This is a genomic window from Mycobacterium barrassiae (assembly GCF_025822765.1).
Taxonomy (GTDB): Bacteria; Actinomycetota; Actinomycetes; order Mycobacteriales; family Mycobacteriaceae; genus Mycobacterium; species Mycobacterium barrassiae.
This window is the reverse complement of sequence record NZ_JACKUK010000023.1, coordinates 550567-665909: the sequence shown is the minus strand read 5'-3', so window position 1 is coordinate 665909 and position 115343 is coordinate 550567. Positions and strand designations below refer to the sequence as shown.

The window sequence follows — 115343 nt, the reverse complement described above, 5'->3', positions numbered from 1 at the left end:
GTGAAGGGCATCCTTCGCGCTACCGGGATCACCACTGGCGTGCTGAACCTGGCCGACCCCGACAGCCTGATCGACGGCCTGGCGGCTGCGCAGGGCAACAAGGTGACCCCATCCCATTGGGTCATGACCAGCTCGTCGTGGGCGACGCTGCGGAAGAACAAGACAGCCGCCACCGGCAGCAAGCAGTACCTCTTTGATCCGAATGGCGGCATCGCGGGCGGTACAGAGCTGCGGCTGTTCGGCCTGCCCGTCATCGTCACCGACAACATTCCAGCCGCGTCGGGCAAGGCACGGGTGGCCCTGGTCGACTTCTCCAAGGTAGTTGTGGCCCGCGATGTCAACGCCGAGGTCAAGATCCTCGATCAGACCTGGGGCGACTACGACAGCATCGGTATCCGCGTCGTGAGCCGTTGGGACACAGCGCTGTTGCAGGCCAAGGCCGTCACGCTGCTGACCGAAGCCTAGAGACAACAACAACGCCTATCTGGCATAGGCATTGAAAGGTGAAGTCCCGCAATCGGAAAGCGGAAAACCCCCCAGCCCCGGACTTGGATTTTGGGGGGTTATCCACTCGAAAGGATAGCCGACATGGCGGCAGTGACCGGCCAGCAAGTGGCTGACTTCCTGGGCTGTGGCGACGATGTCAGCCTGGTCGTCCTGGCATCGGAGCACGCCGGGATCGTGACCGCGCTGGCGCGCAGCTATACGCGCGGACGCGGGTTCGTCGGTGCAGAGCCCGCCGAGGACGTTGCGGCCGTGATCGTGACGGCTACGGCGCGCCTGGTCGCCAATCCCGAGCAGATCGCGACCGACTACGGCAGCGTGGCGCTTCGCGGCGGCTGGCAGGGCTGGAACCTCGCCGAGCAGATCGTGTTGAACCGCTACCGGGTGAGGGCGCAGTGATGCTTGGCCGCGACCGTATCGAGGTGAAGTTCTGCCCGAAGAATGGCCCCGCCGTCACAGCCGTGTACTACGGCGTCGTGGTCACCGAGCACAACGCCGGAAAGCTCGGACCGTTCGGCGGTGTGACCCAAACCCGGCTGATCCTCCCGCGCCAATTCGATCCCCCTGACGCTGCCACGTGCAACGTGTCGTTTGCGTTCGCCGACCGCACCAACGCACGGCTGGAAAAGCCGATGGTGCCGATCCGTGACGGCCGTGGCCGTGTGCGCCACTACGAAGGCGTGATCAAGTCGGCCTGACCCGAACACCCGTTCGGCGTGTCCTAACTGTGTCCTAACACTCTCGATCACTGGCAAATACGCAGTAGACGTATCGGTACATAGACAACCCTCTGACCTGCACAGAGATGACCGCAGTAGACGCCGAGATACAGACCAGCACACCAACTTTCACACTGGCAGTGTGGGGGTCAGGGGTTCGAATCCCCTTAGCTCCACAACACAGGAACCCGTTCCGACTTCTGTCGGAACGGGTTTTGTCGTTCGGGGAGCGGTTTCGCACCGGTCCGTTGTCCGTCAACGCAGCGGCGCACGGCGAATTGAATGTGGAATCTCGTATGGCGCTCGTTGGCAAATCACCCGTTCGAGGGCGCGAATGTCGGATTCGATCTGCCGCGACAGCCAATATGCGAGCACGAATCCGGCAATGCCCCCAATACACAGCACTCTGACCGGGACGATGACTGCGGCGATCTCAGAGGCGGTCAAGAAGCTGACCGCCACAATGCCGAGCAACGGCACTGAGGCCGCGACCGCCAAATAGCGTGGCAGTCGGCGGCTGAGTGCTTCTAGCTGTTCGGCCTCTCCCACACTCGTCTGTCCGTATGCGACCAGTTCCGGGTAGACGCTGCGCACGATGTAAAAGGTGAGCAAGAAGAACGGGTACGCGATCGCGATAGCGCCACACACAGTGATCGACCCGAAGAAATGGATTGCAGACCGAGCAGAGATTCCACCCGCGAAAAGTTGCATGAGGAGCGGAAACGTCAGCGCGCTCACGAACACCAACCCAAACACGACCAACACCACTCGATCACCCATGACCAGACAGTCATGGCGTGCTCGGGCCAAGGCTTCTGCGGGTGGTGCTGGCCCCCGTCGCAGGCGCCGCGGGACCAGGATGACGTAGCGACACCAATAGACCACCACCGCTGCGCCGAGAGGAAAAAAAATCAGGTTGATCAGCGTGGTGACCAGAAAAAACCGACTTTGAGCCTGCTCGGAAAGATGGCTGACGATAAGCAGCTGATTGTGCTGAATGTTGTACGCGCCGGCCAGCATCACGGGGATGAGGACGGCCAGCGCACTAACCGGAAGAATGAACGGCCGCAGCCGCAGTCGCCAACTGCGCGCGGGCGGATCCACCAAGTCTCGAGCGTGCGGGTCTAGGCATAGCTGGAGTTGCTCGGCGAATTCAGCGCCAGAGCCCCACCGTTGGTCGCGCTCGGCGCTCAATGCCTTGCGCAGCACTCGACGCAGCGCGGTAGGACAGTCGCTAGGTAGCGCGGCGAGCGCAGCAGACGAAATTCCTTCTGCGCGGGTGGTCAGCATCAGCTCGAGCGCGGTACCGTCGCCGACCAATCCGGCCGAGCCCGCCCGAGCGGCTTGCGCCGCGGAATCGTCGAACGGCTTCATGCCGGTCAGGAGTTCCCACAACACGACCGCAAGCGAGTAGATATCGCTGCGGGTATCGAGGTCCGCTTGTTCCAGCGTGTGTCCCGGCTGGCAAGCCGTGAGCTGTTCGGGAGACATGTAGGACAGTGAGCCGCCGAAATAGTCGAACGGGCTTGCGCCCTCGACGTTGCGGGAGAAGCTGACGTTGAAGTCCGCGAGTTTGGGGGTGCCGTCGCGCGTGAGCAGTACGTTCGCGGGTTTGACGTCGCGGTGCAGGACGCCCCGTGAGTTCGCATAGTGCAACGCTCCGGCCAGGCGTTTCCCCAGCCACGCGACAGTCTCGGGCCAGGAAAGGGTGGCCAGCTCAGCGCGAGTGATCGATTGGGTTGGCCGGCTCTCACCGCGTGACTCGAGTGCGATGTCCACCGCGTCGAGCAAGGCCTGACCCGAGTCAGGCCGCTGCTCCCCGGCGAAAATCACCCGACCGACGTCGAGCAGCGTCCCGCCGGGCAAATACTGCATGTACAGCAGCCGCCAGTCTCGATCGCGGAGAACATGCTGGTCGAAGACTCGAACGATGTGATCGTGATCCAGCTGAGCGAGGGTTTGTGGTTCGTGGCCGCGGTTCGCCGATATCTTGACCGCCACCAGCCGCTGCAGCGAAAGTTGCCGGGCCAGAAACACTCGCGCGAATGCACCCCTGCCGAGTTCGATGAGCAGATCGAAGTCGTCGAGTCGCTGGCCGGGCTCTAGCTGCGTGAAGTCGGCGGATGGGCTGATATCGGCAAATGCTGAGCCGAATGTTCCGGTGAGACGTCCTGTGAATTGGCCGGTTTCGGTCCCCGCGTGCGTTTGAGTGAACCCTGCCGCATAGCTGGCAGTCGGATCTGTCATGGCAACCTCGTTTTAGGTCACCTAAATCGTAACGGCTGAGGTACCTGAGCCTGGATGTTTCTGGTGTTGAGGACGTGGCCTCGAGCATGGCGCGTCGGTTGGCGGCACCTGCCGGTCACAGTTGACACCCCAACCAATCCTGGGCACCCTGAGTAAGTAGCTAATTACTTTGGGAGTCGAAATGGCTGAGTCGACGCGGGAGCGCATCCTCAACGAGGCGCTGCGCCTGTTCGGTGAGCAGGGGTTTGCAGGCACCTCGGTCGCCCAGATCGAGCAGGCGGCGGGCCTGTCGCCGGGCTCGGGCGCGCTTTACCGCCACTTCAAGTCCAAAGACGAGCTTCTCATCAAGGCCGTGGAAGCCCGAGTTCTGGACCGCGGCCAGTTCGCACAGTTCCTCTCACCTGATTTCTCGGTGCTCGCGATGCTGGATCTCATCGCGCCCGACACCGACCTCGTCGATCGAGTGGTGTTGTTGTGCAGGATCGGTATGCAGCGGCTCGATCACGACCGCGATGTGACCCGAATCCTGTTACGCGACAACACGACACCGCGGGAGGCACTGGACGTGGTGCGGCGCGACGAGCACTTGGTGGTGCTGTCGGTACTGTCACGAGGGTTGGCCGAACTCGCGGGGCCGGACCGAGCCGACGAAGACTGGGAGGCCTTGGCCGTCGTCCTGCAAAGCGCGTTGTCGCACTACTGGCTGGTGAAAGACCTCTTCGGAGGTGAACATCCGTCTGCCATCGATGCCGAGCGATACTTGCGGGCAATCGCCGACATGGTCGTTGCACGGCTGAAAGTACCTGCCGCGGAGCCAGTCCGGCCGTAGGGCAGACACCTGGGTAGGGGGCCACGCGACCGTGCTGAGGTCGTCGCGGTCTGCACATGGACCGTCCGGCGACTCTTCGCGGCTACCCGGCCGTACATAGAGGTCGCTGCCGGTGGGCCCGCCAGCCATGGTCAGCGCCTGGACGCTCTAAGTCATCAGATTCGCTGGTCAAAAGGGGTTGACGTCGGTTCGACGCTGTGCTCCAATATCTGTAAGTAAGTAGTTACTTATCATGGAGGCACACAATGTTCGGAACGTCCCGGAATCGCATCCCGGTATCCACGTGGTTGAGGCTCAGCATGACCACCGCTGCCCTGACTGCGACCGCTCTGCTGTCGTCTGGGTGCATCGCCGCGGGATACGTCTACGTTCCTGTGTGAGCACCATGCGCTCGGCGGGGGAGTTCCCACAGCGATCCGCGTCGTCTGCGATCTTCTAAAGCTCGTCGGTACGCGGAGATTCCTTCACGACTCATGACTACTTCGAGGAGAGCAAGATGACTCGTACCATCGGGGCAGGCCTGCTACTGGCGTCCATCGTGGCTGTCGGCCCGGCGCCACTCGCCGAGGCGCAGCAGCCCTACCGGAACTGCTCGGAGGCAAGGGCCAACGGCGACACCAACATTCCGTCCACTTCGCCGTACTACGGACCGCACCTGGATCGCGACAACGACGGCATCGGCTGCGAATCTTGAGTGGAATGGGGCCGCACTTCCCATAGAGATTTGTCGCCCAACATTGAGTTCGGGCTAGGTGTCGGCGCGGTCCTCTTTCGGAAAGCCCCGACTCCAACCGCGGTAGGTGTAGTTGGCGTCACCCACACTCGGGCTGGGCAGGATTTGGATGTTGCTCCCGTCGCCGTATCCCGGTGAAAGCCCCTGAACGCCGCCGGATACGTAGGTTCCGTCCCCGCGGGAGATATCGATATGGGGACCGACGAAGCCTCTGCTGAAGACGAGCGCCCCACGCGGCGGGTTCCTGTCGGTGTGAATCTCGCCTTGTTCGAGGAGCGTCTGGTACATGGTCTCGGAAGCGCCGTCCCAACCGAATTGGGCCTGCGACACGCCGAATGCGAACGCCACCAGAGCTTCACACCCGTAGATGCCGAATTCGTCTGTACCGAGCAGGCTTTCGGCCCTGGCTATGGCGGCATCCGCTCCAGGGATCGCCGACCGTGGCTCGGCTGATGCGCTCGCTGTGAACAAGAGTGCCGCGGCGAGATAAGTGGCTGAAAGAATCAGGCATTTTCGTATGTTCAACTCGCGGACTCCGATTCTCGGCCGACATGGTGGCTTTGGATAACAGGCTCGGTTCATCGCTGGTGCCATGGGCAGCGACCGTGTCGCGAACCTGCCTTCCAGCACATTAGACGTTTCTTCAGATGTTGTTCAGGTGGCCGTTGTTCCGCGTCGAACTGGGGCCGTGGCTCGTGGTGAATGATGCCCTTTCGTACGCCGGCTAAACATCCGTAGCAAATGTAAGGGGCTCCTAGGCGGCGGTCGTCGCAAAGTTCGCTGGGTCGGGGACGCGTGCGGGGCGGGAATCCTCGACGCCGTCGGCTCACGACCGAGGAGCTAGCGTCGGTTTGCGGCCAAGGATTTCCTGTTCAAAGGGGGTTGACGCCGTTTCTGCATTGTGATCCAATAGCTGTAAGTAAGTGGTTACTTATCAAGGAGGCACACAATGTTCGGTTCTTCGCGAAATCGCAGCCCTGTATCCGCCTGGTTGAGGATCGGCATGACCACAGCGACCCTCGCCGCGACCGCTGTGTTGTCGTCGGGGTGCATCGCCGCCGCAGCCGTTTACGTTCCTGTGTGAGCACAGCTCGCGACGGGGTGAGTCTCTGTTCGATGTCGCAAGCGGACGGGCCGCTCGAGGGGTAACAGACGTACTTCGCGTTTGTTGGGGCGAGCCCGTCGTTGCGGGAGTCGAGGAGTGATCATGCGCAAGTGCTTGAATCAGGCTCTGGCCAAGGCCGACGACGCGAGGCCTCTAGAGCGGCAGTGGCTCAAACAAAAGCTGACGCTGATGGTGCTTCTCACCGCGGCAACGATGACGTTGACGGGATGTATTCCGTTGGCGCTGCCGAACTTTTGTGCGGGCAACCCGCCGTATTCGTTCGGTTGCCCTTAGCGGACTCGCGTCCTGCCCTCTGGCTTACCGGCCCGCGTTGTTCGCCAACTCGATGACGTACTGATTGACGAAGGTGCCCGCGGGCGGATCGCCCTTGTCGCACGTTCCGTCGGACTCACCGGGACGTTTGATCCACAGATAGGCGTCCGCGTGCGGGCCCGCCGTCTGCGTGGTGGGCGGAACGCCGAGTGCCCGGCCGCTGGGGTTGCACCAGTGCAGCGGCGAGTCGGGGGCTGCCCCGTTGCCGTTGCGCGAGGTGTCGATCACGTAGTTCTTCCCGTTGGTGAGCCCGGAAATCGCTTCGCCGTAGCCGATTTCCTCCTCTGTGGTGAAGAAGTTCGCGACGTTGAGACTGAACCCGCGCGCGCGGTCCACGCCGGCCTGCTGCAGCCGGGACGCCATCTCCTCGGCGCTGTGCCAACGCAGGTGCCCGGCGTCGACGTACACCGCCGCCGCCGGATTGCTCGTGAGCGCGTCGACGGCGTAGCGGATCAAGTCGAACCTTTCTTGGCGCTGGTCGCCTGAAAGGCAGTCGGCCATGGCCAGCGCGTCGGGCTCGAGGACGATCGCCGCTCGCGAACCGCCGATCTGGGCGGCGATGCCGTCGATCCATTCCCGGTATGCGGCACCCGAGCCCATGCCACCCGCCGCGAAGCTGCCGCAGTCGCGGTGCGGGATGCCGTAGATCGAAAAGACCGGGATGGCGCCTGCGGCGGCGGCGTCGGCCGTGTACTTCGCGACCGTGGATGCCGAGGAGCCGGGGACCAGCCAGTACGCCTGCGGCGTCTCGGCAACAGCGGTCAACTGGGGGCTGGGTGGGTCCGCGCTGCGCGCAGCGCGCATCGCCGCCGAGTTGGGATTGACGTAGAACGGGGCTCCGACCAACGGGTTCGCGTCACTGGCGAGGCGCACCGCCGCGGTCCGGTCGACAGGGTCGGCGAGAAGGCCGATACCGGCGACGGCCGCAACCGTCATGACAAACAACCGCGCGGTTGCTCTGGCAGCTGAGGAGATCACGCGAGGAAATTAGCGCCTCTCAGCAGCGGGCGCCAATCCCGGGTCAGGGGGTGAGCGCTGCGCCCCCCGAATGGCTGAGTTGGCCGCGGGCGATGGCTTCCTGCATGCCTCGGGTCGCGAGCACATCGGCCAATTCGTTGTCGGCGATGCCCGCGTGCCCCTTCACCCAGAACCACTCGACCTGGTGGCGGCCGCACGCCGCGCGCAACCGTTGCCACAGGTCGACGTTCTTCACCGGCTGCTTGGCGGCGGTCATCCACCCGTTGCGCTCCCAGCCCAGCACCCACTTGGTGATGCCGTTCCGGACATAGGTGCTGTCGGTGTAGAGGTGCGCCACCACCGGCCGGGTCAGCGCCTCAAGCGCCATGATCGGCGCCATCAGTTCCATCCGGTTGTTGCTCGTGACTCCGAACTCACCGCCGCACATCTCGCGGACGTGCTCGCGGTGGCGCAGCACCGCGCCCCAGCCGCCGGGGCCGGGGTTGGGTCTGCAGCCGCCGTCAGTGTGGATGACGACTATGTCTGCGGAGACGTCCGTCCTGGACTCGAGCATGCGCCGAGGATATGCACTGGGGCCGGTGATCGGTCCGCGACTCGCCAGGCGTCAGCCACCCTGCGGGACAACGTAGGTCGGCTGGTACGGGTTGAGCCCCTGCTTGATCGCCTCGGCGCGCAGGTAATCCTCCACCGACGGGTAACCCTTGACCTCGGCGGCGCGTTTCAGCGCCTCCTGCTCGGCCACCCTCGTCTCGGCGACCGCGGCGGCGAGATCCGCTTCCGCCTTCGCCTTCTTCGCGTTGGCCTCTGCGACACCCTGCGCCTGGGTGGCTTGGGCGTTCTGAATCGCGGCCTGCTCCCGCTCGATCGCGGCCTTCAACTCGGGATTGACCGGCGTCGGCTTGAGCACCGTCACCTGAAAGTTGGTGAAGAAGTCGACGCCGTTCGTGCGCGCCTTGCTGGCGTTCGGCAGCGATTGGAGAAGCGCATTGCGAAATTCGATACGTGCCTCTTCGTCGTTCCAGATCTGCTGCCACGTGTACTTCTGCGCCACTCCATTGAGCGTGTCCTGCAACGGTTGTCCGATCACGTAGTTGAGCAGTTCGACCCACCCGTCGCTGACCGTTCCGTCGTCGTTCAACCACCCGTTGTATTTGGTGCCGAAGTCGCGGTGGAACTGCTTGAGCTTCTCGCAGTCCGTCGTCAGATCGAACGTCACGACCACGGGGACGTTCATGTCCGCGGGCGCCTTGGCGTTGGACACCACGACGTACGGGCCCCGCTCGGAACCGGGATCGCCCGTCGCGTCCCATGAGATCTGGCGAGCCGGATACCGGTACACGTGATTGGTGATCTCGTTCTGAGAGTTTTCCGGAGCGATGCAGCCCTTCACCGTCGGATCGGTGGGGATCATCCAATAGCCGTCGACAACGACAGCCTGCTCGCCGGCCCCGACACTCGCGTACGAACAGCCGGTCAGCAATGCCAGGGAAAGCCCAAGGGCAACAGCGGATCTCTTCATGGTTGTTACCTTTCGTTCAGGGCTTCGGTCGTTCAGGGCTGAGTCGGTGCGTCACGCGGCACTAGCAGAGAAGACCTGTTCGCGAACTGTACTGTCGCGATCACGGTCTCAGCCTCGAATTCGATATCGTGGCGACATGAGCAGTGAGCAGGTACCGGGCGGGGTGGTGCACAAGCTTCCCACAGACCTGCGTAAGGCGTTGATCTCCAACGACACCGCGTTGGCCGCATGGAAGGACATCACGCCGCTGGCGCGTAACGAGTTCATCTGCTGGGTCGAGGATGCCAAGCAGGCGGCGACCCGGGAGCGCCGCATTCGCCGTACCCAGGAGGAGCTCGAAGAGGGCATGCGCAGACCGTGCTGCTGGCCGGGATGTAAGCACCGCGAGCGCAACGGCCGGTAGGTCTCAGTCTTCATAGGCGGGGGCGGACTGCAACTCCGGGGCGGCCGCGGCGAGCAGTGCGGTGCGGTCGCCGGTTAGTGGGGGATAGATGCGCTCACCGTTGATCGTCCGCTTGGTCGCCTTCGCCTGTGCGCCGGTGGCGACGACGCGGCGATCCCAGCCCTCCGTGTACACCGCGCCGGCCGGGCCCAGATCGAGAACCGTGACATACCAAGGGATTCGCAGCGAGAGCATGGGCTCGCCCAGCAGGTCGCTGATGACGTTGTAGCCGGCATAGCGGCCCATCGGCCGGCCGTGCTGACACGACATCACCGACATGTGCTCGTCGTCCATGCGCGCCGCGGCCACATCGCCTGCGGCGAACACTCCCGAGACCCCCTCGACACGCAAATGATCATCGACCGCCAGTCGGCCCCACCGGTCCAGCGGTACCCCCAACTGCTTGGTCAGCGGATTCGCCCGCATGCCCGCGCACCACACCACCGTCGCCGCCTCGATGACCTCGCCGGAGGACAGGGTGACGCTTCGTTCGTCGATGGCGGTGACGCCGACGCCGGTGCGGGTGTCGACGTGATTGTCGGCCAACGCCTGTTCGATGACCGGACGGGCCGACTCGCCCATGTCCGACCCGACATGCGGATTGTGATCGACGAGGATCACCCGCGGGGTGCTGTCTGAGCCGAGGGCGTCGGCGAGCATTCCCGGCAGCTCACTGGCCGTCTCGATGCCGGTGAGCCCCGCACCCACCACCACAGCGGTGGCACTCACGGGAGCCCCGTCGCGTTCGGCCAGGCCGCGGATGTGCGCTTGGAGCGCCTTCGCGTGGTCGTAGGTGTCGACGTCGAAGCCGAACTCCGCGAGGCCGGGAAGGTCGGGTTTGGCCACCGTGCTGCCCACCGCCACAACCAGGCGGTCGTAGTTCAGGGCGGCGCCGTCGGCGGTGCTGACGGTGGCCTGCGCCGGGTCGATCCGGGTCACCGCGGCACTGATGCGTTCGACGCCGACGGGATCGAGCAAGTCCGCCAACGGAATCCGGCATGGGCTGAGGTCCGCTTCGTAGTTGCGGACCCGAATGTCGTGGAACGGTTGCGGACTGACCACCGTGATGTCGACCGCGCCAGGCGCCGCACCGAGCTCATCGAGTCGCCTGGCCGCCCCAAGCGCCGCCCAGAGTCCGGCAAACCCCGACCCCAGCACAAGCACACGTGCGGTCGCCGACACCGCATCATCGTCACGCCGGCCCCCTGACTTGACAAGATTTGTGTGCATCGAGGAGCGGTGAGCGCTCCGAAACGCACACAAATCGCCCGGATTGGTTGCTGGCGGCGTCGTCACTGGCGGTCGGTGAACTTGAAAACCGGCCCCGGGGGCACCCGCGGGTGTATTCGGCGTGTCGTTGCCGAGCGGACCCCTGCGGGCATAACTACGGCACGTGTATGACGGCCCTCTCGGCCACCCTGAGGCGACTTTCTCGCATCGAAATCAAGATCGTTGTGTCGTTGCTCGATGACGCGGCGGTGCTGCTACCGAGAAGGCTTTTGGGACTTGCGTCCCGTTCGGCGTCGGGTCGCAACGGCGAGTTCGTACCAGCATCACCTTGAAAACTGCAGGCAGTGGCAGTGATCTTGTTGTGTAGCCGGTTCGCAATGCCGGGGATGATCATGATGTTCGTGCCGAGCGGAGACACGTCGCCGAAATGACCTAGCAATCGGCCAGATTTGCCACGGTTTCTTCAACTCAGTTCCTAGTGAGTACCGCCATGTCTATGCGACAATATTTACGTATCTACCGGCAGGATCGTTGCTGGACGGAGAGGATCATCGACACGACGCATTTGCGCGCCGCGGCGGGTGCCTGCGCGCTCTCGATAGGGCTCCTCGTCTGCAGTAGCAGCGGGGCGATAGCGCTTGCTGACGAGACCACCGGCACCGACAACACCCCTTCCGAAACCAACGATTCCTCGTCGCCCGGCGACGACTCGACCAAGCCCTCGTCCACCGGTCCCACCAGCGTCATCGGTAACCAGCGGGTCGACGAAGACGAGAAGACGACTACCAACACCGCAGGCACGGCCACGCCTGGAGTGGTCACGAAGGTCACCAGCAACAACGGTCCGACCACGGTGGTGTCAGCCCAGACGAATACGTCCAAGGATCTCAAGGCTGCCTTCGAAGACCTGAAGGACGTCGTCTCGACCGCGATTGCGTCGGCCACTTCCGCAGCGGGTACCGCTGTGTCGCAGGTGATTTCGGTCCCCGAGGTCACGCAGACGAATGCTCCGACCGCGAAAGAGAGCACAGCTCCGGAGGCGACGAACGTCCCGGCGGCGGGTCAAGGAAATGGGACGTCGGGCAGTTCGTCCACGCCGGGCGGGGGATCGACGCTCACCGGGTCTAGCACGGCCCCGAAGCCGAAGACGTTCGAAGGAGCGGTGGTCACTCCCTTCTCGAACGCTGTGAACACGATTGTGCGGGCACTCGGAACGTCGGCTACGACGCTCGCCGGACTGCCGGGTTCGCAAACGCCGATCACCGATGTCATCACGGCGATCCAGATCATGATCACTGCGGTGGTGAACGCCGTCGCCGAGGTCGCGAAGGTGCCGGGCAACTTGCTCGACCTACTCGGCGTCAGTGCTGTCGACGGTCCCCGCCCGCCGGTGTTCGGTGCCGCGGGCTCCGTCAACGGTGCACCGCCCGTAGCCGTGGACGCCCCGCTGATCGGGACCGAGCCCATGCAGCTGCCGCACGTCGACGCCGATGCGCCACTGTTCGGCAACGTTGTCCAGGCATCGGACCTCGGAGGCGTCACCAACATCAGCATGACCCACAAGGTGGCGCTGTCCGGTCTGGAGCCGGCCCCCGCAACCGTCAGCGCGGGAACGACGTCATTCCTCGATCACGTGGTCAAGTCAGTCCTGGCTCCGGCCTCGCTGACCGCGTTGGCCGCCATCGCGGTGCCTGGCATCGGCGGTCTGCTGATCGTGTGCGCCGCCGGTATCCGCGTCGGCTACCGCCAGGCCAAGGCGAGCTTGGCGCTGCGGGTCTCGGGTATCGCGCGCTTCGCAGGTCCTGGCCCGATGGGCGTCGTTCGGTCCGGCTCGTTGATCTCCCTGCATACGCGTGGCAAGCGCATCGACAAGCCACGTGCCGCCCATGCGGTGCGCGCAAACACGGAGCGTTCGAAAGCCGTGCTCGAGCAAGTCGCCTAGCCGACGCGGGCGCGCGCCGCGTCCAGCACCGTTTCGATCTCGACCCACGTCCGGCGGACGATGTCGGCCACCGGAAGAAGCTCGGCAATCCGCGACGACACCTGACCGGTGTTGGCGACGCTGGCCTCCATATCGCCGGCGAAGTAGAGCTCCGTGACCTTGCCGAGCAGCTTCGCGTTCGGGTCATGCTCGGCCACGCGTGCGGCCAGTCCTGTCCGAAGCACGCGCATCGTCGGATTGCCCGGAATGTCGAGGAGCACGGTGCCCGCATCGTTGGCCGCGACGATCGCCTCTTTGAAGTTGTTGTGCACCAGCGACTCTCGGCTCGCGAGCATGCGTGTGCCCATCTGAACGCCTTCCGCGCCCAGCACCAGCGAGGCCGCGGCGGACTGTGCGTCGCACATGCCGCCCGCCGCGATGATCGGCAGATCGACATGTGACGCGACTAGCGGAAGCAACACCATCGTCGAGGCCCCCAGCGCGGACTTGAACCCGCCGCCCTCCACGCCCTCGACGACAAGCGCGTCGACTCCGGCGTCGACGGCCTTCTGCGCCGCCCGCAACGACCCGACGACGTGCACCACCGTCATTCCCGCGTCGTGCAGCCGGTCGGTGAACAGCGCCGGATCGCCCGCAGAGGTGAACACGTGCTGCACTCCCGCCTCGGCCAGCGTGTCGACGATCGACGGGTCGGCCTTCCAGCCCTGGATCATCAGGTTCGCCGCGACGGGGCGATCGGTGAGGTCGCGTACCCGCTTCAGGTCCGCGCGGCCCTCATCGGTCAGCGTCTCAATCATTCCCAGGCCGCCGGCCTCAGAGACCGCTGCGGCCAGCTCCGCGCGGGCGATATAGGTCATCGGCGCCTGGACCACGGGATAGTCGACGCCGAGCAGGGTCTGAATTCGATTGGGCACGGCCCATTAAAACCGTTCCACACCCCGATTTAGGCCTGTCGCATTTTTACATTGAGTACTTTATGATTTCCGCATGGCGAAGCCGCCCCTGTCGATGAAGCCGACCGGCTGGTTCCAGGTCGCGTGGTCTGACGAGATCAAGACCGGTGATGTGCATCGAATGAAGTACTTCGGCACCGAGATGATCGCCTGGCGGGCCGAGTCCGGGCACCTCACCGTCATGGATGCCTATTGCGAACATCTCGGCGCGCACCTCGGGTACGGCGGTCACGTCGAGGGTGAGGTCATCCAGTGCCCCTTCCACGGGTGGCAGTGGAATCACGAGGGTCGCAACGTGTGCATCCCGTATGAGGACCGGCCCAACCGCGGGCGCCGCATCCGCACCTATCCGACCGTGGAGCGCAACGAGGCGATCTACATCTGGCACGACGTGCAGCGGCGCGAACCGTTCTTCGACGCACCCGACGTGTTCGCGAGCTTCAACGACGGCAGCAGCGCCGAGAACTACTACCCGCAGCAGCGGTTGTACCGCGAAGCGCTGGAGATGCATCCGCAGTACGTCCTCGAAAACGGCGTCGACTTCGCGCATTTCAAGTTCGTTCACCAGACCCCGATCGTGCCCGTCTTCACCCGGCACGACTTCGACGACGCGGTGTCCTACGTCGACTTCACGATCACGTTCGAAGGCGACGACCAGCAGAGCATCGACGACATCGACAGCAGGGTCGAGGCGATCAACGGCGGCCTCGGGATCGCGGTCACGAAAAGCTTTGGGATGGTGGACAACAGGACGATCTCCGCCGTCACACCCGTCGACGACAGCACGTCCGATGTCCGCTTCATGGTGTACATCGGCCGTACGCCGACGCGCAATCCGGAGCGCGCCGAGATGAAGGCCCGCGAATTCGGGCAGGAGGTCATCCGGCAGTTCGCCCAGGACATCGAGATCTGGCAGCACCAACGCTATTCCGACCCGCCGGCGCTGGCCGGTTCGGAGCAGCAGGGTTTCACCGCGATTCGCAACTGGGCCAAGCAGTTCTATCCCGACGGTATCGGTGGCAGCGCCGCCGAGGTCTACGCAGCACAGAAAGGTCGAACCGAATGAGCGCACAGCGCAAGCCGATACGCGTGTTCCAGGTCGCTACAGGCAACGTCGGCAGCGAGATGATCAAGCGGATCGCCGACCGCCCTGACCTCGAACTGATCGGAGTGCACTGCTACTCACCGGAGAAGGTCGGCCGCGACGCCGGCGAGTTGGCCGGGTTGGCGCCCAACGGGGTGACGGCCACCGGTTCGATCGAGGAGATCATCGCCGCCAAGCCCGACGTGCTGACCTTCCACGGCGTCTTCCCGGACGAGGACCTCTACGTGAAAGTCCTGGAGGCCGGCATCAACATCGTCACCACCGCCGACTGGATCACCGGCTGGCACCGCGACACCAACCATCCGCATCCGTCGGGCAAGCCGGTCACCCAACTCCTCGCCGAGGCGTGCGAGAAGGGCGGATCGACGTTCTACGGCACCGGGATGAACCCCGGACTGAACCAGATCCTGGGTGTCGTGTGTTCGGCAGACGTCGCCGAGATCGAGAACGTCACCACCATCGAATCCGTCGACGTGTCGTGTCACCATTCCAAGGACACCTGGATCGAGGTCGGCTACGGCCTTCCCGTCGACGACCCGAGCATTCCGGCCAAGCTGGAGAAATACACCCGCGTCTTCGCCGACAGTGTGCTCATGATGGCCGACTGCTTCGACCTCAAACTCGACGAGGTCAAGTTCAGCTACGAACTCGGGGCGTGCACCAAGGACGTCGATCTCGGCTGGTACGTGTTGCCGAAGGGTTCGCTCGGCGGCAACTACCTCAAGTACCAGGGCATCGTCGACGGGGTGCCCCGGGTCGAGACGCACCTGGAATGGCAAATGACCCCGCACACGGATCCGAGTTGGGATATCAAGGGCTGCTACATCACTCAGATCAAGGGCGATCCGTGTGTGTACAACAAGCACATGATCTTCCCGAAGCCCGGCGTCGACCTGTCGGATCCGGCCAATTTCGCCTCGATCGGTATGACGGTGACCGGTATGCCTGCCCTCAGCGCGATTTCGTCGGTGGTCGAGGCCCCTCCGGGACTATTGACGAGCGCCGATGTGCCGCTGCGTGGCTTCGCCGGCCGCTTCAAGTTGTAAGCGACAGCTCGAGGCGCTCGAGTCGTCGCACCAACAGGCTCGGTAGCCAGCGGCCGATGTCCACGGCGTCGATCCACCTCGTGCGATCGAGTAGGCGCTGCAAGACGATCCGGGCTTCCAGGCGGGCCAGTGCGGCGCCGACGCAGAAGTGCGCGCCCTTACCGAACGAGATATGTCCCTTGCCGCCGGGACGGTCGAGCCGGAACTCGTTGGGATCGTCGAAATGCGCGGGATCACGGTTGGCGGCGCCCCACAACAGCACCAGGCGCGAGTCCGCCGGCAATTCGGTGCCGCACAGCGTCGTGTCGCGAACCACGTGCCGATAGTGCCCGCGGAACGGCGGCTCGAAGCGCAGCACCTCTTCGAGGAAGGCGCCGAGCGCGTCAGGGTCGTTGCGGAGGTCTTGTTGGATCTCGGGAAACCGGGTCATCACATGTGCAGCGGATCCGATGAGGGACGCGGTGGACTCGCCGCCCGCGCTGAACAGCGTCGCCATCATGCCCAGCGCCGTGAGGTCGGTCAATTCGCCTGCGGCACGGGCGGTTGCGAGATCACCGAGCAGGTTGTCCGGGGGATCCGCGGCGGCGCGCTGGAAGTGCTCGTTGATGTAGACGGCGAGTTCCATGACGGCTGCACCGGCGGCGGCGAGCTCGTCCCTGCTGACCAGTCCCTCCACCATCTGGGTGCCCGCGTAGCCCCATCGCATCAGTTGGTCGGCGTCCACATCCGGTACCCCGATCAAGCGGGTGACGATCATCATCGGCAGTCGGTTCGCCATCGCCGACATCCATTCGATGCGACCGTCGTGAACGCCTACGTCCCAGAGCCGCACCTCGGTCTCGGCGATGTAGGTCTCCAGCGCGTTGATCTTCCGAGCGGCCAGCTGTGGCAGCAGGAGTTTTCGATGAACGGCGTGGTCGGGGTCGTCCGCGGTCGCCAGCGCTTGCGTCTCGCCACCGAGCTCGCCCATCACGAAGGCTCCGACCCTGCCGTCTTCGTACGTCATCGTGGCGGTCAGGTTCGAGGAGAAGTCTTGTGGTCGGGCGATGACATCGTTGACGGCATCCCAGCCGGAGACGGCATAGAACCCCGAATCGGCGATCGGGTGCACCGGGCCGTTGGCATGCATCCGGCTGTAGAGCGGGTATGGGTCCTGGATGAACTCGTCGTCGAACAACGCGATTCCCAGTTCCCTGTCCTGCACGGTCATGGGTCCAGGCTGGACGGGCGCCACACACCGCGTCAACAGACGCGAGTGAAGTTGAAAATCGCAGGTCGGAGGCGATCGATGAGCGCGTCTCACGGCGCGCCTCCTGCCAGTGCGAATGGTGAGAATCCTGGGTATTTCTGTCTCAGGGTGAGAAGATCGACGGCATGTCTCGCAGCGACTGGCTGATCGGCGGCGACCGACGCGCCGCGGCGACGGAACGCATCTACGACGCGGCCATGGATCTGATCGCGCGCCACGGGATGGACGCCTTCGATGTCGACGCACTCGCCGCGCGAGTGCACTGCTCCCGCGCGACGATCTACCGGCATGCCGGCGGTAAGGCCGAGATCCGCGACGCCGTGTTGATGCGCGCCGCGGCGCGCATCGTGGAAACGGTGCGCGACGCTGTCGACGGACTCTCCGGTGCCGACCGGATCGGGAGGGCGATCACCGTGGCGCTCAAGGAGATCCGGACCCATCCGCTGCGCCAGTCGCTGGTCAATTCGCTTCGCAGCGGACAGGCGATGACGTGGCTCACTGACTCTCCGGTCGTGGCGGGTTTCGCGACCGACCTGAACGGGCTCACCGAGGACGACACCGACGCGGCGCAATGGATCGTTCGCGTCGTCATGTCGATGTTGTACTGGCCCGTCGACGACGCTGACGCCGAGCGTCGCGTGGTGGAGCGTTTCGTCTTGCCTGCGTTCGCAGACCGCGGTGGGGGATAGGATTTCGTCTCGACCATGACCTCGAATATCGCGCCGCGTCGTCCCGCGAATGGCAAGCAGATTCGCGCGGACCGCACGCGGGCGACCGTCATCGACGAGACCGTGCGCTGCGTCATCGAGGAGGGGTTCGGCGCCGCGAGCGCCAAGCACATCACCGAACGAGCGGGCGTCACCTGGGGAGTGATTCAGTACCACTTCGGTGATCGCGACGGCCTGCTGATGGCCGTCGTCGACCGCGGGTTCAGCGAACTGCTGGCGAAACTGCGCGATGTCGAACCGAAATTGGGCGCGTATGAGGGGCGCGCCAGGACCGAGCTTCTCGTCAACACCGTCGCCGAGGCCTTCCTGAGCCCGACATCCATTGCGGCGCTGGAGATTCTGATCGCGACCCGGGCCAGTCGGGCCGACGTCGACCAGCGGCATCTGCTGGATCTGTTCACGACTCTGACCGATCTCGGTCGCTACGTCGCCGAGGGTCTCGAACCCGAACGCGCCGACGCCGTCGGCAATCTGGTGTGGACCACCTTGATGGGCGCCATGGTCGCCACGATGGCGGTGCCGGGACCGGTGGATGTCAGCCGCGAGTTGCGCGCGCTGACCGACACGATCACTGCGTACGTGGACCAGGCGCGACAGGGCTAGCGGGCAGGGTTGCGGCTTCGGTTGTTGCAGCGTCGTGGCGGCGGGTGGCGAGCACACAGCCGATGAGGATGAGAACGAGCGCGACGATGTTCCACGGCGTCAACGGCTCGTTGAGCACGATCACCCCGGCCGCCAACGCCACCACGGGGTTGACGTAGGTGAACACCAGCGCACGCGCGGCGCCGACCTCGCGGATGAGCGCGAAGAACACCAGAAACGCCAGCGCGGTGCAGATCACGGCGAGGCCACCGAGCGCCAAAAGCACGCGGGTGGACGGCATTTCATCGGGCCAGGTCGCCGCGGCAGGCGCCGCGTAAACCAGTGCGGCAAATCCCAGGCACACCGCTGTCATCGGCAGCGCCGGCACGTCGTTCAGGTGCCGTGCGGCGATCAGCGGCGCGATCGCGTAGCACGTCGCGACCAGCAGCACCTCGACGATCGGCCAGGTGCTGCCGCCGATGTGCGGCCCGGCGAGAACCGCCACACCGGAGATGCCGACGGCGAGCCCGAGGATGCGTTTGGCGCCGAGGCGCTCACCGCCGGTGAGGCGGTCGAGTACCGCGGCGAAGATCGGCGCGGCGGCGATCAGCAACCCGGTCATCGAACTGGTCAGATGACGTTCGGCGTCCGACAGCAGCCACCACGCGGCGATGATCTCGAAGAACGCGAAGCCCCCCAGCGCCTTCCAGTGGTTCCGCACGATCGTCACTGTGCGGCGGGACAGGGCCAGGGGGAGAAGGACCGCCGCGCCGACGGCCACCCGAGTGAAGACCAGCACCGGAACCGAGACACCCTCGACGGCGATCTTGATCAGCAGGTAGGGGATACCCCAGATGAGGCTCATCGCGAGGAACAGGATCCATCCGCGAGAGCTCACCCACGCCACCCTACGAGTCGGCACCCACGGCCGTCGAAGGGTTTTCCGGGCGTGCCATCACATCGCAATCGACAAAATGCAGACGTTTAGTCGAACTTTCCCTGCAGTTCGTTGATAGCGATGATCAGTCCCTGGACAGCTCGGCGTACCGGCTGACGTGGTAGTCCGTCGACCCGAACTCGAACTGGACCGCGGTCAGCCGCTTGAAGTAGTGGCCGATCGCGAGTTCTTCCGTCATCCCCATGCCGCCGTGCAGTTGCACGGACTGCTGGCCGATGAAACGGGCCGCGCGTCCGATCGTGGCCTTGGCCGCCGACACCGCCTGCGCGCGCACGGTGGGCTCGGCCTCCAGGTTGAGCACGGCGAGGTACACGGCGGCGACGGACTGCTCCAGCTCCATGTACATGTCGACCATCCGATGCTGCAGAGCCTGGAAGCTGCCGATCGGCTGCCCGAACTGATGGCGTTGCTTGGCGTATTCGACGGTGTCAGCCAACACCTTTCGCATGCAGCCGACGGCTTCGGAGCAGACGGCGGCGGCGCCCTCATCGCGTGCTGTCGCGATCGACGGCCAGGCCTGCCCCTCCTCGCCCAGCAACGCGTCGCCGGGTATCCGCAGCCCGTCGAAGGTGATGTCGGCCGCGCGACGGTCGTCGACCGTTCGGTAGTTGTGCATCTCGATGCCGGGTCCCGGTGCGTCGAGGTCGACGAGGAAGAGCGAGATTCCGTTGGCGGTGCGGGCGGTCACCAGCAGATGGCTCGCCAGCGGCGCGCTCGTCGCGACGATCTTCGATCCGCGCAGCGTCCATCCGTCGCCCTCGGGCTCTGCGGTCGTCGACACGTCCTGCCAGTGGTCGCCCGAAGACGCTTCGGCCGCGGCCAATGCGAAGATCGCATTGCCCTCGACGATCTTCTCCAGCAGCGCCGTCGCGATCGGGCCGCCTGCGCGGTGCAGCAGGCCACCCGCGACGACGACGGTATCGACGTAGGGCTCCACCACCAGTGCATGCCCGAGTGCCTCGGCGATGACCATGATCTCGACGGGTCCGCCGCCGATCCCGCCGACATCCTCGGGCAGCGCGGCACCGAGGATGCCGAGCTCGTTGGCGAAGCCACGCCAAATATCGGGTTGCCAACCTGGCCCCGTTTTGGCTGCGGCGCGGCTCTTCTCGAGGTCGTATCGGGTCGACAGGAACTTACCCAGCCCGTCGCGGAGCAGTTCCTGTTCGTCGCTCAGATTGAAGTCCATGTCATGCCCCGATCAGAGTCCGAGAGCCGCTTTGGCCAGGATGTTGCGCTGAATCTCGTTGCTGCCCGCGTAGATCGAGCCCGCGCGATCGTTGAAGTAACGCAACGGCGCCACCGCCTGCCACTCCTCACCGCTGACGTAGCCGTCCGGTGGCGGCTCGTACTCGGTCACGGGACCGCCGGGGCAGGTTGCGTGCGGTTGGTACACCCGGCCGCGCGGTCCTGCGGCTTCCATCGCGAGTTCGGTGAGCGTCTGACTCAACTCGGTGGCGATCACCTTGAGCATCGACGACGCCACCCCGGGATTCTTGCCCTCGGCGACGGCTGCGAGCACGCGGTATTCGAGGATCTCCAGCACCTGGGTGCGGATGCGGGCGTCGGCCAGCTTGCGCGCGAACGCGGGGTCGTCGAGCAGCCGGCCTCCTCCGGGGGCGGGCTGATCGGCGGCGACGGTGGCGATCTCGTCGGCCATCACCTGCAGCGCGGGCGACGACGCGCCGCCGCCACGTTCGAACTCCAGCAGATACTTGGCGACGGTCCAGCCCTCGTCGATCTTGCCGAGAACGTTGGCCTTGGGCACCCGGACCTCATCGAAGAAGACCTGGTTCTGCACCTCCTCGCCCGAGGTCATGACCAGCGGGCGGATCTGGATGCCCGGCGATGTCATGTCGATGAGCACGAACGTGATGCCCTGCTGCTTCTTCTGCGTCTTCGACGTGCGGACCAATGCGAACATCCAGTTCGCTTCGCGGGCATGCGTCGTCCAGATCTTGCTTCCCGTGCAGATGAGGTCGCCGACCGATTCATCGATGACGGCCTGCATCGACAGCGCGGCCAGGTCGGAGCCGGCCTCGGGTTCGGAGTAGCCCTGGCAGAAGAACACCTCGCCGGTCAGGATGCGGGGGAGGAAGAAGTCCTTCTGCTCGTCGGTCCCGAACTTGACCAGCGCGTGGGCCACCATGCGGATGCCCATCGGGGACAACGAGGGTGCGCCCGCCAGCTGCGATTCGCGGCTGAAGATGTAGTGCTGAGTCAGGCTCCAGTCGCAGCCCCCGTATTCGACGGGCCACGCCGGCGCGGCCCAGCCTCGTTCGTGGAGGATCCGCTGCCATTCCATGCTGGCCTCGTGATCGGCGTAGACGCTCGTCATGAGGCGACCGGCCCGTCGCAGCTCCGGAGTCAGCTTCTCGTTCAGAAATTCGCGTACCTCGTCGCGAAATGCCACGTCGGCTGGCGACCACGTGAGGTCCATGCTTGATCCCCTGTCTGCAGCACGCTACCCAGAGAGTAAACCTAGTTAGTTAGGTGAGGGGCATGCGGGTGCCGTGGCCGCCGACCGCACCTCTGGCAGCCTCCAGGGAAATCCATTACATTGGCCCAGGCTTTCGTCAATATGCGCGCTTCACGTTTGAAGCACTCACCTCCCAATAAGGGGCGCGGCGTGACTCCGACTGTCTGGTTCGGTTCGGTCAATCGGCGCTCGATGCCGTCCACCAGCGGTAATTAGGTAGCTGATCGTGAACTGGGATCTCGACGTCGACGTGGTGTGCACCGGCTTCGGTGTCGCTGGACTGGCATCCGCGATCTCCGTCGTCGATCTCGGCGCCGCGGTCTTCGCGACCGCATCGCTGGGTATCGGCACAGTTGCCGATGCATCCGCCGTTCCCGCCGAGCGGCTGAACCTCGGGGACCCCGCCGATTTCGTGGACCCCGAGACAAGCGCCTACCTGTCGTCACTGTCCTCCGATGTCGGCCTGGTCCGTCAGCATGCGCGCTCGGTCGATGTCCCGATCAGCGTCGTACGCGATGTTCCCGCCGAGGTGGGTCGCACGATCGCACCGTTCGTCGGTGCACGGCTTCGAGACTGGGCGGCGCGATGCCTGGCATCGCCATACGGATTCCTGCACACGCGGCTTGCCGACTTCGGAACGACGACGCAGCACATCGCGGACGGTGAGCGGATCGAAGTCGCCGAGATCGGGTCGATGTCGCCCGCCGACTGCGCCAGCGGTTCGGTTTTCGACTGGGTAGCGGCCCAGGCACACGACCGGGGCATCGAGCTACAGCCCGACTGCGCGCTGCAACGTCTGGTGATCGAAGATGGTGACGCCGTCGGTGCGGTCTTCGACACCCCCCGCGGGGAACTGGCAGTACACGCCCGGTACGGCGTCACGTTCGCCACCAGCAATCCGCGCCTCAACATGACGGCTCCTCATCGATTCCCCGCGGGTGATGCGGACGTGAAGGTCTGCCTCGTCGGCCGGCAGGCGAGTCGGTTCGGCCGGCTCGAGCTGATCACGTCGGAGCCGCTGGCGTCCGGCGTCATGTCGTCGTGCCGACCCGACATCCGGCAGGTGCATGCCGGTCTGCGTCAGACGCGCGGCCAGTCACCCGTGGCGCGTTGTGCCTGGGGCGACGGTTATCCGAGCGTCGGCCGCTAGCGATTCGATCGGGCACTTCGGGGCCGTTGGTGTGACACCCTGATGTAGGTGGCCACGGGATACCCGGACGCGGGGCGGGGCTCACTGCCGGCGCAGGACATCGGCAGGCTGCTGTTGCGTTGTGAGGACCGGCCGGGGCTCGTCGCGGCAGTCAGCGCGTTCCTGGCCAGCGCCGGGGCGAACATCGTGTCCCTGGACCAGCATGCGACCGCGCAGTCCGGCGGCACGTTCATGCAGCGCACCATCTTTCATCTGCCCGGGCTAACAGCGGCGCGGGACACGCTCGAGCGGGAGTTCGCGGAACAGGTTGCGACGAAGTTCGACATGGATTTCCGGCTCACCGAGGCGTCCAAGCCCAAGCGCGTCGCGATCATGGCGTCCAAGGAGGACCACTGCCTCCTTGACCTGCTGTGGCGCAACCGGCGTGGCGAGATTCAGATGTCGGTGGCGATGGTGATCTCCAACCACCCGGATCTCGCCGACCAGGTGCGGGCGTTCTCTGTGCCGTTCATCCACGTGCCGGCGACGAAGGACATCCGGGAGGAGGCCGAGCGCCGCCAACTGGAGTTGTTGCGCGGCAACGTCGACCTGGTCGTGCTGGCGCGGTACATGCAGATCCTGACCCCGCGATTCCTGGCGGAGGTCGGCTGCCCGATCATCAACATCCACCACTCGTTCCTGCCGGCCTTCCTCGGGGCCGCGCCATACCGGCGGGCCAAGGAACGCGGCGTCAAGCTCGTCGGCGCGACCGCGCACTACGTCACCGAAGACCTCGATGAGGGGCCGATCATCGAGCAGGACGTGGTCCGGGTGGATCACCGGCAGGATGTCCAGGACCTGGTTCGGCTCGGCGCCGATGTGGAACGCCTCGTATTGTCGCGTGCGGTGTTATGGCACTGTGAGGACCGGATCATCCGGTATGAGAATCAGACAGTGGTCTTCTAGAAGGAGCAGCAGTGAAAACGTTCAACGGGCTCGACGAGTTGGCCGCGGCGGAAGGCACCCAGCTCGGACCGTCGGACTGGCTCGAGGTCACGCAGGAGCGCGTCAATCTGTTCGCCGACGCGACCGACGACCATCAGTGGATTCACGTCGACCCCGAAAAGGCGGCGAGTGGACCGTTCGGCGGGACGATCGCGCACGGTCTGCTGACGCTGTCGCTGCTGCCGCATTTCACGCATCAGCTGTACACGGTCACCAACGTCGCGATGGCGATCAACTACGGCTACAACAAGGTTCGCTTCATCACGCCCGTGAAGGTGGGCGCGAAGATCCGCGCCCGCGCCGAGATCACCAAGGTGGACAAGCTCGACGGCGGCGTGCAGGCAACGATGACGCTGACCGTGGAGATCGAGGGCTCGGAGAAGCCCGCCGCGGTGGCGGAGTCGATCGTCCGCTTCCTCGGCTAGTCACCCCTTTCCGCGAGCAGACGCAAAAGTCCCCGACACGCCGCGTGTTCGGGGACTTTTGCGTCTGCTCGCGAGGGGTCGCGAAAGGGTCAGAACTGCGTCGAACCCTGGTCGACCGATATCGCCTGCGCCGTCACCATTTTCGACTCGTCACTGGCCAGCCAACAGACGGCGTCGGCGATGTCTTCGGGCTGCGCCACCCAGGACGGCAGGAAGGGCGTCAGCACGTTCAGCAGGGCGCTGTTGCCGACGACCTCGGCAGCCTTGGCGATCGCCTCGACCATCTCCGGCGACCCCATCTCGGTGACGACGGGGCCGGGGTGCACGCTGTTGACGCGAATCGAATGCGTGCCGAGTTCGGCGGCGAACGCGCGCGCCATCCCCGTGACGGCGTGCTTGCTGGCCGTGTAGTGAATCATGAACGGCTGCAGCTTGACTCCGGCGGCCGAGCTGATCAGGATGATCGACCCGCCGCGGCCGCCGTCGACGATGTGCTGAGCACCGGCCATCACCGTGTTCCAGGTACCGGTGAGGTTGACGTCGATGACGTCGCGCCACTCGTCCGGGGTGATCGCGTTCCAGGCGTGCGGCGCGGTGATGCCCGCGTTGGCGACGATGATGTCGAGCCGGCCCAACTCGGCGACGCCGTCGTCGACGGCCTTGCGCAACCCGTCGTGGTCGCGGGTGTCCACGGCGTAGGACAGGACGCGCTGCCCGGTGGCCTCGACCAGTCGCACCGTCTCCTTGAGATCCTCCGGCGTCGCCGACGGGTAGGGGACACATTCAGGCAGTGGCCCCGCGATGTCGACGGCGATGATGTCGGCGCCCTCGGTGGCCATGCGGACCGCATGCGCGCGGCCCTGCCCGCGTGCTGCTCCGGTGATGAATGCGACCCTGCCGGCTAGGCGCCCGCTCATTTGCTCTCCCTTTGTGCGGCTTTGACGAGGTTGCCCCCGATGATGAGTCGCTGGATCTCACTGGTGCCCTCGTAGAGGCGCAGCAGACGGACATCACGGTAGATGCGCTCGACGGGGACCTCCCGCATGTATCCGCTGCCGCCGTGGATCTGCACCGCGAGATCGGCTACCTGACCGACCATTTCGGTGCAGAACAGCTTCGCGGCCGACGGTGCGATCCGGCGGTCCTCGCCACTGACCCACAGCTTGGCGGTGTCGCGCACCAGCGCCCGCCCGGCGAGCACGCCGGTCTGCTGGTCGGCGATCATCGCCTGCACGAGCTGGAAGTTGCCGATCGGGGTACCGCCCTGCGTGGCGGTGGCCGCGTACGCGACCGACTCGTCGAGCGCGCGCTGTGCGGTGCCGACGGCCAGCGCCGCGATGTGGACGCGGCCCCGCGCCAGCGAGGTCATCGCCGCCCGGTATCCGATGTCCTCGCTGCCGCCGATGAGTGCGCTCGCGGGTACGCGAACGTCGTCGAAGCTGACGTCGGACGTCCAGGCGCCTTCCTGGCCCATCTTGGCGTCCTTGGCGCCGACCACCACTCCGTCGGTGTCGGCGGGGACGAGGAACACCGCAATGCCCGCACCCTTGTCGTCGGCCGGGCGGGTCCGCGCGAAGACGACGAAGAGGTTGGCCGTCGGCGCGTTGGTGATAAAACGCTTCTGGCCGTTGATGATCCAATCTGCGTCATCTTCGGAGCCGTCACGGACGGCCTTCGTGCGTAACCCCGACGGGTTGGACCCGGCGCCCGGTTCGGTCAGCGCGAAGGAGGCGACCACGTCGCCGGTGGCCATCGGCTCGAGCCACCGCGACTTCTGCTCATCGGTGCCGAACCCGACGAGCACCTGTCCGGCGATGCCGTTGTTGGTGCCGAACATCGAACGCAGCGCCAGCGAGGTATAGCCCAGCTCCATCGCGAGCTCGACGTCCTGCGCGAGATTCAGACCGAGCCCGCCCCATTCCTGAGGGATCGCGTAACCGAAAAGCCCCATCTTCTTGGCCTGCTCGCGCAGATCGTCGGGCACCCGGTCGTCGGCGAGGATCTCCTGCTCGCGGGGGACGACGGCGGTGCGGACGAAGTGTCGTGTCTGCGCCAGGATCTCCTGGAAATCCTCATCGCTGACCTCGGATGTCGTCATCGGGGGACGTTCCTCTCCGGCGAGTGGGCCCATGGACCGGCAAATCATATATGAAATATGATGTGCGACCGATGGGCCCCCTACCGGGGCTTCCGCCAGCCAAGAGGAGTGATCAGGTGTCATTGCTGACCGGTCAGACCGCCGTCATCACAGGAGGGGCGCAGGGCCTCGGGTACGCGATCGCGGAACAGTTCATCGCCGAGGGTGCACGTGTGGTGCTCGGCGATCTGGACCTCGGTACCACCGAGGCCGCGGTGAAACAACTGGGCGGCGATCAGGTCGCACTCGCGGTGCGCTGCGATGTGACCAAAGCCGATGAGGTCGACGGGCTGGTCGCCGCCGCCGTCGAACAGTTCGGCGCTCTCGACATCATGGTCAACAACGCAGGCATCACCCGCGACGCGACGCTGCGCAAAATGACCGAGGAACAGTTCGACCAGGTGATCTCGGTCCACCTCAAGGGCACGTGGAACGGGTTGAAGGCGGCGGCGCCGATCATGCGGGAGAACAAGCGTGGCGCGATCGTCAACATGTCGTCGATCTCCGGCAAGGTCGGGATGATCGGGCAGACGAACTACTCGGCTGCCAAGGCGGGCATCGTTGGCATGACGAAGGCAGCCTCCAAGGAGCTGGCGCACCTCGGCGTGCGGGTGAACGCGATCCAGCCGGGGCTGATCAGGTCCGCGATGACCGAGGCTATGCCGCAACGGATTTGGGACTCAAAGGTCGCCGAGGTGCCAATGGGACGGGCGGGTGAACCGTCGGAGGTCGCCAAGGTGGCGTTGTTCCTCGCCAGCGATCTGTCGTCCTACATGACGGGCACCGTGCTCGAGGTCACCGGCGGGCGGCACCTGTGAGCACACGCGAGGCCGTCATCTGTGAACCGGTGCGCACGCCCATCGGGCGGTACGGCGGGATGTTCAAACCGCTGACGGCGGTGGACCTCGGCGTCACGGCGCTCAAGGGCTTGCTGGAGCGCAGCGGCATCGCACTCGACGCAGTGCAGGATGTCATTCTGGGCCACTGCTATCCGAGCAGCGAGGCGCCGGCCATCGGCCGCGTCGTCGCGCTCGATGCCGGTCTCCCGGTGACCGTGCCCGGTATGCAGGTCGACCGCCGATGCGGATCGGGTCTGCAGGCCGTGATTCAGGCCTGCCTTCAGATCGCCAGCGGCGACAACGATCTCGTCGTGGCAGGTGGTGCGGAGAGCATGAGCAATGTCCCCTTCTACTCGACGGATATGCGTTGGGGCGGAGCGCGATCGGGCGTCAAGGTGCACGACGCGCTCGCGCGTGGACGGACCACCGCGGGTGGGCGGCACTACCCGGTCCCCGGCGGCATGCTGGAGACGGCCGAGAACCTGCGCAAGCAGTACGGAATCTCGCGGCAGGAGCAGGACGAGCTGGCGGTGACGTCGCACCAGCGGGCGGTCGCGGCGCAGAAGGACGGCATCCTCGCTGAGGAGATCATCCCCGTCGCGGTCCGCACCCGCCAGGGCGAGGAGATCATCGACACCGACGAGCACCCCCGCGCCGACACGTCGGTGGAGTCGTTGGGGAAGCTGAAACCCGTTCTGATCAAAGATGATCCAGACGCGACCGTCACGGCGGGCAACGCCAGTGGGCAGAACGACGCCGCGTCCATGTGCATCGTCACCACCCCGGAGAAGGCCGAGCAACTCGGCTTGACTCCGCTGGTGCGGCTGGTGTCGTGGGGTTCGGCGGGAGTCGCGCCCAACGTGATGGGCATCGGCCCGGTGCCCGCGACGGAGGTCGCGCTCGCCAAGGCGGGCCTGTCACTGAGTGACATCGATCTGATCGAGCTCAACGAGGCGTTCGCCGCGCAGGCGCTCGCGGTGATGAAGGAGTGGAAGTTCGGCCCCGCCGACCTGGACCGCACCAACGTGCACGGCTCGGGTATTTCGTTGGGTCACCCGGTGGGTGCGACCGGTGGGCGGATGCTGGCCACGCTCGCGCGGGAGCTTCAGCGGCGCGAGGCCCGCTACGGGCTGGAGACGATGTGCATCGGCGGTGGGCAGGGCCTGGCCGCGGTCTTCGAGAGGATCGGAGCGTGACCAGACTTGCCCAGACGCTCGGCCTGACGGAGTTTCAGACCGAGATCGTCGCCAACGTACGGCAATTCGTCGACAAGGAGATCATTCCCGCCGCCCAGGAGCTCGAACACGCCGACACCTACCCGCAGGCGATCGTCGACCAGATGAAGGAGATGGGCCTGTTCGGGCTCATGATTCCCGAGGAGTACGGCGGGCTCGGGGAGTCGCTGCTCACCTATGCGCTGTGCGTCGAGGAACTCGCGCGTGGCTGGATGAGCATCTCCGGGGTGATCAACACGCATTTCATCGTCGCGTACATGATCCGCCAGCACGGCACCGATGCGCAGAAGCAGCATTACCTGCCGCGGATGGCGACCGGCGAGACGCGCGGCGCGTTCTCGATGTCCGAGCCCGAGCTCGGGTCCGATGTCGCCGCGATCCGCACCAAGGCCAAGCGCAACGACGACGGCACTTACACCATCGACGGCCAGAAGATGTGGCTGACCAACGGCGGCAGCTCGACACTGGTCGCCGCGCTGGTGCGCACCGACGAGGGTGCCGAGAAGCCGCACCGGAACCTGACAGCGTTTCTGGTCGAAAAGCCAACGGGTTTCGGTGAAGTCGCGCCGGGTCTGACCATTCCGGGGAAGATCGACAAGCTCGGATACAAGGGCATCGACACGACGGAGCTGATCTTCGACGGCTACGTGGCGCAGGCCGGCGACATTTTGGGTGAAGCACCCGGCCAGGGTTTCTTCCAGATGATGGACGGCATCGAGGTGGGGCGCGTCAACGTGTCCGCAAGGGCCTGCGGCGTCGGGATCCGCGCGTTCGAGCTCGCGGTGAAGTATGCGCAGCAGCGGCAGACGTTCGGCAAGCCGATCTCAGAGCATCAGGCGATCGCGTTCCAGTTGGCCGAGATGGCGACCAAAGTCGAAGCGGCGCATCTGATGATGGTCAACGCTGCACGGCTGAAGGACTCCGGCGAACGCAACGACGTTGCGGCGGGCATGGCGAAGTACCTTGCGAGCGAGTTCTGCGCCGAGGTCACCCAGCAGAGCTTCAGGATCCACGGCGGTTACGGCTACTCGAAGGAGTACGAGATCGAGCGGCTGATGCGCGACGCCCCGTTCCTGCTGATCGGCGAGGGCACGAGCGAGATCCAGAAGCAGATCATCAGCAAGCGACTGCTCGCCGACTATCGGATCTGACCCGTGTCCCTTCCCGAGATCCCGCAGGCCCTGGCCAGGACGCAACTGGCCGAAGATGTTGCGCGCATCGTGCGCAAGCGCATCTTCGACGGCACCTATGCCGCAGGCACATACGTGCGGCTGGACCAACTGGCGGCGGATCTGGGTATCAGCGTGACGCCGGTGCGCGAGGCGCTGTTCGAGCTGAAGGCCGAGGGGTTGCTGGCGCAGAAGCCGCATCGCGGCTTCGTGGTGCTGCCGGTGACGGGTCGCGATCTGACCGATGTGTCCGATGTGCAGGCCTACATCGGAGGCGAACTCGCCGCCCGCGCGGCGGCGAACATCACCGACGAGCAACTGCGTGAACTGCAACGGATCCAGTCCGATCTGGAAGATGCGTATGCGGCGGACGACGACGAGCGCGCGGTCAAGCTCAATCACGAGTTTCACCGTGCGATCAACGTCGCCTCGGATTCGCCGAAGCTCGCCCAGCTGATGTCGCAGATCACCCGATACGCGCCGGAGTCGGTGTTCCCGATCATCGCGGGCTGGCCGGAGAAGTCGAACAAGCACCACCGTCGAGTGCTGGACGCCTTGGAGAAGCGCGACGAAAACCTCGCTCGCACGGCGATGTCGGAGCATCTCGCGGAGGGCGCGCAGCCGCTGATCGAGCACCTCACGGCGCGGGGAGTGGTCACCTAAGCGTCGCGAGCAGACGCGAAACCCCCCATTTTGACCCCATTTTGGGGGTGTTCACGTCTGCTCGCGCAATAAGTCGCGCAGGGCGCGGACGTCGACCTTGCCCGTCGCCTTGCGCGGAATCGCATCGTCGGAGTCGACCGTCAGCCACACGGTCGGAACCTTGAACGCGCTTAGCCGCTTACGCGCCGCGGCGCGCAGCTCGTCCACCGCCATCGCGGATATCACGACGGCGCCGACGGCTCCGGCCACCTCGGTCACGAAAGCGCCGTCAACGCCGTCGATCGTGCGCAGCGCCGTTTCCACCTCGCTCGGATAGACCGTCGCGCCGCTGACCTTGAACATGTCGTCGGAGCGACCGTGATAGAACATGAACCCCTCGTCGTCCAGGTGGCCGAGGTCGCCGGTGGGGTAGAAGCCGTCAGGCGTGAACAGGTCTTCGCGACTGCGACGACAGATAATCCGCATGACGTGGGGCCCGCGGATCTGGATCTCGCCGATCGTGCCCGGCGCGACGGGTGTACCGGTGTCGGTGTCGACGATGCGAACTTCCATGCCGTCGAACGGTTTTCCGCAGCTGCCCCAAGCCGACCGTGGCATGTCGGTGTCGGCCGGATAGCCGCAGTACGGGCCGAACGACTCGGTCATCCCGAACAGCCGCGCCCGTGCCCCGGGCTCGGACCGCTGATCGGCGGGCAACAGCGCCTCGAGGCTGCCTGGTCGCAGCGACGACAGATCGGCTGCCACGGAGTCGGTTTGGCGTGCGAGCGCCTCTGCCTGGTCCGGCCAGCCGCGGAACAGCGTGACGTGTTCACGCTCGAGCAACCGCAGCGTCGTCTCCGGGCGGGGTATCTGCTCCGTCACCAGGGTGGCGCCGGCCAGCAGCGCGGACAGCACACCGCTGCCGAACCCGCCGACCCAGAAGAAGGGCATCGGCAGATACAGCCTCGTGTCGGCGTCGATGCAGCGGGCCGCCAGGCCCGACCGGACCGCGCCGAGCGCGTTGCCGTGCGAGTGGATCACGCCCTTCGGCGGGCCACTGCTGCCTGAGGTGAACATGATGGCCAGCGTGTCGCTGGGGGTGACTGTAGCGGCCACCGCGTCCACGTCACCGCCTGCACCCTTCGGCAGATCGGATGCATCCCACACATGGCGCAGCGCAGGAAGATTCGACCATTCCGCAGCCACGTCATCGAGATAGCGGTGGCCGCGGAACTCCTGCACCGCGATGAGGTATTGGACGGAGGCGAAGCGCAACTGGGCGACGAGTTCGGGTGCCTGCAGCAGGGTGCTCAACGGCACCAACACAGCCCCGATACGGGTCAGCGCGAGAGCGATCTGAACCCACTGCACGCAGTTCGGCATGATCAGCCCGACGCGGGTGCCCTTGGTGACACCCGCGGCAAAGAATGCCGCCGCCAGATCGCGGGTCACCACGTCCAGTTCGGCGTAGGTCATCCTGGTGTCCGTGTCGATCACCATCGGCTTGTCGGCGTTGCGTGCCGCGTGCAGCCGCATCAGGTCGTCGATCGTGTCAGGCATCGAACACCTTTGTCAGACGCGGGATGTCGATCTTGCCGCTCGACATCAAGGGGACATTCGAAGCGCGTATGGCGGCGAAGCGCCGCGGAATCTTGTACGCGGACAGCTCGGCCTTGAGTCGCTCCCGCAGGGTGGCTTCATCGAAGTCGACGCCGTCGTCGAGCACGACGACCGCCGCCACCACCTGCCCGCGCTCCGGGTCGGGCAGGGCGACGACGTGCGCCACGAGACCGGAGACCTTGGCGATGGCCTTCTCCACCTCCGCCGGTGCGACGTTCGCCCCCGCGGTTTTGATCATGGCGCCGCGACGGCCGATGAAGTACACGAAGCCGTCGGCATCGGTGCGGACGAGATCGCCTGTGTGGAACCAGCCGTCGGTGTCGAAGGACTCCTCGCGGCTGCGCTTGTAGTAGCGCTGCATCAGGAACGGCCCTCTGACCCACAGTTCGCCGACCTGCCCTACCTCTACGCTCGCACCGGTGTCGGGGTCGACGACCGCCGTCTCGAAGCCCGGTGCCGGCTTGCCGAACGATCCCCGCCGATGCTCGGGTTGGTCGGTCTCGTCGTCGCTGATCGTGATGACGCTGCCGGTCTCCGTCATGCCGAGCATGCCGTGCCGCAGCTCAGGATCGGCCGGACGTACGTCGGGCGCCATGATCGGGTATAGGTTGCCGCGGCGCATTGACGACAGATCGCGCTGCGGAAGGCTGGGATGACGGGCCAGATGCGCGATGCCTGCGACGAATCCGTTGGTCATGGTCGGCTTCTCGGCCTCCAGCAGGTCGAGGGTGTCTGCCGGATCGACGGCGTTGGAGCACACCAGCGTCGCGCCGGCGAGCAGGCAGGCCAGTATCGAGAACGCTATCCCGCCCACCCAGAAGAAGGGGGAGTTGCAGAACAACTTGTCATCTTCGGTGAGCCCGCGGATCTCGTTGAGCACCCGCTGATGCTCGAGCAGCGACGCGTGTGTGTGCACGACACCCTTGGGGGCACTGGTGGATCCCGACGTGTAGATGATCGCCAGCACGTCCGAGGCGTCGACGTCGGCCTCCATCGCCTCGAACATCGTCTCATCGACGACGCTCTCCGGTTCGGACTCGATCAACACGTGACGGAGCAGGGGAAGGCTCGACCTGTCGATGTCGCCCAATCGCCTCCGGTAGTCGTGGCCGCGGTAAGACGCTGCGGAGAGCAGGATCTCGACGTCGGCGTGGGCAAGCTGCGTCGCCATTTCCGGAGCGGTCGAGAACGTCGACACCGGAACCACGACCGCGCCGATGCGTGCGGCGGCCAGCATCGCGACGATCCAGTCGGCACCGTTCGGATACAGCACTCCGACGTGCGTGCCCTTGCCGGCGCTTAGGGCGAGGAGGCCGCGGGCCAACTCGGCCGAGCGACGATCCGCCTCCGCGTAGCTGAGTCTGTCGGTGTCGCACACCAGCAGCGGATGGTCGCCGCGACGGCGCGCCTGGTTGCGCAGAACGTCAGCGACAGTGTCAGGCATGTTCGACGGAGGTGAAGTGACTGCGGACAGCGGTCAGGTCGGCCTTGCCGGACGGCGTTCTCGGGATCTCGTCGACCACCGCGATGTCAGTGGGAATCTCGTAGCCGGCCAGACGTGTTCGGATGTGGTCGAGCAGCGCGTCCACCTCGACTGGTGCCCGCAGTTCGACCATGGCCACCGGTGTCTCGCCGAGCCGCGCGTCGGGCCTGCCCACGACTGCGGCGCCCCGCACCGCCGGGTGGCTCTCCAGCGCGGTGCGCACGTCATCGGGCATGACCTTGAAGCCGCCCCGGATGATCGCCTGATCTGCGCGGCCCAGGATCCACAGGAATCCGTCCGTGTCGATGCGCGCCATGTCCGTGGTCCGCATCCACTCCCCGCCGGGCCCGAGCTGACCCGGCTTGACCTCGAGCAGTCCCGGCTGGTCGACGCCGACGGGTGTGCCGTTGTCGTCGACGACGCGCAGCTGCGCACCCAGTGTCGCTCTGCCCACGCTGCCGCGCTTTGTCTGCCAGTACTCTTGATAATCCCGCAGCGTCCATCCCGCGACACCGCCGCCGAATTCCGTTGCGGCGTACGACGTGAGGACCGGGATACCGAACTTCTCGGTGAACGCGTCGGCATCGTCGGCCGACAGCGGTGCCGTCCCCGAGGTGACCGCGCGGATGCTCTGGAGATCGTCGCGGGTCAGGTCGGAGTGAAGCACAGTGCGCAGCGCGGCGGGGACCAACGACACCGCTTGGGGTCGGTGCCTGCGTACGGCATCGGCCCACCGATCGAGGTCGAACCGATCCAGTAGCGCGAACGACCGTGCTTCACAGACACATTGAAGAACACGGAACACGCCACCGATGTGCACCAGGGGTGCGTTGACGATCGCGACCCCGCGCCGCGATTCGGTCGGCGGTGGGGCGACGTCGAAGTCGGTGCCGATCACGCTGCGCGCCAGCATGTCGTAGGTCAGGTCGATTCTCTTGGGCGGGCCGGTCGTGCCGCTGGTCAGCATTCGCACCGCCACCTCGGGACGCCCGGCGTCCGGGTTCTGCTCCGACGCCGTGCTCACGTCGGGTGCGTCGGCGAGACGCCCAAGAGCCACGGTGGTCGTGTGCGCCGCGGGCGTCACCAGCGTCGTCAGATCCTCGCCGGTACCGATGACCACCGGCAGGCGTAGCGATTCGATGTCGGCTCTGATGCGCTCGTCGCCGCGGGACGGGTTGATGACGACGACGGTGCCGCCGCTCATCAGCACGCCGAGGAATGTCGCTATGTGAGCCGGTGTGTTACGCAATAGGATTCCGACCTGGCGCCCGGTCACGTCGAGCGCCTCGATGCGCCGCGCCAGAGCGGCGATCTCACCCCGCGTCAGCCACCGACCCTCGTACTCGACGGCGGGCCCGTCGGGCCGTAGCTCGAGGACGGTGCGGATACGTCGGCTCAGGGCGTGCCCGGCCATCAGCGCAGCCTCGGCGCCGGCCTGTCGCCGGGGGAGCGGGCGGCGAGTTCGGCCTGTCCGATCGGGTTGCCCAACCTCGTGTAGATCAGGTTCTGCTCCATCGCCGCGCGATAGGGCTTGTCCAGCGACTCCCAGATCGCCTTGACGGTGCCCTGCGTCGCCGACGGCGGTTTGGCCGCGATCGATGCCGCGATCTCGTGAGCACGCGCCCAGAGGCGCTCCGCGGGAACGACTTCGGTCACCAGCCCGATCTGGCGCGCGGTCTCGGCGCTGACCCGTTCGTCGTTGCCCATCAACGCGATTCGCAGCGTTTCACCCAAGCCCACGCGGCGCATCAGGCCGATGGGCTCCAAGGCGCACACCAGGCCGGCACTGACGTGCGAGTCGAAGAACGTCGCATCGTCGCTGCAGATGACGACGTCGGACTCGTTGACGAAATAGAAGGCGCCCGCAGTGCACATGCCCTGCACGGCACATACGACGGGTTTCCACATCTTCTGCCACTTGGGGCTGAGGAGTTCTCCGGGATCCTCGTGGTTCCAGACGTTGTCCGGCTGCCCGTAGGGCGATTTGATGTCGAGACCCGCGGAGAACGCCCTGTCGCCCGCCGCGCGTACCACCACGGCGTTGACCGAATCGTCGAGTTTGACCGTCCGCCACGCCTCTGCCATCTCCTCGCACATCGTCCTGTTGAACGAGTTGAGCGAATCCGGCCGGTTCAATGTGATGGTGGCGACGTGGTCGACCGCGTCCACGTCGAGCAGGATCGTCTCGAAAGCCGGCGCGGTCATCGGCACTGCCAGTTCGGGGCGCGCTTCTCCATGAACGCCTTCGGGCCCTCGTCGGCGTCCTCGGTGCGAACCACACGTTCGCGGAAGGTCTCGGCCAGAATCTCGGCTTCGTGCAGCGGCAGGTCGAGGGTCTTGTGGATCGCCAGCCGGGTGCCCCGAACTGCCAGCGGTGCATTGGAGTTCACGATGTCGGCGATCTCGTGGGCGCGGTCGAGGAGTTTGTCGTGTTCGACGACCTCGCTGATCATGCCGAGCTCGTAGGCCCGCTGAGCGCTCATCCGTTCGTGCTTACCCATCAGCGCCATCCGCAGTGCGATATTGCGGGGGAGTACGCGGGCCAAGCGCACCATTTCACGGCCCGCGACCAGGCCGATGCTCACATGCGGATCGAAGAACGTCGCCTTCTCGGACGCGATCGCGATGTCGCCGGTGGTGATCCAGTCCAGGCCTGCGCCGCAGCACAGTCCGTTGACCGCCGTCAGCACGGGCTTCGCCATGCGGCGAAACGGTGGTGTGCCCTCCTGCGGCGCTTCCCACTGGTCATAGGTGGTCAGGTACGGCCGTTCGTAGATCACCCTGCCGTCCTCGGGAATCTCGCCGACATCGGCGCCGGTGCAGAACGCGCGACCGGTGCCGGTCACGATCACAATCCAGACGTTGTCGTCGCTCTCCGCCTCGTCATACGCGGTGCGAAGCTCGGTGATCATCGCGGGACTGAGCGCGTTGAGCGCGTTGGGCCGGTTCAGCGTGATCGTGGCCTTGTGCCCGTCGACCTCGTAGGTGATGTCGTCAAATGACATGGTTTCGTCCTCTTCCGTCCGGGTCACCGGCCACCGAAGTCCGGCGTGCGCTTCTCGCGGAACGCCGCGAGTCCTTCCTTGAAATCCTTCGTACGCGACGACAATTCCAGGTTGAACAGTTCCTGGTTCATCGACTCTGGCAGCGTCGCATGCTGGCCGTAGTGGATGGCCTGCTTGGCGAGCCCGATGGCGACGGTGGGGCCGGATGCCAGTCGCGCCAGCAGTTCTGCGGCGACGTCGTCGAGTTCGTCGTCGCTCACACATTGGTGGATCAGCCCCCAGTCCGCCGCGTCTGATCCGCTGACCTTTTCTCCGAGCAGCAACATGCTCTTCGCCCGCGCCAGACCGACCAAGCGGGGCAAGAGCCACGTCGACCCCGAGTCGGGGCTGAAACCGCGGTCCAGGAACGGCTCCCAGAACACCGAATCCGGCGCTGCCACCGTGAAATCGGCGGCTAGCGCGAGGTTGCAGCCGAGTCCGGCGGCCCAACCACGCACACTGCATACGACGGGCAGTTGGATGGTATGGACGAGTTCGATCACGCGGTGCGAGCCGTGGGGGACGCGACGTACGAGATCGCCGGTGCGGGGTCGTTCGGCGGTGGTGTTGGTGGACCAGTCGACGCCCGCGCAGAAATCGGTTCCGGCGCCGCGGATGTGGACCGCTCGAAGTGAGTCGTCGCTCGCGGCTGCGGTCAGCGTGTCGACGAACGTCTTCACCATCGACGGGCTCAGTGAGTTGCGCCGAGCCGGTCGGTCGAGGGTGACGTGCAGGATGCCGTCCGCGCGTGAGGTCTTCACCGCCCCATCGTCAGCCACCGTTGCCTCCGCACTTCCCTCGCTATACGGTTAGGGATACAGTATTGCTATCTTGTACAAGTTAGCAAGGAAAGCGCCTCGACGGAACCGCCGAAAGGGGACCCATGGCCGAGGGCACACCCCGATTCGGTGAGCAGCCGCTGCCGCAGACGGTGGCCGCCGCCGGGGCGTTGCGGCGACTGACCGGGTTGTTGTTGTCACTGGAACACGGGCACCCGACCGTGGATGCCATGGTCGACCAGATCGCCGAGTGGGAACGGCAACTGGCTGCCGCGGCGCCGCCTGACCCCACACCGCGGATCGGGCCGCAGAGCACCGATTCCCAACGGGTGTATCTGGACCACGCCTTCAATGTCGGCGCCTATAACCCATGCTTTCCCGAGTACACCTTCGACCATCTCGACGCCGATACCGCGTCCGGCCGCGTCACGTTCCCCGTCGTGTACGAAGGCCCGCCGGGGTTGGTCAACGGTGGCTTTCTGGCGGTGTTCTTCGACTGCGTCACTCAACACCAGAGTTGCGCGTCGGGACGCACCGGCAAGACCCGTTCGCTGACGGTGACCTTTCGCCGTCCGACCCCGGTTCTGGTGGAGCTCGCCTTTGACGTCGCTCGCGTCGAAGCCGACGGCCGGGTCACCTCGACGGCACGCCTGCTGCTCGGCGACGAGGTGTTGTGCATCGGCGAATTCAGCACCGCCGCTTCGTCACCCGACAAACTCAGCGTCTTCGATTTCGGTCATCGGAGAGCGACCAGCTGATGACCAGCGTCCAGCGGATTCGTCAGCCGCGCGTCGCCGAGATCGTCGCATCGCGGCTGCGCGACGAGATTCTGTCCGGACGCATCAAGGAAGGCGACGTGCTCCCGTCGCAGGACGTCCTGCTCGCCGAGTTCGGCGTCAGTCCGCCCGCGCTGCGCGAGGCCATCCACATCCTCGAGACCGACGGGTTGATATCGGTGCGTCGCGGAAACATGGGCGGAGCGATCGTGCATCCGCCCTCGGCCGAGCGCACCGCGCACATGATCAGCATGGTGTTGCAGACGCGATCGGCCAAGCCCGCAGATGTCAGTCTCGCGCTGATGCATCTGGAGCCGATCTGCGCAGGTATGTGCGCCGCCCGCGAAGACCGGATGACCGAGGTCGTTCCGTATCTCGAAGCGGAAATCAAAACGCAGACAGAGCAATTCGACAACCTCTCGAGATACGTGCCCAACGCCCGTCGCTTCCACGAGGCCATCGTGTCGCGATGCGGGAACGAGCCGATGATTCTGCTGATCGGGTCGTTGGAGCTGATTTGGTCGGCACACGAATCGTCGGTGTGGAGCGACGAAGGTGATCCGATGGAACACAAGACCATGCGAGCCGCGCTGCGAGATCACCAACGGCTGCTGGACGCCATCCGCGACGGCAACGAGGCGCGTGCGGTGAAACTCGCCAAGGATCACCTAGCCGTCGCGCGGCGCAACACGCTCGCCGTCGGAGCGGACAAAACCATTGAGGCCAAACTGATTTCCAATGTCGAGTGAAGGACTTGCGATGACCACCACCGATGACCGGGTACTTTTCGACGTCGACCGTGACAAGCGCATCGCCACGATCACGCTGAACAACCCGAGCCAACGCAACTCCTACGACGCGGCGATGCGCGAGACCGTCGCCCGCTATCTCGACCAGGTGGCCGAGGACGACGATCTGACCGTGGTGCTGCTGCGCGGCGCCGAGGGTGTCTTCAGCACCGGGGCGGATATGAACAACGCGTACGGCTGGTACGGCGACAAAAATGCGCCCGAGGCCAAACGTCGCCCCAGCCAGCGGCGGCGCCTGACCGTCGACCGCAAGTCGTTCAGCTTCTACCACAACTTCATGGGGTTTCCGAAGGTCACGGTCGGCGAGATCAGCGGCTACGCGCTCGGCGGTGGCTTCGAGATGGCGTTGATGACCGACATCTCCGTGATCGGCCGCAACACCAAGATCGGTATGCCCGCGACACGGTTCCTCGGCCCCGCGCTGGGCAGTCTGCACATGTTCTTCCATCGGCTCGGACCGGTGCTGGCGCGGCGACTCCTGCTGACCGGCGACATCATCGAAGCCGGCGACGTCGAACACCTCGGTGTGTTCACCGATACCTGTGATCCGGGTTCGGTGACGGCGCGGGCGCGGTACTGGGCGGAGAAGGCCGCGAAGATGCCCGCCGACGGTGTCGTCATCGCCAAGGAGGCGTTCCGTCTCGTCGAGCAGAGTCAGGCATACCAGGGCGAGGAAGTGGCCAGCTACCTGTTCCACGCCTACGGGACGAACCTGCAGTTCGCCCCGGGTGAATTCAACTTCGTCAAGACCCGCGCCCAGCACGGCACCAAGGAGGCGTTCCGGCTGCGTGACGAGCACTTCTTCGTGCCCGAGCCGGAGTGAGTACCCTCACCTTCTGGGAACGCAACAATATCTGCTACTTTTGTAAAGTCACCTAAGCCGAAACCCGAGGTCGAAACCATGTCAACACCCGTCATCGTCGGTGCAGCCAGGACGGCCATCGGCCGTTCCTTCAAGGGGACCTTGGTCAACACCCCGCCCGAGACGCTGATCACCACCGTGCTGCCCGAGGTGATCCGCCGGTCTGGTGTGGATCCCGCCGACATCGACGACATCATCTTCGCCGAATCGCATTACGGCGGTGGCGATCTCGCGCGCTATGCCGCCGACGCCGCAGGGCTGGACCACGTTCCGGGGCAGTCGGTGAACAGGCACTGCGCCGGCAGCCTGACCGCGATCGGCAACGCAGCCGCGCAGATCGGCTCGGGTATGGAGCGGGTCCTGATCGCGGGCGGCGTCCAATCGCTGTCGATGACGCCACTGACGAACTGGCGGATCCCGGGCCCCGAGCTCAAGTTCGAGGAGCGGTGGATGCCGCCGACGCACGTCGAAACGCCCGACGCGCCTGCCAAGGACATGTCGATCACGGTCGGCTGGAACACCGCGCAGGCGGTTGGCATCACGCGCGAGGAGATGGACGAGTGGGCGGCGCGGTCGCACCAGCGCGCCGTCGCCGCGCAGGACGCCGGCAAGTTCCTCGACGAGATCATCCCGATGAAGATCCAGCAGTTCGACGGATCGGTCGTCGATTTCAGCGTCGACGAGCATCCGCGTCGCGACACCACCGTCGAGAAGCTAGCCGGTCTGAAGGTCCTGCACCCCGAGATCGAGGGCTTCTCGATCACCGCGGGCAACAGCAGCGGCACCAATGACGCCGCGGCGGGTGTCGCGCTCGTCGAACGTGCCTACGCCGAGTCGAACAACCTGTCGGTGCTGGGCACGGTGAAGGCTTGGGCGGCAGCGGGTGTCCCCGCCCGCGACTGCGGCTTGGGCGCGGTGAAGGTGATCGGCAAGGTGCTCGACCGTGCCGGCCTGAAGCCGTCGGATGTGACGTTGTGGGAGATCAACGAGGCGTTCGCGTCGGTGCCGATCGCGGCTTGCCGCGAGTACGGCCTGGACGAGGAGCTGGTCAACTTCTCCGGAAGCGGCTGCAGCCTCGGCCATCCGATCGCGGCGTCGGGCGCTCGCATGGTGACGACGCTGCTCTACGAGCTGCAGCGGCGCGGCGGCGGCATCGGTGTCGCCGCGATGTGCGCAGGCGGTGGCCAGGGCGGCGCGGTCGTCGTCGAGGTCTGATTTGTGTGCATCGAGGAGCGGTGAGCGCTCCAAAACGCACACAAATCGCACTGGTTAGCGCTTGCGCGTCGGCTTTTTGGCGCCCTTGGCGTCTTCGATCAGCCGCTCGGCGTGGTCGAGGATGCACTCGAGACCGAACTCGAAGTTCTTCTCGTCGGCCACGCCCAGGTGATGGCCTTTTTCGGTGACCAACGCGAGCAACGGCGTCGACTCGCTGTCGATCGACATGGCTTCATCGATGTCGCTGGGACCCTCGTTGGCCGCCCGGTTCTTCTCGCGCAGCCGCTGCAGCACCACCGAACCGCGTACGTGCACCGAAACCGCGGAATAGGTGTCGAACGCGTCGTCGGGCGACAGGCCCGCCTCGGTCAGACTGGCGATCGCCTTCTCCACCTCCTGGACACCGACTCGCGCCGCACGCGGACTCAGCGCCGACCGAATGAGAATCAGGTCGCACAGAATCGGGTTACCCAGGAACGTCTTTCGCATCGAGCGGGCGTGGTTGCGCAGCGTCTCGCGCCAGTCTTTCGCCTCGACGTAGGGCGTCGCGAACACGTATTGACGCAGCGCCCGGTCGGTCATCGCATTGAGCAGGTCGTCCTTCTTGCGGAAGTACCAGTAGATGCTGGTCACGCCGACCCCGAGGTGCTTACCGAGCAGCGGCATGGACAGGTTGTCGATGCCCACCTCTTCGGCCAGGTCGAACGCGCCCTTGATGATGTCGTCGGGATTGATGGACCCCCGTTCGCGCCTTGGGCGCTTCTCGGCGGTCGCCTGCCTAGCCACGGTTGGCACCTCCATCAGATCGACTGGTGGCTTGAATGTACCGGCAATTGCACGCTGATCTGCATCTTCGCAGATGTGTCGCCATTCGACCGATGCCGTGTCCACCGTTTCGGTTCTTTACTGTAAGTCCTATAGTAAGTGTTTCTAGCAGGAGAAGCGGAGGAACGCGATCCTCACGGAAGGCTCACGGTGGATCTCGGATTGAAGGGTGCGGCGGACGTCGTCGTCGGGGGCGGCCGCGGGATGGGGCTTGCTTCTGCCCGCTGCCTCGCCGAGGACGGTGCGCGGGTGGCCGTCGTCGGCAGAACGGCGACCGTACTCGACGTTGCCGCAAAGGATTTGGCCGACCGGGGCAGCCCTGATGCGCTCGGGCTCGTCGCCGACACCACTGATGCCAACCAAGTGCGACGGGTGTTCGACGAATTGGGCGCGCGGTGGGGCGGTGAACTCAACATCCTCGTCAATGCGGTCGGGCCCGAGTCCGTCGGCGCCTTCGAGGATCTCACCGACGACCAATGGCGCGCCGCGTTCGACGCCGGCGTGATGGGCATGGTGCACTGCGTGCGGTCCGCGCTGCCGCTATTGCGAAAAGCCCAGTGGGCCCGCATCGTCAACTTCTCCGCCCACTCGACGCAACGTCAGAGCGCGATTCTGCCGGCCTACACCGCTGCCAAGGCGGCGGTGACAAGCATCTCGAAGAACCTCTCGCTGGTTCTGGCCAAGGACGAGATCATGGTCAACGTCGTCTCGCCGGGCAGCATAGCGTCGGAGGCGCTGATCGGCTGGGCCGCCACGGTCGGCGTGGACGGCAATGATCCCTACGCGTTGATGTCGGCGATCGACGAGCACTTCGGGCATCCCGCACACCTCCCGCGCGCGGGTCTTCCCGACGAAATGGGTCCCGTCGTGGCGTTTCTCGCGTCTCGGCGAAATTCGTACATGACTGGTGCCAACATCAATGTCGACGGCGGTAGCGACTTCACCTAGCGGTTTCACCTGGAGGAGGCGGCAGTGGCGACGGCCAAAGAGGCGCGTGAGTGGGCCCGCACCAACCTGCGCGGCATCGGCAATTCGCTCTACACGCCGTTCTGCGGCAGGGACGGCGACGACATCGACTGGGACGCCTACCGGACGTTGGTGCGCTACTGCGTCGGCGAGTTGCGTCACCCAATGCTCTGGTGCACCAGCGGGATCGCGGAGTTCTGGTCGTTGACCATGGATGAGCGAAAGCGGTTGTTGGAGGTCGCGATCGAGGAGGGCCAGGCGGCCGATCCCAATGTCGTGGTGCAGGCCTGCACTGCGGCCATGTCGGCGAAGGACTGTCTTGAACTGACGTTGCACGCCCAGGATGCCGGGGCCGACATCGCCTACATCCAGACGCCGATGATGGAAGCCCATGGCGGCGAAGGCGTCCTGAGGTTCTTCAAGTACGTCGCCGGGCGCAGCGATATCGCACTGGGAATGTTCAACTCGCCCTCCTCTGGATACGTGTTGACGCCCGCGGAGGGCGCGCGGATCTACGAAGAGGTCCCGGCGGTGTGCGCGACGAAAGAGGGCGCCTTCCGGCCCATGGCCAGCCGACTGCTGCACGACCTCGCGCCGGATCTGACGATCTGGGAATGCGATACGACGGTCTACCGCGCGGGCTGGCTACGCGCGGGCATCGTCGGGCCCGCACAACTGGGCACGTCGGGCTACCTGTACGAAACCCCGCAACACCCTGTGCTCTCCGAATACTGGGAGCTGGTGTGGAGCGACAAGCTGTCCGAGGCGATGGATTACGCCGAGAAGTCCGGCATGGACCAGTTCGGCGTCGACATGCGCTCGTGGTTCACGTGTTACCCGGGCCGGGCCGACTATTTCACCCATTGGGGCGGCGCGTTCAAGTACGCCGCGTCGGTGCTCGGGTTGCCCATCGGGTCATATCCCCATTCGCGGCCCCCGCAGGCCGAGCTACCACGGGAGGCGAAAGACACCATCGACGCTGCGTATCGGCGGTACGGACTGGTCGCGGGCTGAGTCGCCAGACGGTTGCGGAAGACGCTACCGATAGGTGTACAGTATGGACATACATCCAGTTCGAACGCCTGAGGAGGCTGACGGGTGAGCGTTGGAGACCGCATCGTCGACTCCGAGGCCGACTCCGAGGCCGACTCCGAGGCCGCCGGGCCGGACGAACCGGTGCTCTACGAGGTCCTCGACACCGGCGTCGCGGTTCTCACGCTCAACAGGCCCGACCGGATGAACGGCTGGGGCGGTGGCCTCGCGACCGCGTTCTACCTGTATCTCGACGCCGCGGAGGCCGATCCCGACGTCCGGGTCATCGTGGTGACCGGGAAGGGCCGTGCGTTTTGCGCAGGCGCTGACATGGGCGACCTCACATCGATCAGCGCCACCACCGTCAACGCCGCCGCGGACACCGACGTAGGCAAGCTCGTCGGTGCGCGTCATCCGCACTTCACCACGTCGATGCGCAAACCCGTCATCGCGGCGATCAATGGCGCGTGTGCCGGTATGGGCCTAACGATGGCGCTGATGTGCGACGTACGGTTCGCCGCCGACGGCGCGAAGTTCACCACGTCGTTCGCCCGCCGCGGTCTGATCGCGGAGTACGGGATCTCGTGGATCCTGCCGCGCATCGTCGGGCAGGGGGTCGCGCTGGATCTACTGCTGTCCGGGCGGGTGTTCCTGGCCGACGAGGCACAGCAACTGGGTCTGGTCAAAGAGGTCGTCGCACTTGACGAACTGCTGCCGCGCGCGATCGCTTACGCGGAGGACATCGCCGCCAACTGTGCGCCCAACTCGCTGGCGGTGATCAAACAACAGGTGTACGCAGACACCATGCGCGACGTTTTCGTTGCCAGCGACGATGCCGAGAAGTTGATGCACGAATCGATGCAGCGCCCCGATTTCATCGAGGGCATCACGAGCTTTTTCGAGAAGCGCCCGCCGAACTTTCCGCCGGTCCAAGGGCCGGCCCAAGGACTTCCGAAAGGACAGGACTCATGACTTTGGACTACATGGCCATCGACGTCGACAACCATTACTACGAGCCGCTGGACGCCTTTACCCGGCACCTGCCCAAGGAGTTCCGCAGCCGCGGCGTGCAGATGCTCACCGACGGAAAGCGCACCTACGCGGTGTTCGGTGGGGTGATCAACCACTTCATTCCGAACCCGACCTTCGACCCGATCATCGAACCCGGCTGCCTGGACCTGCTATTCCGAGGCGAGATCCCCGAGGGCGTCGATCCGGCGTCGCTGATGAAGGTCGACCGCCTGGCCGACCATCCCGAGTACCAGAACCGCGACGCCCGCGTGAAGATCCTCGACAAGCAGAACCTCGAAACCGTGTTCATGCTGCCGACTTTCGCGTGCGGTGTCGAAGAGGGCCTCAAGCATGACATCCCGGCCACCATGGCCTCGGTCCACGCCTTCAACCAGTGGCTCGACGATGACTGGGGATTCGACAGGCCCGATCACCGCATCATCGCCGCGCCGATCATCTCGCTGGCCGACCCCGAGAAGGCCATCGAGGAGGTCGAGTTCGTCCTGGAAAGGGGCGCGAAACTTGTGTGCGTGCGGCCGGCACCGGTGCCGGGTGAGGTGAGGCCCCGCTCGCTCGGCGATCCGGTGCACGACCCGGTATGGGCCCGTCTGGCCGAGGCTGGAGTTCCGGTGGTCTTTCACCTGTCCGACTCCGGCTACATGGCGATCCCCGCACTGTGGGGCGGCAGCGGTGTGTTCAAGGGCTTCGGTAAGCGCGACCCGCTCGACATGGTGATCATGGACGACCGCGCTATCCACGACACCATTGCCGCGATGATCGTCCATCAGGTGTTCACCCGGCACCCGAAGCTCAGAGTGGTCAGCATCGAGAACGGTTCCTACTTCGTTTATCGGCTCATCAAGCGGCTCAAGAAGTCCGCCAACAACGCGCCGTACCACTACAAGGAGGATCCGGTCGAGCAGCTGCGCAACAACGTCTGGATTGCGCCGTACTACGAGGACGACGTGAAGCTGCTGGCCGACACCATCGGCGTGGACAAGATCCTGTTTGGGTCGGACTGGCCACACGGAGAGGGGTTGGCGGATCCCACGTCGTTCACCGCCGACATCCCGCAATTCCCAGAATTCAGCCACGAGGACACCCGGAAGGTCATGCGCGACAACGCACTCGAGCTGCTTGGTGCGAACGTGACGGCCTCCGCCTAGTCATGGGGGAATGGACCATCGGGGCGGTGCTCGACGCCATCGCCGACGCCGCACCCGACCGGTTGATGACCATCTGCGGCTCGCGGCGCAGCACGTTCTCCGAGTCTGCGGAGCGCACCCGCCGACTGGCCAATTTCCTTGCCGGACAGGGATTGGGCGCACACCGGGAACGCGCTGAACTCGCGAACTGGGAGTGCGGTCAGGACCGCGTCGCGCTGGTCATGCACAACGATCTCTATCCCGACATGGTGATCGGATCGCTGAAGGCGCGGACCGTGCCGGTGAATGTGAACTACAACTACGCGCCGCGCGAGGTGGCCGAACTCCTGGACTACCTGCGGCCACGGGCGGTGATCTACCACCGCTCGCTCGGTCCGAAGTTCGCCGACGTGCTTCCGCCCGCCACCGCCGACGTGCTGATCGCGGTCGACGACGGCGGCACAGAGCCGTTGTTACCGGGTGCCATCAGCCTGGAAGAGGCGCTGGCACTAGGCGATACGGATCACGACATCACACCGTCGCCCGACGATGTGATGATGGTGTGCACCGGCGGGACGACAGGCCGCCCCAAGGGCGTCATGTGGCGGCAGAGCGACACGTACGTGGTGTCGATGAACGGCGCCGACCACGAGTCCGTCGACGAGATTCACGCCAAGCTCGGATTCGAGGGTCAACCGTGGTTCGCCGTATCGCCGCTGATGCATGCCGCAGGCATGTGGACGGCGTTCGCCGGGCTCCTCAACGGGCTGCCGATAGTCCTCTACGACAAGACACGCTTCGACCCGCGCGCGGTGCTCGAGACCGCGGAGCGTGAGGAGGTCGGCATGATGACGATGGTCGGCGACGCCTACGCGGGACCGCTGGTCGACGAACTCCGCAGCGGCAACTACGACCTGTCATCGATGTACGCGATCGGCACCGGCGGAGCGGCCACCAATCCGAAACATCAACAGGCGCTTCTCGAACTGCTGCCGCAGATTACGCTGATCAACGGCTACGGATCGTCGGAGACCGGAAACGTCGGCTTCGGTCGCAGCCAGGTCGGGGAGCAGAAGGACACGTTCGTCCTTCGGGAAGGCGCGCTCGTCCTTTCCGAGGACTACAGTCGCTTCCTCGAACCGGGGGAGCCCGAGGTCGGCTTCGTGGCGCGTGCGGGGCGCATCCCGCTCGGCTATTTCGACGACGAGGCCGCCACCCGCAAGACGTTTCCCGTCGTCGACGGGCGACGCGTCGTGATCTCCGGGGACCGCGGCTCGCTCGCGCCCGACGGCACGTTGCGGTTGTTCGGCCGGGACTCGCTTGTCGTCAACACCGGCGGCGAGAAGGTGTTCGTCGAAGAGGTCGAGGAAGTGTTGCGCGCATACGCCGGCGTGGCTGACGCATTGGTGGTCGGACGACCCAGTGAGCGCTGGGGTGAAGAGCTGGTCGCCCTTGTCGCGCTGCAACCAGGTGTTGATATCACCGCTGAACAGATGCACGACCAGTGCACCTCGCAACTCGCGCGGTTCAAGGCGCCGAAGGAGTTCATCATCGTCGACCAGGTACGCCGACTCGGTAACGGAAAACCGGACTACCGCTGGGCGAAAACCACTGCGGCGCAAGAGGCATCACTGACATGAGCCACAAAGCGATTGATTGTCTGGTCAACGTCCACTTCGGCGAGACCGAGAAGCAGCCCGAGTTCATGCTCAAGGTGCGCGACGACTACTTCAAGGGCCCGCAGTCGCTCTACGACCAGGTCGAGCTGCCCCAGCTGCTCGAGGAGATGGAGGAGCGCGGCGTCGAGAAGGCCATCCTGATGGACAGCATCGCCAAACCATCGGTGACGGCCCGCAAGTTCGTCGACCAGCGACCCGACAAGTTCGCACTCGCCATGGGTGGTGTCAACCTGCTGCGGCCGATGCCCTCGCTGCGCGAGCTCAGCGCCGTCGTGCGCGACCTGCCGGTCGCCTACACCGCAGTGGGACCGAGCTTTTGGGGCGACGGCCAGTACCCGCCGAGCGACGCCGTCTACTACCCGCTGTACACCAAATGCGCGGAGATCGGGCTGCCGTTGTGCATCAACACCGGCCTGCCGGGACCGCCCATTCCCGGTGAGGCGCAGAACCCGATCCACCTCGACCGCGTCTGTGTGCGGTTCCCGGAACTGAAGCTCTGCATGATCCACGGCGCCGACCCGTGGTGGGATGTCGCGATCCGCCTGTTGATCAAGTACAAGAACCTGCGCCTGATGACGTCGGCGTGGTCGCCCAAGCGACTGCCGGAGAGCCTGCTGCACTACATGCGCACCCGCGGACCGGACAAGGTGATCTTCGCCTCCGACTGGCCGGTGCTGAGGATGCACCGTGTGGTGCCAGAAGCTTTGGCGCTGGACCTGCCTGCCGACGTACTCGACAACTACCTCTTCAACAACGCGAATGACTTCTTCTTCGGCCCTCGAGAGGAGCTGTGACGATGGACCGTTACGAACTGCGGAGGCTGGACTACAGCCTCTCCGAGGACCACGAGGCGGTGCAGTCGGCCTATCGGGAGTTCTTCAAGACGCACTGCCCGATCGAGACCGTGCGCGCCGCCGAGGAATCCGGATTCGACAAGAGCCTGTGGGAACGCCTGTGCGCCATGGGTGCAACGAGCATGGCGTTGCCCGAGTCCAGCGGCGGTGACGGGGCCACGCTCGTCGACTTGACGCTGGTGGCCGAGGAACTCGGTCGGGCGCTGGGCCCGGTCCCGTGGATCGACCACGTGTGCGCGGCGCGACTGCTGGGGCGGCTCGGCACCGTCGAGCCGGATGTCGTCAACGGCAAGCAACTGGTGGCGATCGATCCCCAACACGACAACGTGTCGGGCGTCCGGCTGATCCCGACCGGGTCGATCGCCGACCACATCATCGTGCGTGACGGTGACGACGTCGTGCGGCTGACGTTCGGGACCAGGCCGGTCAAGGTCGACAACATCGGTAAGCTGCCGATGGCCTGGGTCGATCCCGCCACCGCCGACGACCGCACCGTGCTGGGCAGCGGTCCGCAGGCGTTGGCCGAATATCAACGGGCACTGGATGAATGGCGGGTACTGACCGCCGCGGCGTTGGTCGGCCTGGTCGAGGAGACGATGACCATCGCTGCGGAGTTCGCCAAGACCCGCTACACGCTCGGCGTCCCGATCTCGACGTTGCAGGGTATCTCGCATCCTCTGGCCAACATCGCCATCACCGTGCAGGCGGGACGGAACCTGGCGCGGCGGGCCGCGTGGTTTCTCGACAACGAACCCGACGAGCGCCCGGAACTGGCGCCATCGGCGTTCGTGTTCATGGCCGAAGAAGCGTCGAAGGCCGCGACGATGGCGGTACACGTTCAGGGCGGGCTCGGTGTTTCGGCGGAGGCCGCCGCCACCGCTTACTTGGTGCGTGCGCGGGGCTGGGCGCTGGCCGGCGGCGATCCCGGGGTCACCGCGAAGTACATCGCTGAGATCGTCTCCGCTCGGGAAAGCAGGTAATTCGCAATGGATTTCTCACGGGTCGAACTCTCCGACGACGATCAGGACTTCCTCGACGAGGTGCGCACGTTCCTGCGTACCCACGTCACCGAGGAGGTCATCCGCCGCGACCGCGAGACGGGCGACAACTTCGACGAGGGTGTGCATTTGGCGCTCGGTGCGGCGGGTTATCTGGAAAAGGAGTGGAAGCCGGAGTCCGAGGGCGGCTTCAACCGTCTCCGCAATCGCATCTGGCAGTTGGAGAAGCGGCGGGCGCACGTTCCGTGGGTCACCTCGGGCACCACCGCAATGATCGCGCGGTCGGTCGAGAAGTTCGGCTCGCCGGAACTGAAAGCCGAAGTGATGCCAGGGGTTTACAGTGGCCACGTCCGACTGTGCCTCGGGTACACCGAACCAGAGGGCGGCTCTGACGTCGCCACCTGCAAGACCCGTGCGGTGCGCGACGGCGACGGGTGGGTGATCAACGGTTCGAAGATGTTCACCACCGGTGCGCACAACTGCCAGTACGTGTTCCTGATCACCAACACCGACCCCACCGCGCCGAAACACAAGAGCCTGACCATGTTTCTGGTCCCGCTCGATTCGCCGGGCATCGAGATCCAGGGCGTCCGCACCGTCGACGGTGACCGCACGAACATCGTCTACTACAGCGACGTGCGCGTCGACGACAAGTATCGACTGGGTGAGGTGAACGACGGCTGGACCGTGGTGCGCGAGCCCCTCAACGTCGAGCACGGTGCGGTGGAGGCCGCTAAGGACGGTCTGCAGGACGTCTCGATCATGATGCATCAGGCCGGATTCATGGCCGCCGCCGTGGACAAGGCCGCCGCCAAGGTCGCCGAGGTACGTCCCGACGGTCGCCGCCTGATCGACGACGGCGCCGTCGCGTACCGCCTCGGCCGAAGCGTCGCCCGGATGGAGGCGGCGCTCAGCGCGACAAGTATCTTCGGCCGCGTGGCGCTCGCCCAGACCATGCGCGACATCTCGCCGGACCTGATGGACCTCCTTGGCACGGCCGCGTCGCTGCCCATCGGCACCGACGGTGCCGCCGACGACGGCGCCGCGGAGTACGTGTACCGCTTCGCGCCGCTGGTCGGCATCTACGGCGGCACCCTCGAGGTGTTCCGGAACATGATCGCGCAGTACGTGCTTGGTCTCGGTAAGCCGGCGTACGCACCCGTCGCGAAGAAGGCGTCGTAGTTGGCATCGCCGACACGGCGCACGTCGTTGGTGATGGGGGCCAGCGGGTTCGTCGGATCGCACGTGGTGCGAAAGCTCGTCGAACGCGGCGACGACGTGCGGGTGTCTCTACGGAAGTCCAGCCTGACGGTGGCGATCGACGACCTCGACGTCGAACGTCACTACGGCGACCTGAATGACGAAGCGGCACTGCGGGCGGCGATGTCCGGCTGCGACGTGGTGTTCTACTGCATCGTGGATACGCGCTTCTACCTGCGCGATCCATCCCCGTTGTTCGAGACCAACGTCGAAAGCCTGCGTCGCGTGCTCGACGTCGCCGTCGATGCGGACCTTCATCGATTCGTCTTCTGCAGCACCATCGGAACGATCGCGCTCGGTGATGGCCGTACGCCGGTGACCGAGGACATGCCGTTCGACTGGGCGGGCAAGGGCGGCCCCTACATCGAGTCTCGCCGTGCGGCAGAGGATCTGGTGTTGCGTTATGCGCGAGAGCGGGCGCTGCCCGCCGTCGCGATGTGCGTCTCCAATCCGTACGGTCCTCGCGACTGGCAGCCGACCCAGGGGCTGATGGTGCAGTACGCGGCGCTCGGCAAGATGCCCGCCTACATCAAGGGAGTGTTCACCGAGGTCGTCGGCGTAGAGGATGTGGCCGACGCGTTCCTGCTGGCCGGTGAACGTGGCGGCATCGGGGAGCGCTACATCATCTCCGAGACCTACATGTCGATGCGCGAGATGTTGGAGACGGCGGCAATCGCGGTCGGAGCCAAGCCGCCGCGGTTCGGCGTGCCGCTCGCCGCCGCGTACGCCTTCGGCGGGGCATTGTCGGTGGCGAGCCGACTGCTACGACGCGACCTGCCGATGAACGTGACCGGGGTGCGGCTGCTGCACATCATGTCGGAGGCCGACAACGGAAAAGCCAGGCGCGAACTCGGATGGCAGCCCCGTCCGGCCGCCGAGTCGATACGCAAGGCCGCCCAGTTCTATGTCGAGCAGACCGACGGACAGGTTGCGGCCCGCATACTGCGCTGACACCATCGGCGCAAGGCAAGAGCACCGGCCTGTCAGGCGTTCGTCAGTGCGGGTGGCTTGACCGCGTCAGGGTCCGGGTTGGCGATCGGCAGTCCCATGAACCGCCGCGCGTTGTCGCCCATGAAGTCGTACGTGCGCCGCACATCCATGCCCTCGGCGTACTTCCAGAATCCTTTGGGCTCCGCCAGTCCCTCGGGATGCGGATAGTCGGAACCGAACAGCACCTTGTCCCAGCCGACGGTGTTCACGACGTCGGAGACACAGCCCTCCCAGAACGGGCTGACCCAGATGTTGCGGCGGAACACGTCGTGCGGATGCTCCGGGAAGTTCTGCGGCATCTTCTTGTAGAGCTCGTCGAAGTCATTGAACAACGGGAAGATCCACGAGCTACCGTTCTCGACACTGGCGATACGCAGCTTCGGAAAGCGGGTCAACGTGCCGTGGCAGATCAGCGCGGTGATCATGTCGGCGATCTCCCGGTGGCCGAGCACCATCCATCGGAATGCGCTCTGGGCCATGAAGTTCTGCGTATACGGCGGCTCCCACTTGCCGACGTAGTCGTCGAGCGGGGGATAGCTGGCGTGGAGCACGACGGGAAGACCAGCGGCCTCGACGTCACGCCAGAACGGGTCGAACTCGGGTAACGCCGGTGACCGCCAGCCCCGGATGCCGTTGACCGGGCCGGGTTTGATCAGCACCACCTTGACGCCGTTGTCCAGCAGATACTCGAGTTCGCGCTGGGCGCCGTCGACCTCAGAGAGGTTGATGATGGGCGTCGAGAACACGCGGTTCTCGTAGTTGAACGTCCACTGCTCCAGCATCCACTGGTTCAGCGCATGGATGACGGCCAGCGACAGCTCGGGGTCGTCCGCGGTCGCGTGCTCGATGAGGCTGGCCAGCGTCGGGTAGTTCAACGCCTCGACGACACCCTGACGATCGAGTTCGGCCACCCGGTCCACGGGGTTGCGGGTCGCGGCGGGCGCTTCGATCGCCGGCCCCTGCATCTCGCGAAGTGTGAGGCCTTCTGTGTTCTCGCCTGCGAAGAACTTCTCGTGTGCGCCAGGCGCAGCGACACGTTCGAACGTCGGGTTGGGGATGAAGTCGTTGACCCTGTTGTTGATCACGATCCGGGTGTGCCGGCCGAGCTGCGCGAATTGCACAGCACGCGAGTACTTCTCGGGCAGATACTTGGTCAGCGACTCCGGAGTCTCGTACATGTGCTGGTCGGCGTCGAAGATCGGCGCCTCGGTGAACTGTGTCATGGACATGAGTTGGGTTACCCTTCTCCGGCGAGCAGACGTTAAAACCCCTTAAATGGACCGATTTTGGGGGAGTTCGCGTCTGCTCGGCGATGTGCTAGAGCGTGAGGATCGTCGCCGCCGCGGTGCCGGGGGCACCGTAGAGCTGAGCGAAGCCGACCTTGGGTTCACCGGGCACCTGCCGGTCGCCGGCCTCGCCGCGGAGTTGGCGCACCAACTCGTGGATCTGACGCAGACCCGACGCGCCGATGGGTTCGCCGTTGGCGATCAGCCCGCCGTCGGTGTTGATGGGCAGCGCACCGTGGATCTCAGTGGCGCCGTCGGCGAGCAGCTTCTCCTGGTCGCCATCGGCGCAGAACCCGCACTCCGCCATGTGGATGATCTCGGCGCCGGCGTCGGTGTCCTGCAGTTGGATCACATCGACGTCCTCCGGTGCGACCCCGGCCTTTTCGAACGCGGACCTGGCGGCGTAGACCGTGGGCGCCACGTCCTCCTCGACCGGTGCGAACGTCGTGTTGACCTCGTAGGCGCCGTATCGACGCGTCCGAACCTCGACCGCCTTGAGATACACCGGTTTCTTGCTGTACTTGTGTGCGATGTCGGCGCGACACATGACCACGGCGGCCGCGCCCTCGTCGGGTGCGCAGAACATGTACTGGGTCAGGGGATAGTTCAGCACCGGCGAGTTGAGGATGTCTTCCTCAGGAATGGGCTTGCGGCGGAACGCATTCGGGTTCAGCGCGCCGTTGCGGAAATTCTTGGCCGCGACCTTGGCCAGCGTCTCCTGCGAGATGCCGTGGTCGTGCAGGTACTTGTTCGCCTTCATGCCGAAGAACTGCGTGGTGAGGTACTGGCCGTTCTCGGCGTACCAGCGGGGCATGCCCACCAGCGCCGGGTCTTCGGTGAAAGCGCCCCGCGGGTGCTTGTCCAACCCGACCGCGATGCCGATGTCGTAGTCGCCGAGCCGGATGCCGTCGGCGCAGGCCTTGGCGGCACTCGCGGCGGTGGCGCACGCGTTGAACACATTCGTGAACGGGATACCGGACAGACCGACCATCCCGACGATGGCGTCGGGGTTCGCGACCGTCCAGCTGCCGCCGGTGGCCGCCTGGATGTCTTTCCACTCCACCCCGGCGTCGGCGACCGCGGCGAAGATGGCGTCGACGCCCATCTCCATCGCCGACTTACCCTCGAAGCGGCCGAACGGGTGCAGTCCGACACCGATGATGGCGACGTCGTTGGTCATGTGCGAGGCCTTTCCTCCCTAGTCGGGCCATCAGGCTATCCCAACTGTAATGATTACAGTATCGTAGTCGACGTGGCCCCGGTGATCGAGCACAAGCCCACGTTCTGCCGGATATGTGAGCCGCTCTGCGGCATGATCGCGACCGTCGAAGACGGCCGTCTGGTCGCGTTGCGGCCCGACAAGGAACATCCACTGTCGGCGGGGTTTGCGTGCCAGAAGGGCATCGCGTTCACCGAGGTGCAGAACGATCCCGACCGGGTCATCACGCCACTGCGCCGCGGACCTAACGGCTTCGAACCGGTCACGTGGGACGCCGCGATGTCCGATATCGCGGCGCGGTTGTCGGCGGTGCTGCGCCGTCACGGGTCCGGCGGCGTCGGCTGGTACATGGGTAATCCCGGTGCGTTCAGTTACGCGCACACCTTCGCGGCGCTGCTGTTCACCAAGGGCCTGGGCCGTCACGGGCACTACTTCACCGCCTCGTCGCAGGACACCAACAGCCGGTTGATCGCCAGCCAACTGCTCTACGGCGTGCCGACGTCGGTGCCGATTCCCGATCTCACGCGGACCGAACTCTTGGTGCTGATGGGCGCCAATCCCGTCGTTTCCCACGGCAGCTTCCTGACGGCGCCCCGGATCAAAGACCGCATGCACGACGTCGTCAAGCGCGGTGGCCGCGTGGTGGTTGTCGATCCACGCCGGACCGAAACCGCGGTCGCATTCGAGTGGCTCGGCATCGTGCCCGACTCCGACTCCTTCCTGCTGTTGTCCCTGCTGCAGGTGATGTTCGCCGAGCACCTCGTCGATGTCGCGCGAGTGAGTCGCGTCGCCGACGGGGTGGATTGGCTGCGCTCGCTGTGCGAACCGTTCACCCCGGAGGCGACGGCGGCCCGGACCGGCATCGATCCGGCGAGCGTGAGGGCATTGGCCCGTGACCTCGTCCGCACGCCACGCGCCGCCATCTACGGACGACTCGGCACCTGCGTGGGTCGGTACGGCACGCTGACCACCTATCTGATCGACGCCGTCAACCTGGTCGCGGGAAACCTCGACGTGCCGGGCGGTTCGGTGTTCAGCTCGATGCAGACCGTTGGCCAGAAATGGCAGAACACCATGATGGGTGCCGTGATGCGACGCTCACGACAACGGAAGCGCTCGCGGATCAACGGAATTCCCAGTGCAATCGGCTCCGAGCCCGCCGCACTGATGGCCAAGGAGATCACGACACCCGGCGATCGCCAGATCAAGGCGATGTTCGTGTCCGCGGGCAACCCGGTGCTCTCGGTACCCAACGGCGACGAACTCGAGGCCGCGTTCGACACCCTGGAACTGTCGGTGGCGCTCGATTTCTACATCACCGAGACCACCGCGCGATGCGACTACATCCTGCCTGTCACCACGATGTACGAGCGCGACGACTTCCCCTATACGTTCCAGGGATTTCAGGCGACGCCGTTTCGTCAGGCCACCGAGGCCGTGGTCGCTCCCGCGGGCGAGGCGCGCTCGGAATGGAACATCGTCGAGGATCTGGCGTGTCGACTCGGACGACGGGTGCCGGCATTCGCGGTATTCGCCGCCGCGCGAAAGGCATTGAGCACCTTAGGAACCACGCTGACGCCGCGCCTCATGATGGATGGCCTCGTCCGAATGTCGCAGGGCGGCGATCGTTACGGACTGCGCCGCGGCGGACTGTCGTTGCGTCGTTTGACCGAACAGCATCCGCACGGTGTGGTGGTGGCACCGCACATCCGCACCGGCGTGCTGCGTGATGTCGTCGGCTATCTGTCGCGACGCGTACAGCTGGTCCATTCCGAGATCGCCGACGAGGTCGCCAAGCTGACGAGCAGCGAACATCCGGTGGACTACCCGCTGCGGATGATCGGCATGCGAGAGCCGCGCTCGGAGAACTCGTGGATGCACAACTCGCCGTTGCTGATGCGCGGCGAGCGTCGCCACCACGCGCTGATGCACGTCGACGATGCGGCCGAGCTGCAGATCGCCGACGGCGACGTCGTGCAGATCAGCTCGCCGTACGGCCAGATCACCGTTCCGGTGACCTCGACGAAGAACCTGGTCGCCGGCGTCGTCGCCATTCCGCATGGCTGGGGTCACAAAGGCACCGGCGGCTGGCAGCTGGCCAACCGCGCCGGGGGAGCGAACGTGAACCGCCTGACCTCGAGTGAGCCCGACGACGTCGAAGCGGTGTCCGGAATGGCTTGGCTGACAGGCGTACCCGTGCGCGTCGACCGCATCGACTCTGCGTCCACGCCGCAAAAGTAGAGCGAACGAAGCCCGGGGCGCTGGGCCCACGCGCAGCGGGGGAAGTCAACTAGGCGATGGCGCCGGCGTCCTTGAGCGCCTCGATGCGATCCCAGTCCATCCCGAGTTCCATCAGCACGATCTCGGTGTGCTCGGATGCCTGTGGCGCGCGCGTCGTCTCGAGCGGTTCGTGGTTGAACTGGACGGGACCGCGCACGACCTTGAATGGCGCTCCGCCGTCGGCGGCCTCCACCTCGACGATCATGTCGTTGGCGATCGCCTGCTCGTCGGAGGCGAGATCGACCAGGCTCTGGAACGGCGCCCACTGACCCTTCATGGTTTTCAGATGCTGACGCCAGTAGTCGAAGGGCTTGCTGCGGATGGATTCGGCGATCAGTTCCGCTGCGGCCGCGGCGTTTTCGATGAGCGGCATGACGTCACAGAACCTAGGATCGTCGGCCAGGTCGGGCAGTCCCAGATGTTCGAATGCATCACGGATGTAGCCGGTGGGGCTGACGATGCACAGATTGATGGTGCCGCCGTCGGAGGTCAGGTAGTTGCCGAGGAACGGGTTCACGGTCGGGCCGATGGAGTCGGGCATCAACGAGCGCATGGTCTCGCCCGTCTCCATGCCCTGGGTGACACTGGCGCCCGCGGCCCACCACGCGGTGCTCAGCAGCGAGACGTCGAGTTCGACTGCCTCGCCGGTGCGTTCGCGATGGAACAGCGCCGCCGAGATGCCGCCCGCGATGTTCATCCCGCCGATGGAATCGCCGAACGCCGGGATGCCCTGCGACAGCGCCCCACCGAGTTCTTCAGGGGTCAGCGCATGGCCGACGCCGCTACGTGTCCAGAACGCGGTGCCGTCGAAGCCGCCGGTGTCGCGTTCGGCGCCCTTGTCTCCGTAGGCACTGCCGCGCGCGTAGATGATGTTCGGGTTGACCGCACGGATGTGTTCGACGTCGAACTTGTTCTTCTGCCGCTGCGCGGGCATGTAGTTGGTGAGGAACACGTCCGCGGTCTTGGCGATCTCATAGAGGACCTCCTGGCCGCCGGCGGTGGATACGTCGATGCCGACGCTGCGCTTGCCGCGATTGGGGTGCTCGATCAAGGGATGCCGGTTCGGATCCAACTGGAAGCCGCCCATATTGACGAAGCCGCGTTGCGTGTCACCGCGCACCGGATGTTCGACCTTGATGACGTCCGCGCCCCAATCGGCGAGGATCGCCCCCGCGGCCGGGACGAACGTGAACTGCGCAACCTCCAGGACGCGAACGCCGTCCATCACCTTGATCAAGTCGACTCTCTCCAGCCCGTCTCGTCGTTGTAATCGCCTACTGTAATCGTTACAGTTGAGCGTCCAGCATTGATCTGATTGTACGAGGTAAATGGTGAGCCTCACCGAGGACCAAGTAGAGCGGACCGAAACCAGCGTCGATGTCGGCCTGCGGGCGGCGACGCGCGCCGAGTCGCGTCTGCTGATCGACGGCGAGCTCGTCGCCGCCGCCTCGGGCGAAACCTTCGACAACTTCAGCCCCGCGACCGGACTGCTGCTGGGCGCGACGGCCGCCGCCGGTGCCGACGACATGGACCGCGCGATCGCCTCCGCCCGCCGCGCGTTCGACGAAACCGACTGGGCGACCAACCGCGAGCTGCGCAAGCGGTGTCTGGCCCAACTGCAGGAGGCGATCGAGGCCGAGAAGGAAGACCTGCGTGAGGAGTTGATCGCCGAGGTCGGCGCTCCGCTGATGACGACGCAGACGGCACAGTTGGAATGGCCGCTCGCCGAATCGCTGCGCTATCCCGCGGGACTGATCGACGACTTCGAGTGGGAGCGCACCCTCGACGGCGGTGGGCTGTTCGGTGAGCGCAACGTCCGCACCGTCGTCAAGGAACCGGTCGGCGTCGTCGCCGCGATCACCCCGTCCAACTTCCCGATCGAAGTCATCCTCAACAAGCTGGGACCCGCGCTGGCGGCGGGCAATACCGTTGTCCTGAAGCCGGATCCGAACACACCGTGGAATGCGACGCGGCTCGGCAGGCTCGTCGCCGAGCGCACCGACATTCCAGCGGGCGTGCTCAACGTGGTCACCACCCCGTCCAACGACGTCGCCGGTCTGCTGGGCACCGATCCCCGCGTTGACATGATTTCGTTCACCGGTTCGACGGCCGTCGGCAAGCTGCTGATGCGTCAGGGCGCCGACACGATGAAGCGGATGTTCTTGGAACTCGGCGGCAAGTCCGTGGCCATCGTGCTCGACGACGCCAACCCCGCCGCGATCCTGGGAGCCGCGATCGGGGTGTGCGTCCACGCCGGGCAGGCGTGCGCGGCGACCACCCGCATGCTCGTGCACCGCTCGTTGTACGACGAGGCCGTCGCCACCGTCACCGCCGCGTACCAGGGTGTGCCGGTCGGCGATCCGGTACTGCCGGAAACCCTTGTCGGGCCGGTGATCAGCGCCGCGCAGAAGGACCGGGTGCTCACCGCCGTGGAGCGGGCGCGCGCCGAGGGCGCCGAGATCACCACCGGCGGAGGCGCGGTCGTCGATCTGCCCGAACACCTGTCCGGCGGTTACTACGTGCAGCCGACGGTGATCGTCGGGGTCGACAACAGCGCTGCGATCGCCCAGGAGGAGGTCTTCGGACCGGTGCTGATCGTGATGCCGTTCGACGACGACGATCACGCCGTGCGCATCGCCAACGACAGCTCGTACGGTTTGGCGGGAGCGGTGATCTCGCGGTCGATGGAGCGGGGTATGAATATCGCCCGCCGCATCCGCACCGGGTCTTTCGGCGTCAACGGCGGGATGTTCTACGGCGCCGACGCGCCATTCGGCGGTTACAAGAGCAGCGGCGTGGGGCGCCAGTGCGGCATCGAGGGCTTTCAGCAGTACCTCGAAACCAAGACCATCGGTTGCCGAATACCTCGGCAGAAATGATCACGACGCGTCGATGAGCGTCTGGGCGTGGTCCAGGATGCTTTCGAGGATGTAGTCGTAGTCGATGTCATCGGCAAAACCGATGTAGCGCTTACCGTTCGAGCGCTGGGCGGGAAAGCCTTCGGTCTTCGCCTGGATGCGCTCCAGCACCGCGGACCCGCGGGTGTGCACTGAGATCGCTCCGTAGGTGTCGGCGGCCTGTCGGGCATCGAGGCCGGCCTCGATGAGCGCCGTGATCGGCTGTTCGATCTTGTGGAGCGCCCCGCGCACCGCGCGCCCGCTGAACTGGCCGCGGATGAGCACGAGATCGCAGAGGGTCGGATTGTCGCGGAAGTGCGCGCGCATGGTCCGCGCATGATCGCGAAGCGACGTGCGCCAATTGGACGCGTCAATGGTCGGCACGGTGAACTCGAACTGCTCCAGCGCGCGATCGGCCATGGCGTCGAGCAGATCGTCCTTGCGTCGGAAATACCAGTAGATGCTCGTGACTCCGACATCGAGATGCTTGGCCAGCACCGGCATGCTCAGATTGTCGATCGACACCTGATCGGCGACTTCGAATGCACCGGAGATGATTTCGTCGGCGCTGATCGATCCGCGGTCTCGTCGCTTGCGGACATCGGTCTTCGTGTTGGTGGCCACGACTCAACCGGCGGCGGCGAATGTCACGGGAATGGCTGTGGGGGAGCGGAAGGGTTGCCCGTGGATGTGGGGATTGTCGTCGGTGACGAGTTGGATATCGGTCAGTCGATCCAACAGGCACTCCAGGGCGACGCGCGTCTCCATGCGCGCGAGATGCAGTCCCATGCAGGTGTGTTCGCCTGCGGCAAAGGAGATGTGCGGCACGCGTTTCCGGTGGATGTCGAACTCCTCGGAGCGTTCCCACCGCCGTTCGTCACGGTTGGCCGATCCGATGCACACGTCGATGACCGCGCCCTGCGGAATAGTGACACCCTCGAGTTCGGTCTCCTCGGTGGCGTAGCGCTGAACCGTCGTCAGCGGGGTCTCGTACCGCAGGCCCTCCTCGATCGCGGGTGCGACGAGGTTGCGGTCGGCCTGCACCGCGCGGAACTGCTCGGGATGAGTGAGCAGCAGGAAAAGCAGATTCCCCGAGGACCGGAAAGTGGTTTCCAGCCCGGCAGGCAGCAGTAGCCGCAGGAACGAGTAGATGGCTTCATCGGAGAGCTTCTCGCCGTCGATCTCGGCGGTCACCAGGTCGCCGATGATGTCCTCGGTCGGTTTACTGCGACGCAGCTCGATCTGTTGCAGGAAATAGTCTTTCAGCGCCGCGGATGCCTCGAACGCGCGCTTCCATTTGACGTGGTAGCTGATCAACTCCACCGCGCGCTTGCGGAACCACGGCAGGTCCTCCTCGGGCAGGCCCAGCAGTCGGGAGATGACCCGGGTGGGGAACTCGAGGGTGAACTGCTTGACGAGGTCGGCGTGGCCGACATCGATGAACTCGTCGATCAGCCCGTTGACGACCGGACGGACGATCTCGGGTTCCCATCGCGCCAGCGAACGCGTCTTGAACGCCGCGGACACCAGATTGCGGTGCTCCCAGTGCTTTTTGCCTTCCATGGCCAGGATCGTGGGGCCGATGAACAGGCCGATGGTGCTGTCGTAGATGTGGGAGTTGAACGACTTGCTGTCCCGGAACACCCTGTTGACCGCATCGAAGGAGACCGCGGCGTAGAGGTTTTCAGGAAGCATGGACTCCGGCGTCTTGGACCAGTCCATGACGCTGCCCTTGAAGACACCGAACTCGTGCCGTCTCCTGGCGAACAGGGAATAGGGGTCGCGGAGGAGGTCGGCCGCCTCTTCGACCGTCACGTTGTGCACTGAGCTCTCCACGATTGCTCCAGCATCTCCGGGTCCGGCTCGGTCCTGCGAACGGTACTGTAAATATTACAGTAGACTATACCAGCTGGACAGGTGGCCCGGCGGTCATTGAGGCGATGAAGCCTGCGTCGACGTGAATGTCCTGGCCGGTGATCCAGCGCGCCTCCGGTGAACCGAGGAACGCGATGACCGGGACGATGTCGTCGACGCTCGCGTGTCTGCCCACCGTGGCGCGACACATGTCGAGGACTTTCTTGCCCATCGTCTGCTCGAAGTCGGCGAGGATCGGTGTTTCGACGGGTCCCGGGCTGACGGTGTTGACCCGCACTCCGTACTTGGCCCACGCGGGGCCGGCAAGGCGTTTGGTGTAGAGGATCGCCGCCTGCTTGGAGGTGCTGTACACCGGATACGCCGGATCCTGTTGATCCTGCCAACGCGCGACGGCATCGCTGTCGGTGAGTTCGAGGAGCCCGTCGAGGATTTCGATCCGCTGGTCCCAGCCGAGCGCCGCTGTCGACGCCACCGTGACGATTGACCCGCCCTCACGCAGCAGGGGCAGCATGCCCTCGACCATCAATCGCATGCCGAGGTAGTTGACGTTCAACACATCGGCGGCCGGCGCCGTGCCGGGGATTCCCGCGACATGGGCGAGCATGTCCCAGCCCGAGCTGATTCCGGCGAGCAGCGCGTCGATGTCGGAGGGGTCGCGAAGGTCGCAGCGCCGATACTCGGAGGCGGGCGTCTGCTGCTCCCGGACGTCGACCGCCAGCACGTGGTCGCCGCGGTCGTAGAAGTGTTTGGCAACGGCCGCACCGATTCCCGATCCCGCACCGACGACGACGATTCTGCTCATCTGCACCAGTCCTTCCGGCCGCCATCCCATCGAATGGCCGACAGTAAACAATTCTGGTGGGCCAGACAATGACCTTCCAAAGGTTCGCCGATGAACCGAGCCGCCGCGAGCCGCCCTGGCAGACAACGTCCGGTTAATGAATGCGCAGCGCCGTCAACCCGGAATTACGCTGGCGCGCAGTTGATTCCGTCGGCTCAAGCGTTGCCGCTGATGGCCTGCTCGCGCGCCCAGCGGTAGTCGGCCTTGCCCGCGGGACTGCGCTCGATGACGGGCCGGAAGACCACCGCCTTCGGCAGCTTGTACCGGGCGATGGACGTCGATGCGTGGTCGATCAACTCCTGGGCGTCGGCGCTGGCGCCGTCGACGAGGGCCACGATCGCGACCACCTCCTGCCCCCACCGTTCGCTCGGACGGCCGGAGACCACGACGTCGGCAACCGCGGGGTGGGACAGCAGCGCGGTCTCCACCTCCTCGACGAAGATCTTCTCCCCGCCCGAGTTGATGGTCTGCGACTCGCGGCCGAGCAGTTCGATACCGCCGTCGGCGAGATGGCGCGCGCGGTCGCCCGGTATCGAGAACCGCACGCCGTCGATGACCGGAAATGTCTTGGCCGTCTTGGCCGCATCACCCTTGTAGCCCAGCGGCACATAACCGCGCTGGGCCAACCAGCCGATGCCCTCATGGCCGGGCTCCAGAATCGCATCGAGTTCCTCGGACGCGACGAAGGTGTCCGGGCCCGCGGTGAATTTGCCGGTCGACACGGCGCCGGGGGCGGACATGTGGTTCATCTGGATCCCGGTCTCCGAGGACCCGACGCCGTCCATGACGATCAGGCCGGGCTTGACGTCGATCAGCCGCTGTTTCGCGGTGGGGGTCAGCAGCGCCCCGCCGTTGGCCACCACGGCCATCGACGACAGATCCGCAGATAAGCGTTCGATGGCGTCGGCCAGCGGGCGCGCCATCGCATCGCCGACCACCTGCACGGCGAGCACCTTCTCCCGTTCGACCGTGCGCACGACCTCCTCGGCATCGAATCGATGCGGTGTCTCCGCGAACACGACTGTCTGCCCGGTGGTGAGCGCGGTCATCACTGCCCACTGTGCGGCACCGTGCATCAGCGGCGGCAGGGTGAAGATCTTGGTGCCAGGGTTTTCTTGGGAGCGCTGGGCGATCTCGTCGTAGGACCGGGTGAGTTCGCCGGTGGCCATGTTGCGGCCGCCGAACGACGTCATGAAGATGTCGTGCTGGCGCCAGAGGACGCCCTTGGGCATACCGGTGGTGCCGCCGGTGTAGAGGACGTAGAGGTCGTCGGGCGACGGCTCGAGCGGCGGCGGCTCGGAAGGCCCCGATGTGACGATCGAGTCGTAGTCGACCGCCCCGTGCACGAGGTCGTTGCCCGAGTCATCGGCGATCTGGATGAGCACCCGCAGGTGCGGTAGCTGGGGGAGTACCTCGGCGACCCGGGGCGCGAACGTCGCGTGGTAGACCAGTGCGGTCGCACCGGAATCGTTGAGCAGGTAGTGCAGCTCGTTCTTCACGTAGCGGTAGTTGACGTTGAAGGGGGCGACCCGGGCCCGCCATGAACCGAGCATCGACTCGATGTATTCGGGCCCGTTGTAGGCGTAGATGCCGAGCAGATCCTGGCCCACCTCATGGCCGGCCAGCGCCGAGCGTTCGGTCTTGACGCCCAATCCGCGGGAGTGCAGGTAGGCGGCAAGTCGGTTCGACCGTTCCAGAATCTGGGCGTAGGTGTAGCGGCGGTTGCCCTGGACGACATAATCACGGTCACCGATCACGGCGGCGACAGTTTCCAAGGCGGCCGGAACGGTGAACTGTGTGGCGGAGTCGGACATCGTGCCTCTCATGGCTGGTGCGGAAGCAGGCGGACCATCAGGCCGTTGGCTTCACTCAGGACGTTGCCGTCAGAGTCTGTCATCGTTGCGGTGACGAAGGCCTTCCGCCCATCGATGGAATCTATCCGACCGTGCGAAACCAGTGGTTGGTCGATCGGCGTGATCTTGCGGTAGTCGACGTGGAGGTAGGCGGTGCGGCTGTTGGCGCGGCCCGCGGCGGACACGATCATCCCGAAATGCCAGTCGAAGAACAGCGGTATGACGCCGCCGTGCACAGCGTTGTTGCCACCGACGTGGAAGCGGCTGAAGTGGCCTTCCATGACGACGCCGTCGGGCCCGTACTCCGACATCGTCCACGGCGGCATCAACGGATGGCCCAGGCCCGGCAGGTGGGGGCCGCGACCTGCGGGCGCGACCCCCTGCGGAGCGCGGTGTGCTTCCAGGCGCGCACACAGGTCTTCGATCCGGTCGGCCGAGTCGGCCCACAGCGAGTCGTCGGGGTTCGTCGACACGACGATGTCCTGCAGGCGCCGCATGGCGGTCATGAACCGGCCGAGCTCCGGGCTGGTCTCGGCGGGTTCGATCTCGGGAAGGCCGTGCTCTGGCGGTCGGTTTCGGTCACGGCTGCTTCCATACCTCGATCAGGTTCTCGGTGGTCGTGATGGTCGGCGAGGTCGATTCTCATACCGACGCGGCGACGTCATAAAACTGCTGCGCCCACTTGCGCAGCGCCATATAGGGTTTCGCATCGATCTTCGCCAGCGGGGGATTCTCGATGTACTCCTGGTAGCGCCAGATGTCGAGGTCCTCCCACACTGTGCCCAGGAACTGCTTCTCGACGCGTTCGCGGACGTCGTCCGGCGGTATGTCCGACGTCTCGCCGTCGCGCTTGGGCCACCAGATGGAGTAGAACATCGTCGAAAGCCCGTCCTCGACAGGAGTGACGGCGAAGATCAGCCGGTGATTCGACGATCCCTCGAACACGCTGATCGCGCCGCCAAGGCCGAACATGTGGCTATGGATGTGCAGCGCCATCTTGTTCGGGTCGTCGCTGCGTGCATCCGGCCATCCGGTGAGGAACTGCCACTGCTCGTCGACGATCCGCCACTCCAGGTTGACCGGTGTCACGGAGGCGCCGTGTACGTAGCGGAAATGTGAACTGTCCGGGCCGTTTTCGGCCACGATCTGGGGATGTACCGGTTCGTTCTCGGTCCGCCGTGAGAACTCCGGGTACGGGCGGTAATACGCCGACGGGTCGGTCTCGAACTGCGGGAACGACAGGAAGATGTCAGGCATCTCCCACTGCGGCTCCTTGCCCTGTGGTTGGTGCCAGACGAACACGCAGCCGTGCTGTTCGTTGACGGGGAACACCCGGAGCTTCAGTGCGCGGTTGGGCCGGTCCGGTTGATACGGGATGTAGCGGTTGGTCCCGTCGGGGCCCCAGCGCCAGCCGTGGAACGGGCATTCGACACAGTCGCCGACGACCTTGCCGCCGTGTCCGATGTGCGCGCCGAGGTGCTTGCAGTGCGCTGACAGCACGTGCAGTTCGCCCGACTCGTCGCGGTAGGCGACAAGATCCTCGCCGAAGTAGCGAAGGGGACGCGTCTCGCCCTGCGGAAACTCGGCCGACCATCCCACCATGAACCAGCCGGTGACTTTCCAGGTGAACGGGACTTTCACGTTGCCTCCTCTGACGCCAGCGTGGGTAACGGAAGATATTACAGTAGAGGTTTCGGCAGTGGGACTGAGCCGACAGGTAGAACGGCGGTTCGCCGTGAAAAAGGCTGACTTTCAGGCAGATCGGGCCGAAATGCGATTCGCTTGCATTTCCGCCAACCTACGGTAGCGTAGGTTACGCAGCCGTAGGTAAAGCCTGAGTATTGGAAGACCCTCTATGACGTCAACCCAAACTGCATTGCTCACCGAGCTGGAACCGGTGGTGGAAGCCAATCTGAACCGCCACTTCGAGAAGGCCAAACCGTGGAATCCGCACGACTACGTGCCGTGGAGCCGCGGGCGTGACTTCGCATTACTCGGTGGGCAGGACTGGGTTCCGGAGGATTCTCCCCTCGATGAGGTTGCGAAGGCGGCCCTGTTCGTCAACCTCCTGACCGAGGACAACTTGCCCTCCTACCACCGGGAGATCGCGCTGCGCTTCGGGCCGGACGGCGCCTGGGGGCAATGGGTCGGTCAGTGGACGGCCGAAGAGGCGCGGCACAGCATCGCGATTCGCGACTACCTCATCGTCACCCGCGGCGTCGATCCTGTCGCGCTCGAAGAGGCCCGCATGGTGCACATGAAGGCCGGCTACGACTCGGGCGACAAGTCGATGCTCGAAGCGCTGGCCTACGTGTCCTTTCAGGAACTGGCGACGCGGATCAGTCATCGCAACACCGGCAGGGCGTCGGGCTGTCCGGTCGCCGAGCAACTCCTCACCCGGGTGGCGACCGACGAGAACCTGCACATGGTCTTCTACCGCAACCTCGTCGAGGCCGCGTTCGACATCGCGCCGAGCGCGACCATGGCCGCAGTCGCTCACGAGGTCATCAACTTCCAGATGCCCGGCAGTACCATGCCCGGTTTCGCGGAGAACGCGGTGACGATCGCCAAGGCCGGTATCTACGATCTCCGTTCGCATCTCGACGACGTTGTGCGTCCGGTGTTGCGGTTCTGGCGGGTGTTCGAACGCGACGACCTCGATGGTGAAGGGGAGCGTGCGCGGGAGGAGTTGGCAGCCTTCCTCGATCTAGTCGAGGACAGGGCCCGCCACTACGAGCAACGGCGCGAAGCACGGTTGGCCGGCGCGGGCGTGCACTAGCTCCGTTCGGCTGGAGACAACCGGCATCCAATTGACTCAACGCCTCGGCCTACGCCTGATACTGTAACCGTTACAGTATCTCCCGCCGGAGCGAACACGAGGTGCCGACGCGTGACCATGCCCAGTGCTGTCCGACTCGATGCGATCGTCATCGGAGCCGGATTCTCCGGCCTGTACGCACTACATCTGTTGCGCGAGCGCGGTGTTCGAACCCTTGCGCTCGAGGCGGCGGAGAATGTCGGCGGCACATGGCTGTTCAACCGCTACCCGGGTGCACGCTGCGACATCGAGAGCATCGAATACTCCTACAGCTTCTCCGAGGAGATCCAGCAGGAGTGGGTGTGGACAGAGACCATGCCGGCCCAACCGGAGATCGAGGCGTATCTGAACTTCGTGGCTGACAAGCTCGACCTGCGCCGCGACATCCGCTTCAACACCAAGGTCGTGGCGATGACCTTCGACGAGGCGGCCGCCGAGTGGGTGGTCCGAACTCAATCAGGCGAAACCTTTGTCGCGTCGTACGTGGTCGCCGCCACCGGCATCCTGTCGGTGCCCATCGATCCGGACTTCCCGGGGATGGACACCTTCGGAGGCGCATCGTTGTTCACGGGCCGCTGGCCGAAGGACGGGTTCGACCTGTCGGGTAAGCGCGTCGGCGTCATCGGCACGGGTTCGACCGGCGTGCAACTGATCCCGGTGGTGGCGCAGCGGGCGGAGCACCTCACGGTGTTTCAGCGCTCACCGGCCTACACGCTGCCGTGGGAGGTGCGCGCGTTCGACGACGGCGAACTGGACGAACTGAAAGCGAACTACGCCGAGATCCGGGCCGCCCAACGTGCGCACGCGGTCGGGGCGGCGCGGTTGAGCGCCTTCTCGGTGCTGTTCGAGATGATGGCCAAACCACCGTTGAAGTCGGCGTCGCGGGAAGACCAGCTTCGCGCGATCGAGGAGAACGGCGTGATGGGCGCGCTCAGCTGGGGCGACGTCTTCTTCGACATCGAGGCCAACCGGATGGCGGCGAAGCTTTACGGCGAGGCCGTCGCCCGCATCGTGAAGGACCCGGAGACGGCGGCATCCCTGACGCCGAGCCATCCGTTCGGGTGCAAGCGGCCGATCATCGACCAGGGTTACTACGAGACGTTCAACCGCGACAACGTGACGCTGGTCGACCTTCGCAAGGGGCCGATCGTCGAGATCACGCCGACGGGCATCCGTACCGAAGAGGGACATCACGACCTCGACGTGATCATCTACGCGACCGGCTTCGACGCGATGACGGGTGCGCTCACTCGCATCAACGTCGATGGCCGCGACGGAATGTCGCTTGGCGACTTCTGGACGTCGGAGGGCCCGTACACCTACCTCGGGATCGCCGTCGCGGGTTTTCCGAATCTGTTCATCGTGCAAGCACCCGGAAGTCCCTCGGCAGCAACGAATTTCGTGGCCGCCCTGGAGCAGCATGTGGAATGGATCGGCGGCTGCATCGATTACCTGCGCGCCAACGGATACCGCACCATCGAGGCGCTGCCGGATGCCCAGCGGGAATGGATCGAGCACACGACAGAGCTCGTGGCGCCCACGGTGCTTGTCGACCCGTCGTGCAACTCCTGGTACAACGGCGGCAACGTGCCGGGAAAGAAACGGATGTACATGGGCTACACCGCGGGCATTCCGGAGTACCGGAGGCGGTGCGACGAGATCGCCGACGCGGGCTACACCGGTTTCAAGCTCGCATGAAAGCGTCCGAACGCGCCAGGATCATCGGCCGCGATTTCGCCGGGGTGTTGCCCAGGGCACATGCCGCGGCTGCGGGCTCAGACGACTGGAAGCCGGTGTCGCGGCGCGGCGCGCGGCAACTCGGTGAGGTGGTGCTCGACGAGCTCGCCTTGTCCGGCATGACGTTAACCGCGCCGCCGCCGAAACTCGAGCGAACCGTCGACGCCTGTACCGCCGCGGCGGACGAGCTGTCCGGGTTGACTGTAGTCGAGGCCAATGCAGAGCCGGAACCGTTGCGGGTCAAGTCTGTTCGACGGCGCCGGATCGGGCGGCTGGCGTACGAGCAGGTGAGATTCGACCACGATCCGCGGCTGCCGCAGTCTCTGGCGGTCGAGGGCCTGGGCGGTCCCGCGACGGCGGTGGTGCACCTCTGCCGCACGGGTGATGACCAGCGTCCGTGGCTGGTGTGGGTGCACGGTGCGGGCCAGGGACAACCGATCGATCTGCTGTTCTCGCGCGCGCGTCGAATTCAGGAGGACCTGGGCTTCAACATCGCGTTGCCGGTGCAGCCCGGCCACGGTGCCCGCCGCAGGGCGTGGCTCACCTACCCCGATATGGATCCGCTGAACAACGTCGCGGGCATGATGCGGGTGGTGTCGGAGGTCCGCGCGGTGGTCCGGTGGCTGCGGCCGCAGTCCACTGCGATCGCGGTATCGGGGGTGTCGATGGGAAGTCCGGTGGCGGCGCTGGTGGCCCATCTCGAAAAGGTCGACGGCGTAGCGGTTTACACGCCGATCTTCGGACTCAATGGCATGATCGCCCAGCACCTGGGTCGGTGGGGGCCATCGGTGCGGGAGACCATCGAGCTGCTGCAGTCCGGCACGGTCGCAGCGGTGTCCTCGGTCGTCGACCACCTCGACGTGGAGCCGACACCGCCTCCGCCGAACCGTCTGATCGTGGGTGCCTGGCACGACAGGATGGCGATGCGTGAACCCGCTCAGCGCCTGCACGAACAGTGGGGCGGCGAGTTGTACTGGCATCCGGGAAGCCATGTCGGGCACCTGTTCGCCGGCGGCGTCCAGCGCGCCTCGGAGCGATTCCTTCTGGGCATCAGCCAGTCGACCCGTACTCCCGAATGAACCGGGCGCCTTGGCAACTATGTTAGGTGCGTTGCGTCGAATGAGGTGCGGAGGAACTCAATGGTGAGTGCGGGTACGACGCTGGTCCCCGATGGCGTCGACGGTCTGACTCCGCAATGGCTGACCAGTGCGCTCGGCCGCGAGGTGACCGAGGTCCGTGCCGAGCAGATCGCCCAGGACAGCGGGTTCTCGTCGCTGCTGTACCGGCTGCACCTCACCGGTGACGGTGTTCCGTCGACGTTGATCGCGAAACTGCCCGCGGTGTCCGAGGCCCGCGGAGCGATGGAACTGCTCGGCGGGTACCGCCGCGAGTTGGCGTTCTACCAGGACGTCGCAGGCGCGGCGCCGATGGAGACCCCGCGTGTCTACACCGCGCGAATGGCCGATGGCACAGCGGATTTCGTGCTGCTGCTGGAGGATCTCGCCGACTGGGACAATGCCGATCACCTCGCCGGACTGTCGATGGATCGCGCGCGGGTCTGCATCGCGGCGCTGGCCGGACTGCATACGTGGTCGACGACGAATCCGAGTGCCCTCCAGGCCTTCCCGAGCATCGATACGCCGATCGCGCGCGACTTGCTGGTGCCGGCGTTCGGACCGGGCTGGCAGGTATACCTCGATAACTCGTCGGCGCCGGTACCTGCCGCCGTCGCCGACTTCGCCGCACGGTTCGCCGAAAGCGCGGGCCAGGCGCTCGAGGCTCTGACCGAACGCTCGATGCTGCTACACGGCGATATCCGAGCGGACAATATGTTCTTCGACGGCGACCGGCTGAAGGTCGTCGACTTCCAGTTCGCGTCCATCGGCGCCGGCGCCGCCGACATCGCGTATTTGGTGAGCCAAGGCCTGCCGACCGAGTTGCGGCGGGGCCACGACGAGGCGCTCGTTCGGGAATATGTGGCGCTTCTCGCGGAGCAGGGTGTGCAGGACTACTCGTTCGACCACGCGTGGCGGCACTACCGGTTCGCCGCGGCCTATCTGATGGTGCTTCCTGTCATCACGTTGAACGGTTGGGAGGCGCTGCCCGAACGGTCGCGGGCGTTGTGCCTCACGCTCACTGATCGTGCGGTGGCCGCGATCGACGAGATCGATGCACTGGAGGTGTTCGCGTGACGCGCACAGCCCGAGCGGTCGTCGAACTGTACAACCTCGTGGTGTGGAACAAGCGTGACTTCGCGCTCGCCGAGGAGTTGATGGGGGACAGCGTGATCCGCCATGACGTCGGCGAGTCGACGACGTTGACCCACGAGCAGGCGGTGGCCCGCATCGTCGACCACTGGGACATGTTCGAGACGATTCGCTTCGACCTCAACCTGGTGGTGGCGGGCGACGACGGTGAACATGTCGCGATCGTCTACCAATCACCGATGGTGATGAAGGATGGCACCAAGGTCGACGTCGGCAGTATGGAGATCTTCCGGGTGGTCGACGGTCGAATTGTCGAAGTGTGGAATTGCGGCTACAAACAAGGGGTCTGGCAGTGAGTGAACGCGTCTTGGACGAACTCGGCTTCTACCTGCTCGCCGGCGCGGGGGGTGAGGGTCCTGCCGGGTTGATGGACGAGGCGCGTCGCGGTGAGGAACTCGGATTCGGCACCGGGTTCATCTCCGAACGCTGGAACGTCAAAGAGGCATCATCGTTGACCGGCGCCGCGTTGGCGGTCACCAATCGGCTGCAGATCGCCACCGCCGCAACAAATCACAACACCCGTCACCCGCTGATCACCGGGTCGTACGCGACCACGATGCACCGGCTGTCGAAGGGGCGCTTCACGCTCGGCATCGGCCGCGGGGTGGCGGCGATGTACTCGGCGTTCGGAGTCCCGCCGGTGACGACCGCGCAGATGGAGGACTTCGCCCAGGTGATGCGGAGGCTCTGGCACGGCGAGCTGATCTTCAATCACGACGGGCCGATCGGGAAATACCAGTTGCTGTTCCTCGACCCGGACTTCAACGAGGACATCCGACTGGCGATCGTCGCGTTCGGCCCGCAGACGCTCGCGCTCGGTGGTCGCGAGTTCGACGATGTCATCCTGCATACCTACTTCACGCCCGAAACCCTGCAGCGTGCGGTCAAGACCGTGAAGGACGCTGCCGAGCAGGCCGGCCGCAACCCAGACGACGTGAAGGTCTGGTCGTGTTTCGCGACCGTCGGCGACCATCTGCCCGAGGAACTGCGGCTGAAGAAGACGGTGGCGCGGCTGGCGACGTACCTGCAGGGCTACGGCGAACTGCTCATCAACACCAACGGCTGGGATCTCTCGGTGCTGCAACGCTTCCGGGACGACCCGGTGGTGCAGTCCGTCGCCGGGGGTATCGATCACAAGGCCACCGCCGAGCAGATCGAGCACATCGCCACGCTCATTCCCGACGAGTGGCTCGAGCCGTCGGCAACCGGATCGGCGCGCCAGTGTGTGGATCGCATCCGCAAGGAGTTCGACTACGGGGCTGACGCCGTCATCATGCACGGCTGCACGCCCGACGAACTCGAACCGATCGTCGCGGAGTACCGCGCATCCGACTGATTTGTGTGCGTTCGAGAGCGCTCACCGCTCCTAAACGCACACAAATCGCACGGAAACTAGGGCGTGATGACGGTGCGGCTCACCGGTTCTGCGGCCGCCTGCCTGCTGTAGATCGCGCGCTGCAGCGCCGACAGCAGCGCATTGCGCGTCTCCTCGGGACTGATGAGGTCGTCGAAGCCGAGGTGGCCGGCCGACCGGAATGACGCGTCGACCTCGGCCTTGCGCAGCTTGGCCTCAAGGTCCTCGCCGGCGTGGGAGGCCTTGGTGAGCGCGGAGGCGCTCATCGCACCCATCGTGGCGCCCGGATAGGCGAACGTCGCACTTTGGTTGTCGAAGCCGAGCAGCGACATCACCATCGACCCGAATCCGTAAGCCTTACGCAGGGTTACATGCAGCTTGATCGTTGTGGCGGCGGTCTGCGCGGCGAACATACGGGCGCCGCTGCGCAGCACCCCGGCCTTCTCGGACCGGCTTCCCGGAAGCATCCCCGGATTGTCGGCGAGGAACACGATGGGCAGATGGAACGAGTCGGCGACGTTGATGAAATGCGCTGCCTTGTCGGCGGCGTCGGCGTCGATCGAGCCCGCCAGCACCTTGGGCTGATTGGCGACCACCGCGACGGGGTGGCCACCGAGATGGGCCAGCGCGCAGATCATCGCCTGGCCGAACTTCGGCTGCACCTCGAACCAGCCCCGGTCGTCGAACACCACGTCGAGCACGGCCCGCATGTCGTAGACGCGCCGGTTGCCGCGCGGCACGAGGTCGAGCAGCTCTGGTGTCGTGCGCGGTTCGCTCGCTTCGTCCGCGGGCAGCGACGCCGGATACGACCATGCGCTCGGCGGGAAGTACGACAGGTAGCGGCGGATATCGTCCAGCACCGCCTCGTCGTCCTCGGCCAGGTTGTGGATCACCCCGCTGGCGATCGCGACCGACGGGCCGCCCAGGTCTTCCTTCGAAATCTCTTCGCCCGTCGACTCTTTCACGACCGGCGGCCCTGCGGTGAAGATCGCGCCCTGGTTGCTCATGATGGTCCAGTCGCACACCGGCGCCACCAGCGCGCCGTGGCCCGCCGACGGGCCGAGCAGGCCGCCGACCATCGGCACCTTGCCGGAGCACTGCGCCTGCGCCAGCAGATCGGTGGGGGTGCGGCCGTAGTTCTCGCCGCTGGGCCGGAAGCCGGCGCCCTCGAGGAGCATCACGAGCGGAATCCGGTCTCTCAGTGCCAACTCGGCGAGCCGGTAGCGCTTCGCATTCCCGCCAGGACCGATGCTGCCCGCCAGCGTCGTGAAGTCCTCGGCGCCGACCATCACCGGCGAGCCGTTAATGAGCCCGGAACCGGCGACGATCCCATCGGCGGCGATGTCGCCGCCCACCAGGGTGCCGAACTCCCGGAAGCTGCCCTTGTCGAGAAGATGCTCGAGGCGCGCCCGAGCATCGAGCTTGCCCTTCCCGCGATGCTTGGCCAGCCGCTCCGGGCCACCCATGGCTCGCGAACGCTCACGCCGAAGCTCGAGGTCTTCGAGCGTCTCCTTCCAGCCCTGCTCGTTCGTCATGCGCTCTTCCTGTCGTCGAAAGGCGATCGTCGCACCGGCATGTTCACGTTGACCATACTGAATTGCTTACTGTAGCGTCTGCGGTCATGGGAAGCGGCGCCGGCCTCAAGGTCGACGGCGGCGTGTTCAGCCAGCTCCACGCGGTGGTCGACGCCGCGGTGACCCTGGAACGTCGAGGCTATGACGGCTGCTGGACGGCCGAGGTCGACCACGACCCGTTCCTGCCGCTGACGCTGGCCGCCGAACACACCGACACCATCGAACTGGGCACCAGCATCGCGGTGGCGTTCGCCCGAAACCCGATGACCGTCGCGAACGTCGGCTGGGATCTGCAGGAGTACTCGAAGGGCCGGCTGAACCTGGGACTCGGCTCGCAGATCCAGCCGCACATCGAGAAGCGGTTCAGCATGCCGTGGAGCCGCCCGGTGCACCGGATGCGCGAGTTCGTGCTCGCACTGCGCGAGATCTGGGCGTGTTGGCACGGCGGCACGAAGCTGCGCTTCGAGGGTGAGTTCTACACGCACAAACTCATGACACCCATGTTCATGCCGCAGCCGCATGACTACGGCATTCCGAAGGTGTTCATCGCCGCGGTCGGTGAGGCGATGACGGAGATGACGGGTGAGGTCGCCGACGGCATCCTCGCGCATGCCTTCACGACGAAGCGGTACTTCGAAGAGGTGACCATGCCCGCCCTGATGCGGGGGATGAGCCGATCGGGTCGGCAGCGCAGCGACTTTCAGGTGTCGTGCCCGCTGTTCGTCGTCACGGGCAACGACGAGTCCGAACTGAACGCCGCAGCCGTCGGCACCCGCAAGCAGATCGCGTTCTACGGTTCGACGCCGGCGTACAAGAAGGTGCTCGATCTGCACGGCTGGGGTGCGCTGCACGACGAATTGCACGGGTTGTCGCTCAAAGGCGACTGGGACGGTATGGGTGCGCTCATCGACGACGAGATCCTCGACACGTTCGCGGTGGTCGCTCCGATCGACAAGCTGGCGGCCAAGATTCGGGATCGGTGCGACGGCTTGATCGATCGCGTCATGGTGGGCTTCCCGACCACGATTTCGGAATCAACCATCTCCGCGGTTTTGCAAGAACTGCGCGAGCCGACCACATAGTGGAGGAACCGGTAGTGGCTACCCGGATCATGGATGAAGCGGCGAAGGTGTTCGCAGATCCCGAGACCTACACCGATGAGAAGGCACTTCACGCGGCGCTGACTCACCTGCGAGCCAATGCGCCGGTGTCCTGGGTGGAGGTACCCAACTACCGGCCGTTCTGGGCGATCACGAAACACGCCGACATCATGGCGATCGAACGTGCGAACGACATCTTCACCAACTCGCCCCGTCCGGTGTTGATGACGGAGGAAGGCGATGAGCAGCAGGCCGCCGTCGGCATCAACACGCTGATCCACATGGACGATCCCCAGCACCGCGTGATCCGGGCGATCGGCGCGGACTGGTTTCGTCCGAAGGCCATGCGGGCGTTGAAGGTTCGCGTCGACGAGCTCGCGAAGCGCTTCGTCGACCAGATGGCAGAGGCGGGACCGGAGTGCGATTTCGTCCAGCAGGTCGCGGTGAACTATCCGCTGTACGTGATCATGTCGATGCTCGGCCTTCCCGAGCAGGACTTCCCGAAGATGCTCAAGTACACCCAGGAGATGTTCGGTAACGACGACGCGGAGTTCCAGCGGGGGACCACCAAAGAGGAGCAGATGGCGGCGCTTCTCGAGATGTTCGCGTACTTCACCGCGGTCACCGCCTCGCGCCGCGAGAACCCGACCGAAGATCTGGCATCGGCGATCGCAAACGCCACCGTCAACGGTGAGCCCCTCAACGACATCGAAACCGTGTCGTACTACGCGATTCTCGCCGCCGCCGGACACGACACCACCAGCAACGTCATCTCAGGCGGAATGCATGCGCTCATCGAGCATCCCGACCAACGGGAGCGGCTCCGCGCCAACATGGACCTCATGCCGCTGGCCACCGAGGAGATGATCCGGTGGGTCACGCCGGTGAAGGAGTTCATGCGCACGGCGCAGCAGGACACCGAGGTCCGCGGCGTCCCGATCGCGGCGGGGGAGTCGGTGCTGCTGTCGTATGTGTCGTCGAACCGTGACGAAGATGTCTTCGACGAACCGTTCAAGTTCGACGTGGGACGCGATCCCAACAAGCACAACGCATTCGGTTACGGTGTGCACTTCTGCCTGGGCGCAGCCCTGGCCCGGATGGAGGTCAACAGCTTCTTCTCCGAGCTGGTACCCCGGCTGGACTCGATAGAACTGACCGGCGATCCGGAGTACATGGCGACGATCTTCGTCGGCGGGCCCAAGCACCTGCCGATCCGCTACTCGCTCAGGTGATCTGAGCGCACGCTCACTTCTGGTTCGCGGTCGCCCTGTTCAGCTGGTCCTGCAGCGTCGTCGCGCCGAGACTCGAGTCCTTCTTGTGGTGAGACAGCGCCCGGATGGAGACATCGTGGCCTTCTGCCGCCTTGCGTAGCGCACCGACGGTCGCCTGTTCCTTGGTGATGTGGGTGAACGGGTCCCAGTGGTACCACCGCATGGCGTTCTCGTAGGTCATCTTGTTGATCTCGGCGTCGGTCGCGTTGTGCTCGGTGAGCACCTCGTGAAGTTGTTCGGGAGCGCCGGGCCACATCGAGTCGGAGTGCGGGTAGTCGGCTTCCCAACAGATGTTGTCGATGCCGATCTGATTGCGCATCGCCACCCCGACCGGGTCGGAGATGAAGCAGGTCAGGAAGTGCTCGCGGAAGACCTCGCTGGGCAGCTTGCCCTTGAAGTCCTGCCCCGTCCACGTGGAGTGCATCTCGTACGTGCGATCCGCGCGTTCCAGGAAGTAGGGGATCCACCCGGTGCCACCCTCGCTCAGCGCGATCTTGAGGTCGGGGTATTTCTTGATGGGCTTGGACCACAACAGATCCGCGGCCGCCTGCACGATGTTCATCGGCTGCAGGGTGATCATCACGTCCATCGGCGCATCCGGGGCGGTGATGGCGAGCTTCCCCGATGAGCCGATGTGCACGTTCATCACGGTGTCGGTGTCGACCAGCGCTTCCCACACCGGCGTCCAGTAGTCGTCGTGGAAGGACGGGTAACCCATCGCGGCGGGATTCTCGGTGAATGTCAGCGCGTGCACGCCGCGCTCGGCGTTGCGGCGGATCTCCTTGGCGCATGCTTCGGCGTCCCAGATCACCGGCAGGGTCATCGGGATGAACCGTGCGGGATAGGCGCCGCACCACTCCTCGACGTGCCAGTCGTTGTAGGCCTGCAACAGCGCCAGACTGAACTCGGGATCCTCGGTCGCGAACAGCCGTCCCGCGAATCCGGGGAAGGTGGGAAAGCAGATCGACCCCAGGATGCCGCCGGCGTTCATGTCCTTGACCCGCTCGTCGACCTGCCAGCACCCGGGCCGGATCTCGTCGAGGCCCTGGGGTTCCAGTCCGTACTCCTCCTTCGGGCGGCCCGCCACCGCGTTCAAAGCGACGTTCGGGATGACCACATCGCGGAACTGCCACGTGTCGGACCCGTCTGGGTTGTGCACCAGCCGCGGCGCCTCGTCCAGATACTTTTTCGGAAGATGGTTACGGAACATGTCGGGAGGCTCGACGATGTGGTCGTCGACGCTGATCAGGATCATGTCGTCCTTGTTCACGGCGCACCCCCTTGTAGTTGCTTACCGTATGGGCAACAGTTTAGTCCTCACGGCCCGCGCGTTACGGTGGTTTCTCAGCCTTAACCTACGGCGATGTGAGGTGCTTGGAAGTGACGAATTCCCGAATCGCCCCCTCCGCAGCCTTCGCTTCGATCCCGGCGGACGACCTAGGTCAGGGCGACCGGATCAACCTCGGTGTGGCGTCGATACTCGGCCATCGGCCGGAGGTGGCGGGCGCGCTCGGAGCCCTGCGCCAGGCTCTCGCGTCGACCGGCACGCTGCCGCCGCGGCTGGTCGAATTGGTGCGGTTGCGGATCGCCTTCCACAACCAGTGCCGCAGCTGTATGTCGGTGCGCTACCAGAGCGCCATCGACGACGGGCTCACCGAGGATCTGGTGTGCTCGCTGCAACGGCCCGCAGAGGCTGACGATCTCACCGAAGCCGAGCGCAGCGCGCTGCGCTACGCGGATCTTTTCGCCACCGATCACCTGGCGATCGACGACGCGGTCTACGACGACCTGCGCGAGCACTTCAGCGAGGACGAACTAGTCGAACTCGGTGTGCACTGCGCGTATGCCGTGGGGATGGGCCGGCTGGCGGCGACGTGGCAGGTCACCGACGATGTGCCCGACGCCTTCCGGTCCGAGTCGGGTTCGACTCTGGCGCCGTGGGATTCAGCAGGTGTCGTCGCTTCCGGGTAGCCGCTGTCAGCAGCAACGCGGATTCGGGCTGGACTCCGTCGCCGCGTGGCGCATCCGCCAGTACTCCCGCTCAGACAGCACCGGCTCGCCGGGATGGGTCTGCCTGCGATGTGCGACGTAACGCCGATAGTGGTTGTCACCCATCAATGAGCTCCAGTACCAACCGATTTGGCGGCCGATTTCGGCAACGCGTCCCATTGCTTCTGCACCTCCTTCTCGACCTTGGTCGGAATCAGGCCCGACGGTGCGAAGATCCGTGACGGCACCGGTTCGTCCTCTGTCGTCGGCGGCCCTTCACCGCGGATCGCCCGCAGGGCCACGATCACGCCAGCGACGAACACGACGACCACCAGAGTTGCGAACAGGATCGACAGCGAACCCTGAATGAACGTGTTGCGCACGATCTTCTCGACATCCCCAGGCGTCTTCGCCGTCGAACACAGCCTTCCCGCCTCCTGCGCGGCGCTGCAGATGCTGTGCAGCTTCCAGTATCCGAGCTTCGGGTCGGCCGAGAAGATCTTCTGCCAGGACGCCGTCAGTGTCACCGTGAGATCCCACAGCAGCGGAACCCCCGGCACCCAAGCCCATTTGAGATAGCCCTTCTTGATCACGACCACCGTGACGACGGTCAGTGCGATTGCCGCGAGCAGTTGGTTGGCGATGCCGAACAGCGGGAACAGGGTGTTGATGCCGCCGAGCGGATCGGTGACGCCCATGATCAGGATGGAGCCCCAGCCCGCGACGACGAGAACGCTGCAAATCCACGCTCCGACACGCCAACTCGGGTCCTTCAGCTTGCGCAGCGGACCGCCGAGGTTGCTCAGGCCGTCCGAGAGCATGAAACGCGCCACCCGGGTGCCGGCATCGACCGTCGTCAGGATGAACAACGCCTCGAACATGATCGCGAAGTGATACCAGAACGCCTTGAGGCTGGTGCCGCCGAATACCGAGTGCAGCACCTCGGACATGCCGAAGGCCAGCGTCGGTGCGCCACCGGTGCGCGACACGATCGACTCCTCGCCGACACTCTCGGCGGCTTGGGTGATCTCCTCGGCGGTGATCGGTGGCCCCGACAGTCCCAGCCCGTTGACGTACTCGGCGGCTGTCTGCGCCGTGGCGCCGGTCTGCGCGGCAGGGGCATTCATCGTGAAGTACAGATGCTGATTGAGGATGGCCGCGGTGACCAACGCCATGATCGCCACGAACGACTCGGTGAGCATGCCGCCGTAGCCGATCAACCGCATCTGGCTTTCCTTCTCCAGAAGCTTCGGCGTCGTGCCCGATGAGATGAGCGAGTGGAAACCCGACAGCGCCCCGCACGCGATCGTGATGAACAGGAACGGGAACAGCGACCCGGCGAACACCGGGCCCGTGCCGCTGCTCGCGAACGAGGAGATGGCCGGGGCCTCCATGATCGGACGGGCGAGCAGGATGCCGATGGCCAGCAGTGCGATGGTGCCGACCTTCATGAACGTCGACAGGTAGTCCCTCGGCGCCAGCAGCAGCCATACCGGCAGCACCGATGCGGCCAGGCCGTAGATGATGATGCACCAGGACAGCGTCACCTTCGACAGGGTGAACCAGTCGGTGCCCCAATCGGTTCCGGCAACCCAGCCGCCCGCGACAACCGCCAGCAACAGCAGTACGACGCCGATGAGCGATACCTCCGACACCCGGCCGGGACGAAGGAACCGGAGATAGAGGCCCATGAAGAGGGCGATGGGGATCGTCATCGCAATCGAGAAAACACCCCACGGGCTCTCGGCCAGGGCGCCGACCACCACGAGGGCAAGGACCGCCAACAGGATCACCATGATGGCAAGGACGCCGACGATGGCGGCGACGCCGCCGATCGCGCCGAGCTCGTCGCGCGCCATCTGGCCCAGTGACCGCCCCCGTCGTCGGGTCGAGATCGACAGCACCATGTAGTCCTGCACGCAGCCGGCGAACACCGCGCCGATGATGATCCAGATGGTGCCCGGCAGGTAGCCCATCTGCATTGCGAGCACCGGGCCGACGAGCGGACCAGCGCCGGCGATCGCGGCGAAGTGATGACCGAACAGCACCCGACGGTCGGTCGGCATGTAGTCGGTGCCGTTCTCGAAAATCTCGGCGGGAGTGGCGTTGTCGTCGCGAGGCTTGATGACGTTCATCTCGATCAGCCGCGCGTAGAACCGGAAGCCGATCACGTACGTGCAGATCGCGGCGATGACGAACCACACCGCGTTGACGGTCTCCCCGCGGACGAACGCGATGACCGCCCACGCGATGGCACCCAGCACCGCGATGACCCCGAAAACGATGCGGTGGCGCACGCTGATCGGCGATCGGTCGATCACTGCTACCGGCGGCAGATCCTTGTCCGTGCGGATGTATGTGACGTCGCCCCGGGTTTCCTCGATGCGGTCAGATTCAGCGGTCGGAGATGCCATGAGGCGATCTTTTCATCGCTCCTAGAGCGGGGTGTCAAAACGAGGGCATTGGGCTGTCCGCGTGTCACCAGGGGACCGTTGGGCTTTGCGGTGCGTCACCATTGCGTGGGTATCGGCAATTCTCGTGCGGGCCCGAGCGCGGCTCCTGTTTGCTGCATTGCTGCTGCGGTTGTGCTTCGGCGGCAACAGTTTCCGTGAAAGCCGCACCGCGTTAGCTGCCGGGTGGTTTTCTGGGAACGTGAACACGGCGACCACGCCGGACACCAGCACCAGCAGAGGTTTGAATCTGGTGTTGGCGACGTGGGTGTCGGCCATCAACTTCTGGGCCTGGAACATGATCGGGCCCCTTTCCACCACCTATGCCGGCGACCTGTCGTTGAGCAGTACCGAGGCGTCGATGCTGGTTGCCACACCGATCCTGGTCGGATCGCTGGGGCGCATCGTCATCGGATCGCTGACTGACCGGTTCGGTGGCCGGACCATGTTCATCGCGGTGTCCGTGGCGTCCATCGTGCCGGTACTTGCGGTGGGCGCCGCAGGAGCGGCGGGCTCATACCCGTTCCTGCTGGTATGCGGTTTTTTCCTCGGTATCGCCGGGACGATCTTCGCGGTCGGCATCCCGTTCGCCAACAGCTGGTATGAGGCCTCGCGCCGCGGGTTCGCGACCGGAGTCTTCGGGATGGGGATGGTCGGGACGGCGCTCTCGGCGTTCTTCACGCCGCGCTTTGTGCGGTGGTTCGGCCTCTTCACCACCCATGTCATCGTCGCGATCGCGCTGGCGCTGACCGCGGTGGCGTGCGTGCTGGTGATGCGTAATTCGCCGAACTTCACCCCGAACACCGACCGTGTGGTGCCCAAGCTGGTCGTCGCCGCGAAACTTCCGGTCACGTGGGAGATGTCGTTCCTCTATGCGGTGGTGTTCGGCGGATTCGTCGCGTTCAGCAACTATCTGCCCACCTACATCAAGACGATCTACGGCTTCAGCGCGGTCGACGCAGGCGCGCGTACGGCAGGTTTCGCCTTGGCCGCGGTGTTGGCCCGTCCGGTCGGTGGGGCACTGGCCGACAGGATCGCGCCCAAGTACGTCGTGCTGGCATCCTTCGCCGGCACCGCGGTGATGGCATTCGTCGCGGTGTTCCAACCGCCACCGGACGTCTGGTCGGCGGCCACGTTCATCACGTTGGCGATCTTCCTCGGAATCGGTACCGGCGGCGTCTTCGCATGGGTGGCGCGTCGGTCACCCGCGCAGTCGGTGGGCTCGGTGACCGGAATCGTGGCCGCGGCGGGCGGGCTCGGCGGTTACTTCCCGCCGCTGGTGATGGGTGCGAGCTACGACTCGGTCGACAACGACTACACCGTCGGCCTACTTCTTCTGGTCGCCACCGCCGCGATCGCGTTCGCGTACACGGCTTTGCGGCTGCACGCGCACGAGCCCTACCCTCAACGCAGTAAGGACCCGCCATGACGCAGGCGCCGCGCACCGGTGGGCCGATCGAGGAACTGCTCGAACGCAGCGGGCGGTTCTTCACGCCCGGCGAGTTCTCCGATGACCTGCGCACCGTCACCCGGCGCGGCGGGCGTGAGGGCGACGTCTTCTACCGCGACCGCTGGAGCCACGACAAGGTGGTGCGCTCCACGCACGGGGTGAACTGCACCGGATCGTGCTCGTGGAAGATCTACGTCAAGGACGGCATCATCACCTGGGAGACCCAGGAAACCGACTACCCGTCGGTCGGGGCCGACCGGCCCGAGTACGAACCCCGCGGCTGTCCGCGCGGCGCCGCGTTCTCCTGGTACACCTACTCGCCGACGCGGGTGCGCTACCCGTATGCCCGCGGCGTTCTGGTCGAGATGTATCGCGAAGCCAAGGCCCGCGTCGGCGATCCGGTGCTGGCGTGGGCGGACATCCAGGCGGACCCCGAGCGTCGCCGCCGATACCAGCGCGCCCGAGGCAAGGGCGGGCTGGTGCGCGTGACGTGGGCCGAGGCGACGGAGATGATCGCCGCCGCCCACGTGCACACCATCAAGACGTACGGCCCCGACCGGATCGCCGGATTCTCGCCCATACCGGCCATGTCGATGGTCAGCCACGCGGCGGGTTCGCGGTTCGTCGAACTGGTCGGTGGGGCGATGACGTCGTTCTACGACTGGTACGCCGACCTGCCGGTGGCCTCACCGCAGGTGTTCGGCGACCAGACCGACGTGCCGGAGTCGGGGGACTGGTGGGACGCCGCGTACTTGATGATGTGGGGATCCAACGTCCCGGTCACCCGCACACCGGATGCACACTGGATGGCCGAGGTGCGCTACCGCGGCACCAAAGTCGTCAGCGTCAGCCCCGACTACGCCGACAACACGAAGTTCGCCGACGAGTGGATGCCGTGCGCGGCCGGCACCGACGGTGCGCTCGCCATGGCGATGGGCCATGTCATCCTCACCGAATGCTTTGTGCGTCAACGTGTCCCGTACTTCGTCGACTACGCGCGCAAGTTCACCGACCTGCCGTTCCTGGTGAAGCTGGAGGAACGGGACGGGGCGCTGGTGCCCGGAAAGAACCTCACCGCCGCCGATCTCGGCCAGGACGTCGAGAACGCCGCCTTCAAACCAGCCATCCTCGACGGTGCGACGGGCACGGTCGCGGTGCCGCAGGGCTCGCTGGGCTTCCGCTTCGGCGACGGCGGGGTCGGCCAGTGGAACCTCGACCTCGAGGATCTGGTGCCTTCGTTGACGGTGGCCGCCGATATCGGTGAGTCCGCGCTGATCCGGTTGCCGCGCTTCGACACCGTCGACGGGCACGGCGAAGTCCTGGAGCGCGGTGTGCCCGTGCGCCGGGTCGGCGAGCACCTGGTGTGCACCGTGTTCGACCTGATGCTCGCGCAGTACGGGGTGGCTCGGCCCGGGTTGCCGGGTGACTGGCCCACCGGCTACGACGACGCCGAGGTCCCATCCACGCCTGCCTGGCAGGAACCGATCACCGGCGTCGCCGCTTCGCAGGCCATCCGCGTGGCCAGAGAGTTCGCCCGCAACGCCGAAGACACCAACGGCCGGTCGATGATCATCATGGGCGCCGGGATCTGCCAGTGGTTCCACGGCGACGCCACCTACCGCGCGGTGCTGGCTCTGCTGCTGCTGACCGGGTCGATGGGCCGAAACGGCGGCGGCTGGGCACATTACGTCGGGCAGGAGAAATGCCGGCCGATCACCGGCTGGGCGACACTGGCGATGGGCACCGACTGGTCGCGCCCGCCCCGGCAGATGGCAGGCACGTCCTACTGGTATGTGCACACCGACCAGTGGCGCTACGACGGGTATCGCGCCGACACGCTCGCCAGCCCGCTCGGCCGGGGCCGCTTCGCCGGTAAACACACCATGGACGTGCTGGCATCGGCCGCCGCGATGGGGTGGTCGCCGTTCTTCCCCCAATTCGACCGCTCGAGCCTCGACGTCGCCGACGATGCGCTGGCCGCGGGCCATGACAAATCCGAGATCCCGCGCTACGTGGCCGCACAACTCGCCAGCGGCGCACTGAAGCTGGCCGTCACCGATCCCGACAATCCGTCGAACTGGCCGCGCGTACTGAATGTCTGGCGGGCCAACCTGCTCGGCTCGTCGAGCAAGGGCAACGAGTACTTCCTGCGCCATCTGCTCGGCACCACCTCCAACGTGCAGGCCCAGCCCGGCGAGTTGCGGGCGCGCGACGTCACGTACACCGACGAGATTCCGGAGGGCAAGCTCGACCTGTTGATGTCGATCGACTTCCGGATGACGTCGACGACGCTGCTGTCGGATGTGGTGCTGCCCGCCGCGACCTGGTACGAGAAGGCCGACCTGTCGAGCACGGACATGCACCCGTATGTCCATGCCTTCAGCCCGGCGATCGACCCGCCGTGGGAAACCCGCTCGGACTACGAGGCATTCGGGGCGATCGCCAGGGCGTTCAGCGCGCTGGCCGCCAAACACCTCGGGACCCGTACCGACGTGGTGCTCGGCACGCTGCAGCACGACACCCCCGGCGCGATGGCGTATCCCGGTGGCACCGAGCATGACTGGCGCACCACGGGCGAGACCCCGATCCCCGGCAAGACCATGGGTCCGATCGCGGTGGTGGAGCGCGACTACGCGGCGATAGCCGAAAAATGGGTCACACTCGGCCCGCTCGTCGACAGTCTTGGCGTCACCACCAAGGGCATCACGACCCATCCGAATGCCGAAGTGAGTGAGTTGGCAGCCAAGTTCGGTGTGATGGATTCCGGTGCGGCACAGGGTCGCCCGGCCATGACCTCCGCGGAACGGATGGCCGACGTGATCCTCGCACTGTCCGGTACGTCCAACGGCCGACTCGCCGTCGAGGGGTTCCGGGAGCTGGAGCGGCGGACGGGCCGCAAGTTGGTGCACCTGGCCGAGGGCAGTGAGGAACGCCGCATCACCTACGCCGACACGCAGGCGCGTCCGGTGCCGGTGATCACCAGCCCGGAGTGGTCGGGCAGCGAGACCGGCGGCCGCCGCTACGCCCCGTTCACGGTGAACATCGAGGAACTCAAACCGTTCCACACCCTGACAGGGCGGATGCACTTCTACGTCGACCACGACTGGCTGGAGGAACTGGGCGAACAACTGCCCATCTACCGGCCGCCGTTGGACATGTCCCGGCTGTTCGGTGAGCCCGCGGTCGGTGCTGCCGACGGCATCGGTCTCACGGTGCGCTACCTGACCCCGCATTCGAAGTGGTCCATCCACTCCGAGTATCAGGACAACCTGTTCATGCTGTCGCTGTCCCGCGGTGGTCCGGTTATGTGGATGAGTCCGGCCGATGCGGCGAAAATCCAAGTCAACGACAACGATTGGGTCGAGGCCGTCAACCGCAACGGCGTGGTGGTGTGCCGCGCGGCCGTCAGTCACCGGATGCCCGACGGTGTGGTCTTCGTGTACCACGCCATGGAGCGCACCATCGACGTGCCACTCACCGAGACCACGGGAACCCGCGGCGGAATTCACAATTCGCTGACTCGGTTGCTGATCAAGCCCAGCCATCTCGCCGGCGGCTACGCGCAGCATTCCTTCGCGTTCAACTACCTCGGTCCGACCGGTAACCAGCGCGACGAGGTGACGGTGGTGCGCCGTCGCTCCCAGGAGGTGACGTACCGGTGAGAGTCATGGCGCAGATGGCGATGGTGATGAACCTCGACAAGTGCATCGGCTGCCATACCTGCTCGGTGACTTGCAAGCAGGCGTGGACCAACAGGTCGGGTACCGAGTACGTGTGGTTCAACAACGTCGAAACCCGTCCGGGTCAGGGATATCCGCGTACCTACGAGGACCAGGAACGCTGGCACGGGGGATGGCGTCTGGACGGCCGGGGTCGGTTGCGATTGCGCGACGGTGGCCGACTGTCGAAACTGTTCCGGATCTTCGCCAACCCCAAATTGCCCTCCATCGACGACTACTACGAACCCTGGACGTACGACTACGAGAACCTGACCGCCGCACCACTCGGCGATCAGATGCCTGTGGCGCCACCGCGCAGCCTGATCACCGGCAAGCCGATGAAGGTCTCCTGGTCGGCCAACTGGGACGACGACCTCGCGGGATCACCCGAAATCGTGCCCGGCGACCCGGTTTTGGCGAAGGTCAGCGAGGAGGTCAAGCTGCAGCTGGAACAGACGTTCATGTTCTACCTGCCGCGGATCTGTGAGCACTGCCTGAATCCGTCGTGCGTGGCGTCGTGTCCCTCTGGCGCGATGTACAAGCGCAGCGAGGACGGCATCGTGCTTGTCGACCAGGATCGCTGCCGCGGCTGGCGGATGTGCGTGTCCGGCTGCCCGTACAAGAAGGTGTACTTCAACCACAAGACCGGTAAGGCCGAGAAGTGCACGCTCTGTTACCCGCGTATCGAGGTTGGGCTGCCCACGGTGTGTTCGGAAACCTGCGTCGGTCGGCTGCGCTACCTGGGTCTGGTGCTCTATGACGTCGACCGCGTGCTCGAGGCGGCCTCGGTGGAAGACGAGAAGGACCTGTACGAGGCGCAACGTCGGATCCTGCTCGACCCCACCGATCCACAGGTCATCGCCGGTGCGCGGGCGGAGGGCATCTCCGACGAGTGGATCGAGGCCGCACAGCGGTCGCCGGTGTACGCCCTGATCAACACGTATCAGGTTGCGCTGCCGCTGCATCCGGAGTTCCGCACGGTGCCGATGGTGTGGTACATCCCGCCGCTGTCGCCGATCGTCGACGCCGTCAGCCGTGACGGCCACGACGGCGAGGATGTCGGCAACCTGTTCGGCGCGCTGGACGCGCTGCGGATCCCGATGGAGTACCTGGCCGGACTGTTCACCGCTGGGGACACCGGCGTCGTGGAGGGTGTGCTGCGGCGGTTGGCGGCGATGCGTTCGTACATGCGTGACGTCAACCTCGGCCGTGAAACCCAGCCGCACATCCCGGCAGCGGTCGGGATGACCGAAGAGCAGATCTACTCGATGTACCGGCTGCTCGCCTTGGCGAAATACGATGAGCGGTACGTGATTCCGACCGCATATATCGCGGAGGGCAGGCGTCTCGAGGAGACCAGCTGTTCGTTGTCCTTCGAGGGCGGACCCGGGATGTACGAGTCAGGCCCGTTCGGTGAGGCCAGCGGGGGACCGGTGCCGGTGGCGGTGGAGACCTTCCACGCGTTGCAACACCGGCAGAGCCAGGAGGGGATGGCCGCCAATTCCGAGAACCCGTCGCGGGTGAATCTGCTCAACTGGGACGGCAGGGGAGTGCCGTCAGGAATGTTCCCGGGTGGGAAGTCGTGAAACGGCGCGATCGGGAGCTACAGGACCGCCTGGTGTGGCAGACGGCGTCACTGTTGTTGGCATACCCCGACGGGCAGCAGGACCGTCGACTCGACACCGTCGACCGGCTGCGGGAACACATCACAGGGCCGGCCTCCGCACTGCTCGCGGAAACCGTCGAGGTGCTGCGGGGTTGGCGGCCGACCCAGGCGGCAACCCACTACGTCGAGATATTCGACCTGCGCCGACGCTCGACGATGTTGTTGACCTACTGGACCGCGGGGGATACCCGCAACCGCGGTGCGCAGATGTTGGCGTTCTCACAGACCTACCGCGCCGCCGGCGTCCAGCCCCCGAAAGGCGAAGCGCCAGATCATCTTCCGGTGGTGCTGGAGTTCGCCGCCACCGTCGACCCGCAGGGTGGACGACGTCTGTTGGCTGAGCATCGCGTCCCGATCGATGTGTTGCGGCATGCGCTTGTCGATGCCGCATCGCCGTACGCGCCCACCGTCACCGCGGTGAGTTCGACGTTGCCCGCTGTCGGGCAACACGACGCCCGACGACTGCTGCACGCCGGGCCGCCCTCCGAAGCGGTTGGCCTGCAACCCTTTCAGTTGACCGTGCCACCGCGCCGGGCGGAAGGAGACCACTGACCATGTCCGGGTGGGAGATCTTCTGGGACGTGGTGCCGTACGTGACGCTCGCGATCGTCGCCGTCGGCACCTGGTGGCGCTACCGGTACGACAAGTTCGGCTGGACCACCCGGTCGTCCCAGCTCTACGAGTCGCGGCTGCTGCGGATCGGCAGCCCGCTGTTCCATTTCGGGATGCTGGTGGTCATCGTCGGCCACATCATCGGTTTGGTGATTCCCGAGTCCTGGACGAACGCGATCATGAGCGACCACGTGTACCACCTGCAGGCGGTGATTCTCGGCGGGATCGCCGGGATCGCCACGCTGACCGGAATCGCACTGCTCATCTATCGCCGCCGGACCACGGGCCCGGTGTTCATGGCGACCACCGTCAACGACAAGGTGATGTACCTCGTGCTGGTGCTGGCGATCATCGCCGGGTTCAGCTGCACACTGATCGGCGCGACGCCGGAGGGCGCCGAGCACGACTACCGCGAAACGGTGTCACCCTGGTTCCGCTCGATCTGGGTGCTTCAGCCGCGGGGCGATCTGATGGTCCAGGCGCCGCTGTACTTCCACATTCACGTGATGATTGCGCTTGTGCTGTTCTGCATCTGGCCGTTCACCCGGTTGGTGCACGTGTTCAGCGCCCCGATCGGGTACCTGTTCCGGCCCTACATCGTGTACCGCAGTCGGGAGGTGCCCACCGGCAGGGGGCACAAGAAAGACGCTGAGATGGTGGGCTCCCATCCCCGGCGTCCAGGTTGGTGAATCGAATGGTCAGCTGACGGCCAACGCGTCGATCTCACCGGCGTCGGCGCCCCTCAGGCGGCGGTGCATGGCCCTGGCGATCCGGCCGGCCTGAAGCTTCGCACGCTCGGCCGCGGCACCCGCGTACATCTCGTCCACGGTAGCCTCCCAGATCGCCAGCCAGCGGGCGAAGTGCCTGGCGTACAACGGATGTCGACTGTCGAGCTGCCGATGTACCACCAGCGCGTTGCCGCGGTAGAGCCCGGCCCGGAACAGAACCGTCTCCCAGAAGTCACACATCACCGGGATATGCGATTCCAGCCCCGTTGCGCGCAACTCGCTGAACGGTTCGGCCAGCACATCGTCTGCGAACACTCGACCGTAGAAGCGCCGCAACAGTACCTCGACGTCATCGCGGTCGGTCAGGTCGCGGGCAGGTTCACTCATCACAACCCCTTGGTTTTTACAAGAGCGGTTGTATAAACTCTAGCGTATGCCGAGGACGCAGACCGTGAGCTCCGCGTCACAGCCGGCCGGTCGTCGCGAGGACGTGCTGGCGGTGTTGAGGCGTGCGGACGACGCCATGACCATCGTGGATGTCGCCGAACAGCTTGGAGTGCACGCCAACACGGTCCGATTCCATCTGGAAGCCCTGATCGCGGACGGCAGGGTCGAGCGCGTCGAACCGTACCACAAGCGTCAGGGCCGTCCGCCGCTGATGTATCGCGCAGTTCGCGGCATGGACCCCGGTGGCGCACGTCAATACCGGTTGCTCGCCGAGATCCTGACGCTCGGTCTGGCCGGTGAAGACGACGCAAGTGCCAAGGCGCTCGAAGCCGGGCGTGCCTGGGCGGAGCGGGTGACGCGCCCGGGCCCGAAGGCGATCGGCACCCGGACGTCGGTCAATCGGCTCATCGGCCTGCTCGACGATCTCGGGTTCGCGCCACAGCGGCTGGACGCCGACGGCGAGACCCGGGTCGGTCTACGCCATTGCCCGTTCCTGGAACTGGCCGAGGACCGGCGGTCCGTCGTCTGTCCGATCCACCTGGGTCTCATGCAGGGCGCACTGAAGACGTGGCGTGCGCCCGTCACGGTCGACAGGCTGGAGCCGTTCGTCGAGCCCGACCTGTGTCTGGCCCACGTCACCGTCGAGAGGTCGCAATCATGAGCGCGGGGTTCGCCGTCGCAACCGCACTGACTTATGTCTGGCTCGGGATGGTGTTGGCAATCTCGTTTCTCGAGGCGCCGCTGAAGTTCCGGGCTCCCGGGGTCACACTGCAGATCGGGTTGGGCATCGGCCGGCTGGTCTTTCGGGCGCTCAACACCACCGAAGTGGTGCTGGCCGTTGGAATCGCCGTCGCCGTGGTGCTGAGCCATCCACGCGTCGGCGTCATCGTCGCACTGGCCGTCGCCGCCGCGGCTCTGATCGCCCAACTGGTCGGAGTGCGACCGCTTTTGACGCGCCGCTCCGATGCGGTGCTGGCCGGTGAGAATGGCCCTCGTTCCCGTGTGCACTACGTGTACGTCGGCCTCGAAGCCGTGAAGGTGGTCGCGCTCATCGTGGGCGGAATTCTCCTGCTGTCCAGCTGAATCCGCGCTAGTTGTGCCCATATCGGAAGCTTCGATCCCTAGACTGCGTTGATGGCCAGTGAACCGATGAACGTCCTGTCGGCGGACGAGAGTTGGAACCTGCTGTCGAGTAGGTCGCTGGGTCGGCTGGTCATCTGCGTCGAGGGCTGGCCGGAGGTCTTTCCGGTCAACTACGTCGTGCAGCGCAGGACTGTGCTGTTTCGTACCGCGGACTTCGCCAGCAAGCTGTTCGCGCTCGTGATGAACGCCCGGGTGGTGTTCGAAGCCGATGACTACAACGTGTCGGAAGGCTGGAGCGTCATCGTCAAGGGTTTTGCTCATGTGCTGCACTCCAACGCCGAGATCGAGGAAGCGCAGCGCGCGCAACTGATGCCGTGGACGGCTGGGCGCAAGCCCCGATTCGTCCGGGTGGATCCGAGGGAAATCAGCGGTCGGCGCTTCCGTTTCGGACCTTCAGTCGATGTCGACTGACCGGCCAACATCTGCCAACGAAGGGACCTTTGCCCCTGCCGCAGGGCGCCGAAAAGGCCCACAGTGGTCTCATGGAGCAATTGACGACGCTCGACGCGGGGTTCCTGCAGGCTGAGGACTCCGACCGCCATGTCAGCCTCGCGATCGGTGCCGTCGCGGTACTCGCCGGACCGATGCCCGATTTCGAGTCGCTGACCGCAACCATCGGCGAGCGCGTGTTGTCAGTACCGAGGTTCACGCAGATCCTGCAGACGCAGCCGCTGGACCTCGGCGCTCCAACGTGGGTCGAGGACGGCGAGCTCGACATCTCCCATCACATTCGGCGGGCGGCGCTACCGGGTCCTGGGGACGACGCGACCCTGTGGCGTTGGGTCGCCGACGTTATGGAGCGCCGTCTCGACCGCGACCGACCGTTGTGGGAATGCTGGATCGCCGACGGCTTGTCGCACAACCGGTGGGCGATCCTGATGAAGGTCCACCATTGCATCGCAGACGGTATCGCAGCCAGCCAACTGCTTTCCCGGATCTGTGACGGCGGGGCCGTCGAGACGTTTGCGACCGAAATCCGTGGGGCGCAGCGGTCGAAACGCGGACCGCGGCTGCCGGCGCTGTCGCTCAACCCGGTCGACTGGATCGCTGGAGCATGGCGCACATCGCTGAGCGTGACGACCGCCGCCGCGCACGCGCTGCAGGGGGCGGCCGAGCTCGCAGGCGGTCTGCTACGGCCTGCCGCGCCGTCCTCACTGACCGGGCCGCTGACCAGTATGCGGCGGTACGCCTCGGTCGAGGTCTCGCTCGAAGACGTCGACAAAATCTGCGCCGGCTTCGGGGTGACCGTCAATGACGTTGCGCTGACGGCGATCACGGACAGTTACCGCACGATGTTGCTGCGTCGGGGCGAGCTGCCCCGACCGGACTCATTGCGCACACTGGTGCCGGTTTCGGTGCGCTCGGCCGACGCCGCGGACGAGACGGACAACCGCGTCTCCGTCATGCTGCCGTGCCTTCCCGTCGAGAAGGCCGATCCTGTCTCGCAACTGCAAGCCGTGCACTCGCGCCTCATGCGTACGAAGGCCAGCGGACAACGCCAAGCGGGGAACATCTTCGTATCCGCGGCGAAGGCGATCCCGTTCCCGTTGACGGCCTGGACGGTGCGGACGTTGACCCGGCTGCCGCAGCGCGGCGTCGTCACGTTGGCGACGAATGTGCCGGGTCCGCGAAAGCGCCTCTACATCAAGGGTCGAGAAGTCATTCGGCTGCTGCCGATACCGCCGCTGGCGATGAGTCTGCGTACCGGCATCGCGATCATGAGCTACGCAGACCATCTCGCGTTCGGCATCATCGGCGACTATGACGCGGCGCCCGACGTGGATGAGTTAGCGTGCGGAATAGAGCGCGCGATCGCCCGTTTGACGGCCGTCAGCGGCGGACACTGGCGCTCCACGCCCATGGGGACGCTCGCACTGGTACGAGGGAGTTGACGACCATGCCGAACACCAAGGAACTCGATGTCCTCAACCGCCGCCAGTGTCTGGACCTCCTGCAACAGGTTCGCGTAGGCCGACTCGTCTTCACCGAGGACGCACTTCCTGCAGTGCAGCCGGTCAACTTCCGGTTGTGGCACGACGACATCGTGATCCGAGTCGCCGGCGGGCCGAAGCTCGATGCGGCCACCGACAACCAGGTCGTCGCGTTCGAAGCCGATGAACTCGATCCGGACCTTCGCACCGGGTGGAGTGTCACGGTGGTCGGGCATGCGCAGCGGATCACCGACGTCGACGATTTGGTACAGGTCTCAGGAACTTTCGTGGAGCCGTGGGTTGAGGGCCGGCGTGATCACTTCGTGCGGATTCGGACCGAGAAGATCACGGGCCGCCGATTCCGCGAACGGGGTCTGCCGCACTACGGGAGTGACGCAGGCAGCTAGCACACGTGGGTCAGCCACCGCGCTGGTAAAGGGCGCGAACGGTGTCGATGGTGTCGGCCTCGGCCGGGCTCTTGTCGTCGCGGTACCGCAGCACCCGCGCGAATCGCAGTGCCATCCCGCCGGGGTAGCGCGTCGACGTCTGCACACCGTCGAGCGCGATCTCGACCACCTGTTCAGGCCGTACCTTGACGACGTAGCCGTCGGTCGCGCCGTCGGCCAGTTCGGTGAACCGGGCGGTCTGCCAATCCAGCATGGCGTCGGTCATCCCCTTGAACGTCTTCCCGAGCATGATGAATTCGCCTGACTCCGGATCCCTGGCGCCGAGGTGGATGTTGGACAGCTTGCCGGTACGCCGACCAGACCCCCACTCGACGGCCAGCACCACCAGGTCGAGAGTGTGCACGGGCTTGACCTTGAGCCAGCCCGCGCCGCGGCGGCCCGCCTCATAAGGTGCCGTCGTCGATTTCGCCATCACACCTTCGTGGCCGGCCGCCAGCGTGATGTCGAGAAAGTTCTGCGCGGCGTCCGAGTCGTCGGTGATGAGCCGGTCGACCCGATGCAGCTCCGGCACCACCGAGTCAAGGACCGCGATGCGCTCGCTGGTCGGCAGGTCGAGCAGGTCGGTGCCGTCGAGATGGAGAAGGTCGAACACGAACACCGACAACGGCTGGGCAGTTCTGGCCGCATCGATGTCGACGGAGCGTCCGAAGCGGGACGCGGTGACTTGGAACCGATGTGGTCGGCCGTCGGGGCGCAGTGCTATCGCTTCGGCGTCGGCGATCAAGTCGGTGACCGGAAGCGCCAGCGTCGCATCGACCACCTCCGGCAGTCGCGCGGTGACGTCGTCGAGGCTGCGGGTGTAAACCGAGACCGAGTCGCCCGACCGGTGGATCTGCACCCGTGCGCCGTCCAACTTCGCCTCGAAAACCGTTGTGCCGCCGATCCGTTCGAGTGCCTCGGCGACACCGCTGGCGGTTTGCGCAAGCATCGGACCGACGGGTCGGCCGACCGCGAGGGTGAATTGCTCCAGCGCGGGTTCGCCTCCGGTGAGGGCGGCCGCAGCGACCGCAGGCAGGGCGCCGCCGAGCATGGCTGCGCGCCGCACCGCCGCAGCGGGGACATCGGCGGCCTTGGCGACCGCGTCGGCCATCACGCCTATCAGCGCGCCCTGCCGGAGCTCACCGCTGAGCAGGCGCCGCAGGAAGGTCTGCTCTTCCTCGGTGGCCTGACGGAACAGTCCGGCCACCAACTCCGCGCGCCGCGCCTGCGATCCCTTGCCCGCGACCGCGCCGATCTCACTGAACCGGGCGTCGACGTCGAGGACCGTGAGTGACGGCTCCGCCGCCGCAGGGGGTAACGACCGCAGCGCGGCCCAGCCGACGCCGATCTGACGTTGGGGTAGCTCACCCGACAGCCACGACACGACCACCGCCACGAGGTTCGGGTCATCCGCCGCACCGGCCCGGCGCAGGAGTTCGGCGATCCTGGCGATCTTCTTCAGTCGAGCCGAGGTGGCGCCGACCTCGGTCGAGGTGGTGGCGACGTCAAGTAACTGCACGTGATCAGCCTGGCACGGGCGTCAGACATGTTCGAGAAGCTCAGCGAGTAGCCGCGATTACTTGACCGCGAACGACACGGTGTGCCAGCCCGTTGCACCGTCGGGGACCGGGTCGGCGATGTCACCCGTCTGGACCGCACCGGTGTTGTCGATCGCTCGCACCGCGATGGTGTGCAGACCCGGGTCGGTGGTCTGCCACCGGAAGCTCCACAGCCGCCACGTGTCATTGGCGTAGTTCGCGCCGAGGTCGGCCTGCTGCCAGTCGCCGTCATCGATGCGCACCTCGACGGCACGCACACCGCGGTTCTGAGCCCATGCCACGCCACCGAACGTGACCGCGCCCTGGGGCACGTCCTGACCGCTGCGGGGCACGTCGATGCGGGATTGCGTCTTGATGGGTCCGTGCGCGGACCAGCCCAGCGGCGTCCAATACCCCTGGGCGCGGTCGAACCGGGTGAGCTCGAGGTCGACGACCCACTTGGTGGCCGACACGTAGCCGTAGAGGCCGGGCACGACCAGGCGCGCGGGGTAGCCGTGTGCGGTGGGCAGCGGCTGGCCGTTCATGCCGACCGCGAGGAGGGAATCGCGGTCGTCGGTGAGGGCCTCGACGGGGCTGCCTGCGGTGAACCCGTCGATCGACATCGACAGAACCATGTCCGCGTCGGGGTGAATGCCCGCTTCCGCCAACAGATCCCGCACGCGGTATCCCGTCCACGCGGCATTGCCGATGAGGTCTCCGCCGACGGGATTGGACACACACGTCAACGTCACCAGCTTTTCGACGACCTCGAACTTCTCCAGATCCTCGAAGCGGTAGGTGATCTCGCGGTCGACCATGCCGTGGATCCTCAGCTGCCAGTCCGCGCGGCTCAGCTGCGGCACCGCCAGCGCGGTGTCGATCCGGTAGAACTCGTCGTTGGGTGTGACGAACGACGGCAGCGTCACACCCTGCGGTTGGACGGCCGACGGGACGGGTGGTGCGGCCACGTCGATCTTCGGCAGCGCAAAAGCGTTTCGATCGCCGGAGACCGAGGTCGTCAGCCGTGACAGCACGGCGCCCCCGACACCCGCGAGCGCACCCGCCCCGAGAAACCCGAGCGTGATGAGCGACAGTCGCCTGCCGCGGTCCGGGGCGTCCGTCCCCGGGTCGCTCTCCGGCTCGTCGGTGAACCGGCCCGATGTGAGCAGCCGAAGTACCGCGACACCACAGATCGTGCCGACCACCGTTGGCACGATGTCCGCTACATCCGCTCCCGCCCGGGACAGCACGGCCGCGCAGCCCGCGACCCCGGCGAGCACGATCGCGGCGCTGCCCACGGGCATGCGACGCGTCTCGTACTGGGCTGTCACCGCGGCGATGGCCGCGATCACCGCCACCACCAGCACCGACAACACCAGCTTGTCCGCCATGCCGAACGTCTGGATGGCCCATTCCTTGACCGGGCCGGGCGTGAGGTCGATGACGGTCGATCCGACCGCGGTGCGCGCGTCGGCCTCCGGCCCGAACAGGACGGCGAGCAATTGGGTCACGCCGAGCGCGACCGCCGCCGCCGCGATACCTGCCATCGCCTTGGCGCCGCGCGCGGTCATGACGCCAAGCTACCCACGCACCGACCCGAAAGGCTTACCGAAAAATGACATCGGATAAGTTGCTTTACGGTTTGGGCACTTTTTGGAAAGGAAGCCACATGGAGATCGAGGGCAAGAACGCCATCATCGTGGGCGGGGCGTCGGGCTTCGGCAAGGCCACGGCGGAGCTGCTGGCAAAGCGCGGCGCCAACGTCGCGGTGCTGGACCGGCCGCAATCGAAGGGCAAGGAAGTCGCTGACGCCATCGGCGGCTCGTTCTTCGAGGTCGATGTCACCGACTTCGAGGGCACCGAGAAGGTGCTGCAGCAGGCTATCGACAAGCTGGGCAGCCTGCACATCATCGTCACGACGGCCGGTGGCGGCGCCGCCGAGCGCACCGTCAAGAAGGACGGCCCGCACAGCCTGGACACGTTCCGCAAGTGCGTCGACCTCAACCTGATCGGCACCTTCAACATCAGCCGGCTGGCCGGCTGGCAGATGAGCAAGCAGGACCTGGTCGACGACGAGCGGGAAGAGCGCGGCGTCATCATCAACACGGCCTCGATCGCCGCGTTCGAGGGCCAGATCGGGCAGGTCGCCTACACGGCGTCCAAGGCCGCGATCGCGGGGATGTGCCTCACGATGGCCCGCGATATGGGCAGCTTGGGCATCCGCGCGCTGGCGATCGCGCCGAGCCTGTTCGCCACCGGTCTGACCGAGGGCATCCCCGACGAGTTCGCCAAGGCGCTGACCAAGGACGCCGCGTTCCCGAAGCGGCTGGGCAAGCCGGAGGAGTACGCGAAGCTGGTCGCCGCGATCGTCGAGAACCCGATGCTCAACGGCCAGTGCCTGCGGCTCGACGCGGGCCAGCGCTTCGCCCCCAAGTAGTTAGTGGCGATTTCGGCGTGTTCAGTCACGCTGGGCGAGACTGAACACGCCGAAATCGCATAGGGTGGCCGGGTGGCGACCGTCGCCGATCACGTCATTGACGCTCTGAAGGTCAGCGGGGTGCGCCGCGTCTACGGCCTACCCGGCGACAGCCTCAACGGCTTCACCGACGCGATCCGCCGCAGCGGCGAAATCTCTTGGGAGCATGTCCGTCACGAGGAGACCGCCGGCTTCGCGGCCGCGGCCGATGCGGCGCTCGCCGGCGGCCTGGCCGTCTGCGCAGGCAGTTGTGGGCCCGGCAATCTGCACCTGATCAACGGGCTGTTCGACGCGCACCGCAGCCGCGTTCCGGTGCTCGCGATCGCCGCGCACATCCCGCGCACCGAAATCGGTTCGGAGTACTTCCAGGAGACCCACCCGCAGGACCTGTTCCGCGAGTGCAGCGTCTACCGCGAACTCGTCAGCACCGCCGAGATGGCGCCGCGCATCCTCGAAATGGCGATGCGCGCGGCCGTCGAGGAGAACGGCGTCGCGGTCGTCGTCATCCCCGGCGAGATCTTTCTCGAACGCGCCGGCGCCTCCGCGTGGAACGCGCGCCCCGTCCTACCGTCGCGGTCGGTGGTGCGACCCGACGACGAGTCACTGCGGCAGGCCGCCGCGATTCTCAACGACGCCCAGGCGGTGACGATCCTTGGCGGTGCCGGGGTGGCCGGCTCGCACGACGCCTTGGTGAGCCTGGCGGCGACGTTGCACGCGCCGATCGTGCATGCGTTGCGTGGCAAGGAGTTCATCGAATACGACAACCCGTACGACGTCGGCATGACCGGACTGCTCGGCTTCGCCTCGGGCTACAAGGCGATCAAGGAATGCGACGCGCTGCTGATGCTGGGCACCGACTTCCCGTACCAGCAGTTCTTTCCGGACGACGCCAAGGTCATCCAGGTCGACATCCGCGGCCGAAACCTCGGCCGCCGTACACCCGTCGACCTCGGTCTCGTGGGCACCGTCAAGGACACGCTGGCGGCGCTGGCGCCACTGTTGCGGCAGAAGACCCAGCGCGATCACCTCGATCGGTCCCTGCGTCACTACGCCAAGACCCGCAAACGCCTGGACGAACTCGCGGTCAACGATCGCGATCGGACGCCGATCCGGCCCGAATACGTTGCCGGCCTTGCCAATCGGTTGGCGGCCGACGACGCGGTGTTCACCGCCGACGTGGGCTCGCCGGTGGTGTGGGCGGCGCGGTACCTCACGATGAACGGCAGGCGCCGGCTCATCGGGTCGTTCAACCACGGCACGATGGCGTGCGCGCTGCCACTGGCGATCGGCGCGCAAACCGCCTACCGCGACCGCCAGGTCGTCGCGCTCGCCGGCGACGGCGGGCTGACGATGATGTTCGGTGAGCTCGTGACGCTGATCCAGAACCGGCTGCCGGTCAAGCTGATCGTCTTCAACAACTCCTCGTTGAACTTCGTCGAATTGGAGATGAAGGCCGCGGGCATCGTCAACTTCGGCACCGATCTGGTCAACCCCGACTTTGCCGCTGTCGCGCAGGCAATGGGAATCTTCGGCCGACGGGTCGAGCAACCGGCCGATCTGGAACCCGCACTGGCCGACGCATTCGCCCACGACGGGCCCGCTCTCGTCGACGTGGTGACGGCCCGCCAGGAGCTGTCGATTCCTCCGGCGATCACCGCTGAGCAGGCGAAAGGCTTCTCGCTCTATGCCATCCGCACGATCCTCGCCGGGCGGGCCGATGAGCTGCTCGACCTGGTGACGACGAACGTCGCACGACGAATTCTGGACTGACCCGAACCGGCTGTGCACTTACCGCAAAATTTCTGATCTTGGCCGCTAATGTTCGCGCATGCGCACATGGGTGGCCGCGGTGGCGGCCGTCGTCCTGCTCGTGGCCGGCTGCGGAGGTGGCGCCAAATCGCAGTCGTCGGCACAGGGCGAGAAGAAGGATGGGGCGCCGGACACCAGCACCGTCAAGATCGACGGTGACGCGTCGGCACCGGTCAACAAGGTCGCGATTCAGGCGATCGCCGACCTCGAGAAGTATTGGGGCGAGCAGTTCCCGAAGCTGTACGACAAGGAATTCGAGCAGATCGCCGGCGGCTACTACGCCGTCACCGAAGAGAGCCCCGCCCCGCCGTGTACCACCGAGGCCGCGGAGGTGGCCGGTAACGCGTTCTACTGCTCGACAGAAGACGTCGTGGCGTGGGACGCCCAGGGACTGCTGCCCGACTTACAGGACAAGTACGGCGAATTCGTCATTGCGGTCGTGATGGCGCACGAATGGGGCCACGCCGTTCAGGCGCGGTCGAACTTCACCGCACGCACCGTCACCAGCGAACTGCAAGCCGACTGCTTCGCAGGCGCGTGGTCGCGACACGCTCACGACGACAACGTGTTCGACGTCAACGCCGCCAATCTCGACAGCGCCCTCGCGGGTGTCCTCGACCTACGTGACACCCCCGGCACGGCCAAGATCGACCCGAACGCCCACGGCAGCGGGTTCGACCGGGTCAGCGCATTCCAGGACGGTTTCGACAACGGGTTGGACAAGTGCAAGGACTACCGCGACGACGAGCCGATGGTGCTCGAACTGCCCTTCAACGACAGCGAGGACGAATCGCGCGGAGGAGACGCTCCTTACGACTCCATCGTCAACGGTGTGCCGTATGACATCGAGGACTACTTCACACAGGTCTACCCGGAACTCTCGCACGGTAAGGAGTGGCCGCCGCTGCGATCCATCGAGCCCTTCGATCCCGCCAACCCGCCGATGTGCGGCGACCAATCGGCCGAGGGGTACTCGCTGTTCTATTGCGTGCCAGAGGATTACGTGGCGTGGGACAACGTCGACGCGATGCCGCAGGTGTACCGGCAGGGCGGCGATTATGCGGTCGCCACACTGCTGGCCACCCAGTGGGGATTGGCGGCGTTGACGAGGCTGGGCGACGAGTCCGACGAGAAGACGTCGACGTTGCGCGGTGACTGCCTCGCTGGCGGCTATACGGCGAGCGTGATCCTCTACAACCGTCCCGAAACCAGCACCTTCCACATCTCGCCCGGTGACCTCGACGAGGGCATCAAGGCGCTGCTGGTGTTCCGCGGCGACGGCGACGTCGAACGCCAGGGTGCCGGCTGGGCCAGGGTCAAGGCGTTCCGCCAGGGTGTGATCGACGGCGCCGTATCGTGCCTGAACTATCAGGCGTAGCACGTGACCTGACAATATGTCTGCATGCCCGATGACGCGCAGCAGCTGCCGACACTGAGCGACGAGGACCAGGCCACCCTGCAACGATGGGTACAACAGCAGGGGCTCGGCTCGACCGTCACCGACGTCGAACCGCTCACCGGCGGGACCCAGAACATCGTGGTGCGCCTGCACATCGACGGTCGTCCGATGGTGCTGCGTCGTCCGCCCCTTCATCCGCGGCCGACGAGCGACAAGACGATGCTCCGCGAGATCGCGGCGCTGCGCACGCTCGCGGGTACGGACGTCCCGCATCCCGGCTTCATCGCCGGCTGCGAAGACCCCAGCGTGCTCGGTGTCGTGTTCTACCTGATGGAGGAGATCGACGGCTTCAACCCCGGCGCCGAGGTGTCCGAGGCGTATGTCCGCGACGAGACGTTGCGGCACGACGTCGGCCTGTCGTACGCCGCGAGCCTGGCACGGTTGGGTAATGCCGAATGGCGGGGCAAGCCGCTCGAAGAGCTGAGACGGCCGGGGTCCTTTGTGGAGCGCCAGGTTCCGCAGTTTCTCCGGCTGCTGGAGAGCTACCGCCACGAGCAGTACGACCCCGAATCGCTCGCGGTCGCCGACCTCGCCGACTGGCTGCAGGCCAACCTTCCACCGGAGGGCGAGCCCGGCATCATGCACGGCGACCCGCACATGAGCAACGTGCTGCTGCGACGGGACAAGCCGGAGTTGGCGGCGTTCGTGGACTGGGAGATGTCCACCGTCGGAGACCCGCTGCTGGACATGGGCTGGATGTTGATCACCTGGCCGCTGAACACCAGCCTGATCACGGCCGGCGGTGCGCTGGCCGCGTACGGCGGGCTGGCCAGCAGACGGGAACTGCTCGAGGCCTACCTGAACGCCGGCGGGCGCGAGACGCCGCACCTGGACTGGTACATGGCGATGGCGTGTTTCAAGCTCGGCGTCGTCATCGAGGGCACCTGGTCGCGGTATCTGATGGGCAAGGCGAGCCGGGACGCGGGGGAGGCGCTGCACGCCAGCGCGCAGAACCTGATCGATGTGGGCACCCGGGTCGTCAAGGGCGACAACCCGTTCGACCTCACCTGAGCCTCGCCGCCTAACCGTAGGCGTCGACGCCGAGTTTGACGGCCAACGCCAGTCCCGCCGCCCCGATCGCGAGTCGCATCGGCTTGGCGGGTGCGTGACGCACGACGATGGGGCCCAGCCGGGATCCCACCAGGCAGCCCAGTCCGAGGGGGATCACCGCCGACCACTGCACCGGTGCCAGCACGACGAATATGACCGCTGCCACCACATTGGCGATCCCGAGGACGACGTTCTTGCCCGCGTTCGCATGGGCCAGCGTCGGCCCACCCGTACGCAGCAATACCGCGATCAGCAGCACCCCGGCAGCGGCACCGAAATAGCCGCCGTAGATACAGATTCCGAAGATCGCGACCCACTCCAGCAGCAGCGTCATCGCGTGCCTGCGATGGGTCGCAACCGTCACCTCCTTGCGGGGGCGGGTGGGGATGACGATGGCCACCGAGGCGAATCCGAGGAGCAGGGGCACGACCTTCTCGAAACCCTCGGCAGGTAGCGACAACAGCAGGACCGCGCCCACCAGGCCGCCGAGCACCGCGGCCGGCGCGACACGTTTCAGCCATGCACCCTGGCCTTTGAGCTCGGGACGCGAGCCCAGTACCGACCCGATTCCGTTGAACACCACGGCGACGGTGTTGGTCACGTTGGCCGTCACCGGCGGGAGGCCGACCATCAGCAGTGCGGGGTAGGTGGCCACCGACGCCAAGCCCGCGATACTGCCGGTGAGGCCACCGAGCACCCCTGCCGCGGCGAGAAAGGCCGCATCCCACCACGTCATCGCGCGCACACGTTACGCGGCGGGCGGCGGTGCGTCGCGCTGAGGAAGACGCCGGTAAAAACCGTTTGCGCGGCGCGTTCTCCGGGGTCTAACATCGCGGACGTGCCGAGGCGACTCGTAGTAGCAACCCGCAGCGGGGTCTGATCCTGACCGACCCCTCGCTGTGGGTCGTCGCTACTTCGTCGGTCATTTCCTCTGAACTGAGAAGACCGGCACATGACATTCGAACCCGCAACCAGTGCAGGCCCGACACCGGGGCCATCGTCGTTCGCGTCGTTCGCGACCTACCTGGACGGACCGGTGCCCCGCGGTCTGCGCGAGGAGGCCGCCGCCATGTCGTTCGACACCTTCCTCGATCGGTTCGCACCCACCACGGGTCCGCTGCGACTGGGGCAGTGGGCCTGCACCGACGCTGACCGGCCTGCCACCCGGCTGGGTCCGCAGCCTCGCACCTTCCAGGCCACGCTGGCCCTGGGTGACCGCATCAGCACCGCATCGGCCAAGGCGTCAGGGCCCGTCGCGGCTCTGACGGAGATGCTCTACGAGCACGGGATCGCGGTCGAGATGACCGCATTCCACCAGTTGCCCGCCGGCGAGAACACCGCCACGTTCATCTGCGGCTCCGACGGCGGGCATTCCGAATGGGCGATGGGCCTGGCCGACGACCCGGCACAGTCGGCATTGCGCGCCGTGATCGCATGCGCCAACCGACTGCTGACGACCGCGAACCGGTAAATCAGCGCAAGGGACGCAGCACGATCGGCATGCCGTCCATCGGGACGGGCATGCCGCCGTAGTCGTAGCGCGCTTCGTACCCGGGCCGCGGCAGCTCAAGACGGTACCGGCGCAGCAGACGATGCATGATCGTCTTGACCTCGAGCTGGCCGAACACCATGCCGATGCACTTGTGCGCGCCGCCGCCGAACGGGCTGAACGCGTAGCGGTGCTTCTTGTGCTCGTTGCGGGGTTCGGTGAAGCGGTCCGGGTCGAACTTGTAGGGATCGGGATAGATCTCCTCGAGGCGGTGGTTCATCCCCGGATACGCAATCACGTTGGTGCCCTTGGGCAGGTAGTAGCCGAGCAGTTCGGTGTCGCGGACCGTCTGCCGCATCGCCCACTGCACGGGTGTCACCAGCCGGATCGACTCGTTCATCACCAAATCGAGCGACTCGAGCTTCTCCAGCGAGTCGATGTCCACGGGCCCGTCACCGAGGCGGTCGGACTCGTCGCGGCAGCGTTCCTGCCATTCCGGGTTGGCGGCCAGGTAGTACGACATCGTCGTCGCCGTGGACGTCGACGTGTCATGCGCCGCCATCATCAGGAAGATCATGTGGTTGACGATGTCCTCGTCGGAGAACTTGTTGCCGTCCTCGTCCTCGGTCTCGCACAGCACGGTCAGCAGGTCGTTTCCTTCTTTGCCGCGGCGCTCCTTGACCCGTGCCTCGAAGTAACCCTCGAGGTATTCGCGCGCCTTCAGGCCACGCCACCAGGTGAACGGCGGCACGCCCGTGCGGATGATGGCGTTGCCCGCCCTCGTGGTGATGGTGAAGGCCCGGTTCACCTTGGTGACCAGTTCCTTGTCGGTGCCGGGCTCGTGACCCATGAACACCATCGAGGCGATGTCGAGGGTGAGTTCCTTCATCGCGGGGTACAGCAGGAAGCGCGGGTCGTTGGCGACCCAGTCGCTCGCGATGACCTGCGAGACCACGGTGTCGACCTGCTCGGTGTAGCCGGCGAGGCGGGTCCGGACGAACGCCTCCTGCATGATCCGCCGGTGGAACATGTGCTCGTCGAAATCGAGCAGCATCAGGCCGCGCTTGAAGAACGGTCCGATGGCAGGTACCCAGCCCTGCTGCGAGAAGTCCTTGTTGCGGTTCGAGTAAATCGCCTGTGCGGCATCGGGTCCCAGCGCCGCCACCGACGGGATGATCGGCGAATCCATCAGGAACAGCGGGCCGTGCTTGCGATACAGGTGCAGGAAGAAGTCCGGGCCACCGCGGAACATCTCGACCATGTGCCCGACGATCGGCAAACCGAGATCGCCCATGACGGGCTTGAGATCGCTGCCCGTCGGCGGTTCCGCCCATGCGCGCTGTGGCCAGTCGTGGGCCAGCAGTCGCTTCTCCAGCAGGCCCATCCCCGGCAGGGTGAGCAGAGGCGACGTCGTAACACGCCGCCTGGCCTGGTCGAGAACGTAATCTTTGGTGCTGATCGTCGGCATCAACGCTCCTGAATCAGAAAAGACTGTGGCCGTTGTCACTCTCATCCCCATCCTGGATGGCAGACTTGACGCATGTCAAGTTTGGTGCAGCCGTGTCACGGTGCGAAGGTCTACTCCCATGACTGCTGAGTCCGCACCCACCGAACTCCGCCGCAGCAGAGGCGACCGGCAACGCGATGCGATCGTGACCGCAGTGCGGGAGCTCCTTCAGGAGCGCTCCTTCGCCGATCTGTCCGTCAGCACCATCAGTGAGCGCGCCGGCGTTGCCAGGTCGGGCTTCTACTTCTACTTCGACTCGAAGTACGCGGTGCTGGCGGTGATCCTCGCCGACGCCGGGGACCTTCTCGACAGCCTGACGCACCACTTCGCGTCCCGGGAGCCGGGGGAGACGCCCGAGGCTTTCGTCAAGCGGATGGTCGGCAGCGCCGCAGCGGTGTACGCGAACGACGATCCGGTGCTGCGGGCCTGTGCGGTGGCGCGCAACACGGACGCCCAGATCCGCGAGATGATGGACGACTTCTACGACGGCATCATCGAGAAGCTGATCATGCTGCTCGAGCAGGATGCCGAGTTGCAGCCGATCTCCGACGACCTGCCCGCGCTGGTGCGCACGATGGCGGCGGTCACCACCATGACGCTGACGCACGACAGCACGTTCGTCGGCCGTGACCAGGAGTACGCCCGCGCCGTCGATATCGTCGAGAAGCTGTGGCTGAACGCGATGTGGCGCGGTCCCGCCAAGACGGATAGGTAGTCTCGGCCCCATGGCGGGCGATTTCGCAGGCAAGCGTTGTCTTCTCACCGGAGCCGCCAGCGGTATCGGCCGCGCGACCGCGCTGAGGCTCGCGGCCGAAGGCGCCGAGCTCTTTCTCACCGACCGCGACGCCGACGGCCTGGAGACGACCGTCGCCGACGCCCACGCGCTGGGTGGGATTGTTCGCGTGCACCGCGCCTTCGACATCTCGGACTACGACGCGGTCGCCGCGTTCGCCGACGACATTCACGCCGACTATCCGGCGATGGATGTGGTGATGAACATCGCCGGCGTCTCGGCGTGGGGCACCGTCTCGACTCTCACCCACCAGCACTGGAAGTCGATGATCGACATCAACCTGATGGGTCCGATCCACATCATCGAGTCATTCATTCCGCCCATGGTCGCCGCACGCAACGGCGGGCACCTGGTCAACGTGTCCTCGGCCGCAGGAATCGTGGCCTTGCCGTGGCACGCGGCCTACAGCGCCAGCAAGTACGGGCTGCGCGGTCTCTCCGAGGTGTTGCGGTTCGATCTGGCGCGCCACCGCATCGGAGTGTCGGTCGTGGTGCCGGGCGCGGTGAAGACGCCGCTGGTGCAGACGGTGCAGATCGCGGGTGTGGACCGTGAGGACCCGCGGGTGCAGAAGTGGACCGACCGATTCGGCGGTCACGCGGTGTCACCCGAACATGCCGCCGACCGCATCCTGAAAGGCGTGCGCCGCAACCGGTTTCTGATCTACACATCACCCGACATCCGAGCGCTCTACCTCTTCAAGCGGACCATGTGGTGGCCCTACAGCGTGGCGATGCGTCAGGTCAACGTGCTCTTCACACGCGCGTTGCGGCCGAAACCCCGAACCTCGTAGAACCTACTCGTAGAACCTAGTAGCCACCCACGGGCGGGGCGAGCTCCAACCGCACACCGAGAAGCCGCACGGGGCGGTCGAGTTCGAACTGGTGCAGCAGGTCCAGCGCGGTCTCGACGATCGTGTGCTCGTCGTTGCCCGCCGACGGCAGCTTGCGGATCTTGGTGCGGGTGAAGAAGGTCTTGGTACGGACGGTCACCGCTACCCGCGTGGTGACACGGCCCTGACCGGCGATCTCGGCGAGTGTCTGTTTGGCGAGTTCGGTGACGGCCGAATCGATTTCGGCGGGGTCGGTCAGGTCGCTGGGGAACGTGATGACATGGCTGCGTGACCGCGGAACCCAAGGTTCGGCGCTGACGTTGGTATCGCCGCCGCCCTTGGCAAGCAACAGAATCCACAGGCCGGTGGTCGGGCCGAACGTCGACGTCAGGACTTGCGCGTCGGTGGAGGCGAGATCGGCCACCGTTGTGATACCCATGCCGGCAAGCTTTTTCGCCGTTTTCGGGCCGACGCCCCACAGTGCGTCGACGTCGCGGTCGCCCATCACGGTCATCCAGTTGTCTTCGGTGAGGGCGAAGATGCCCGCCGGCTTGCCGAACCCGGTCGCCACCTTGGCCCGCTGCTTGTTATCGCTGATACCGACCGAGCAGGACAGGCCAGTCTCAGTGGCCACCACGTCACGGATCTGTTCGGCCAGCTGGAACGGGTCGACCGAATCACCCTGTGGGACACCGACATAGGCTTCATCCCAACCCCACACCTCGACTGGATGACCGAAGTCGCGCAGCAGGCCCATTACCTCTTCGGATGCCTCGTCGTAGGCGTCGGTGTCCAGCGGCAGAAATGTCGCATCGGGACACTTGCGCGCCGCGGTGCGAAGCGGCATCCCAGCATGCACACCGAACGCCCTCGCCGGATACGACGCGCAGGTCACGACCTTCCGCGGCTCGGTCGGATCACCGTTGCCGCCGACGATGACGGGCAATCCGGCGAGGGCGGGGTTGCGCCGCACCTCGACCGCGGCCTGGAACTGATCGAGGTCAACGTGCAACACCCACCGAATGTTCATCGCGCTCAAGTGCCGCAGAGCTTGCGCGCCAGCGTTTCCCACGCGTCGCCGAGGGTCTTCAGCGTCTGGCCACGCTCGGTGAGTTGGTGGTGCACGTAGTCGGGATCGAGCAGCGCGAGCAACGCGGTGGCCTGGGCGTCGAGGTCGCCGGTGGTGCCCGCTTCCTCCAGCAGCACGGTGACGTGGCGCTGGTGCAGGGTGGCCGGGGCGTTGAACCGCATCTGTGGGTCGCGGTTGGCATCCGAGAGCAGCGCTCGATGAGCCTTGACGAACTCCAACCGGGCGTGGCCGTAGGCGATCAGCCGGTCCAGCGGGGGCGCACCGGGGCCCAGTGGCGGTGGGCCGAAGAGGAAGGCCTGTTGTTGCACCTTCTCGTCCTCGTCGAGCAGCACGATCATCAGCCCCGCCCGGCTGCCGAACCGGCGGAACAGGGTGCCCTTCCCGACGCCTGCGGCCGCGGCGATGTCGTCGGTGGTCACCGCGTCGGCGCCGCGTTCGGCGATCAGGCGGCGTGCAGCCTCGAGCAGTAACGTTCTGTTGCGAGCCGCGTCCCCCCGCTCTTGTGGCGCTTCATCCGAGATCGGCAGTGCGCGCGCAGGCATGTCACCACTTTAATTCAGCCGGGATGAATTCGGACCGGGGTCCGGTTTAACAGTGCGAGGATGTGTGCGACAAACGAAAGGGATATAGATGTCGGACGTCAAGGTGCTGGTGCTGGTCGGCAGTCTGCGTAGCGCGTCGATCAATCGTCAGCTCGCCGAGTTGGCCGTCGAAACCGCTCCGGACGGTGTGCAGCTCGAGTTGTTCGACCGGCTGGGGGAGTTGCCGTTCTACAACGAGGACATCGACAACGAAGACGTCGCTGAGCCCGTCGTGGCCCTGCGGGAAGTTGCCGCCGGTGCCGACGCGGCCCTGGTGATCACCCCCGAATACAACGGCAGCATTCCGGGTGTGTTGAAGAACGCGATCGACTGGCTGTCACGGCCCTACGGCAACGGCGCGCTGAAGGGTAAGCCGCTGGCGGTGGTCGGTGCTGCGCTCGGCCAGTACGGCGGCGTGTGGGCCCACGACGAGACCCGCAAGTCGTTCGGCATCGCGGGACCGCGGGTGGTCGAGGACCTGAGTCTGTCCGTGCAGTCGACGGTGTTCGACGGCAAGCACCCGCGCGACAACGCCGAAGTCGCCGCACAGCTGCGCGACATCGTGGGCAAGCTCGCCGCCGAAGTCAGCTGAGTTCGCCCTCGAGGGATCGGGCCGGGGGTGTGCCGCCGGTCCGATCTGGCGTTCGTGACCCCCGAGAGGCTTTGCTGTTATGTCACTGTGACGGTTGGGGCGCGCCTGCTTGTCGGTGGCCGGTGGTAAACCTGGCCCTGACGTGCGACACGGGCAACCTGTGATGTGCGACACGCCGGAGAGTTGAGGTGTCCGATGCTCACGACCAGGGAATTTCAAAAATGTTATTCAGAACATCTGGTATCCCTTCGCAATGTCGGACACTAGGTGTAGTGTTTCGAACACCGACAGACCCCCACGGTTTCCAAGCTTCAAAGGGTCGGCCGGAGTCCTGAAATCCACCGGTGTCGAGCCTTCGACTCCACGGACGACGGCTCCGGACGACAGGAATTTTGAGGGCCTCCGGGCCGCTGAATTTCAGCGACACGCAGTAAATGATCAGTTGCCAGTCTCAGGTCGCAGAGGAGCCGTACCGAAGATGAGTCACACACCGGTCACCGTGTACACCAAGCCGGCATGCGTGCAGTGCAACGCCACCTACAAGGCGCTGGACAAGCAGGGCATCGCCTACGAGAAGGTTGACATCAGCCTGGACTCCGAGGCGCGTGACTACGTCATGGCGCTGGGTTACCTGCAGGCTCCGGTCGTGGTGGCAGGCAGCGATCACTGGTCCGGCTTCCGGCCTGACCGCATCAAGGCACTCGGAGCGGTCGCGGTCACGGCCTAAGGGGTATTCAGACAGCAGAGAGGAGAAACGATGAGCAATCTCGTCTACTTCTCCAGCGTGTCGGAAAACACCCACCGCTTCGTCGAGAAGCTGGGTCTGCCCGCTACCCGGATCCCGCTGCACGGTCGCATCGAGGTCGACGAGCCCTACGTGCTGGTGCTGCCCACCTATGGTGGCGGGCACGCCAACGGACCCGATCCCGACCGAGGGGGCTATGTCCCCAAGCAGGTGATCGCCTTCCTCAACAACGAACACAATCGGTCGTTGATCCGCGGCGTCATCGCCGCGGGCAACACCAACTTCGGCGCCGAGTTCGGCTACGCGGGAGTCGTCGTCTCGCGCAAGTGCGGCGTCCCATTCCTCTACCGCTTCGAACTGATGGGCACGACCGACGACGTCCTCGCCGTCCAGGCCGGCCTCAACGACTTCTGGAAGGACCAGACGTGTCACCAACCGTCACAGCTGCAGAGCCTGTAGCCGCCGGCGCGCACGCGCTGCCGGGAGAGACCGATTACCACGCGCTCAACGCGATGCTGAATCTGTACGACGCCGAGGGCAAGATTCAGTTCGACAAAGACCGCGAGGCGGCTCATCAGTACTTCCTGCAGCATGTGAACCAGAACACGGTGTTCTTCCACAATCAGGACGAGAAGCTCGACTACCTGATCAAGGAGAACTACTACGAGCGTGAGGTGCTTGACCAGTACAGCCGCAACTTCGTCAAGTCGCTGCTGGATCGCGCCTACGCCAAGAAGTTTCGGTTTCCGACGTTCGTCGGCGCGTTCAAGTACTACACCAGCTACACGCTGAAGACCTTCGACGGCAAGCGCTACTTGGAGCGCTTCGAAGACCGCGTCGTGATGGTCGCGCTGACGCTGGCCGCGGGGGACACCTTGTTGGCCGAGAAGCTGGTCGACGAGATCATCGACGGCCGGTTCCAGCCGGCGACCCCCACGTTCCTGAACTCGGGCAAGAAGCAGCGCGGCGAGCCCGTGTCCTGCTTCCTGCTGCGCATCGAGGACAACATGGAGTCCATCGGGCGTTCCATCAACTCGGCGCTGCAGCTGTCCAAGCGCGGTGGCGGGGTTGCGTTGCTGCTGACCAACATTCGTGAGCACGGCGCGCCGATCAAGAACATCGAGAACCAGAGCTCGGGTGTCATTCCCATCATGAAGCTGCTGGAGGACTCGTTCTCCTACGCCAACCAGCTCGGTGCCCGGCAGGGTGCGGGTGCGGTGTACCTGCACGCCCACCATCCCGACATCTACCGCTTCCTGGATACCAAGCGGGAGAACGCCGACGAGAAGATCCGGATCAAGACTCTGTCGCTCGGCGTCGTGATCCCGGACATCACGTTCGAGCTCGCCAAGAAGAACGAGGACATGTACCTGTTCTCACCGTACGACGTCGAGCGCGTCTACGGGCAGCCGTTCGCCGACATCTCCGTCACCGAGAAGTACTACGAGATGGTTGATGACGCGCGGATCCGCAAGACGAAGATCAAGGCGCGCGAGTTCTTCCAGACGCTGGCCGAGCTGCAGTTCGAGTCCGGTTATCCGTACATCATGTTCGAGGACACGGTGAATCGGGCCAACCCGATCGACGGCAAGATAACGCACTCGAATCTGTGCTCGGAGATCCTGCAGGTCTCGACGCCGTCGGAGTTCAACGACGACTTGTCCTACAAGAAGGTGGGCAAGGACATCTCGTGCAACCTGGGTTCACTGAACATCGCCAAGGCGATGGACTCGCCGGATTTCGCGCAGACCGTCGAGGTCGCCATCCGCGCGCTGACCGCGGTGAGCGATCAGACGCACATCACGTCGGTGCCGTCGATCGAACAGGGCAACAACGACTCTCACGCGATCGGCCTCGGCCAGATGAATCTGCACGGCTACCTGGCGCGGGAGCGGATATTCTACGGCTCCGAAGAGGGTGTCGACTTCACCAACATCTACTTCTACACGGTGCTCTATCACGCGCTGCGGGCGTCGAATCGCATTGCGATCGAACGAGGTACGGCGTTCAAGGGCTTTGAGAAGTCGAAGTACGCCACGGGCGAGTTCTTCGACAAGTACACCGACCAGGTGTGGGAGCCCAAGACCGACCGGGTGAAGGAGTTGTTCGCGAAGGCCGACATTCGTATTCCGACACAAGAGGATTGGGTGCGGCTGAAGGAGTCGGTGCAACAGCACGGCATCTACAACCAGAACCTTCAGGCGGTGCCGCCGACGGGGTCGATCAGCTACATCAACCACTCGACCAGTTCGATCCACCCGATCGCGTCGAAGGTCGAGATCCGCAAGGAAGGCAAGATCGGCCGCGTCTACTACCCGGCTCCGTACATGACCAACGACAACCTGGAGTACTTCCAGGACGCCTACGAGATCGGCTACGAGAAGGTCATCGACACCTACGCCGCGGCCACCCAGCACGTGGACCAGGGCCTGAGTCTGACGCTGTTCTTCAAGGACACCGCAACCACTCGCGACGTCAACAAGGCGCAGATCTACGCGTGGCGCAAGGGAATCAAGACGCTGTACTACATCCGGCTACGTCAGATGGCGCTGGAGGGGACAGAGGTCGAGGGCTGCGTCTCCTGCATGTTGTAGGCCCACGAGCGGTGGTGGGCAGGCGGGCTGCGCAATGGCTCAGGGCCATCGACTCGAACTGCGTGCGCTCCTAGACTCGGTTCATGGCTGATCAAAAGCAGAGCTATGACCCGAAGAAGGGCGGCAAGTTCGAGCCGACCACCAAGGCCAAGCCTGCCCCGACCGCCCAGCCGGGCGGCAACAAGAAGAAGTAGCGACCCGGCCGCAAGGCCGAGTCCGATCAGGCGGGCGGATACTCCAACACCGCATCGCCGGGGACAAGTCTGTGAATTAATCCCCAGGCGCCGACGTCTTTCGCTACTCGAGCCGCGTCACCACGTAGGTTAGCCAACACAACTGAAGGTAAGGCTTGCCTGATCTCGCCTGCCCATCTACATTAACCGGAAACATTTCCTCTAAATAGGAGCCGGTTGATGTCGACGCGCAGGGCATTCGCAGCGGGAATGGTGGTCGCCGCCGCCACAGCGCTGATCGGTGTCACCCCGTCCGCGCACGCCGAACCCGGCGTCCCGACAGACCCTGGCGTGCAGGCCGACTCGGGGGTGCTGGCCGAGCCCGGCGCGCAGGCCGAATCCAGCGTGCAGGTCAACTACGGTGGCCCACTCGACCCCGCCACCATCGAGAACTTCGCGATCACGTCCGAGGTTCCCTCGCTCGCCGAACTCGATGCACAGATCCGGCTGCTCGTCGGTACTCCGGCGCCCGACGCGGTCAAGGCCGCGCAGCTGGAGGGCGGCAATCGCGCGGTGATCGCACCGAAGATGGTCTATCGCATCGGGTTCTTCCGTCCACCGCGTGGTTCGAGCCTGGTGACCGGTCCCGAGACGCACGAGCCCGACCGCCACACCGCCGTCATCAACGCCAGCAGGCAGGGCGCCCCCACCATCCAGATCCCGGCCGAGTGGCGGCGAATCGACGGTCGATGGAAGGTGGCGAGCAAGTCGCTCTGCAACGGCATCAAGACGCTCGGGTTGCCCATACCGTGCAATTTTCAGTGATTGCGTCGTGATCGAAACTACTAAGCTGACAAAGTCATTCGGTCGCAATCGTGCGGTCGACAACGTGACCGCTGAGTTCCCGGCGGGCTCCGTCACCGCTCTGCTGGGCCTCAACGGCGCTGGCAAGACCACCCTTCTGCGTCTGATCGCGGGCCTCGACCACCCCGACGCCGGCACGGTCACCGTGTGCGGTCACCAGACGGCGAGTGACCCGAAACTGCTCGGCGTCCACCTCGGTCCCGACGCGATGAATCCGGGGCATACCGTGCGCAGGCACCTGTCGTGGTTGGCCGCGCTCGCCGGGGTTGACAGGGCGCGCGTCGACGCGGTGCTCGATGAGGCCGGCATGCTCGAACAGGGGTCCGTGCGCATCGGGCGGCTGTCGTTGGGTGCGCGGCAGCGGCTGGCCATCGCGGGGGCGCTGCTGGGTGAGCCGCGAGCGCTGCTCTTCGACGAACCGCTCAATGGTCTCGATGTTCCGGGCATCGTGTGGTTCAGAACGCTTCTGCGCCGGCTGGCCGCCGAGGGCGCCACGGTGGTGATCGCCACTCATCTCCTCGGCGAGGTGACCTTGTCCGCCGATCGAATCGCGTTGCTGGTCAACGGGCGGCTGGAGACCGTCGGCCCCTTGGAGCAACTGATCCCCGTGGGTGAGGACACCCGCGAATGGCTCGAGACCACGTTGTTGGAGTGCGCATGAGTACCGCGGGCGCGCTGGTCGTGCGCAGCCTGCGTGCCGAGCAGATTCGCACCGGCGGACGCAGCCGGCTGTGGACGGTCGTCATGCCCGCCGCGGCCGCGGTACCGATGGCCATCACGTTCGGGATCGCTGCGGTGGCCGAGGCGTTCGCGCGCATCCCGGGACAGCTCTCGGTGCTGCAGGTGTCCACCTCGAACGCCGCCTACTGGGTCATCACCATCACCGTTGTTCTGGTCGCGGTCGCGGCCGCGGACGGGCAGGCCTCCGAAAGCCGCTATCGCGCAGGGGAGTACGTCCGGATCGCGTTATCGCGGCCGTGGCCGGCGCTGGTCGGGCGGTGGTTGTTCTACGGTGCCGTGGGTGCGGGAGTCGCCGCTGTCACGATGGTCGTGGTGCTCGCACTGCTACCGGTCATTTCGCCGCTGGTGTACGGGCCGGTGTCGGTCACCGATCCGGTCGCCCGCCGACTGCTCTGGACGGTTGTCGTGCTCGCCTTCTTCGCCGCCGGTGCCGGTGTCGGCGTCGGCGCGATCATCCGGTCGCCCCTCGGCGCCGTCGGGGCAATCCTGCTGTGGGCGTACGTCGTCGAGTCGGCCGCCGGATACCTGCCCAGCGGGGCGTCGCTGCAACGATTCATGCCCCTGCTCAACGCGGTGTATGCGACGGGACAAGACACCGTACTCATCCCGCCATGGGGCAAAGACGCCGCACTGCTCTACACGTGCGCACTGTTCAGTGTGATATTCATGGTCGCCGCAGCCGAAAGGACGATACGAAAATGACAGGCAGAGAAGCTCTTCCGCTGGCTGAACGCTCCGACGCAGACCTACCCGGACACTGGCTGCTGGCCCGCCTGGGCAAGCGGGTGCTGCGTCCCGGTGGCCTCGAGCTGACGTCCCGGATGCTCGCCGCCGCAGGCGTCAGCGGTTCCGACGTCGTGGAACTGGGCCCCGGTCTGGGCCGCACGGCTCGCGACATCGTCGCACTCCGGCCGCGGTCATACGTCGGTGTCGACGACACCGCGGCGGCGACCGAGTCCGTGCGCCAGGTCGTCGCGCCTGTCGAGGGCAAAGTGGTGGTCGCCGACGCCGCGGCGACCGGGCTTCCCGACGACAGCGCCGACGTCGTCATCGGCGAAGCCATGCTGACGATGCAGGGCGACAAGGCCAAACGAGCGATCATTTCCGAGGCGTTCCGTGTCCTGCGCCCCGGCGGCCGCTACGCCATCCACGAGCTGGGTCTGAAGCCCGACTCGATACCGCAGGAGACCAAGGACGAGATCCGCCGCGATCTTGCGAGATCGATCAAGGTCAACGCCCGGCCACTGACCGCCGCCGAGTGGGTTGAATTGCTCAAGGACGCCGGGTTTGTGGACATCAAGGTGGATTACGCACCGATGGCGCTGCTCAATCCGGCCCGCGTTCTCGCTGACGAAGGGCCGCTGGGCGCCCTGCGGATCGTCGGCAATCTGGTTGTTCGCGGTGCCGCGCGGGCACGGGTGATCGGCATGCGGCGGACCTTCCACAAGTATCGACGCTCGCTCACGGCGGTTTCGGCAGTCGGTGTCGTGCCGGCTTCGTGACAAACTCAGGGAATGCCTGTGCAGCGCCACGACCCAGGCTCGCCGCCGGAGCGGGCGGCCGGTCAGCAGCGGCAGAAGGTGCTCGGCCTGCTGCAGAACGCGACCGGCCCGGTCGACGCCCAGCGCGTCGCCGACGAACTGCAGATACACATCACCACGGCCCGATTCCACCTCACGACGCTCGAGGATCAGGGCTACATCCGGCGCGGTGGCGGGGCGAAAGTCGCACGCGCGGGGCGGCCCCGGCTGACCTACGAACTGGCCCCGAGGCTGGACTACGCGGATATCGTGTCGCTATTCGCCGCCCATCTGGGAGGGACGGCCGAGGAACGGGAACTCCGGGCGCTGCGCATCGGAGCCGATCTGGCCCACCGGGTTCACCTGGCCAGGAAGCGAGACGAATCGACGATCGCCGACCTTGTGGTGGCGACGCTGACCGAACTCGGATTCCAGGTGCGCTCGGTGCTGAATTCGTTCGGCGAAGTGACGGTCCAGCTGTGCACATGCCCACTTGCCGAAGTGGCGGCGACCGCGCCCGAAGTGGTCAGAGGTATTCAGCAGGGCATGATCCAAGAGGTCGTAGACCTCAACGCCGATGCGCTCGGCGCCATGTATCGCGTTGCCGTGACACCGGATCCGCGGGCCGGCTCCTGCGAAGTCGGATTGATACTCAGCCCCAAAAAGTAAACCAAGCAACGTGGAGGTGGGACCGGTGAACACGGTCGAAGCACTGTCACTGTCAACCGTCGGTGACGAACAGATCGCCGCTGCCACGGCGGCGACCGCAGGCCGCTCCGCGAAGAGCATCTTCGGCGGAAGCGGCCACACGCTACGTCAGACCGTCCTCGCACTGGCCAGCGGCCACGGCCTCGACGATCACGAAAGTCCGGGCGAGGCAACACTATTGGTGCTGCGCGGTCGTATTCGCCTCGGCACCGCAACGTCCAC

General features: G+C 65.5%; 109 protein-coding genes and 1 pseudogene (2 of these 110 only partly in view). 70 read left to right on the top strand and 40 right to left on the bottom strand.

What is annotated here, in order from left to right; genetic code table 11:
• The 3 genes from H7J93_RS13575 to H7J93_RS13565 form a co-directional block, all read left to right on the top strand.
• Positions 1–465 carry the 3' portion of a phage major capsid protein gene (locus H7J93_RS13575; protein WP_267306786.1) on the top strand. It extends 396 nt beyond the left edge of the window, so the window shows 465 of its 861 coding nt (coding positions 397–861); the start codon falls outside the window, past its left edge; its stop codon occupies positions 463–465.
• 123 nt (positions 466–588) lie between these two features.
• Positions 589–903, top strand: coding sequence for a hypothetical protein (locus H7J93_RS13570; protein WP_267306785.1), 315 nt, complete (start codon positions 589–591; stop codon positions 901–903).
• Positions 903–1202 carry a hypothetical protein gene (locus H7J93_RS13565; protein ID WP_267306784.1) on the top strand — a complete coding sequence of 100 codons (300 nt, stop codon included), beginning with the start codon at positions 903–905 and terminating at the stop codon, positions 1200–1202. The genes H7J93_RS13570 and H7J93_RS13565 overlap by 1 nt, the downstream gene beginning before the upstream one ends.
• A gap of 276 nt (positions 1203–1478) precedes the next feature.
• On the opposite strand, the gene H7J93_RS13560 is transcribed toward H7J93_RS13565, so the two are convergent.
• Complete coding sequence (locus H7J93_RS13560; protein ID WP_267306783.1) at positions 1479–3470, bottom strand: serine/threonine-protein kinase; 1992 nt, start codon at positions 3468–3470, stop codon at positions 1479–1481.
• A gap of 181 nt (positions 3471–3651) precedes the next feature.
• Here H7J93_RS13560 and H7J93_RS13555 point away from each other — a divergent pair, with 181 nt between their 5' ends.
• Positions 3652–4299 (top strand): TetR/AcrR family transcriptional regulator, encoded by a 648-nt coding sequence (locus H7J93_RS13555; protein WP_267306782.1) that lies wholly within the window; start codon positions 3652–3654, stop codon positions 4297–4299.
• A gap of 496 nt (positions 4300–4795) precedes the next feature.
• Complete coding sequence (locus H7J93_RS13550) at positions 4796–4993, top strand: excalibur calcium-binding domain-containing protein (RefSeq protein WP_267306781.1); 198 nt, start codon at positions 4796–4798, stop codon at positions 4991–4993.
• Between the two features lie 54 nt (positions 4994–5047).
• On the opposite strand, the gene H7J93_RS13545 is transcribed toward H7J93_RS13550, so the two are convergent.
• Positions 5048–5380 carry a hypothetical protein gene (locus H7J93_RS13545; RefSeq protein WP_267306780.1) on the bottom strand — a complete coding sequence of 111 codons (333 nt, stop codon included), beginning with the start codon at positions 5378–5380 and terminating at the stop codon, positions 5048–5050.
• Positions 5381–6239: 859 nt separating this feature from the next.
• Between H7J93_RS13545 and H7J93_RS13540 the strand changes: the two genes are divergently transcribed.
• Positions 6240–6431, top strand: coding sequence for a hypothetical protein (locus H7J93_RS13540; RefSeq protein ID WP_267306779.1), 192 nt, complete (start codon positions 6240–6242; stop codon positions 6429–6431).
• A 24-nt stretch (positions 6432–6455) separates the two neighbouring features.
• On the opposite strand, the gene H7J93_RS13535 is transcribed toward H7J93_RS13540, so the two are convergent.
• The 3 genes from H7J93_RS13535 to H7J93_RS13525 are packed head-to-tail and all read right to left on the bottom strand — an operon-like array spanning position 6456 to position 8967.
• Entirely contained in the window at positions 6456–7448 is a 993-nt protein-coding gene (locus tag H7J93_RS13535) for a glycoside hydrolase family 6 protein (RefSeq protein WP_267306778.1), read from the bottom strand.
• A gap of 43 nt (positions 7449–7491) precedes the next feature.
• A complete protein-coding gene (gene rnhA, locus H7J93_RS13530; protein WP_267306777.1) occupies positions 7492–8001 on the bottom strand; it encodes a ribonuclease HI in 510 nt (169 codons plus the stop codon).
• Between the two features lie 51 nt (positions 8002–8052).
• Entirely contained in the window at positions 8053–8967 is a 915-nt protein-coding gene (locus tag H7J93_RS13525) for an SPFH domain-containing protein (protein ID WP_267306776.1), read from the bottom strand.
• Between the two features lie 136 nt (positions 8968–9103).
• On the opposite strand from H7J93_RS13525, the gene H7J93_RS13520 reads away from it, so the two are divergent.
• Entirely contained in the window at positions 9104–9370 is a 267-nt protein-coding gene (locus H7J93_RS13520; protein ID WP_267306775.1) for a YdeI/OmpD-associated family protein, read from the top strand.
• A 3-nt stretch (positions 9371–9373) separates the two neighbouring features.
• On the opposite strand, the gene H7J93_RS13515 is transcribed toward H7J93_RS13520, so the two are convergent.
• Positions 9374–10591, bottom strand: coding sequence for an NAD(P)/FAD-dependent oxidoreductase (locus H7J93_RS13515; RefSeq protein ID WP_267306774.1), 1218 nt, complete (start codon positions 10589–10591; stop codon positions 9374–9376).
• A gap of 538 nt (positions 10592–11129) precedes the next feature.
• On the opposite strand from H7J93_RS13515, the gene H7J93_RS13510 reads away from it, so the two are divergent.
• Positions 11130–12581 carry a hypothetical protein gene (locus tag H7J93_RS13510; protein WP_267306773.1) on the top strand — a complete coding sequence of 484 codons (1452 nt, stop codon included), beginning with the start codon at positions 11130–11132 and terminating at the stop codon, positions 12579–12581.
• Here the strand turns inward: H7J93_RS13510 and H7J93_RS13505 are convergent.
• Positions 12578–13495, bottom strand: a complete 918-nt coding sequence (locus H7J93_RS13505) for an NAD(P)H-dependent flavin oxidoreductase (protein ID WP_267306772.1) — start codon at positions 13493–13495, stop codon at positions 12578–12580. The two genes, H7J93_RS13510 and H7J93_RS13505, sit on opposite strands and share 4 nt — an antisense overlap.
• Positions 13496–13568: 73 nt before the next feature.
• Here H7J93_RS13505 and H7J93_RS13500 point away from each other — a divergent pair, with 73 nt between their 5' ends.
• Both H7J93_RS13500 and H7J93_RS13495 read left to right on the top strand, forming a co-directional pair.
• Entirely contained in the window at positions 13569–14600 is a 1032-nt protein-coding gene (locus H7J93_RS13500; RefSeq protein ID WP_267306771.1) for an aromatic ring-hydroxylating dioxygenase subunit alpha, read from the top strand.
• Positions 14597–15685: an NAD(P)H-dependent amine dehydrogenase family protein gene (locus H7J93_RS13495; protein WP_267306770.1), complete on the top strand. Its 1089-nt coding sequence runs from the start codon at positions 14597–14599 to the stop codon at positions 15683–15685. The genes H7J93_RS13500 and H7J93_RS13495 overlap by 4 nt, the downstream gene beginning before the upstream one ends.
• Here H7J93_RS13495 and H7J93_RS13490 read toward each other — a convergent pair.
• Positions 15675–16895 carry a cytochrome P450 gene (locus tag H7J93_RS13490; RefSeq protein ID WP_267306769.1) on the bottom strand — a complete coding sequence of 407 codons (1221 nt, stop codon included), beginning with the start codon at positions 16893–16895 and terminating at the stop codon, positions 15675–15677. The two genes, H7J93_RS13495 and H7J93_RS13490, sit on opposite strands and share 11 nt — an antisense overlap.
• 164 nt (positions 16896–17059) lie before the next feature.
• Between H7J93_RS13490 and H7J93_RS13485 the strand changes: the two genes are divergently transcribed.
• Together H7J93_RS13485 and H7J93_RS13480 are read left to right on the top strand one after the other, a co-directional pair.
• Entirely contained in the window at positions 17060–17623 is a 564-nt protein-coding gene (locus H7J93_RS13485) for a TetR/AcrR family transcriptional regulator (RefSeq protein ID WP_267306768.1), read from the top strand.
• Between the two features lie 15 nt (positions 17624–17638).
• Positions 17639–18265 carry a TetR/AcrR family transcriptional regulator gene (locus H7J93_RS13480; RefSeq protein ID WP_267306767.1) on the top strand — a complete coding sequence of 209 codons (627 nt, stop codon included), beginning with the start codon at positions 17639–17641 and terminating at the stop codon, positions 18263–18265.
• On the opposite strand, the gene H7J93_RS13475 is transcribed toward H7J93_RS13480, so the two are convergent.
• From H7J93_RS13475 to H7J93_RS13465, 3 genes are all read right to left on the bottom strand, one after another.
• Positions 18231–19142, bottom strand: a complete 912-nt coding sequence (locus tag H7J93_RS13475) for a DMT family transporter (protein ID WP_267306766.1) — start codon at positions 19140–19142, stop codon at positions 18231–18233. The two genes, H7J93_RS13480 and H7J93_RS13475, sit on opposite strands and share 35 nt — an antisense overlap.
• A gap of 124 nt (positions 19143–19266) precedes the next feature.
• A complete protein-coding gene (locus tag H7J93_RS13470; protein ID WP_267306765.1) occupies positions 19267–20391 on the bottom strand; it encodes an acyl-CoA dehydrogenase family protein in 1125 nt (374 codons plus the stop codon).
• Positions 20392–20403: 12 nt separating this feature from the next.
• Positions 20404–21642, bottom strand: coding sequence for an acyl-CoA dehydrogenase family protein (locus H7J93_RS13465; RefSeq protein ID WP_267306764.1), 1239 nt, complete (start codon positions 21640–21642; stop codon positions 20404–20406).
• A gap of 265 nt (positions 21643–21907) precedes the next feature.
• Between H7J93_RS13465 and H7J93_RS29260 the strand changes: the two genes are divergently transcribed.
• Genes H7J93_RS29260 through H7J93_RS13450 form a run of 3 tightly spaced genes read left to right on the top strand, consistent with a single transcriptional unit; the run spans position 21908 to position 24240 of the window.
• Positions 21908–22831, top strand: a complete 924-nt coding sequence (locus tag H7J93_RS29260; protein WP_267306763.1) for an FAD-binding protein — start codon at positions 21908–21910, stop codon at positions 22829–22831.
• Positions 22832–22879: 48 nt separating this feature from the next.
• Positions 22880–23776, top strand: a complete 897-nt coding sequence (purU, locus tag H7J93_RS13455; protein WP_267306762.1) for a formyltetrahydrofolate deformylase — start codon at positions 22880–22882, stop codon at positions 23774–23776.
• Positions 23777–23787: 11 nt separating this feature from the next.
• Positions 23788–24240 carry a MaoC family dehydratase gene (locus tag H7J93_RS13450; RefSeq protein ID WP_267306761.1) on the top strand — a complete coding sequence of 151 codons (453 nt, stop codon included), beginning with the start codon at positions 23788–23790 and terminating at the stop codon, positions 24238–24240.
• An 89-nt stretch (positions 24241–24329) separates the two neighbouring features.
• On the opposite strand, the gene H7J93_RS13445 is transcribed toward H7J93_RS13450, so the two are convergent.
• Positions 24330–25157, bottom strand: a complete 828-nt coding sequence (locus tag H7J93_RS13445) for a mycofactocin-coupled SDR family oxidoreductase (RefSeq protein WP_267306760.1) — start codon at positions 25155–25157, stop codon at positions 24330–24332.
• Positions 25154–26338: an acyl-CoA dehydrogenase family protein gene (locus H7J93_RS13440; RefSeq protein WP_267306759.1), complete on the bottom strand. Its 1185-nt coding sequence runs from the start codon at positions 26336–26338 to the stop codon at positions 25154–25156. The genes H7J93_RS13445 and H7J93_RS13440 overlap by 4 nt, the downstream gene beginning before the upstream one ends.
• A gap of 71 nt (positions 26339–26409) precedes the next feature.
• On the opposite strand from H7J93_RS13440, the gene fabG reads away from it, so the two are divergent.
• The 4 genes from fabG to H7J93_RS13420 are packed head-to-tail and all read left to right on the top strand — an operon-like array spanning position 26410 to position 30283.
• Positions 26410–27195 carry a 3-oxoacyl-ACP reductase FabG gene (fabG, locus tag H7J93_RS13435; protein ID WP_267306758.1) on the top strand — a complete coding sequence of 262 codons (786 nt, stop codon included), beginning with the start codon at positions 26410–26412 and terminating at the stop codon, positions 27193–27195.
• Positions 27192–28412 (top strand): acetyl-CoA C-acetyltransferase, encoded by a 1221-nt coding sequence (locus tag H7J93_RS13430; RefSeq protein WP_267306757.1) that lies wholly within the window; start codon positions 27192–27194, stop codon positions 28410–28412. The genes fabG and H7J93_RS13430 overlap by 4 nt, the downstream gene beginning before the upstream one ends.
• Positions 28409–29602: an acyl-CoA dehydrogenase family protein gene (locus H7J93_RS13425; protein ID WP_267306756.1), complete on the top strand. Its 1194-nt coding sequence runs from the start codon at positions 28409–28411 to the stop codon at positions 29600–29602. The genes H7J93_RS13430 and H7J93_RS13425 overlap by 4 nt, the downstream gene beginning before the upstream one ends.
• Before the next feature lie 3 nt (positions 29603–29605).
• Positions 29606–30283, top strand: a complete 678-nt coding sequence (locus tag H7J93_RS13420; RefSeq protein ID WP_267306755.1) for a GntR family transcriptional regulator — start codon at positions 29606–29608, stop codon at positions 30281–30283.
• Between the two features lie 51 nt (positions 30284–30334).
• On the opposite strand, the gene H7J93_RS13415 is transcribed toward H7J93_RS13420, so the two are convergent.
• The 6 genes from H7J93_RS13415 to H7J93_RS13390 are packed head-to-tail and all read right to left on the bottom strand — an operon-like array spanning position 30335 to position 37188.
• Complete coding sequence (locus H7J93_RS13415; RefSeq protein ID WP_267306754.1) at positions 30335–31822, bottom strand: class I adenylate-forming enzyme family protein; 1488 nt, start codon at positions 31820–31822, stop codon at positions 30335–30337.
• Positions 31815–33326: a class I adenylate-forming enzyme family protein gene (locus tag H7J93_RS13410; RefSeq protein ID WP_267306753.1), complete on the bottom strand. Its 1512-nt coding sequence runs from the start codon at positions 33324–33326 to the stop codon at positions 31815–31817. The genes H7J93_RS13415 and H7J93_RS13410 overlap by 8 nt, the downstream gene beginning before the upstream one ends.
• Positions 33319–34779, bottom strand: coding sequence for a class I adenylate-forming enzyme family protein (locus tag H7J93_RS13405; protein WP_267306752.1), 1461 nt, complete (start codon positions 34777–34779; stop codon positions 33319–33321). Before H7J93_RS13405 ends, H7J93_RS13410 begins: the two co-directional genes overlap by 8 nt.
• Positions 34779–35570, bottom strand: a complete 792-nt coding sequence (locus H7J93_RS13400) for an enoyl-CoA hydratase/isomerase family protein (protein WP_276021825.1) — start codon at positions 35568–35570, stop codon at positions 34779–34781. Before H7J93_RS13400 ends, H7J93_RS13405 begins: the two co-directional genes overlap by 1 nt.
• Positions 35567–36370 (bottom strand): enoyl-CoA hydratase/isomerase family protein, encoded by an 804-nt coding sequence (locus H7J93_RS13395; RefSeq protein ID WP_267306750.1) that lies wholly within the window; start codon positions 36368–36370, stop codon positions 35567–35569. The genes H7J93_RS13400 and H7J93_RS13395 overlap by 4 nt, the downstream gene beginning before the upstream one ends.
• Positions 36371–36393: 23 nt before the next feature.
• Complete coding sequence (locus tag H7J93_RS13390) at positions 36394–37188, bottom strand: enoyl-CoA hydratase/isomerase family protein (protein ID WP_267306749.1); 795 nt, start codon at positions 37186–37188, stop codon at positions 36394–36396.
• A gap of 104 nt (positions 37189–37292) precedes the next feature.
• Between H7J93_RS13390 and H7J93_RS13385 the strand changes: the two genes are divergently transcribed.
• The 4 genes from H7J93_RS13385 to H7J93_RS13370 all read left to right on the top strand — a co-directional run bounded on the left by H7J93_RS13385 (position 37293) and on the right by H7J93_RS13370 (position 40850).
• Positions 37293–37946, top strand: coding sequence for a hotdog family protein (locus tag H7J93_RS13385; protein WP_267306748.1), 654 nt, complete (start codon positions 37293–37295; stop codon positions 37944–37946).
• Entirely contained in the window at positions 37946–38713 is a 768-nt protein-coding gene (locus H7J93_RS13380; protein ID WP_267306747.1) for a FadR/GntR family transcriptional regulator, read from the top strand. The genes H7J93_RS13385 and H7J93_RS13380 overlap by 1 nt, the downstream gene beginning before the upstream one ends.
• A gap of 10 nt (positions 38714–38723) precedes the next feature.
• Positions 38724–39596 carry an enoyl-CoA hydratase/isomerase family protein gene (locus H7J93_RS13375; RefSeq protein WP_267306746.1) on the top strand — a complete coding sequence of 291 codons (873 nt, stop codon included), beginning with the start codon at positions 38724–38726 and terminating at the stop codon, positions 39594–39596.
• A 78-nt stretch (positions 39597–39674) separates the two neighbouring features.
• Complete coding sequence (locus tag H7J93_RS13370; RefSeq protein WP_267306745.1) at positions 39675–40850, top strand: thiolase family protein; 1176 nt, start codon at positions 39675–39677, stop codon at positions 40848–40850.
• 54 nt (positions 40851–40904) lie between these two features.
• Here H7J93_RS13370 and H7J93_RS13365 read toward each other — a convergent pair whose 3' ends face one another.
• Positions 40905–41636, bottom strand: a complete 732-nt coding sequence (locus H7J93_RS13365; RefSeq protein ID WP_267306744.1) for a TetR/AcrR family transcriptional regulator — start codon at positions 41634–41636, stop codon at positions 40905–40907.
• Between the two features lie 189 nt (positions 41637–41825).
• Here H7J93_RS13365 and H7J93_RS13360 point away from each other — a divergent pair, with 189 nt between their 5' ends.
• The 9 genes from H7J93_RS13360 to H7J93_RS13320 all read left to right on the top strand — a co-directional run bounded on the left by H7J93_RS13360 (position 41826) and on the right by H7J93_RS13320 (position 51571).
• Positions 41826–42623 carry an SDR family NAD(P)-dependent oxidoreductase gene (locus H7J93_RS13360; RefSeq protein ID WP_267306743.1) on the top strand — a complete coding sequence of 266 codons (798 nt, stop codon included), beginning with the start codon at positions 41826–41828 and terminating at the stop codon, positions 42621–42623.
• 24 nt (positions 42624–42647) lie between these two features.
• Positions 42648–43655 (top strand): dihydrodipicolinate synthase family protein, encoded by a 1008-nt coding sequence (locus H7J93_RS13355; RefSeq protein WP_267306742.1) that lies wholly within the window; start codon positions 42648–42650, stop codon positions 43653–43655.
• An 84-nt stretch (positions 43656–43739) separates the two neighbouring features.
• The gene (locus tag H7J93_RS13350; RefSeq protein ID WP_372507872.1) at positions 43740–44645 is read left to right on the top strand and encodes an enoyl-CoA hydratase; all 906 of its coding nucleotides are present in this window, start codon (positions 43740–43742) and stop codon (positions 44643–44645) included.
• Positions 44642–45850 carry an amidohydrolase family protein gene (locus H7J93_RS13345; protein ID WP_267306741.1) on the top strand — a complete coding sequence of 403 codons (1209 nt, stop codon included), beginning with the start codon at positions 44642–44644 and terminating at the stop codon, positions 45848–45850. The genes H7J93_RS13350 and H7J93_RS13345 overlap by 4 nt, the downstream gene beginning before the upstream one ends.
• Before the next feature lie 2 nt (positions 45851–45852).
• Positions 45853–47469, top strand: coding sequence for an acyl-CoA synthetase (locus H7J93_RS13340; RefSeq protein ID WP_267306740.1), 1617 nt, complete (start codon positions 45853–45855; stop codon positions 47467–47469).
• Positions 47466–48302: an amidohydrolase family protein gene (locus H7J93_RS13335; protein WP_267306739.1), complete on the top strand. Its 837-nt coding sequence runs from the start codon at positions 47466–47468 to the stop codon at positions 48300–48302. Before H7J93_RS13340 ends, H7J93_RS13335 begins: the two co-directional genes overlap by 4 nt.
• A 2-nt stretch (positions 48303–48304) precedes the next feature.
• A complete protein-coding gene (locus tag H7J93_RS13330) occupies positions 48305–49342 on the top strand; it encodes an acyl-CoA dehydrogenase family protein (protein WP_267306738.1) in 1038 nt (345 codons plus the stop codon).
• A gap of 6 nt (positions 49343–49348) precedes the next feature.
• Positions 49349–50542, top strand: coding sequence for an acyl-CoA dehydrogenase family protein (locus H7J93_RS13325; RefSeq protein ID WP_267306737.1), 1194 nt, complete (start codon positions 49349–49351; stop codon positions 50540–50542).
• A 33-nt stretch (positions 50543–50575) separates the two neighbouring features.
• A complete protein-coding gene (locus tag H7J93_RS13320; RefSeq protein ID WP_267307003.1) occupies positions 50576–51571 on the top strand; it encodes an NAD-dependent epimerase/dehydratase family protein in 996 nt (331 codons plus the stop codon).
• Positions 51572–51603: 32 nt separating this feature from the next.
• Here H7J93_RS13320 and H7J93_RS13315 read toward each other — a convergent pair whose 3' ends face one another.
• Both H7J93_RS13315 and H7J93_RS13310 read right to left on the bottom strand, forming a co-directional pair.
• Positions 51604–52833, bottom strand: a complete 1230-nt coding sequence (locus tag H7J93_RS13315; RefSeq protein ID WP_267307002.1) for an amidohydrolase family protein — start codon at positions 52831–52833, stop codon at positions 51604–51606.
• A gap of 94 nt (positions 52834–52927) precedes the next feature.
• The gene (locus H7J93_RS13310) at positions 52928–54076 is read right to left on the bottom strand and encodes a thiolase family protein (RefSeq protein ID WP_267306736.1); all 1149 of its coding nucleotides are present in this window, start codon (positions 54074–54076) and stop codon (positions 52928–52930) included.
• A gap of 72 nt (positions 54077–54148) precedes the next feature.
• On the opposite strand from H7J93_RS13310, the gene H7J93_RS13305 reads away from it, so the two are divergent.
• The gene (locus H7J93_RS13305) at positions 54149–56356 is read left to right on the top strand and encodes a molybdopterin-containing oxidoreductase family protein (protein WP_267306735.1); all 2208 of its coding nucleotides are present in this window, start codon (positions 54149–54151) and stop codon (positions 56354–56356) included.
• 49 nt (positions 56357–56405) lie between these two features.
• Here H7J93_RS13305 and H7J93_RS13300 read toward each other — a convergent pair whose 3' ends face one another.
• Entirely contained in the window at positions 56406–57620 is a 1215-nt protein-coding gene (locus tag H7J93_RS13300; RefSeq protein WP_267307001.1) for a CaiB/BaiF CoA transferase family protein, read from the bottom strand.
• A gap of 103 nt (positions 57621–57723) precedes the next feature.
• Between H7J93_RS13300 and H7J93_RS13295 the strand changes: the two genes are divergently transcribed.
• Complete coding sequence (locus H7J93_RS13295) at positions 57724–59274, top strand: aldehyde dehydrogenase family protein (RefSeq protein WP_267306734.1); 1551 nt, start codon at positions 57724–57726, stop codon at positions 59272–59274.
• Here H7J93_RS13295 and H7J93_RS13290 read toward each other — a convergent pair whose 3' ends face one another.
• The 6 genes from H7J93_RS13290 to H7J93_RS13265 all read right to left on the bottom strand — a co-directional run bounded on the left by H7J93_RS13290 (position 59275) and on the right by H7J93_RS13265 (position 65502).
• Complete coding sequence (locus tag H7J93_RS13290; protein ID WP_267306733.1) at positions 59275–59916, bottom strand: TetR/AcrR family transcriptional regulator; 642 nt, start codon at positions 59914–59916, stop codon at positions 59275–59277.
• 3 nt (positions 59917–59919) lie between these two features.
• Positions 59920–61128, bottom strand: coding sequence for a cytochrome P450 (locus H7J93_RS13285; RefSeq protein ID WP_267306732.1), 1209 nt, complete (start codon positions 61126–61128; stop codon positions 59920–59922).
• Between the two features lie 64 nt (positions 61129–61192).
• Entirely contained in the window at positions 61193–61969 is a 777-nt protein-coding gene (locus H7J93_RS13280) for a coniferyl-alcohol dehydrogenase (protein WP_267306731.1), read from the bottom strand.
• A gap of 194 nt (positions 61970–62163) precedes the next feature.
• On the bottom strand, positions 62164–63822 hold the full coding sequence (locus H7J93_RS13275; RefSeq protein WP_267306730.1) for an acyl-CoA synthetase: 1659 nt from the start codon (positions 63820–63822) through the stop codon (positions 62164–62166).
• Positions 63823–63830: 8 nt separating this feature from the next.
• Positions 63831–64367: a PaaI family thioesterase gene (locus H7J93_RS13270; protein ID WP_267306729.1), complete on the bottom strand. Its 537-nt coding sequence runs from the start codon at positions 64365–64367 to the stop codon at positions 63831–63833.
• Positions 64368–64503: 136 nt separating this feature from the next.
• On the bottom strand, positions 64504–65502 hold the full coding sequence (locus tag H7J93_RS13265; RefSeq protein WP_267306728.1) for an aromatic ring-hydroxylating oxygenase subunit alpha: 999 nt from the start codon (positions 65500–65502) through the stop codon (positions 64504–64506).
• Positions 65503–65716: 214 nt separating this feature from the next.
• On the opposite strand from H7J93_RS13265, the gene H7J93_RS13260 reads away from it, so the two are divergent.
• From H7J93_RS13260 to H7J93_RS13235, 6 genes are all read left to right on the top strand, one after another.
• A complete protein-coding gene (locus H7J93_RS13260; RefSeq protein WP_267306727.1) occupies positions 65717–66640 on the top strand; it encodes an acyl-ACP desaturase in 924 nt (307 codons plus the stop codon).
• Between the two features lie 117 nt (positions 66641–66757).
• Complete coding sequence (locus H7J93_RS13255; protein WP_267307000.1) at positions 66758–68377, top strand: flavin-containing monooxygenase; 1620 nt, start codon at positions 66758–66760, stop codon at positions 68375–68377.
• Positions 68374–69495, top strand: a complete 1122-nt coding sequence (locus H7J93_RS13250; RefSeq protein WP_267306726.1) for an alpha/beta hydrolase family protein — start codon at positions 68374–68376, stop codon at positions 69493–69495. The genes H7J93_RS13255 and H7J93_RS13250 overlap by 4 nt, the downstream gene beginning before the upstream one ends.
• Before the next feature lie 60 nt (positions 69496–69555).
• Complete coding sequence (locus H7J93_RS13245; protein ID WP_267306725.1) at positions 69556–70608, top strand: phosphotransferase; 1053 nt, start codon at positions 69556–69558, stop codon at positions 70606–70608.
• Positions 70605–70979: an ester cyclase gene (locus H7J93_RS13240; protein ID WP_267306724.1), complete on the top strand. Its 375-nt coding sequence runs from the start codon at positions 70605–70607 to the stop codon at positions 70977–70979. Before H7J93_RS13245 ends, H7J93_RS13240 begins: the two co-directional genes overlap by 4 nt.
• A complete protein-coding gene (locus H7J93_RS13235) occupies positions 70943–72019 on the top strand; it encodes a TIGR03857 family LLM class F420-dependent oxidoreductase (protein ID WP_372507871.1) in 1077 nt (358 codons plus the stop codon). The genes H7J93_RS13240 and H7J93_RS13235 overlap by 37 nt, the downstream gene beginning before the upstream one ends.
• 56 nt (positions 72020–72075) lie before the next feature.
• Here H7J93_RS13235 and H7J93_RS13230 read toward each other — a convergent pair whose 3' ends face one another.
• The gene (locus H7J93_RS13230) at positions 72076–73572 is read right to left on the bottom strand and encodes an acyl-CoA carboxylase subunit beta (RefSeq protein WP_267306722.1); all 1497 of its coding nucleotides are present in this window, start codon (positions 73570–73572) and stop codon (positions 72076–72078) included.
• An 86-nt stretch (positions 73573–73658) separates the two neighbouring features.
• Between H7J93_RS13230 and H7J93_RS13225 the strand changes: the two genes are divergently transcribed.
• Both H7J93_RS13225 and H7J93_RS13220 read left to right on the top strand, forming a co-directional pair.
• Positions 73659–74693, top strand: a complete 1035-nt coding sequence (locus H7J93_RS13225; protein ID WP_267306721.1) for an LLM class F420-dependent oxidoreductase — start codon at positions 73659–73661, stop codon at positions 74691–74693.
• A gap of 29 nt (positions 74694–74722) precedes the next feature.
• Positions 74723–75943 carry a cytochrome P450 gene (locus tag H7J93_RS13220; protein ID WP_267306999.1) on the top strand — a complete coding sequence of 407 codons (1221 nt, stop codon included), beginning with the start codon at positions 74723–74725 and terminating at the stop codon, positions 75941–75943.
• A 13-nt stretch (positions 75944–75956) separates the two neighbouring features.
• Here H7J93_RS13220 and H7J93_RS13215 read toward each other — a convergent pair whose 3' ends face one another.
• Positions 75957–77252 carry an amidohydrolase family protein gene (locus H7J93_RS13215; RefSeq protein WP_267306720.1) on the bottom strand — a complete coding sequence of 432 codons (1296 nt, stop codon included), beginning with the start codon at positions 77250–77252 and terminating at the stop codon, positions 75957–75959.
• 110 nt (positions 77253–77362) lie between these two features.
• Here H7J93_RS13215 and H7J93_RS13210 point away from each other — a divergent pair, with 110 nt between their 5' ends.
• The gene (locus H7J93_RS13210) at positions 77363–77953 is read left to right on the top strand and encodes a carboxymuconolactone decarboxylase family protein (protein ID WP_267306719.1); all 591 of its coding nucleotides are present in this window, start codon (positions 77363–77365) and stop codon (positions 77951–77953) included.
• Between the two features lie 6 nt (positions 77954–77959).
• Here the strand turns inward: H7J93_RS13210 and H7J93_RS13205 are convergent, their stop codons facing one another.
• Together H7J93_RS13205 and H7J93_RS13200 are read right to left on the bottom strand one after the other, a co-directional pair.
• The gene (locus H7J93_RS13205; protein WP_276021821.1) at positions 77960–78151 is read right to left on the bottom strand and encodes a YbdD/YjiX family protein; all 192 of its coding nucleotides are present in this window, start codon (positions 78149–78151) and stop codon (positions 77960–77962) included.
• Positions 78097–80385: a carbon starvation CstA family protein gene (locus H7J93_RS13200; protein WP_267306717.1), complete on the bottom strand. Its 2289-nt coding sequence runs from the start codon at positions 80383–80385 to the stop codon at positions 78097–78099. Before H7J93_RS13200 ends, H7J93_RS13205 begins: the two co-directional genes overlap by 55 nt.
• Positions 80386–80665: 280 nt before the next feature.
• On the opposite strand from H7J93_RS13200, the gene H7J93_RS13195 reads away from it, so the two are divergent.
• The 5 genes and pseudogenes from H7J93_RS13195 to narI form a co-directional block, all read left to right on the top strand.
• Positions 80666–81850, top strand: a complete 1185-nt coding sequence (locus H7J93_RS13195; RefSeq protein ID WP_267306998.1) for a nitrate/nitrite transporter — start codon at positions 80666–80668, stop codon at positions 81848–81850.
• Positions 81847–85533: a nitrate reductase subunit alpha gene (locus H7J93_RS13190; RefSeq protein WP_267306716.1), complete on the top strand. Its 3687-nt coding sequence runs from the start codon at positions 81847–81849 to the stop codon at positions 85531–85533. Before H7J93_RS13195 ends, H7J93_RS13190 begins: the two co-directional genes overlap by 4 nt.
• Positions 85530–87176 carry a nitrate reductase subunit beta gene (gene narH, locus H7J93_RS13185; protein WP_267306715.1) on the top strand — a complete coding sequence of 549 codons (1647 nt, stop codon included), beginning with the start codon at positions 85530–85532 and terminating at the stop codon, positions 87174–87176. The genes H7J93_RS13190 and narH overlap by 4 nt, the downstream gene beginning before the upstream one ends.
• Complete coding sequence (narJ, locus tag H7J93_RS13180; RefSeq protein ID WP_267306714.1) at positions 87173–87808, top strand: nitrate reductase molybdenum cofactor assembly chaperone; 636 nt, start codon at positions 87173–87175, stop codon at positions 87806–87808. The genes narH and narJ overlap by 4 nt, the downstream gene beginning before the upstream one ends.
• Positions 87809–87822: 14 nt before the next feature.
• A pseudogene (gene narI / locus H7J93_RS13175) lies at positions 87823–88557 on the top strand (respiratory nitrate reductase subunit gamma); the annotation flags it as partial.
• 9 nt (positions 88558–88566) lie between these two features.
• On the opposite strand, the gene H7J93_RS13170 reads toward narI, so the two are convergent.
• On the bottom strand, positions 88567–88983 hold the full coding sequence (locus H7J93_RS13170; RefSeq protein ID WP_267306712.1) for a group III truncated hemoglobin: 417 nt from the start codon (positions 88981–88983) through the stop codon (positions 88567–88569).
• Positions 88984–89029: 46 nt separating this feature from the next.
• Here H7J93_RS13170 and H7J93_RS13165 point away from each other — a divergent pair, with 46 nt between their 5' ends.
• From H7J93_RS13165 to H7J93_RS13145, 5 genes are all read left to right on the top strand, one after another.
• Entirely contained in the window at positions 89030–89704 is a 675-nt protein-coding gene (locus H7J93_RS13165) for a helix-turn-helix transcriptional regulator (protein WP_267306711.1), read from the top strand.
• Complete coding sequence (locus tag H7J93_RS13160) at positions 89701–90126, top strand: hypothetical protein (protein ID WP_267306710.1); 426 nt, start codon at positions 89701–89703, stop codon at positions 90124–90126. The genes H7J93_RS13165 and H7J93_RS13160 overlap by 4 nt, the downstream gene beginning before the upstream one ends.
• A 48-nt stretch (positions 90127–90174) precedes the next feature.
• On the top strand, positions 90175–90597 hold the full coding sequence (locus H7J93_RS13155; RefSeq protein WP_267306709.1) for a pyridoxamine 5'-phosphate oxidase family protein: 423 nt from the start codon (positions 90175–90177) through the stop codon (positions 90595–90597).
• A gap of 71 nt (positions 90598–90668) precedes the next feature.
• Positions 90669–92078, top strand: coding sequence for a WS/DGAT/MGAT family O-acyltransferase (locus tag H7J93_RS13150; protein ID WP_267306708.1), 1410 nt, complete (start codon positions 90669–90671; stop codon positions 92076–92078).
• A 5-nt stretch (positions 92079–92083) separates the two neighbouring features.
• Positions 92084–92524, top strand: a complete 441-nt coding sequence (locus tag H7J93_RS13145; RefSeq protein ID WP_267306707.1) for a pyridoxamine 5'-phosphate oxidase family protein — start codon at positions 92084–92086, stop codon at positions 92522–92524.
• 10 nt (positions 92525–92534) lie between these two features.
• Here the strand turns inward: H7J93_RS13145 and H7J93_RS13140 are convergent, their stop codons facing one another.
• Together H7J93_RS13140 and H7J93_RS13135 are read right to left on the bottom strand one after the other, a co-directional pair.
• On the bottom strand, positions 92535–94082 hold the full coding sequence (locus tag H7J93_RS13140; protein ID WP_267306706.1) for an ATP-dependent DNA ligase: 1548 nt from the start codon (positions 94080–94082) through the stop codon (positions 92535–92537).
• A gap of 57 nt (positions 94083–94139) precedes the next feature.
• Entirely contained in the window at positions 94140–95672 is a 1533-nt protein-coding gene (locus H7J93_RS13135) for a molybdopterin-dependent oxidoreductase (RefSeq protein ID WP_267306705.1), read from the bottom strand.
• Between the two features lie 98 nt (positions 95673–95770).
• On the opposite strand from H7J93_RS13135, the gene H7J93_RS13130 reads away from it, so the two are divergent.
• From H7J93_RS13130 to H7J93_RS13115, 4 genes are all read left to right on the top strand, one after another.
• Positions 95771–96538 carry an SDR family NAD(P)-dependent oxidoreductase gene (locus tag H7J93_RS13130; RefSeq protein WP_267306704.1) on the top strand — a complete coding sequence of 256 codons (768 nt, stop codon included), beginning with the start codon at positions 95771–95773 and terminating at the stop codon, positions 96536–96538.
• A 72-nt stretch (positions 96539–96610) separates the two neighbouring features.
• A complete protein-coding gene (gene poxB, locus H7J93_RS13125; protein WP_267306703.1) occupies positions 96611–98347 on the top strand; it encodes a ubiquinone-dependent pyruvate dehydrogenase in 1737 nt (578 codons plus the stop codon).
• Positions 98348–98405: 58 nt separating this feature from the next.
• Positions 98406–99764 (top strand): neutral zinc metallopeptidase, encoded by a 1359-nt coding sequence (locus tag H7J93_RS13120; protein ID WP_267306702.1) that lies wholly within the window; start codon positions 98406–98408, stop codon positions 99762–99764.
• A gap of 24 nt (positions 99765–99788) precedes the next feature.
• Positions 99789–100856 (top strand): phosphotransferase family protein, encoded by a 1068-nt coding sequence (locus H7J93_RS13115; RefSeq protein WP_267306701.1) that lies wholly within the window; start codon positions 99789–99791, stop codon positions 100854–100856.
• A 10-nt stretch (positions 100857–100866) separates the two neighbouring features.
• Here the strand turns inward: H7J93_RS13115 and H7J93_RS13110 are convergent, their stop codons facing one another.
• Positions 100867–101631 (bottom strand): sulfite exporter TauE/SafE family protein, encoded by a 765-nt coding sequence (locus H7J93_RS13110; RefSeq protein WP_267306700.1) that lies wholly within the window; start codon positions 101629–101631, stop codon positions 100867–100869.
• A gap of 216 nt (positions 101632–101847) precedes the next feature.
• On the opposite strand from H7J93_RS13110, the gene H7J93_RS13105 reads away from it, so the two are divergent.
• Complete coding sequence (locus H7J93_RS13105; RefSeq protein ID WP_267306699.1) at positions 101848–102366, top strand: 2-isopropylmalate synthase; 519 nt, start codon at positions 101848–101850, stop codon at positions 102364–102366.
• Position 102367: 1 nt separating this feature from the next.
• Here H7J93_RS13105 and H7J93_RS13100 read toward each other — a convergent pair whose 3' ends face one another.
• Positions 102368–103852, bottom strand: a complete 1485-nt coding sequence (locus H7J93_RS13100; protein ID WP_267306698.1) for a cytochrome P450 — start codon at positions 103850–103852, stop codon at positions 102368–102370.
• Positions 103853–103970: 118 nt separating this feature from the next.
• Between H7J93_RS13100 and H7J93_RS13095 the strand changes: the two genes are divergently transcribed.
• Together H7J93_RS13095 and H7J93_RS13090 are read left to right on the top strand one after the other, a co-directional pair.
• The gene (locus H7J93_RS13095; RefSeq protein WP_267306697.1) at positions 103971–104606 is read left to right on the top strand and encodes a TetR/AcrR family transcriptional regulator; all 636 of its coding nucleotides are present in this window, start codon (positions 103971–103973) and stop codon (positions 104604–104606) included.
• Between the two features lie 10 nt (positions 104607–104616).
• Positions 104617–105474: an SDR family oxidoreductase gene (locus H7J93_RS13090; protein ID WP_267306696.1), complete on the top strand. Its 858-nt coding sequence runs from the start codon at positions 104617–104619 to the stop codon at positions 105472–105474.
• A 16-nt stretch (positions 105475–105490) separates the two neighbouring features.
• Here the strand turns inward: H7J93_RS13090 and H7J93_RS13085 are convergent, their stop codons facing one another.
• Together H7J93_RS13085 and H7J93_RS13080 are read right to left on the bottom strand one after the other, a co-directional pair.
• Complete coding sequence (locus H7J93_RS13085) at positions 105491–106543, bottom strand: DNA polymerase IV (RefSeq protein WP_267306997.1); 1053 nt, start codon at positions 106541–106543, stop codon at positions 105491–105493.
• A gap of 5 nt (positions 106544–106548) precedes the next feature.
• Positions 106549–107145 (bottom strand): TetR/AcrR family transcriptional regulator, encoded by a 597-nt coding sequence (locus tag H7J93_RS13080; protein WP_267306695.1) that lies wholly within the window; start codon positions 107143–107145, stop codon positions 106549–106551.
• An 88-nt stretch (positions 107146–107233) separates the two neighbouring features.
• Between H7J93_RS13080 and H7J93_RS13075 the strand changes: the two genes are divergently transcribed.
• The 10 genes from H7J93_RS13075 to H7J93_RS13030 form a co-directional block, all read left to right on the top strand.
• On the top strand, positions 107234–107776 hold the full coding sequence (locus H7J93_RS13075; RefSeq protein WP_267306694.1) for an NADPH-dependent FMN reductase: 543 nt from the start codon (positions 107234–107236) through the stop codon (positions 107774–107776).
• A 478-nt stretch (positions 107777–108254) separates the two neighbouring features.
• Entirely contained in the window at positions 108255–108503 is a 249-nt protein-coding gene (locus H7J93_RS13070) for a redoxin NrdH (protein ID WP_267306693.1), read from the top strand.
• A 30-nt stretch (positions 108504–108533) separates the two neighbouring features.
• Positions 108534–108980 carry a class Ib ribonucleoside-diphosphate reductase assembly flavoprotein NrdI gene (gene nrdI, locus H7J93_RS13065; RefSeq protein WP_267306692.1) on the top strand — a complete coding sequence of 149 codons (447 nt, stop codon included), beginning with the start codon at positions 108534–108536 and terminating at the stop codon, positions 108978–108980.
• A gap of 17 nt (positions 108981–108997) precedes the next feature.
• Positions 108998–111115: a class 1b ribonucleoside-diphosphate reductase subunit alpha gene (nrdE, locus tag H7J93_RS13060; RefSeq protein WP_267306996.1), complete on the top strand. Its 2118-nt coding sequence runs from the start codon at positions 108998–109000 to the stop codon at positions 111113–111115.
• Between the two features lie 413 nt (positions 111116–111528).
• Entirely contained in the window at positions 111529–112113 is a 585-nt protein-coding gene (locus H7J93_RS13055; protein WP_267306691.1) for an MTB12 C-terminal domain-containing protein, read from the top strand.
• A gap of 7 nt (positions 112114–112120) precedes the next feature.
• Complete coding sequence (locus H7J93_RS13050) at positions 112121–112813, top strand: ABC transporter ATP-binding protein (RefSeq protein ID WP_267306690.1); 693 nt, start codon at positions 112121–112123, stop codon at positions 112811–112813.
• Entirely contained in the window at positions 112810–113595 is a 786-nt protein-coding gene (locus H7J93_RS13045) for an ABC transporter permease (RefSeq protein ID WP_267306689.1), read from the top strand. Before H7J93_RS13050 ends, H7J93_RS13045 begins: the two co-directional genes overlap by 4 nt.
• Positions 113592–114395, top strand: a complete 804-nt coding sequence (locus H7J93_RS13040; protein WP_267306688.1) for a class I SAM-dependent methyltransferase — start codon at positions 113592–113594, stop codon at positions 114393–114395. The genes H7J93_RS13045 and H7J93_RS13040 overlap by 4 nt, the downstream gene beginning before the upstream one ends.
• Before the next feature lie 12 nt (positions 114396–114407).
• Entirely contained in the window at positions 114408–115082 is a 675-nt protein-coding gene (locus tag H7J93_RS13035; RefSeq protein ID WP_267306687.1) for a helix-turn-helix transcriptional regulator, read from the top strand.
• A gap of 25 nt (positions 115083–115107) precedes the next feature.
• Positions 115108–115343: the 5' portion of a cupin domain-containing protein gene (locus tag H7J93_RS13030; protein WP_267306686.1), read on the top strand. Its footprint extends 106 nt past the window's final position; the window shows 236 of its 342 coding nt (coding positions 1–236); it begins with the start codon at positions 115108–115110; its stop codon lies beyond the right edge, outside the window.

Coding starts and splice junctions, on each gene's coding strand:
- H7J93_RS13570 (WP_267306785.1), top strand. CDS start 589: ATGGCGGCAGTGACCGGCCAGCAAGTGGCTGACTTCCTGGGCTGTGGC.
- H7J93_RS13565 (WP_267306784.1), top strand. CDS start 903: ATGCTTGGCCGCGACCGTATCGAGGTGAAGTTCTGCCCGAAGAATGGC.
- H7J93_RS13560 (WP_267306783.1), bottom strand. CDS start 3,470: ATGACAGATCCGACTGCCAGCTATGCGGCAGGGTTCACTCAAACGCAC.
- H7J93_RS13555 (WP_267306782.1), top strand. CDS start 3,652: ATGGCTGAGTCGACGCGGGAGCGCATCCTCAACGAGGCGCTGCGCCTG.
- H7J93_RS13550 (WP_267306781.1), top strand. CDS start 4,796: ATGACTCGTACCATCGGGGCAGGCCTGCTACTGGCGTCCATCGTGGCT.
- H7J93_RS13540 (WP_267306779.1), top strand. CDS start 6,240: ATGCGCAAGTGCTTGAATCAGGCTCTGGCCAAGGCCGACGACGCGAGG.
- rnhA (WP_267306777.1), bottom strand. CDS start 8,001: ATGCTCGAGTCCAGGACGGACGTCTCCGCAGACATAGTCGTCATCCAC.
- H7J93_RS13525 (WP_267306776.1), bottom strand. CDS start 8,967: ATGAAGAGATCCGCTGTTGCCCTTGGGCTTTCCCTGGCATTGCTGACC.
- H7J93_RS13520 (WP_267306775.1), top strand. CDS start 9,104: ATGAGCAGTGAGCAGGTACCGGGCGGGGTGGTGCACAAGCTTCCCACA.
- H7J93_RS13510 (WP_267306773.1), top strand. CDS start 11,130: ATGTCTATGCGACAATATTTACGTATCTACCGGCAGGATCGTTGCTGG.
- H7J93_RS13500 (WP_267306771.1), top strand. CDS start 13,569: ATGGCGAAGCCGCCCCTGTCGATGAAGCCGACCGGCTGGTTCCAGGTC.
- H7J93_RS13495 (WP_267306770.1), top strand. CDS start 14,597: ATGAGCGCACAGCGCAAGCCGATACGCGTGTTCCAGGTCGCTACAGGC.
- H7J93_RS13490 (WP_267306769.1), bottom strand. CDS start 16,895: ATGACCGTGCAGGACAGGGAACTGGGAATCGCGTTGTTCGACGACGAG.
- H7J93_RS13485 (WP_267306768.1), top strand. CDS start 17,060: ATGTCTCGCAGCGACTGGCTGATCGGCGGCGACCGACGCGCCGCGGCG.
- H7J93_RS13480 (WP_267306767.1), top strand. CDS start 17,639: ATGACCTCGAATATCGCGCCGCGTCGTCCCGCGAATGGCAAGCAGATT.
- H7J93_RS13470 (WP_267306765.1), bottom strand. CDS start 20,391: ATGGACTTCAATCTGAGCGACGAACAGGAACTGCTCCGCGACGGGCTG.
- H7J93_RS13465 (WP_267306764.1), bottom strand. CDS start 21,642: ATGGACCTCACGTGGTCGCCAGCCGACGTGGCATTTCGCGACGAGGTA.
- H7J93_RS13445 (WP_267306760.1), bottom strand. CDS start 25,157: ATGAGCGGGCGCCTAGCCGGCAGGGTCGCATTCATCACCGGAGCAGCA.
- H7J93_RS13440 (WP_267306759.1), bottom strand. CDS start 26,338: ATGACGACATCCGAGGTCAGCGATGAGGATTTCCAGGAGATCCTGGCG.
- fabG (WP_267306758.1), top strand. CDS start 26,410: ATGGGCCCCCTACCGGGGCTTCCGCCAGCCAAGAGGAGTGATCAGGTG.
- H7J93_RS13415 (WP_267306754.1), bottom strand. CDS start 31,822: ATGCCTGACACGATCGACGACCTGATGCGGCTGCACGCGGCACGCAAC.
- H7J93_RS13410 (WP_267306753.1), bottom strand. CDS start 33,326: ATGCCTGACACTGTCGCTGACGTTCTGCGCAACCAGGCGCGCCGTCGC.
- H7J93_RS13405 (WP_267306752.1), bottom strand. CDS start 34,779: ATGGCCGGGCACGCCCTGAGCCGACGTATCCGCACCGTCCTCGAGCTA.
- H7J93_RS13400 (WP_276021825.1), bottom strand. CDS start 35,570: ATGACCGCGCCGGCTTTCGAGACGATCCTGCTCGACGTGGACGCGGTC.
- H7J93_RS13395 (WP_267306750.1), bottom strand. CDS start 36,370: ATGTCATTTGACGACATCACCTACGAGGTCGACGGGCACAAGGCCACG.
- H7J93_RS13385 (WP_267306748.1), top strand. CDS start 37,293: ATGGCCGAGGGCACACCCCGATTCGGTGAGCAGCCGCTGCCGCAGACG.
- H7J93_RS13380 (WP_267306747.1), top strand. CDS start 37,946: ATGACCAGCGTCCAGCGGATTCGTCAGCCGCGCGTCGCCGAGATCGTC.
- H7J93_RS13375 (WP_267306746.1), top strand. CDS start 38,724: ATGACCACCACCGATGACCGGGTACTTTTCGACGTCGACCGTGACAAG.
- H7J93_RS13370 (WP_267306745.1), top strand. CDS start 39,675: ATGTCAACACCCGTCATCGTCGGTGCAGCCAGGACGGCCATCGGCCGT.
- H7J93_RS13345 (WP_267306741.1), top strand. CDS start 44,642: ATGACTTTGGACTACATGGCCATCGACGTCGACAACCATTACTACGAG.
- H7J93_RS13340 (WP_267306740.1), top strand. CDS start 45,853: ATGGGGGAATGGACCATCGGGGCGGTGCTCGACGCCATCGCCGACGCC.
- H7J93_RS13335 (WP_267306739.1), top strand. CDS start 47,466: ATGAGCCACAAAGCGATTGATTGTCTGGTCAACGTCCACTTCGGCGAG.
- H7J93_RS13330 (WP_267306738.1), top strand. CDS start 48,305: ATGGACCGTTACGAACTGCGGAGGCTGGACTACAGCCTCTCCGAGGAC.
- H7J93_RS13325 (WP_267306737.1), top strand. CDS start 49,349: ATGGATTTCTCACGGGTCGAACTCTCCGACGACGATCAGGACTTCCTC.
- H7J93_RS13320 (WP_267307003.1), top strand. CDS start 50,576: ATGGGGGCCAGCGGGTTCGTCGGATCGCACGTGGTGCGAAAGCTCGTC.
- H7J93_RS13315 (WP_267307002.1), bottom strand. CDS start 52,833: ATGACACAGTTCACCGAGGCGCCGATCTTCGACGCCGACCAGCACATG.
- H7J93_RS13310 (WP_267306736.1), bottom strand. CDS start 54,076: ATGACCAACGACGTCGCCATCATCGGTGTCGGACTGCACCCGTTCGGC.
- H7J93_RS13300 (WP_267307001.1), bottom strand. CDS start 57,620: ATGGACGGCGTTCGCGTCCTGGAGGTTGCGCAGTTCACGTTCGTCCCG.
- H7J93_RS13295 (WP_267306734.1), top strand. CDS start 57,724: ATGGTGAGCCTCACCGAGGACCAAGTAGAGCGGACCGAAACCAGCGTC.
- H7J93_RS13280 (WP_267306731.1), bottom strand. CDS start 61,969: ATGAGCAGAATCGTCGTCGTCGGTGCGGGATCGGGAATCGGTGCGGCC.
- H7J93_RS13275 (WP_267306730.1), bottom strand. CDS start 63,822: ATGTCCGACTCCGCCACACAGTTCACCGTTCCGGCCGCCTTGGAAACT.
- H7J93_RS13270 (WP_267306729.1), bottom strand. CDS start 64,367: ATGACCGCCATGCGGCGCCTGCAGGACATCGTCGTGTCGACGAACCCC.
- H7J93_RS13260 (WP_267306727.1), top strand. CDS start 65,717: ATGACGTCAACCCAAACTGCATTGCTCACCGAGCTGGAACCGGTGGTG.
- H7J93_RS13255 (WP_267307000.1), top strand. CDS start 66,758: ATGCCCAGTGCTGTCCGACTCGATGCGATCGTCATCGGAGCCGGATTC.
- H7J93_RS13250 (WP_267306726.1), top strand. CDS start 68,374: ATGAAAGCGTCCGAACGCGCCAGGATCATCGGCCGCGATTTCGCCGGG.
- H7J93_RS13245 (WP_267306725.1), top strand. CDS start 69,556: ATGGTGAGTGCGGGTACGACGCTGGTCCCCGATGGCGTCGACGGTCTG.
- H7J93_RS13230 (WP_267306722.1), bottom strand. CDS start 73,572: ATGACGAACGAGCAGGGCTGGAAGGAGACGCTCGAAGACCTCGAGCTT.
- H7J93_RS13225 (WP_267306721.1), top strand. CDS start 73,659: ATGGGAAGCGGCGCCGGCCTCAAGGTCGACGGCGGCGTGTTCAGCCAG.
- H7J93_RS13220 (WP_267306999.1), top strand. CDS start 74,723: ATGGATGAAGCGGCGAAGGTGTTCGCAGATCCCGAGACCTACACCGAT.
- H7J93_RS13205 (WP_276021821.1), bottom strand. CDS start 78,151: ATGGGACGCGTTGCCGAAATCGGCCGCCAAATCGGTTGGTACTGGAGC.
- H7J93_RS13200 (WP_267306717.1), bottom strand. CDS start 80,385: ATGGCATCTCCGACCGCTGAATCTGACCGCATCGAGGAAACCCGGGGC.
- H7J93_RS13190 (WP_267306716.1), top strand. CDS start 81,847: ATGACGCAGGCGCCGCGCACCGGTGGGCCGATCGAGGAACTGCTCGAA.
- H7J93_RS13170 (WP_267306712.1), bottom strand. CDS start 88,983: ATGAGTGAACCTGCCCGCGACCTGACCGACCGCGATGACGTCGAGGTA.
- H7J93_RS13165 (WP_267306711.1), top strand. CDS start 89,030: ATGCCGAGGACGCAGACCGTGAGCTCCGCGTCACAGCCGGCCGGTCGT.
- H7J93_RS13160 (WP_267306710.1), top strand. CDS start 89,701: ATGAGCGCGGGGTTCGCCGTCGCAACCGCACTGACTTATGTCTGGCTC.
- H7J93_RS13150 (WP_267306708.1), top strand. CDS start 90,669: ATGGAGCAATTGACGACGCTCGACGCGGGGTTCCTGCAGGCTGAGGAC.
- H7J93_RS13145 (WP_267306707.1), top strand. CDS start 92,084: ATGCCGAACACCAAGGAACTCGATGTCCTCAACCGCCGCCAGTGTCTG.
- H7J93_RS13135 (WP_267306705.1), bottom strand. CDS start 95,672: ATGACCGCGCGCGGCGCCAAGGCGATGGCAGGTATCGCGGCGGCGGCG.
- H7J93_RS13130 (WP_267306704.1), top strand. CDS start 95,771: ATGGAGATCGAGGGCAAGAACGCCATCATCGTGGGCGGGGCGTCGGGC.
- H7J93_RS13120 (WP_267306702.1), top strand. CDS start 98,406: ATGCGCACATGGGTGGCCGCGGTGGCGGCCGTCGTCCTGCTCGTGGCC.
- H7J93_RS13115 (WP_267306701.1), top strand. CDS start 99,789: ATGCCCGATGACGCGCAGCAGCTGCCGACACTGAGCGACGAGGACCAG.
- H7J93_RS13110 (WP_267306700.1), bottom strand. CDS start 101,631: ATGACGTGGTGGGATGCGGCCTTTCTCGCCGCGGCAGGGGTGCTCGGT.
- H7J93_RS13105 (WP_267306699.1), top strand. CDS start 101,848: ATGACATTCGAACCCGCAACCAGTGCAGGCCCGACACCGGGGCCATCG.
- H7J93_RS13100 (WP_267306698.1), bottom strand. CDS start 103,852: ATGCCGACGATCAGCACCAAAGATTACGTTCTCGACCAGGCCAGGCGG.
- H7J93_RS13095 (WP_267306697.1), top strand. CDS start 103,971: ATGACTGCTGAGTCCGCACCCACCGAACTCCGCCGCAGCAGAGGCGAC.
- H7J93_RS13090 (WP_267306696.1), top strand. CDS start 104,617: ATGGCGGGCGATTTCGCAGGCAAGCGTTGTCTTCTCACCGGAGCCGCC.
- H7J93_RS13085 (WP_267306997.1), bottom strand. CDS start 106,543: ATGAACATTCGGTGGGTGTTGCACGTTGACCTCGATCAGTTCCAGGCC.
- H7J93_RS13080 (WP_267306695.1), bottom strand. CDS start 107,145: ATGCCTGCGCGCGCACTGCCGATCTCGGATGAAGCGCCACAAGAGCGG.
- H7J93_RS13075 (WP_267306694.1), top strand. CDS start 107,234: ATGTCGGACGTCAAGGTGCTGGTGCTGGTCGGCAGTCTGCGTAGCGCG.
- H7J93_RS13070 (WP_267306693.1), top strand. CDS start 108,255: ATGAGTCACACACCGGTCACCGTGTACACCAAGCCGGCATGCGTGCAG.
- nrdI (WP_267306692.1), top strand. CDS start 108,534: ATGAGCAATCTCGTCTACTTCTCCAGCGTGTCGGAAAACACCCACCGC.
- H7J93_RS13055 (WP_267306691.1), top strand. CDS start 111,529: ATGTCGACGCGCAGGGCATTCGCAGCGGGAATGGTGGTCGCCGCCGCC.
- H7J93_RS13045 (WP_267306689.1), top strand. CDS start 112,810: ATGAGTACCGCGGGCGCGCTGGTCGTGCGCAGCCTGCGTGCCGAGCAG.
- H7J93_RS13040 (WP_267306688.1), top strand. CDS start 113,592: ATGACAGGCAGAGAAGCTCTTCCGCTGGCTGAACGCTCCGACGCAGAC.
- H7J93_RS13035 (WP_267306687.1), top strand. CDS start 114,408: ATGCCTGTGCAGCGCCACGACCCAGGCTCGCCGCCGGAGCGGGCGGCC.